This window comes from Streptomyces sp. NPDC014991 (assembly GCF_043080665.1).
In the GTDB taxonomy this organism is placed as follows: domain Bacteria; phylum Actinomycetota; class Actinomycetes; order Streptomycetales; family Streptomycetaceae; genus Streptomyces.
The window spans coordinates 1-115030 of record NZ_JBIBVY010000017.1; the positions used below are offsets into that span (position 1 = coordinate 1).

At 71.6% G+C, this 115030-nt stretch carries 102 protein-coding genes, 2 pseudogenes and 1 riboswitch; of the genes and pseudogenes, 69 read left to right on the forward strand and 35 right to left on the reverse strand.

Annotation, left to right across the window (positions count from 1 at the left end):
• Positions 1-295: 295 nt before the first annotated feature.
• The 7 genes from rsmD to mutM all read left to right on the forward strand — a co-directional run bounded on the left by rsmD (position 296) and on the right by mutM (position 5307).
• Positions 296-883: a 16S rRNA (guanine(966)-N(2))-methyltransferase RsmD gene (gene rsmD / locus ACF1BE_RS24455; protein ID WP_392201158.1), complete on the forward strand. Its 588-nt coding sequence runs from the start codon at positions 296-298 to the stop codon at positions 881-883.
• 26 nt (positions 884-909) lie between these two features.
• Positions 910-1389 carry a pantetheine-phosphate adenylyltransferase gene (coaD, locus tag ACF1BE_RS24460; protein WP_392201290.1) on the forward strand — a complete coding sequence of 160 codons (480 nt, stop codon included), beginning with the start codon at positions 910-912 and terminating at the stop codon, positions 1387-1389.
• A 57-nt stretch (positions 1390-1446) separates the two neighbouring features.
• Positions 1447-2541 carry a cell division initiation protein gene (locus ACF1BE_RS24465; protein ID WP_392201159.1) on the forward strand — a complete coding sequence of 365 codons (1095 nt, stop codon included), beginning with the start codon at positions 1447-1449 and terminating at the stop codon, positions 2539-2541.
• Positions 2542-2670: 129 nt separating this feature from the next.
• Positions 2671-3315 (forward strand): YceD family protein, encoded by a 645-nt coding sequence (locus ACF1BE_RS24470; protein ID WP_392201160.1) that lies wholly within the window; start codon positions 2671-2673, stop codon positions 3313-3315.
• A 2-nt stretch (positions 3316-3317) separates the two neighbouring features.
• A complete protein-coding gene (gene rpmF / locus ACF1BE_RS24475; protein ID WP_003951102.1) occupies positions 3318-3491 on the forward strand; it encodes a 50S ribosomal protein L32 in 174 nt (57 codons plus the stop codon).
• Positions 3492-3499: 8 nt separating this feature from the next.
• Complete coding sequence (rnc, locus tag ACF1BE_RS24480) at positions 3500-4333, forward strand: ribonuclease III (protein WP_392201161.1); 834 nt, start codon at positions 3500-3502, stop codon at positions 4331-4333.
• 101 nt (positions 4334-4434) lie between these two features.
• The gene (mutM, locus tag ACF1BE_RS24485) at positions 4435-5307 is read left to right on the forward strand and encodes a bifunctional DNA-formamidopyrimidine glycosylase/DNA-(apurinic or apyrimidinic site) lyase (RefSeq protein ID WP_392201162.1); all 873 of its coding nucleotides are present in this window, start codon (positions 4435-4437) and stop codon (positions 5305-5307) included.
• Between the two features lie 47 nt (positions 5308-5354).
• Here the strand turns inward: mutM and ACF1BE_RS24490 are convergent, their stop codons facing one another.
• Complete coding sequence (locus ACF1BE_RS24490) at positions 5355-5792, reverse strand: winged helix-turn-helix transcriptional regulator (RefSeq protein ID WP_392201163.1); 438 nt, start codon at positions 5790-5792, stop codon at positions 5355-5357.
• Positions 5793-5868: 76 nt separating this feature from the next.
• Positions 5869-7068 (reverse strand): CAP domain-containing protein, encoded by a 1200-nt coding sequence (locus ACF1BE_RS24495; protein ID WP_392201291.1) that lies wholly within the window; start codon positions 7066-7068, stop codon positions 5869-5871.
• A gap of 211 nt (positions 7069-7279) precedes the next feature.
• On the opposite strand from ACF1BE_RS24495, the gene ACF1BE_RS24500 reads away from it, so the two are divergent.
• From ACF1BE_RS24500 to ACF1BE_RS24515, 4 genes are all read left to right on the forward strand, one after another.
• Positions 7280-7561: an acylphosphatase gene (locus ACF1BE_RS24500; protein WP_392201164.1), complete on the forward strand. Its 282-nt coding sequence runs from the start codon at positions 7280-7282 to the stop codon at positions 7559-7561.
• Between the two features lie 380 nt (positions 7562-7941).
• Positions 7942-8145, forward strand: coding sequence for a hypothetical protein (locus ACF1BE_RS24505; protein WP_031167290.1), 204 nt, complete (start codon positions 7942-7944; stop codon positions 8143-8145).
• A gap of 245 nt (positions 8146-8390) precedes the next feature.
• Positions 8391-12314, forward strand: a complete 3924-nt coding sequence (locus ACF1BE_RS24510) for an AAA family ATPase (protein ID WP_392201165.1) — start codon at positions 8391-8393, stop codon at positions 12312-12314.
• A gap of 228 nt (positions 12315-12542) precedes the next feature.
• Positions 12543-13961: a sugar porter family MFS transporter gene (locus ACF1BE_RS24515; protein ID WP_392201166.1), complete on the forward strand. Its 1419-nt coding sequence runs from the start codon at positions 12543-12545 to the stop codon at positions 13959-13961.
• A gap of 622 nt (positions 13962-14583) precedes the next feature.
• On the opposite strand, the gene ACF1BE_RS24520 is transcribed toward ACF1BE_RS24515, so the two are convergent.
• Positions 14584-16032 (reverse strand): cytosine permease, encoded by a 1449-nt coding sequence (locus ACF1BE_RS24520; protein WP_392201167.1) that lies wholly within the window; start codon positions 16030-16032, stop codon positions 14584-14586.
• A gap of 170 nt (positions 16033-16202) precedes the next feature.
• Here ACF1BE_RS24520 and ftsY point away from each other — a divergent pair, with 170 nt between their 5' ends.
• Positions 16203-17408 (forward strand): signal recognition particle-docking protein FtsY, encoded by a 1206-nt coding sequence (gene ftsY / locus ACF1BE_RS24525; protein WP_392201168.1) that lies wholly within the window; start codon positions 16203-16205, stop codon positions 17406-17408.
• A gap of 106 nt (positions 17409-17514) precedes the next feature.
• On the opposite strand, the gene ACF1BE_RS24530 is transcribed toward ftsY, so the two are convergent.
• On the reverse strand, positions 17515-18174 hold the full coding sequence (locus tag ACF1BE_RS24530; RefSeq protein ID WP_392201169.1) for a bifunctional DNA primase/polymerase: 660 nt from the start codon (positions 18172-18174) through the stop codon (positions 17515-17517).
• A gap of 455 nt (positions 18175-18629) precedes the next feature.
• On the opposite strand from ACF1BE_RS24530, the gene ACF1BE_RS24535 reads away from it, so the two are divergent.
• The 5 genes from ACF1BE_RS24535 to ffh all read left to right on the forward strand — a co-directional run bounded on the left by ACF1BE_RS24535 (position 18630) and on the right by ffh (position 26279).
• Positions 18630-20108 (forward strand): hypothetical protein, encoded by a 1479-nt coding sequence (locus tag ACF1BE_RS24535; RefSeq protein ID WP_392201170.1) that lies wholly within the window; start codon positions 18630-18632, stop codon positions 20106-20108.
• Between the two features lie 329 nt (positions 20109-20437).
• On the forward strand, positions 20438-21772 hold the full coding sequence (locus tag ACF1BE_RS24540; protein ID WP_392201171.1) for an ammonium transporter: 1335 nt from the start codon (positions 20438-20440) through the stop codon (positions 21770-21772).
• Complete coding sequence (locus ACF1BE_RS24545) at positions 21769-22107, forward strand: P-II family nitrogen regulator (protein ID WP_392201172.1); 339 nt, start codon at positions 21769-21771, stop codon at positions 22105-22107. The genes ACF1BE_RS24540 and ACF1BE_RS24545 overlap by 4 nt, the downstream gene beginning before the upstream one ends.
• Positions 22108-22148: 41 nt before the next feature.
• Positions 22149-24641 (forward strand): [protein-PII] uridylyltransferase, encoded by a 2493-nt coding sequence (locus ACF1BE_RS24550; protein WP_392201173.1) that lies wholly within the window; start codon positions 22149-22151, stop codon positions 24639-24641.
• An 84-nt stretch (positions 24642-24725) separates the two neighbouring features.
• Positions 24726-26279 (forward strand): signal recognition particle protein, encoded by a 1554-nt coding sequence (gene ffh / locus ACF1BE_RS24555; RefSeq protein WP_392201174.1) that lies wholly within the window; start codon positions 24726-24728, stop codon positions 26277-26279.
• A gap of 151 nt (positions 26280-26430) precedes the next feature.
• Here ffh and ACF1BE_RS24560 read toward each other — a convergent pair whose 3' ends face one another.
• The gene (locus ACF1BE_RS24560) at positions 26431-27312 is read right to left on the reverse strand and encodes an SAM-dependent methyltransferase (RefSeq protein ID WP_392201175.1); all 882 of its coding nucleotides are present in this window, start codon (positions 27310-27312) and stop codon (positions 26431-26433) included.
• A 526-nt stretch (positions 27313-27838) separates the two neighbouring features.
• Between ACF1BE_RS24560 and ACF1BE_RS24565 the strand changes: the two genes are divergently transcribed.
• The 17 genes from ACF1BE_RS24565 (at position 27839) to ACF1BE_RS24645 (ending at position 40966) form a co-directional block, all read left to right on the forward strand.
• The gene (locus ACF1BE_RS24565) at positions 27839-28435 is read left to right on the forward strand and encodes a hypothetical protein (RefSeq protein WP_392201176.1); all 597 of its coding nucleotides are present in this window, start codon (positions 27839-27841) and stop codon (positions 28433-28435) included.
• 384 nt (positions 28436-28819) lie between these two features.
• Positions 28820-29242, forward strand: a complete 423-nt coding sequence (gene rpsP, locus ACF1BE_RS24570) for a 30S ribosomal protein S16 (RefSeq protein WP_121786685.1) — start codon at positions 28820-28822, stop codon at positions 29240-29242.
• A 5-nt stretch (positions 29243-29247) separates the two neighbouring features.
• Positions 29248-29487 carry an RNA-binding protein gene (locus tag ACF1BE_RS24575; protein ID WP_005479813.1) on the forward strand — a complete coding sequence of 80 codons (240 nt, stop codon included), beginning with the start codon at positions 29248-29250 and terminating at the stop codon, positions 29485-29487.
• A gap of 94 nt (positions 29488-29581) precedes the next feature.
• Entirely contained in the window at positions 29582-30127 is a 546-nt protein-coding gene (rimM, locus tag ACF1BE_RS24580) for a ribosome maturation factor RimM (protein ID WP_392201177.1), read from the forward strand.
• Positions 30124-30957 carry a tRNA (guanosine(37)-N1)-methyltransferase TrmD gene (gene trmD, locus ACF1BE_RS24585; protein ID WP_392201178.1) on the forward strand — a complete coding sequence of 278 codons (834 nt, stop codon included), beginning with the start codon at positions 30124-30126 and terminating at the stop codon, positions 30955-30957. Before rimM ends, trmD begins: the two co-directional genes overlap by 4 nt.
• Before the next feature lie 133 nt (positions 30958-31090).
• Positions 31091-31441 carry a 50S ribosomal protein L19 gene (rplS, locus tag ACF1BE_RS24590; protein ID WP_356822462.1) on the forward strand — a complete coding sequence of 117 codons (351 nt, stop codon included), beginning with the start codon at positions 31091-31093 and terminating at the stop codon, positions 31439-31441.
• A gap of 45 nt (positions 31442-31486) precedes the next feature.
• Positions 31487-32182 carry a signal peptidase I gene (lepB, locus tag ACF1BE_RS24595; RefSeq protein ID WP_392201179.1) on the forward strand — a complete coding sequence of 232 codons (696 nt, stop codon included), beginning with the start codon at positions 31487-31489 and terminating at the stop codon, positions 32180-32182.
• On the forward strand, positions 32175-33266 hold the full coding sequence (gene lepB, locus ACF1BE_RS24600) for a signal peptidase I (RefSeq protein WP_392201180.1): 1092 nt from the start codon (positions 32175-32177) through the stop codon (positions 33264-33266). Before lepB (ACF1BE_RS24595) ends, lepB (ACF1BE_RS24600) begins: the two co-directional genes overlap by 8 nt.
• Positions 33154-34167 carry a signal peptidase I gene (gene lepB, locus ACF1BE_RS24605; protein WP_392201181.1) on the forward strand — a complete coding sequence of 338 codons (1014 nt, stop codon included), beginning with the start codon at positions 33154-33156 and terminating at the stop codon, positions 34165-34167. The genes lepB (ACF1BE_RS24600) and lepB (ACF1BE_RS24605) overlap by 113 nt, the downstream gene beginning before the upstream one ends.
• Positions 34168-34225: 58 nt before the next feature.
• Positions 34226-35011 (forward strand): signal peptidase I, encoded by a 786-nt coding sequence (lepB, locus tag ACF1BE_RS24610; RefSeq protein WP_392201182.1) that lies wholly within the window; start codon positions 34226-34228, stop codon positions 35009-35011.
• Positions 35001-35549: an NUDIX hydrolase gene (locus ACF1BE_RS24615; protein WP_392201183.1), complete on the forward strand. Its 549-nt coding sequence runs from the start codon at positions 35001-35003 to the stop codon at positions 35547-35549. Before lepB (ACF1BE_RS24610) ends, ACF1BE_RS24615 begins: the two co-directional genes overlap by 11 nt.
• A gap of 57 nt (positions 35550-35606) precedes the next feature.
• On the forward strand, positions 35607-35915 hold the full coding sequence (locus ACF1BE_RS24620; RefSeq protein ID WP_003993268.1) for a DUF2469 domain-containing protein: 309 nt from the start codon (positions 35607-35609) through the stop codon (positions 35913-35915).
• 126 nt (positions 35916-36041) lie between these two features.
• The gene (locus tag ACF1BE_RS24625) at positions 36042-36404 is read left to right on the forward strand and encodes a YraN family protein (protein ID WP_392201184.1); all 363 of its coding nucleotides are present in this window, start codon (positions 36042-36044) and stop codon (positions 36402-36404) included.
• Positions 36405-38030 (forward strand): YifB family Mg chelatase-like AAA ATPase, encoded by a 1626-nt coding sequence (locus tag ACF1BE_RS24630; protein ID WP_392201185.1) that lies wholly within the window; start codon positions 36405-36407, stop codon positions 38028-38030.
• A complete protein-coding gene (gene dprA, locus ACF1BE_RS24635; protein WP_392201186.1) occupies positions 38027-39187 on the forward strand; it encodes a DNA-processing protein DprA in 1161 nt (386 codons plus the stop codon). The genes ACF1BE_RS24630 and dprA overlap by 4 nt, the downstream gene beginning before the upstream one ends.
• 313 nt (positions 39188-39500) lie before the next feature.
• Positions 39501-40343 carry an RNA polymerase sigma factor WhiG gene (whiG, locus tag ACF1BE_RS24640; protein ID WP_392201187.1) on the forward strand — a complete coding sequence of 281 codons (843 nt, stop codon included), beginning with the start codon at positions 39501-39503 and terminating at the stop codon, positions 40341-40343.
• Positions 40344-40408: 65 nt separating this feature from the next.
• Positions 40409-40966 carry a TetR/AcrR family transcriptional regulator gene (locus tag ACF1BE_RS24645; RefSeq protein ID WP_392201292.1) on the forward strand — a complete coding sequence of 186 codons (558 nt, stop codon included), beginning with the start codon at positions 40409-40411 and terminating at the stop codon, positions 40964-40966.
• Positions 40967-41413: 447 nt separating this feature from the next.
• Here ACF1BE_RS24645 and ACF1BE_RS24650 read toward each other — a convergent pair whose 3' ends face one another.
• Positions 41414-42007 (reverse strand): murein hydrolase activator EnvC family protein, encoded by a 594-nt coding sequence (locus ACF1BE_RS24650; protein ID WP_392201188.1) that lies wholly within the window; start codon positions 42005-42007, stop codon positions 41414-41416.
• Positions 42008-42280: 273 nt separating this feature from the next.
• Between ACF1BE_RS24650 and rpsB the strand changes: the two genes are divergently transcribed.
• From rpsB to ACF1BE_RS24680, 6 genes are all read left to right on the forward strand, one after another.
• A complete protein-coding gene (rpsB, locus tag ACF1BE_RS24655; RefSeq protein ID WP_392201189.1) occupies positions 42281-43195 on the forward strand; it encodes a 30S ribosomal protein S2 in 915 nt (304 codons plus the stop codon).
• A 190-nt stretch (positions 43196-43385) separates the two neighbouring features.
• The gene (tsf, locus tag ACF1BE_RS24660) at positions 43386-44222 is read left to right on the forward strand and encodes a translation elongation factor Ts (protein ID WP_392201190.1); all 837 of its coding nucleotides are present in this window, start codon (positions 43386-43388) and stop codon (positions 44220-44222) included.
• Positions 44223-44450: 228 nt separating this feature from the next.
• Positions 44451-45209, forward strand: coding sequence for a UMP kinase (gene pyrH / locus ACF1BE_RS24665; RefSeq protein ID WP_392201191.1), 759 nt, complete (start codon positions 44451-44453; stop codon positions 45207-45209).
• Between the two features lie 183 nt (positions 45210-45392).
• A complete protein-coding gene (gene frr, locus ACF1BE_RS24670) occupies positions 45393-45950 on the forward strand; it encodes a ribosome recycling factor (protein WP_392201192.1) in 558 nt (185 codons plus the stop codon).
• Positions 45950-47170 (forward strand): phosphatidate cytidylyltransferase, encoded by a 1221-nt coding sequence (locus tag ACF1BE_RS24675; protein WP_392201193.1) that lies wholly within the window; start codon positions 45950-45952, stop codon positions 47168-47170. Before frr ends, ACF1BE_RS24675 begins: the two co-directional genes overlap by 1 nt.
• Before the next feature lie 208 nt (positions 47171-47378).
• A complete protein-coding gene (locus ACF1BE_RS24680; RefSeq protein WP_392201194.1) occupies positions 47379-48617 on the forward strand; it encodes a cytochrome P450 in 1239 nt (412 codons plus the stop codon).
• Between the two features lie 733 nt (positions 48618-49350).
• Here ACF1BE_RS24680 and ACF1BE_RS24685 read toward each other — a convergent pair.
• From ACF1BE_RS24685 to ACF1BE_RS24745, 13 genes are all read right to left on the reverse strand, one after another.
• Positions 49351-49572: a hypothetical protein gene (locus ACF1BE_RS24685; protein ID WP_392201195.1), complete on the reverse strand. Its 222-nt coding sequence runs from the start codon at positions 49570-49572 to the stop codon at positions 49351-49353.
• Positions 49573-49840: 268 nt separating this feature from the next.
• A complete protein-coding gene (locus tag ACF1BE_RS24690; protein WP_392201196.1) occupies positions 49841-51076 on the reverse strand; it encodes a tyrosine-type recombinase/integrase in 1236 nt (411 codons plus the stop codon).
• Positions 51076-51273 (reverse strand): helix-turn-helix domain-containing protein, encoded by a 198-nt coding sequence (locus tag ACF1BE_RS24695; protein ID WP_093474319.1) that lies wholly within the window; start codon positions 51271-51273, stop codon positions 51076-51078. The genes ACF1BE_RS24690 and ACF1BE_RS24695 overlap by 1 nt, the downstream gene beginning before the upstream one ends.
• Positions 51270-52646, reverse strand: coding sequence for a replication initiator protein RepSA (gene repSA, locus ACF1BE_RS24700; protein ID WP_392201197.1), 1377 nt, complete (start codon positions 52644-52646; stop codon positions 51270-51272). The genes ACF1BE_RS24695 and repSA overlap by 4 nt, the downstream gene beginning before the upstream one ends.
• Positions 52639-52824, reverse strand: coding sequence for a hypothetical protein (locus ACF1BE_RS24705; protein WP_392201198.1), 186 nt, complete (start codon positions 52822-52824; stop codon positions 52639-52641). Before ACF1BE_RS24705 ends, repSA begins: the two co-directional genes overlap by 8 nt.
• A gap of 85 nt (positions 52825-52909) precedes the next feature.
• Positions 52910-53461 (reverse strand): GGDEF domain-containing protein, encoded by a 552-nt coding sequence (locus ACF1BE_RS24710; protein ID WP_392201199.1) that lies wholly within the window; start codon positions 53459-53461, stop codon positions 52910-52912.
• 94 nt (positions 53462-53555) lie between these two features.
• Entirely contained in the window at positions 53556-53864 is a 309-nt protein-coding gene (locus ACF1BE_RS24715; protein ID WP_392201200.1) for a SpdD-like protein, read from the reverse strand.
• Between the two features lie 19 nt (positions 53865-53883).
• Positions 53884-54042, reverse strand: coding sequence for a hypothetical protein (locus ACF1BE_RS24720; RefSeq protein ID WP_392201201.1), 159 nt, complete (start codon positions 54040-54042; stop codon positions 53884-53886).
• A gap of 11 nt (positions 54043-54053) precedes the next feature.
• Positions 54054-54245, reverse strand: coding sequence for a mobile element transfer protein (locus ACF1BE_RS24725; protein ID WP_086769465.1), 192 nt, complete (start codon positions 54243-54245; stop codon positions 54054-54056).
• A gap of 22 nt (positions 54246-54267) precedes the next feature.
• Complete coding sequence (locus ACF1BE_RS24730) at positions 54268-54936, reverse strand: DUF2637 domain-containing protein (protein ID WP_392201202.1); 669 nt, start codon at positions 54934-54936, stop codon at positions 54268-54270.
• On the reverse strand, positions 54936-55094 hold the full coding sequence (locus tag ACF1BE_RS24735; protein ID WP_167396220.1) for a hypothetical protein: 159 nt from the start codon (positions 55092-55094) through the stop codon (positions 54936-54938). Before ACF1BE_RS24735 ends, ACF1BE_RS24730 begins: the two co-directional genes overlap by 1 nt.
• An 84-nt stretch (positions 55095-55178) precedes the next feature.
• Entirely contained in the window at positions 55179-56534 is a 1356-nt protein-coding gene (locus tag ACF1BE_RS24740) for an FtsK/SpoIIIE domain-containing protein (RefSeq protein WP_392201203.1), read from the reverse strand.
• Positions 56535-56536: 2 nt separating this feature from the next.
• Positions 56537-56893, reverse strand: a complete 357-nt coding sequence (locus ACF1BE_RS24745) for a hypothetical protein (protein WP_392201204.1) — start codon at positions 56891-56893, stop codon at positions 56537-56539.
• A 147-nt stretch (positions 56894-57040) separates the two neighbouring features.
• On the opposite strand from ACF1BE_RS24745, the gene ACF1BE_RS24750 reads away from it, so the two are divergent.
• From ACF1BE_RS24750 to ACF1BE_RS24760, 3 genes are all read left to right on the forward strand, one after another.
• Positions 57041-57400, forward strand: coding sequence for a GntR family transcriptional regulator (locus tag ACF1BE_RS24750; protein WP_392201205.1), 360 nt, complete (start codon positions 57041-57043; stop codon positions 57398-57400).
• Between the two features lie 243 nt (positions 57401-57643).
• Complete coding sequence (locus tag ACF1BE_RS24755; RefSeq protein WP_392201206.1) at positions 57644-58858, forward strand: helix-turn-helix domain-containing protein; 1215 nt, start codon at positions 57644-57646, stop codon at positions 58856-58858.
• Between the two features lie 19 nt (positions 58859-58877).
• On the forward strand, positions 58878-59363 hold the full coding sequence (locus ACF1BE_RS24760) for an NUDIX domain-containing protein (RefSeq protein ID WP_392201207.1): 486 nt from the start codon (positions 58878-58880) through the stop codon (positions 59361-59363).
• A 372-nt stretch (positions 59364-59735) separates the two neighbouring features.
• Here the strand turns inward: ACF1BE_RS24760 and ACF1BE_RS24765 are convergent, their stop codons facing one another.
• Both ACF1BE_RS24765 and ACF1BE_RS24770 read right to left on the reverse strand, forming a co-directional pair.
• On the reverse strand, positions 59736-61151 hold the full coding sequence (locus ACF1BE_RS24765) for a hypothetical protein (protein ID WP_392201208.1): 1416 nt from the start codon (positions 61149-61151) through the stop codon (positions 59736-59738).
• A 383-nt stretch (positions 61152-61534) separates the two neighbouring features.
• Entirely contained in the window at positions 61535-61849 is a 315-nt protein-coding gene (locus tag ACF1BE_RS24770; RefSeq protein ID WP_392201209.1) for a hypothetical protein, read from the reverse strand.
• Positions 61850-62074: 225 nt separating this feature from the next.
• Between ACF1BE_RS24770 and rlmN the strand changes: the two genes are divergently transcribed.
• The 4 genes from rlmN (at position 62075) to ACF1BE_RS24790 (ending at position 67135) form a co-directional block, all read left to right on the forward strand.
• Positions 62075-63181: a 23S rRNA (adenine(2503)-C(2))-methyltransferase RlmN gene (rlmN, locus tag ACF1BE_RS24775; protein ID WP_392201210.1), complete on the forward strand. Its 1107-nt coding sequence runs from the start codon at positions 62075-62077 to the stop codon at positions 63179-63181.
• A gap of 23 nt (positions 63182-63204) precedes the next feature.
• Positions 63205-63312, forward strand: a riboswitch (TPP riboswitch).
• Between the two features lie 81 nt (positions 63313-63393).
• Positions 63394-64476 carry a thiamine ABC transporter substrate binding subunit gene (locus tag ACF1BE_RS24780; protein WP_392201211.1) on the forward strand — a complete coding sequence of 361 codons (1083 nt, stop codon included), beginning with the start codon at positions 63394-63396 and terminating at the stop codon, positions 64474-64476.
• 38 nt (positions 64477-64514) lie between these two features.
• Positions 64515-66116, forward strand: coding sequence for an ABC transporter permease (locus ACF1BE_RS24785; protein WP_392201212.1), 1602 nt, complete (start codon positions 64515-64517; stop codon positions 66114-66116).
• The gene (locus ACF1BE_RS24790) at positions 66116-67135 is read left to right on the forward strand and encodes an ABC transporter ATP-binding protein (protein ID WP_392201213.1); all 1020 of its coding nucleotides are present in this window, start codon (positions 66116-66118) and stop codon (positions 67133-67135) included. Before ACF1BE_RS24785 ends, ACF1BE_RS24790 begins: the two co-directional genes overlap by 1 nt.
• Before the next feature lie 216 nt (positions 67136-67351).
• Here the strand turns inward: ACF1BE_RS24790 and ACF1BE_RS24795 are convergent, their stop codons facing one another.
• The 7 genes from ACF1BE_RS24795 to ACF1BE_RS24825 all read right to left on the reverse strand — a co-directional run bounded on the left by ACF1BE_RS24795 (position 67352) and on the right by ACF1BE_RS24825 (position 74111).
• Positions 67352-68071 (reverse strand): LAETG motif-containing sortase-dependent surface protein, encoded by a 720-nt coding sequence (locus ACF1BE_RS24795; protein ID WP_392201214.1) that lies wholly within the window; start codon positions 68069-68071, stop codon positions 67352-67354.
• 166 nt (positions 68072-68237) lie between these two features.
• Positions 68238-69362, reverse strand: a complete 1125-nt coding sequence (locus tag ACF1BE_RS24800) for an LOG family protein (RefSeq protein ID WP_392201215.1) — start codon at positions 69360-69362, stop codon at positions 68238-68240.
• 37 nt (positions 69363-69399) lie between these two features.
• Positions 69400-69807 (reverse strand): VOC family protein, encoded by a 408-nt coding sequence (locus ACF1BE_RS24805; protein ID WP_392201216.1) that lies wholly within the window; start codon positions 69805-69807, stop codon positions 69400-69402.
• 110 nt (positions 69808-69917) lie between these two features.
• Entirely contained in the window at positions 69918-71291 is a 1374-nt protein-coding gene (locus ACF1BE_RS24810) for a hypothetical protein (protein ID WP_392201217.1), read from the reverse strand.
• Complete coding sequence (locus tag ACF1BE_RS24815) at positions 71273-72013, reverse strand: ABC transporter ATP-binding protein (RefSeq protein ID WP_392201218.1); 741 nt, start codon at positions 72011-72013, stop codon at positions 71273-71275. The genes ACF1BE_RS24810 and ACF1BE_RS24815 overlap by 19 nt, the downstream gene beginning before the upstream one ends.
• A gap of 195 nt (positions 72014-72208) precedes the next feature.
• A complete protein-coding gene (locus tag ACF1BE_RS24820) occupies positions 72209-73573 on the reverse strand; it encodes an aspartate aminotransferase family protein (protein ID WP_392201219.1) in 1365 nt (454 codons plus the stop codon).
• Positions 73574-73592: 19 nt separating this feature from the next.
• On the reverse strand, positions 73593-74111 hold the full coding sequence (locus tag ACF1BE_RS24825) for an Lrp/AsnC family transcriptional regulator (RefSeq protein WP_392201220.1): 519 nt from the start codon (positions 74109-74111) through the stop codon (positions 73593-73595).
• Between the two features lie 170 nt (positions 74112-74281).
• Here ACF1BE_RS24825 and ACF1BE_RS24830 point away from each other — a divergent pair, with 170 nt between their 5' ends.
• From ACF1BE_RS24830 to ACF1BE_RS24840, 3 genes are all read left to right on the forward strand, one after another.
• On the forward strand, positions 74282-75718 hold the full coding sequence (locus ACF1BE_RS24830; RefSeq protein ID WP_392201221.1) for a gamma-aminobutyraldehyde dehydrogenase: 1437 nt from the start codon (positions 74282-74284) through the stop codon (positions 75716-75718).
• Positions 75719-75967: 249 nt separating this feature from the next.
• On the forward strand, positions 75968-77161 hold the full coding sequence (locus ACF1BE_RS24835; protein ID WP_392201222.1) for a PotD/PotF family extracellular solute-binding protein: 1194 nt from the start codon (positions 75968-75970) through the stop codon (positions 77159-77161).
• A gap of 86 nt (positions 77162-77247) precedes the next feature.
• A complete protein-coding gene (locus ACF1BE_RS24840; RefSeq protein WP_392201223.1) occupies positions 77248-77778 on the forward strand; it encodes a hypothetical protein in 531 nt (176 codons plus the stop codon).
• A 15-nt stretch (positions 77779-77793) separates the two neighbouring features.
• Here the strand turns inward: ACF1BE_RS24840 and ACF1BE_RS24845 are convergent, their stop codons facing one another.
• The 3 genes and pseudogenes from ACF1BE_RS24845 to ACF1BE_RS24855 all read right to left on the reverse strand — a co-directional run bounded on the left by ACF1BE_RS24845 (position 77794) and on the right by ACF1BE_RS24855 (position 81023).
• Positions 77794-78930 carry a serine hydrolase domain-containing protein gene (locus tag ACF1BE_RS24845; RefSeq protein WP_392201224.1) on the reverse strand — a complete coding sequence of 379 codons (1137 nt, stop codon included), beginning with the start codon at positions 78928-78930 and terminating at the stop codon, positions 77794-77796.
• A gap of 182 nt (positions 78931-79112) precedes the next feature.
• The gene (locus ACF1BE_RS24850; protein ID WP_392201225.1) at positions 79113-79799 is read right to left on the reverse strand and encodes a glycerophosphodiester phosphodiesterase; all 687 of its coding nucleotides are present in this window, start codon (positions 79797-79799) and stop codon (positions 79113-79115) included.
• A gap of 19 nt (positions 79800-79818) precedes the next feature.
• Positions 79819-81023 (reverse strand): annotated as a pseudogene (locus ACF1BE_RS24855) (adenosine deaminase).
• A gap of 18 nt (positions 81024-81041) precedes the next feature.
• Between ACF1BE_RS24855 and ACF1BE_RS24860 the strand changes: the two are divergent.
• Complete coding sequence (locus ACF1BE_RS24860) at positions 81042-81926, forward strand: DUF4190 domain-containing protein (protein ID WP_392201226.1); 885 nt, start codon at positions 81042-81044, stop codon at positions 81924-81926.
• Between the two features lie 34 nt (positions 81927-81960).
• Here the strand turns inward: ACF1BE_RS24860 and ACF1BE_RS24865 are convergent, their stop codons facing one another.
• Positions 81961-82524, reverse strand: a complete 564-nt coding sequence (locus ACF1BE_RS24865) for an NADAR family protein (protein ID WP_392201227.1) — start codon at positions 82522-82524, stop codon at positions 81961-81963.
• A gap of 209 nt (positions 82525-82733) precedes the next feature.
• On the opposite strand from ACF1BE_RS24865, the gene ACF1BE_RS24870 reads away from it, so the two are divergent.
• From ACF1BE_RS24870 to ACF1BE_RS24905, 8 genes are all read left to right on the forward strand, one after another.
• The gene (locus tag ACF1BE_RS24870) at positions 82734-84269 is read left to right on the forward strand and encodes a gamma-aminobutyraldehyde dehydrogenase (RefSeq protein ID WP_392201228.1); all 1536 of its coding nucleotides are present in this window, start codon (positions 82734-82736) and stop codon (positions 84267-84269) included.
• 52 nt (positions 84270-84321) lie between these two features.
• Positions 84322-85569, forward strand: a complete 1248-nt coding sequence (locus ACF1BE_RS24875) for a spermidine/putrescine ABC transporter substrate-binding protein (protein ID WP_392201229.1) — start codon at positions 84322-84324, stop codon at positions 85567-85569.
• An 8-nt stretch (positions 85570-85577) separates the two neighbouring features.
• Entirely contained in the window at positions 85578-86729 is a 1152-nt protein-coding gene (locus ACF1BE_RS24880) for an ABC transporter ATP-binding protein (protein WP_392201230.1), read from the forward strand.
• On the forward strand, positions 86729-87658 hold the full coding sequence (locus ACF1BE_RS24885) for an ABC transporter permease (protein ID WP_392201231.1): 930 nt from the start codon (positions 86729-86731) through the stop codon (positions 87656-87658). The genes ACF1BE_RS24880 and ACF1BE_RS24885 overlap by 1 nt, the downstream gene beginning before the upstream one ends.
• On the forward strand, positions 87659-88459 hold the full coding sequence (locus tag ACF1BE_RS24890) for an ABC transporter permease (protein ID WP_392201232.1): 801 nt from the start codon (positions 87659-87661) through the stop codon (positions 88457-88459).
• A 22-nt stretch (positions 88460-88481) separates the two neighbouring features.
• Positions 88482-89912, forward strand: a complete 1431-nt coding sequence (locus ACF1BE_RS24895) for an NAD(P)/FAD-dependent oxidoreductase (RefSeq protein ID WP_392201233.1) — start codon at positions 88482-88484, stop codon at positions 89910-89912.
• Between the two features lie 172 nt (positions 89913-90084).
• Positions 90085-90543, forward strand: coding sequence for a hypothetical protein (locus ACF1BE_RS24900; RefSeq protein ID WP_392201234.1), 459 nt, complete (start codon positions 90085-90087; stop codon positions 90541-90543).
• Positions 90544-90628: 85 nt separating this feature from the next.
• Positions 90629-92437, forward strand: a complete 1809-nt coding sequence (locus ACF1BE_RS24905; protein WP_392201235.1) for a chitinase — start codon at positions 90629-90631, stop codon at positions 92435-92437.
• Here ACF1BE_RS24905 and ACF1BE_RS24910 read toward each other — a convergent pair.
• Positions 92379-93044, reverse strand: a pseudogene (locus ACF1BE_RS24910) (phosphatase PAP2 family protein); the annotation flags it as partial. The gene ACF1BE_RS24905 and the pseudogene ACF1BE_RS24910 sit on opposite strands and share 59 nt — an antisense overlap.
• A 388-nt stretch (positions 93045-93432) precedes the next feature.
• On the reverse strand, positions 93433-94767 hold the full coding sequence (gene gabT / locus ACF1BE_RS24915) for a 4-aminobutyrate--2-oxoglutarate transaminase (RefSeq protein ID WP_392201236.1): 1335 nt from the start codon (positions 94765-94767) through the stop codon (positions 93433-93435).
• A 279-nt stretch (positions 94768-95046) separates the two neighbouring features.
• Here gabT and ACF1BE_RS24920 point away from each other — a divergent pair, with 279 nt between their 5' ends.
• The 3 genes from ACF1BE_RS24920 (at position 95047) to ACF1BE_RS24930 (ending at position 100479) form a co-directional block, all read left to right on the forward strand.
• A complete protein-coding gene (locus ACF1BE_RS24920) occupies positions 95047-97173 on the forward strand; it encodes an ATP-binding protein (protein WP_392201237.1) in 2127 nt (708 codons plus the stop codon).
• A 95-nt stretch (positions 97174-97268) separates the two neighbouring features.
• Positions 97269-98846 (forward strand): PucR family transcriptional regulator, encoded by a 1578-nt coding sequence (locus ACF1BE_RS24925; RefSeq protein WP_392201238.1) that lies wholly within the window; start codon positions 97269-97271, stop codon positions 98844-98846.
• Positions 98847-99033: 187 nt separating this feature from the next.
• Positions 99034-100479 (forward strand): aldehyde dehydrogenase family protein, encoded by a 1446-nt coding sequence (locus ACF1BE_RS24930; protein WP_392201239.1) that lies wholly within the window; start codon positions 99034-99036, stop codon positions 100477-100479.
• Positions 100480-100624: 145 nt separating this feature from the next.
• On the opposite strand, the gene ACF1BE_RS24935 is transcribed toward ACF1BE_RS24930, so the two are convergent.
• Positions 100625-103459, reverse strand: a complete 2835-nt coding sequence (locus ACF1BE_RS24935; protein WP_392201240.1) for a glycoside hydrolase family 3 C-terminal domain-containing protein — start codon at positions 103457-103459, stop codon at positions 100625-100627.
• A 339-nt stretch (positions 103460-103798) separates the two neighbouring features.
• On the opposite strand from ACF1BE_RS24935, the gene ACF1BE_RS24940 reads away from it, so the two are divergent.
• From ACF1BE_RS24940 to ACF1BE_RS24970, 7 genes are all read left to right on the forward strand, one after another.
• The gene (locus tag ACF1BE_RS24940; RefSeq protein WP_392201241.1) at positions 103799-105487 is read left to right on the forward strand and encodes an extracellular solute-binding protein; all 1689 of its coding nucleotides are present in this window, start codon (positions 103799-103801) and stop codon (positions 105485-105487) included.
• Between the two features lie 27 nt (positions 105488-105514).
• Positions 105515-106549, forward strand: a complete 1035-nt coding sequence (locus ACF1BE_RS24945; RefSeq protein WP_392201242.1) for an ABC transporter permease — start codon at positions 105515-105517, stop codon at positions 106547-106549.
• Positions 106546-107493: a carbohydrate ABC transporter permease gene (locus ACF1BE_RS24950; RefSeq protein ID WP_392201243.1), complete on the forward strand. Its 948-nt coding sequence runs from the start codon at positions 106546-106548 to the stop codon at positions 107491-107493. Before ACF1BE_RS24945 ends, ACF1BE_RS24950 begins: the two co-directional genes overlap by 4 nt.
• A 380-nt stretch (positions 107494-107873) precedes the next feature.
• Complete coding sequence (locus ACF1BE_RS24955) at positions 107874-110042, forward strand: WD40/YVTN/BNR-like repeat-containing protein (protein ID WP_392201244.1); 2169 nt, start codon at positions 107874-107876, stop codon at positions 110040-110042.
• Positions 110039-112009, forward strand: coding sequence for a beta-galactosidase (locus tag ACF1BE_RS24960; RefSeq protein ID WP_392201245.1), 1971 nt, complete (start codon positions 110039-110041; stop codon positions 112007-112009). Before ACF1BE_RS24955 ends, ACF1BE_RS24960 begins: the two co-directional genes overlap by 4 nt.
• Positions 112006-114255: a glycoside hydrolase N-terminal domain-containing protein gene (locus tag ACF1BE_RS24965; RefSeq protein ID WP_392201246.1), complete on the forward strand. Its 2250-nt coding sequence runs from the start codon at positions 112006-112008 to the stop codon at positions 114253-114255. Before ACF1BE_RS24960 ends, ACF1BE_RS24965 begins: the two co-directional genes overlap by 4 nt.
• Entirely contained in the window at positions 114237-114950 is a 714-nt protein-coding gene (locus ACF1BE_RS24970; protein WP_392201247.1) for a hypothetical protein, read from the forward strand. Before ACF1BE_RS24965 ends, ACF1BE_RS24970 begins: the two co-directional genes overlap by 19 nt.
• Positions 114951-115030: the final 80 nt, after the last annotated feature.

The following is a 115030-nucleotide window of genomic DNA, read 5'->3' on the forward strand; positions in this document are numbered from 1 at the left end:
TCGCCGCGTTGTCGTCGGTTGCCATGGCTCCGCCATGGCGCCCTCCTCCGCCTTGCGATGCACGGCACCAGGACCCGCTCCCTGATCCGGCCTGAGCCGAACGAAAGACCCTAGGCCCTCTCGTCCGGATCATGCCTTGATCCGGCCTGAGCCGAACGAAAGACCCTGGGTTCGCCGGTCCGCGGCGCCGCCGCGGGCACGTACCGGCCCGCGGCGGCGCCGACGGCGATCGGCACCCGCCCGCGGGGCCTGCCAGACTGACCCCGAAAGCCGCCGACGAAGAAGGACTCCCGACATGACCCGCGTGATCGCCGGCGCGGCCGGCGGCCGTCGCCTCTCGGTACCGCCCGGCACCGGAACCCGGCCGACATCGGACCGCGCGCGCGAGGGCCTCTTCTCCACCTGGCAGTCCCTCCTCCGCGGCCCCCTGGACGGCGAACGCGTCCTCGACCTCTACGCCGGCTCGGGCGCCGTGGGCCTGGAGGCACTCTCCCGGGGTGCGAGCCACACCCTGCTGGTCGAGGCGGACGCCCGCGCCGCGAGAACGGTCCGGGAGAACGTGCGCAACCTGGGCCTCCCCGGCGCCGAGGTGCGTGCGGGCAAAGCCGAACAGGTCATCCGGACCGCGCCCCCCGCCGAGCCGTACGACCTGGTCTTCCTCGACCCCCCGTACGCCGTCACGGACGACGATCTTCGCGAGATCCTGCTCACACTCCGCTCGGAGGGCTGGCTCGCGGCCGAAGCCCTCGTCACCGTGGAGCGCAGCACCAGAGGCGGCGAATTCCACTGGCCGGACGGCTTCGAGGCGCTCCGGTCCCGTCGCTACGGCGAGGGAACGTTTTGGTACGGTCGCGCCGCCTCTACGTGCGAAGACGCACGATGACCGGACCGGAGAGCGAGGGATCACAAGTGCGCCGCGCCGTCTGTCCCGGGTCGTTCGACCCGATCACCAACGGACACCTCGACATCATCGCCAGAGCCTCCCGTCTCTACGACGAGGTCTACGTCGCGGTGATGATCAACAAGTCCAAGAAGGGCCTGTTCGACATCGAGGAGCGGATCGAGCTGATCCGCGAGGTCACCTCCGAGTACGCCAACGTCCGCGTGGAGGCCTTCCACGGGCTCCTCGTCGACTTCTGCAAGCAGCGCGACATCCCCGCCATCGTCAAGGGCCTGCGCGCCGTCAGCGACTTCGACTACGAACTCCAGATGGCCCAGATGAACATCGGCCTCACCGGCGTCGAAACGCTGTTCGTGCCCACCAACCCCACCTACAGCTTCCTCTCCTCCTCCCTCGTCAAGGAGGTCGCGGCCTGGGGCGGCGACGTCTCCCACCTGGTGCCGGGCCCCGTCCTGGCGGCCCTGAACGAGCGCCTCGCCAAGGGCTGATGGGGCTACAGTCGTCCCGTCCGTCTCCAACCCGGCTGTAGAGAGTGGCGAGCACAGGTGGACGTGCAGAAGAAGCTCGACGAGATCGTCACCACGGTCTCCGGCGCCCGGGGCATGCCCATGTCGGCGTCCTGCGTGGTCAACCGCGCCGAACTGCTCGCGCTGCTCGAAGAGGTGCGCCAGGCGCTGCCCGGTTCCCTCGCGCAGGCGCAGGAACTGATCGGCGACCGTGAGCAGATGGTCGAGCAGGCCCGGCTGGAGGCCGAGCGGATCATCGGGAACGCGCACGCCGAGCGGGGCTCGCTGATCTCCGACACCGAGATCGCCCGCCGCTCCCAGGCCGAGGCCGACCGCATCCTCGCCGAGGCCCGCCGGGAGGCCGAGGAGATCCGCGCCGAGGCCGACGACTACGTCGACTCCAAGCTCGCCAACTTCGAGGTCGTCCTCACCAAGACCCTCGGCTCGGTCGGCCGGGGCCGCGAGAAGCTGCTCGGCACCGGGCCCGGCCTGGACGAGAACGGCTACGAGGACGAGGACGCCCCCGAGCGCAGCCAGGACCCGCAGACCCTGCGCCACAACGCGGACGCGTACGTCGACGCCAAGCTGGGCGCCTTCGAGGCGGTCCTCGCCAAGACCCTGGAGGCCGTCGGCCGCGGCCGGCAGAAACTGCACGGCCGGATCGCCACCGACGACCTCGGTGCCCTCGCCGACGACACCACGACCTTCCAGCACTCCAGCGACGCGGACTACCTCGCCGACCTCGCGGCCCTCGCCGACAGCGACCGCGCGGCGGCCCAGCGGCAGCCCGAGCCGACGTACGAGCAGCAGCCCGCCTACCCGACGTCCCCCGGCTACGCGCCCGCGGCGGCGGCCCCCGCCGAGCAGCAGCAGAACCCGTACGGCGGCTTTCCGCAGCAGCCGGACTACGCGCAGCCCGACCCCTACGGCTACCAGCAGGCCGACCCGTACGCCTACCAGGGCTCCTACGACCCCCAGCAGGCCGGCTACGACCCGCAACAGCCCCAGCAGACCCAGCAACCCCAGCAGCAACAGCCCCAGCAGGGCTACGCGCTCGACGAGACCAGCCTCTTCGACACCGGTATGATCAGCGCCGAGCAGCTGAGGGCGTACGAGCAGGGCCGGGGCCTGTAGCCGGACCGGATTGGGTCCTGAGCCAAAGGTCCAGTATCCTGGCTCTTCGGTCGCGTGTATGTCCGCGATCAGCGCTGCCCGCCACACCTGCGGGTGGCGTCCCTCCGAGTTCACAGATCGAAAGCAGGAATGGCTCCCAACGCCCGCCTCGACCACCGCAACCCCCTCGTGATCGACACGCACGAGCTGGGCCGGCGTCCTGGCGCGCTCAAGCGCCTCACCCGCCAGATCGACGCCCCCAGTGATCTCGGCATCCAGGGGGTCATCGGAGTGCCGCAGGGCGCCCCGCTGGAACTCGGACTCCGGCTCGAGTCGGTCATGGAAGGTGTGCTTGTCACCGGCACCGCCCGTGCGACCGCCGAGGGGGAGTGCGTAAGGTGTCTGGAGCCGGTCGAGCTGGAGCTCGAAGCGGACTTCCAGGAGATGTTCTCGTACCCTGACGCCGACGACCGGGGCCGCGTGATCGCGGAACCGGGCGACGACGCCGAGGACGACGAGGACAGGCTCTATGTCGAGGACGGCTTGATCGACCTCGAACCCGTGCTGCGCGATGCGGTGGTGCTCGCACTGCCGATGCAGCCGGTGTGCCAGGACGACTGCCCGGGCCTGTGCTCCCAGTGCGGAGTGCGGCTCGCGGACGACCCGGACCACCACCATGACGCCGTCGACATCCGTTGGGCGGCTTTGCAGGGACTCGCCGGTTCGACGACGGACGGCGAGAAGGACGAGATGAGCGGCGCCGAAGCGGGCGTCGACGAGAAGCAGGAGAAGTAGCCGTGGCTGTTCCGAAGCGGAAGATGTCGCGCAGCAACACGCGCCACCGCCGGTCGCAGTGGAAGGCTGCGGTCCCCACCCTGGTTGCGTGCGAGCGCTGCCACGAGCCCAAGCAGCAGCACATCGCGTGCCCGTCTTGCGGCACCTACAACAAGCGCCAGGTCCTCGAAGTCTGAGCGGGCTGGTGAGAGGCACTGTGTCCAGTCCGAAGAAGGACGCCAAGGCGGACGCTTCCGCCAGGAAAAAAGTGGACAACCAGGCCTCGTCCCACGCGCTTCTGGAAGGGCGGCTCGGCTACCGGCTCGAGTCCGCCCTTCTGGTGCGTGCGCTGACCCACCGTTCCTATGCGTACGAGAACGGCGGTCTGCCGACGAACGAGCGGCTGGAGTTCCTCGGGGACTCCGTGCTCGGCCTCGTCGTCACGGACACGCTGTACCGCATCCACCCCGACCTGCCCGAAGGCCAGCTGGCCAAGCTGCGGGCCGCGGTGGTCAACTCTCGTGCGCTGGCGGAGGTGGGGCGCGGCCTCGACCTGGGCGCCTTCATCCGGCTCGGCCGTGGTGAAGAGGGCACAGGCGGGCGGGACAAGGCGTCCATCCTCGCCGACACCCTGGAAGCGGTGATCGGCGCGGTCTATCTCGATCAGGGACTCGACGCGGCGTCCGAGCTGGTGCACCGGCTCTTCGACCCGCTGATCGAGAAGTCGTCCAATCTCGGCGCAGGCCTGGACTGGAAGACGTCCCTGCAGGAGCTGACCGCGATCGAGGGGCTCGGCGTGCCCGAGTACCTGGTCACGGAGACCGGCCCCGACCACGAGAAGATCTTCACTGCTGCTGCCCGCGTCGGAGGCGTCTCGTACGGCACCGGCACCGGCCGCAGCAAGAAGGAGGCGGAGCAGCAGGCCGCAGAGTCCGCCTGGCGGTCCATCCGGGCCGCGGCGGACGAGCGAGCCAAGGCGGCCGAGAAGGCCGTCGGGAACGCTGTCAAGGACGGCGACACGTCGTCCGCCACCGCCTGACAGAGCACCACCCGAGCGCCCGTCCCGTCTGTACGGGGCGGGCGCTCGGTCCGTCCACGGCGTTACGCTGCCGCTGCCCGCAGATCTGTCCGAGGAGTCCCGTGCCCGAGCTGCCCGAGGTAGAGGTCGTCCGGCGTGGCCTGGAACGCTGGGTCGCCCACCGCACCGTCGCCGAGACCGAGGTGCTGCACCCGCGTGCGGTCCGTCGGCACGTGGCCGGCCCCGACGACTTCGCACACCGGCTCAAGGGCCACCACATCGGTGTCCCGCGCCGACGCGGCAAGTACCTGTGGCTGCCGCTGGAGGAGACGCACCAGTCGGTCCTCGCCCACCTGGGCATGAGCGGCCAGTTGCTGGTCCAGCCGCACACGGCGCCCGACGAGAAGCACCTGCGGGTGCGGGTCCGGTTCGCCGACTCCCTCGGCACCGAACTCCGCTTCGTCGACCAGCGGACCTTCGGCGGCCTGTCGTTGCACGACAACACCTCCGAGGGCCTGCCCGACGTCATCGCGCACATCGCCCGCGACCCCCTGGACCCGCTCTTCGACGACGAGGCCTTCCATCAGGCGCTGCGCCGCAAGCGGACCACGATCAAACGGGCCCTGCTGGACCAGTCGCTGATCAGCGGGGTCGGCAACATCTACGCGGACGAGGCGCTGTGGCGCGCCCGCATCCACTACGAACGCCCGACGGCCCGCCTCACCCGCCCGGTCACGGCCGAACTGCTCGGCCACGTCCGGGACGTGATGAACGCCGCGCTGGCGGTCGGCGGCACCAGCTTCGACAGTCTGTACGTCAACGTCAACGGCGAGTCGGGCTACTTCGACCGCTCCCTGGACGCGTACGGCCGCGAGGGCGAGCCCTGCCGCCGCTGCGGCACCCCCGTCCGCCGCCGGCCCTGGATGAACCGCTCGAGCTACTTCTGTCCGGCCTGCCAGCGGCCACCCCGCACCGACGGGCCCGGCCGGAGCTGAGAGGCCCGGACAGGACACGCGGCCACGGGGGAACGAGGTTTCCGCGGCTACGCCGGCTGCCGGCCGTCGTACGCCGTGCGCGCCGCCAGTACGTCGTCCATCGCGTCCTCCACGCAGTGGATGAGCGCGAGCAGCCGCTCGGCGACCCGGCGGCCCAGGGCAGTCAGTTCGTAGTCCACGCGGGGCGGATTGGTCGGCTGGGCCTCGCGGTGCACCAGGCCGTCGCGCTCCAGCGCGTGCAGCGTCTGGGACAGCATCTTCTCGCTCACCCCGTCGACGCGGCGGCGCAGCTCGTTGAAGCGCAGCGAGCCCTCGTACAGCGCGCCGAGCGTCAGTCCGCCCCAGCGCCCCGTGACGTGCTCCAGCGTTCCGCGCGACGGGCAGGCCCTGGCGAAGACGTCGTAGGCGAGGTCCTCGTGGTCCGGGGTGGCGTCCCCGGCGGCGTGCCCCGTCGTGTCCCCGGTGGTGGCGCTCGTACCGCTCATCCCGCCAGCGTACGCGAGCGCAGCGCGCACCGAAAGGTTGCGCTAACCAGAGGTTAGCGGCCGTCGGTGCCGCGGCTCAGTAGCCGAAGTCCTGTGTCCACCACGGGCCGCCCGGGCCGAAGTGGACGCCGACACCGAGGGTCTTGAAGTCCGGGTTCAGTATGTTGGCGCGGTGACCGGGGCTGTCCATCCACGCCTGCACCACGGCCGCCGCGTCGCTCTGACCGCGGGCTATGTTCTCGCCGCCGAGGTCGGTGATGCCGGCCCGCGCGGCCCGGTCCCACGGGGTACGGCCGTCGGGGTCGGTGTGGTCGAAGAAGCCGCGCGCGGCCATGTCGTCGCTGAACACCCCGGCCAGCGAGGTCAGGGAGGAGTTCGCCGACAGCGGGCTGTAACCGGCCTTCGCCCGCTCGTCGTTGACCAGTCTCAGCACCTCGGCCCCGGCGGCGGCCTCCGCCGACACGGTCACCGGCGCGGAGGTCGGGGTCGGCGCCTCGGTGGCCGTACGCGACGGGGTGCCGCCGTGCTCGGCCGGCGTGGACGGTGTCGCCCTGGGGGTGGTCCGCGGCGCGGGCTTCCGGGTGGCCGTCCTCGACGGGGCCGGCGTGCGGGAGGCCGCCGGCTTCGACGCGGAGGCGGACGCGGACGCGCTGGTGGGTGCGGAGGCCGACGGGCTCGGCGTGCGGGTGTGCCCGGTGCCCGGGGCGGCGGTGCCGCCGTCCCGGTTCTCGGCGGTGCCCGAGGTGCCGCCCTGCTCACTGGCCGTGTTGCCGGGTGTGTCAACGGCCTGCACCCGGTCTCCGCCGGTGGTGTGGGTGCCGCCGCCGAGCTGGTAGTGCTCCAGGCCCGGCATCACACCCGTGGCCACCGCGACCGTGCCGAGGGCGACGGCCGCGGACACCCCGAGCAGGCCCGTACGCACCGGCCGCGCCGCCTTCTGGCCGCGCCGCCGGCCGTGCGACGGACCGCCGGGCGGGGTGGACCCGCCGCCCGGGTAACCGGACGGGGACGCCGGCGCGGCCGGTGACGGGTCATACACCGGCGCGGCCGGTGCCGCGCCGTCGTCCGTCGAGAACAGATAGGCCTGTGCCCTGGCGGTGGCCTCGGCGTAGGCCTCCGGGTTCAGATAGGGGGCGATGCCCATGGGTGCCGGTCGTCCCCCGGCGGACGAGTTCCGGGCGTCGCCGCTCCCGGTGCCGGACGGCTGCGTGCGGGGGGCTCCGGTGGCGCGGCCCGTGGCGGCGCGGCCGGCGGCTGAGCGTCGGTGGCGTCCCATGTCCTTGCCCTCTTCCTCGTGCTCGCGGTCGGCCGGTGCCCGTACGCCGCGGGCCTGTCCGGCCGCGGGTTCCGTGGCGAGTGACTCCCCCTGGCCCACCCAACTCACTCGATCGAGTGAGTTTCAAATGCGATTGATTGGGTTTGGACGGTACCCCATGGCGCTGGGGGACGACGTGTCCCGGACGACATCGGCCGGTTAGGTTGCAGCCATGAGTGAGGAAGTACGACTGGTCGCCTGGGTCCGCGGACACGTGCAGGGCGTGGGTTTCCGCTGGTTCACGCGTGCCAGGGCGCTGGAGATCGGCGGCCTGAGTGGTTTTGCTCTCAATCTGGCCGACGGCCGGGTCCAGGTGGTCGCGGAGGGGCCCCGGGAGGGCTGCGAGGAACTGCTGGACTGGCTCCAGGGTGACGACACGCCCGGGCGCGTGGACGGCGTCACCGAGATCTGGGACACACCGCGGGGCGGTTACGAGAGCTTCGCGATCCGCTGAGCCCGCTGCGTACGGACCGCGGACGGGAGTGCGGCACACCCCCGCGGGTGCCCCCCGGAAAGCAGAAACGACCTGGTGGTTGCCAAGAACGACTCGGCGTGGCAGGCTCCGCAGGTACTGCTGGTCGCCACGCCCTGAGGGTCCGGAGGAGTCGCAGCGCCACCGGTTTCCCGGTCGCGCGCCCCGGTCGCCCGCCGATACAGGGTGTGATCGTGTTGACCGTCAAACTTTTTGGTGAGACGCTGAAAGCCCCGCGCACCCTAGCTGTTTGGCATGGAGCAATACCAGGGCAACACTCGGATGTGCCAAGCACCATGGGTGCGAATCCCTCACGACCCACACCGCATCGGTCGGTCACTCAGTGTGGAGGACCATCCATCATGGCAAAGGCGCTTCTCGGTTACGTCGGCGGCTCCGACCCTCGACTCCTCGCCGAGATGCGACGGTTGCAGCAGCGCGTCCAGGACCTGGAGTCCGAGTTGGTACGGATCCAGGCCGAGAACGAAGCGCTGTCGGCTGCCGCCTCTCAGGACAGGATCATGGAGAGCATCGACGCACACCAGGCGGAGCCTGCGCTCACCTGACAGCTGCATCGCTCCACCACAGCGGTAGCAGCGAACGGGCTGCCCCGTATCAACCGCTCAGTTGATCGGACGGCTGCGACCCGGCCGTCAGAACTGCAAGGGACGCCTCGGCGTCCCTTCTTTCTTTCCCCCGAGCATCCTTTCACCCTCTTAACGTCTGGTGTGCCCTGTCCGTTCAATGGCGAAACCGTGGGGTTGCGAGTGTCCGTGGAGTGAGATAGCGGCGCCGGGTAAAGTCCAGCGGCGTGCACCTCAAGGCCCTGACCCTCCGTGGGTTCAAGTCGTTCGCCTCCGCCACCACGCTCCGGTTCGAACCCGGGATCACGTGCGTCGTCGGCCCGAACGGCTCGGGCAAGTCCAACGTCGTGGACGCGCTCAGCTGGGTCATGGGCGAGCAGGGCGCCAAGTCGCTGCGCGGCGGCAAGATGGAGGACGTCATCTTCGCCGGCACCACCGGGCGCCCGCCGCTCGGCCGCGCCGAGGTGTCCCTGACCATCGACAACTCCGACGGCGCCCTGCCCATCGAGTACGCCGAGGTCACCATCACGCGGATCATGTTCCGCAACGGCGGCAGCGAGTACCAGATCAACGGCGACACCTGCCGCCTCCTGGACATCCAGGAACTCCTCTCCGACTCCGGCATCGGCCGCGAGATGCACGTCATCGTCGGCCAGGGCCAGCTCGACTCCGTCCTGCACGCCGATCCGACGGGCCGCCGCGCCTTCATCGAGGAGGCGGCCGGTGTCCTCAAACACCGCAAGCGCAAGGAGAAGGCGCTCCGCAAACTGGACGCCATGCAGGCCAACCTCGCGCGCGTGCAGGACCTGACGGACGAGCTGCGCCGCCGGCTCAAGCCCCTGGGCCGGCAGGCGGCGGTCGCCCGCAGGGCCGCCGTCATCCAGGCCGACCTCCGCGACGCGCGTCTGCGCCTGCTCGCCGACGACCTCGTCCGCCTGCGCGAAGCCCTGCGGGCCGAGATCGCCGACGAGGCCGCCCTGACGGAACGCAAGGAGACCGCCGAGCAGGAACTGAGGAAGGCCCTGCACCGCGAGGGGCTGCTGGAGGACGAGGTACGGCGGCTCACCCCCCGCCTCCAGCGGGCCCAGCAGACCTGGTACGAGCTGTCCCAGCTGGCCGAACGTGTACGCGGCACCATCTCGCTGGCCGACGCCCGCGTGCACAGCGCCACCTCCGCGCCCCCCGAGGAGCGGCACGGCCGGGACCCCGAGGACCTGGAACGCGAGGCCGCACGCATCCGCGAGCAGGAGGCCGAGCTGAAGGCGGCCCTGGAGGCGGCGCGGCGGGCGCTGGACGACACGGTCGCCCACCGTGCCGAACTGGAGCGCGAGCTGGCCGTGGAGGAGCGCCGGCTCAAGGACGTCGCCCGCGCCATCGCCGACCGCCGCGAGGGCCTGGCCCGGCTGTCCGGACAGGTCAACGCCGCCCGCTCACGCGCCGCCTCCGCGCAGGCCGAGATCGACCGGCTGGCCACGGCCCGTGACGAGGCGCAGGCGCGCGCGCTCCGGGCGCAGGAGGAGTACGAGGCCCTGAAGGCCGAGGTCGACGGCCTCGATCTCGGCGACGCGGACCTCGCCGAGCAGCACGAGGCGGCCAGGCGGCGGCTCGCGGAGGCGGAGGCCGCCCTCGGCGCGGCCCGCGAGGCGGTCACCGCGGCCGAACGCCGGCGCGCCGCGACCCAGGCCCGCCACGATGCGCTGGCGCTCGGCCTCAGGCGCAAGGACGGCACCGGCATACTGCTCGGGGCAAGGGACCGGCTGACCGGGGTGCTGGGTCCGGCGGCGGAGCTGCTGACGGTGACTCCCGGCTACGAGGCCGCCCTCGCCGCCGCCTTCGGCGTGGCGGCGGACGCGATCGCCGTGACCACCCCGGCGTCGGCGGCCGAGGCGCTGCGCCTGCTGCGCAAGCAGGACGGCGGCCGTGCGGCACTCCTGCTGGCGGGCCCACCGGAGCAGTCACCGACACCATCCGTCCCGGCAGAACACACCCCCCGGGCCATGTTCCGCACGCCCGCCGCCCCCCGGGAAAGCGGTCCGGTGCGCGAGCCCGGCACCCGTGAGGCGGACACGCCCGCCGCCACGGCCGACATGCCGGTCCGTACCGGCGGGGAGGCCGTCGGCGTGCCGTCGTCCGCCGACGGGGGCGCGCCCGTTGCCGGGGCCGGCGCCCTCGGCCGTGCCGCCGCCGACGCGCCGACTCCCGCGCCCGGCGGGCTCCCGCCTGCCGACGCCCCCGCTGCCGGCCTCGCCGACCCCGAAGCCGGCTCCGCTGTCCCCGGCGTCGGGCCCGCCGGCCGTGATGCGGAGTCCGTCAACCCTGATCCGGTCCGGGCCGGTGTGCGGTCCGGTGCGCTGCTTCATGCCGCCGATCTCGTCCGTGGACCCGGTGAACTCATGCCCGCCGTGCGCCGGTTGCTGCGGGGGATCGTCGTCGTGGACGGCCTTGCGGACGCCGAGGCCCTGGTCTACGCGTGTCCGGAGCTGACCGCCGTCACCGCCGAGGGCGACCTGCTGGGGGCTCACTTCGCGCACGGCGGTTCGGCCGGGGCGCCCAGTCTGCTGGAGGTGCAGGCCTCCGTGGACGAGGCCGCCGCCGAGCTGGCGGAACTGGCGGTGCGCTGCGCGGAGCTGGCCGAGGACCAGCGGGTGGCGGCCGAGCGGCGCACGGAGGCGGCGGCCCTCGTCGAGGAGCTGGGGGAGCGGCGCCGGGCCGCCGACCGGGAGAAGTCGGGGGTCGCCCAGCAGCTGGGCCGGCTCGCCGGGCAGGCGCGCGGCGCCGCCGGGGAGGCGGAGCGGTCCGCAGCGGCGGCCGCACGCGCGCAGGAGGCGTCGGAGAAGGCCGTACAGGAGGCCGAGGAGCTGGCCGAACGGCTGGCGGTGGCCGAGGAGATGCCGGTCGAGGAGGAGCCGGAGACCTCCGTGCGGGACCGGCTCGCCGCCGACGGTGCCAACGCGCGGCAGACCGAGATGGAGGCCCGGCTCCAGGTCCGTACGCACGAGGAGCGGGTCAAGGGGCTCGCCGGGCGGGCCGACTCGCTTCTGCGGGCGGCTCGGGCGGAACGCGAGGCACGCGCGCGTGCCGAGCAGCGCCGGGCCCGGCTGCGGCACGAGGCGGCCGTCGCGGGAGCGGTCGCCTCCGGGGCCCGCCGGCTGCTCGCGCACGTAGAGGTGTCCCTGGCCCGCGCCGAGCAGGAGCGCGCCGCGGCCGAGACCGCCAGGGCCCGGCGTGAGGAGGAACTGACCGCCGCCCGGACCGCGGGACGCGAGCTGAAGGCCGAACTCGACAAGCTGACGGACTCGGTCCACCGGGGCGAGGTACTCGGAGCCGAGAAGCGGCTGCGTATCGAGCAGCTGGAGAGCAGGGCGCTGGAGGAGCTGGGGGTGGAGCCGGCGGGGCTGGTGGCGGAGTACGGGCCGCACCAGCTCGTTCCGCCCTCGCCCCCCGCCGACGGCGAGGTGCTGCCGGACGACCTCGAGCACCCCCGTAACCAGCCGTGCCCCTTCGTGCGCGCCGAGCAGGAGAAGCGGCTGAAGGCGGCCGAGCGGGCGTACCAGCAGCTGGGCAAGGTCAACCCGCTGGCGCTGGAGGAGTTCGCGGCGCTGGAGGAGCGGCACAAGTTCCTCAGCGAGCAGCTGGAGGACCTGAAGAAGACCCGCGCCGATCTGCTCCAGGTGGTGAAGGAGGTCGACGAGCGCGTCGAGCAGGTCTTCACCGAGGCGTACCGCGACACCGCCCGCGAGTTCGAGGGCGTCTTCGGCCGGCTGTTCCCCGGCGGCGAGGGCCGCCTGGTGCTGACCGACCCCGGCAACATGCTCAGCACGGGCGTGGACGTCGAGGCGCGACCGCCGGGCAAGAAGGTCAAGCGGCTGTCCCTGCTGTCGGGCGGCGAACGGTCGCTCACAGCCGTCGCGCTGCTCGTGTCGATCTTCAAGGCCCGGCCGAGCCCCTTCTACGTCATGGACGAGGTCGAGGCCGCGCTGGACGACACCAACCTCCAGCGGCTGATCGGGATCATGCGGGAGCTGCAGGAGGCCTCGCAGCTCATCGTGATCACGCACCAGAAGCGCACGATGGAGATCGCCGACGCGCTCTACGGCGTGTCCATGCAGGGCGACGGTGTGTCCAAGGTCATTTCCCAGCGCCTTCGCTAGCCAGTCGCTCAAGATCAACTGACTAGATGTTCACTTCTTGAACGTGAAGTGTGGATCTGTATCTCAAAGCTCACACGCATCGGACTATTGACTTCGAAACTTGAAGGCATAGTCTCTGCAACGTTGCTTTTACCTTCAGGTATGAGTGGTGTGAACGTGTGCCCCACTGGATACCTGGAAGGGATCTACCCCACCCCGGCAGCGTTGCCGCGGCCCGAGGAGTTTTCCGTGACCAGCACAGCGCAGGCACCTCAGTCAGGAGCCAGGTCAGCTCATCCCGATCATCTCGGGCATGTCATCTTCATCGCGGCGGCTGCCGCCATGGGCGGTTTCCTGTTCGGTTACGACAGCTCCGTCATCAACGGCGCCGTCGAGGCCATCCGCACCCGCTACGACGTCGGCTCGGCGGCCCTGGCCCAGGTCATCGCGATCGCCCTGATCGGCTGCGCCATCGGCGCCGCCACCGCCGGCCGCATAGCCGACCGGATCGGCCGCATCCGGTGCATGCAGATCGCCGCCGTCCTCTTCACCATCAGCGCCGTCGGCTCCGCCCTGCCCTTCGCGCTGTGGGACCTCGCCTTCTGGCGCGTCATCGGCGGATTCGCCATCGGCATGGCCTCCGTCATCGGCCCCGCCTACATCGCCGAGGTCGCCCCGCCCGCCTACCGCGGCCGGCTCGGCTCCTTCCAGCAGGCCGCGATCGTCATCGGCATCGCCGTCTCCCAGCTGGTCAACTGGGGCCTGCTGAACGCCGCCGGCGGCGACCAGCGCGGCAAGCTGATGGGCCTGGAGGCCTGGCAGGTCATGCTCGGCGTGATGGTCGTCCCGGCCGTCCTGTACGGCCTGCTGTCCTTCGCGATTCCCGAGTCCCCCCGCTTCCTGCTCTCCGTCGGCAAGCGTGAGCGCGCCCGCGAGATCCTCGCCGAGGTCGAGGGCGAGGGCGTCGACCTGAACGCCCGCGTCGCCGAGATCGAGCACGCGATGAAGAGCGAGCACAAGTCCACGTTCAAGGACCTGCTCGGCGGCGGTTTCTTCTTCAAGCCGATCGTCTGGATCGGTATCGGCCTGTCGGTCTTCCAGCAGTTCGTCGGCATCAACGTCGCGTTCTACTACTCCTCGACGCTGTGGCAGTCGGTCGGCGTCGACCCGACGGACTCGTTCCTCTACTCCTTCACGACGTCGATCATCAACATCGTCGGCACCGTGATCGCGATGATCTTCGTCGACCGCGTCGGCCGCAAGCCGCTCGCCCTCATCGGTTCGGTCGGCATGGTCGTGGGTCTCGCGCTGGAGGCCTGGGCGTTCTCCTACGACCTCGTCGGCGGCAAGCTGCCCGCCACCCAGGGCTGGGTCGCCCTGATCGCCGCCCACGTGTTCGTCCTCTTCTTCGCCCTCTCCTGGGGCGTGGTGGTCTGGGTCTTCCTCGGTGAGATGTTCCCGAACCGGATCCGTGCCGCCGCCCTCGGCGTGGCCGCCGCCGCGCAGTGGATCGCCAACTGGGCCATCACCGCGAGCTTCCCGTCGCTGGCCGACTGGAACCTCTCCGGCACGTACGTGATCTACACGGTCTTCGCCGCGCTCTCCATCCCGTTCGTCCTCAAGTTCGTCAAGGAGACGAAGGGCAAGACCCTGGAGGAGATGGGCTGAGCCTCCTCGCGAGGTCCCCGTACTCGGGGAGAAGGGCCAAGTCCCCGCTGCCCCTCTCCTCGTACCGTCCGCCGCCCCCGGCCCGGCCACTGCCCGGACCGGGGGCGGCGGTGCGCTGTCCGGGCACGCCGCGGCGGGAACGGGAGCCGCGGGAACCGAAAGGCGCCGGAGCAGCGGGAGGCGCCGGAGCCGTGGGAACCGGAGTCGGGCCGAAGCCGAAGGAGCCGGAGAGTCCCGGGCGTCGGCCCCCCCGGGCGTGGCGCGCCGCTACCGCGTCCTCCCCGGCGGCCGCGTACGTCACCGGGCCCGGAGGCGCGGTCCGCAGGCCGCCGACGTCGGCCACCGGGCGAGGACGGCGCCCGGTCCGCGAACAGCGGCGGACCCCACACCCCTCGTCCGCCCCTCCTCCGCCGGCATCGGTCCGGGCGCCCGGCGCCGCCGTACCCGGCAGGTGTGCGCTCGGCGGGAACGGCAGTCCGGGATCGGGACGTACGACCGCGGGACGCGCCCGAGGGAGCTGCGACCGGGGGACGCCACCGAGGGAGCTGCGACCGCGGGCATGCGAAGTCCCCCTCCGGTGCGGCTCGGTGGAGGGGGACGGTGGCCGGTGGCCGGTACGGGGTCAGACGGTCAGGATCTCGGGCTCCGGCGCGGGCGTGCCCGCCGCCGGACGCCCGACCGCCGGCTTCGGCAGCGCCAGGTACAGCACACCGGAGATCACGATCGTCGCCACCCAGCCGAGGCCGTACTCGCCGATCACGTTGTTCTTCGCGAGCGGGCCGGTGAACCAGTCGGACGTGGTGAACATCAGCCCCGACAGCAGGCCGACCGCCCACGCCGCGACGGCCGCGGGGGAGAAGCCGCCCCGGTACCAGTAGGCGCTGGTGCGCGTGGTGTCGGCCATGGCCCGGCCGTCGTACTCGGTGCGGCGCAGCATGTCCGCGCCGAAGACGCCGACCCAGGCGGAGAAGGCGACGGCGAGCAGGGACAGGAAGGCGATGAAGGAGCCCATGAAGCTCGTCGCCACCAGCATCAGCACGCCGCCGAAGATCAGCGAGATCACGGCGTTGACCGAGACGGCCCAGTGCCGCGGCACCCTGAAGCCGAGGGTCTGTGCGGTGAAGCCCGCCGAGTACATCGACATCGAGTTGATCAGCAGCATGCCGATCAGCGCGATGACCAGGTACGGCACCGCGATCCACGTCGGCAGGATCTCGCCGAGGAAGGACACCGGGTCGGTCGCCGAGGCCAGGTCGGGCGTGGACACCGCCATCACCGCCCCCATCAGGACCATCGGCAGGACGACGACACCGGCGCCGCCCACCGCCGTCCCCACGATCGCCTTCGACGACGCGGTGCGCGGCAGATAGCGGGTGAAGTCCGGCGCGGACGGGATCCAGCTGACGCCGCCTGCCGCGATCATGCCGACGCCGGTGATCACCGAGGCCGTGGAGCCGGCACCGTGGTCCATGACCTTCGACCAGTCGGTGTTCGCCACCAGGTAGCCCAGGACGAGCACGGAGAAGACACCGAAGAGGTACGTCGCGTACTTGTTGCACTTCTGCACGGCGTTGATGCCGAGCCCGGAGATCACGAAGGTCGCGACGACGAACGCCAGCAGCATCACCATGTCGAGCACGCTGTTGGCCCTGATGCCGAACAGGATGTCCAGGATGGTGAGCATCGCGTAGGCGCCGGTCACCGCGTTGATGGTCTCCCAGCCCCAGCGCGCGACCCAGATCAGCGAACCGGGCAGCAGGTTGCCGCGCTGCCCGAAGACCGCGCGCGACAGCGCCATGCCGGGCGCGCCGCCGCGCTTGCCCGCGATGCCGATCAGCCCGACGAGGCCGTACGACACGACCGGCGCGGCCACGGCGACGACCAGCGCCTGCCAGATGTTCAGGTGGTAGGCCACGACCAGGCTGGCGCCCATCGTCAGCAGCAGCACACTGATGTTCGCGCCGACCCAGGTGGGGAACAGCTCGCGGGTCTTCGCCGTGCGCTCGTGGTCGGGGACCTGCTCGATACCGCGGGTCTCGAGAGCGCCTTCGGTCTCGACGGTTTTGCTCATGAAAGAGGTGCCAGACATGGGGGGACAGGGGGACGAGGGGACTCTACGCGCGTGGACAGCGGTGTCACCATCGTACTTTGCTCCGAGTCCTTGTGTTAAGTGGCGTTTGTCTCTCGGAGGAAGCCACAAACGAGGCTCTCAGGATGCCCATGGCCGATACTGGTCGGGTTATGGAAACCGTCATCCTTGCTGTAGTCATCGCCGTGGTCGTGCTCGGCGCGCTCGGCGGGCTGATCGTGGGCAGCCGGCGCCACAAGCCGCTGCCTCCGCCGCCCCCGAGGACGCCCGACATCACCGCGCCACCGGCCGAGCCGCACGTCGGCGACGAGGCCGAGACGCCGCGCGACGAACCGCGCCGGACGATCGAGGAGGTGGATCTCCCGGGCGGCCCCCCGCCGGTCGCCGTAGAGGAACCCCCCGTAGTCGAGGCTCCTGTCGGGATCGAGATCCCGGAGCCCACCGCAGGCCGGCTGATCCGGCTGCGCACCCGCCTGTCCCGCTCGCAGAACGCCCTCGGCAAGGGCCTGCTCACGCTGCTCTCCCGTGAGCACCTCGACGAGGACACCTGGGAGGAGATCGAGGACACGCTGCTCACCGCCGACGTCGGCGTGCAGTCCACCCAGGAACTGGTCGAGCGGCTGCGCGAACGCGTGCGGGTGCTCGGCACCCGCACCCCCGTGGAGCTGCGCGCCCTGCTGCGCGAGGAGCTGCTCAACCTGGTCGGCACCGACGTCGACCGCGCGGTCAGGACCGAACCCGAGGGCCGCAGGCCGGGCATCGTGATGGTCGTCGGTGTCAACGGCACCGGCAAGACCACCACCACCGGCAAGCTCGCCCGGGTGCTGGTCGCCGACGGCCGCACCGTCGTACTGGGTGCCGCCGACACCTTCCGGGCCGCCGCCGCCGACCAGCTCCAGACCTGGGGCGAGCGCGTCGGCGCCTACACCGTGCGCGGTCCCGAGGGCGGCGACCCCGCCTCCGTGGCCTTCGACGCGGTCAAGGAAGGCAAGGAGATGGGGACCGACGTCGTCCTCATCGACACCGCCGGCCGCCTGCACACCAAGACCGGCCTCATGGACGAGCTGGGCAAGGTCAAGCGTGTGGTGGAGAAGCACGCGCCGCTGGACGAGGTGCTGCTCGTCCTGGACGCCACCACCGGCCAGAACGGCCTGGTGCAGGCCCGCGTCTTCGCCGAGGTCGTGAACATCACCGGCATCGTGCTGACCAAGCTGGACGGCACGGCCAAGGGCGGCATCGTCGTCGCGGTCCAGCGCGAGCTGGGCGTGCCCGTGAAGCTGATCGGGCTCGGCGAGGGGGCGGACGATCTCGCGCCCTTCGAGCCGGAGGCGTTCGTGGACGCGCTCATCGGCGAGTAGGAAGCGGCCGCGGCAGGGGAGGCGTCCTCGGCCGCGACAGGAGAGGGAGAAGCGCCCGCCCCCGAGGTGCAGTCGGGGACGGGCGCTTCGTCCTGTGCGCCCGCGGTCAGGCCCGGGAGCGGTGCGCCACGTACGCCAGCGCGCCCAGCAGCAGCCGGGCCGCCGGCGGGCGCGTCACCGCGTCCAGCGCGGGCGGGCGGAGCCATCGCACCGGGCCGAGGCCGCCCCGGTCGGACGGCGGCGCGGTGATGTGCGTCCCCGGGCCGAGCCCGCGCAGGTCCAGCGCGGCGGGGTCGTCCCAGCCCATGCGGTACAGCAGCCGGGGGAGGTCCGCGGCGGAGCCGGGTGCCACGAAGAAGTGGGCGCGGCCGTCCGGGGTGGCGGTGACCGGGCCGAGCGGAAGACCCATGCGCTCCAGGCGGAGCAGGGCGCGGCGGCCGGCCGACTCGGAGACCTCGAGGACGTCGAACGCCCGGCCCACCGGCAGCATCACCGAGGCGCCGGGGAACTCGGCCCAGGCCTTGCCGACCTCGTCCAGCGTGGCCCCGGCCGGCACCGGCGGCGCGAAGCCCAGTGGGTGCGCGCCCGGCGCCGGGCAGTCGGGCCGTCCGCACGAGCAGGTGCCCGCCGCGGCCCGCGCCCCCGGCACCACGTCCCAGCCCCACAGTCCGGTGAACTCGGCGGCGACGGCTGTGCACTCGGCGGACCGGCCGCGCCGGCGCGTGCCGGAACGGATCTCACGGATGCCGCCGATCGTGAAGCCCATGCCCCCTCCAACGGGTCCTGCGCGCCGGTGGTCACGCCACGGAGCGAGACGGAAGCGGAACGTAACGTTACGGCTCGCCCGCCCCTGACGCTCCGGGGGCGAGGTGGCGCTCGGAAGCGCATCGGGTGGCACATCGCGGGACGCGCGCCCCCACGTGCATCACTTCGCCCGCTTCCCTTCGTCCTGTGTCAAGTCAATCGTGCGGAGCCGACGGTGAGTTCATACGAAGGGGTGGCGAATGGTGGCGTTTCCGGGATTCCCGTGGTGGGTGCGTGATCGGGGGATTACTGTCAGTGTGCGAGTCCTGGGGGCGCATGTACCCGTGGGTATGCCGGAGGCAAGTCGTCAGCTCGTTCGAAGGGTGAGAAGCGGCGGACGGGAGGCCGTCCTCACCGGCATTCTGATAGGGCTTGGCGCACTCGGCGGCAAGTGGTCTCAGGTATGGGGGCGTTCCAGTGGGCGGCAACGGCGGTAGCGGGACGAACGCTGACAAGCGCCCCAACGAGCTGCTCGGTTCGTGGTTCGTGCGCAGCGGCTGGTCCAAAGGCGAGCTGGCCCGCCAAGTGAACCGCCGGGCGCGCCAGTTGGGCGCCAACCACATCTCCACCGACACCTCACGCGTACGGCGCTGGCTGGACGGGGAGAACCCGCGCGAACCGATCCCGCGCATCCTGTCTGAGCTGTTCTCCGAGCGCTTCGGCTGCGTGGTCTCCGTCGAGGACCTCGGCCTGCGTACCGCCCGCCGGTCACCCGCCGCCTCCGGAGTCGACCTGCCCTGGACGGGCCCGCAGGCGGTCGCCCTGCTCAGCGAGTTCTCCCGCAGCGACCTGATGCTCGCCCGGCGCGGCTTCCTCGGCACCTCCCTCGCGCTGTCCGCGGGCCCCTCCCTCATCGAGCCCATGCAACGCTGGCTCGTGCCGGTCCCGGGCGCCGCGGGCCCGCCCGAACCGCGGTCCGCCCTCGACCCCCGCAGGCCGGGCCGGCTCTCCCAGCCCGAGCTGGACCTGCTGGAGTCCACCACGCGCATGTTCCGCCAGTGGGACGCCCAGTGCGGCGGCGGCCTGCGCCGCAAGGCGGTCGTCGGCCAGCTGCACGAGGTCACCGACCTGCTCCAGGAGCCCCAGCCCGAGGCCACCACCCGCAAGCTGTTCCAGGTCGCCGCCGAACTGGCCGAACTGGCCGGCTGGATGTCGTACGACGTCGGCCTCCAGCCCACCGCGCAGAAGTACTTCGTCCTCGCCCTGCACGCCGCCAAGGAGGCCGGGGACAAGCCGCTCGGCTCGTACATCCTCGCCAGCATGAGCCGTCAGATGATCCATCTCGGCCGGCCCGAGGACGCCCTGGAGCTGATCCACCTCGCCCAGTACGGCAGCCGCGACTGCGCGAGCCCGCGCACCCAGTCCATGCTGTATGCGATGGAGGCCCGCGCCTACGCGAACATGGGCCAGCCCGGCAGGACCAAGCGCGCGGTCCGCATGGCCGAGGACACCTTCGCCGAGGCCGACGAGTGGGACGAGCCGGACCCCGACTGGATCCGCTTCTTCTCCGAGGCCGAGCTGTACGGCGAGAACTCCCACTCCTACCGCGACCTCGCCTATGTCGCCGGCCGCAGCCCCACCTACGCCTCCCTCGCCGAGCCGCTCATGCGGCGTGCGGTGGAGCTGTTCGCCAAGGACTCCGAGCACCAGCGGTCCTACGCGCTCAATCTCATCGGCGTGGCCACCGTGCACCTGCTCCAGCGCGAGCCCGAGGAGAGCACGGCCTACGCCGCACAGGCCATGGACATCGCGAAGAAGGTCCGCTCCGAGCGTGTGAACACTCGTATCCGAAAGACGGTCGACACGGCCGTACGCGACTACGGCGGCCTCGGCGCCGTGGCCGACCTCGCCGACAAGCTCGCCGTCGATCTCCCCGAGAACGCCGAGGCGGTCTGACCCGGAGAGAACACATGCCCCGGCCGCGGCCGGTCCTCCCGAACTGCCCGACTCGGCTCCCCCATGCCAGGTCATCGAGAGGCCGACCGCGGCCGGCTCTTCTCCTCCCGGAGACGGTCGCGCCACGGTAACGATCGCGCGGCCGCACATCCGGCACTTCACCGGCGCGTAACACGCACGGCGTCTTCGTCACCCCGGCGAAACAACGAGGGGCTTCCACCGAAACCGCGCTGCGCCAGTCTCAGGGCGCATAACCGGCCACCCCTCAACCGACCGGACCGCTCAGGCACCGCCCGCACGGGGCCGTACCAACCGACGAGGAGACGCCGATGGCACCAGCCATCATGCTTGCGGCGGACGCACCCAGACTGTCGTCCGCCAACACCGGCTTCATGCTCATCTGTTCCGCCCTGGTGATGCTCATGACGCCGGGCCTGGCCTTCTTCTACGGAGGCATGGTCCGCGTCAAGAGCACCCTGAACATGCTGATGATGAGCTTCATCAGCCTCGGGATCGTCACCATCCTCTGGGTGCTCTACGGCTTCTCCCTCGCCTTCGGCACTGGCAACAAGCTGATCGGCTGGAACACCGACTGGTTCGGGCTCAGCAACATCGGGCTGACGGAACTCTGGGACGGCTACACCATCCCGGTCTACGTCTTCATGGTCTTCCAGCTGATGTTCGCGATCATCACGCCGGCCCTGATCAGCGGCGCCCTCGCCGACCGCGTCAAGTTCTCCGCCTGGGCGCTCTTCATCACCCTGTGGGTCACGGTCGTCTACGTGCCGGTCGCCCACTGGGTCTGGGGCGCCGACGGCTGGGCCTACAAGCTGGGCGTGATCGACTTCGCGGGCGGTACGGCGGTCCACATCAACGCCGGCGCGGCGGCCCTCGGAGTCATCCTCGTCATCGGCAGGCGCGTCGGCTTCAAGAGGGACCCGATGCGTCCGCACAGCCTCCCGCTGGTCATGCTCGGCGCCGGTCTCCTCTGGTTCGGCTGGTTCGGCTTCAACGCGGGCTCCTGGCTCGGCAACGACGACGGCGTCGGCGCGCTGATGTTCGTCAACACGCAGGTCGCCACCGCCGCCGCCATGCTGGCCTGGCTCGCCTACGAGAAGATCCGCCACGGCGCCTTCACCACGCTCGGCGCCGCCTCCGGCGCGGTCGCCGGCCTGGTCGCCATCACCCCCTCCGGCGGCGCGGTGTCCCCGCTCGGCGCGATCGCCGTCGGCGCCATCGCCGGTGTCGCCTGCGCCGCGGCCGTCGGCCTGAAGTTCCGGTTCGGCTTCGACGACTCCCTCGACGTCGTCGGCGTCCACATGGTCGGCGGCATCATCGGCTCGCTGCTCATCGGCTTCTTCGCCACCGGCAAGGGCCAGTCCGCCGCCACGGGCGTCCTCTACGGCGACCACACGTTCACCCAGCTGTGGAAGCAGTGCGCCGGTGTCTTCGCGGTCCTCGCCTACTCCCTGGTCGTCTCCGCCGTCCTCGCCTTCCTCCTCGACCGGACCCTCGGCATGCGGGTCACCGAGGACGAGGAGGTCTCCGGCATCGACCAGGCGGAGCACGCCGAGACCGCATACGACTTCAGCGGCGCCGGCGGCGGAGTCACCGCGACCGGCGCCCCCCAGGCCGCCGCGCAGACCAGGAAGGTGGACGCATGAAGCTCATCACGGCCGTCGTCAAGCCCCACCGGCTCGACGAGATCAAGGAAGCCCTTCAGGCATTCGGGGTCCACGGACTGACGGTCACCGAGGCCAGCGGCTACGGTCGGCAGCGGGGCCACACCGAGGTCTACCGCGGCGCCGAGTACACCGTCGACCTCGTCCCCAAGATCCGCATCGAGGTGCTCGTCGAGGACGACGACGCCGAGCAGCTGATCGAGGTCGTCGTCAAGGCCGCCCGTACGGGCAAGATCGGCGACGGCAAGGTGTGGTCGCTGCCGGTCGAGACGGCCGTACGGGTCCGCACGGGCGAGCGCGGGCCGGACGCGCTCTGACACGGACGCGCTCTGACATGACGGAAGAACGGAGTCGCCGGGTGACGGGTACGGATGTGCGCGACGAAGCGGAAGACTCGGGACCCAGCGGCTACGCGGCGGCCCGGCTGCACCTCCTCGGTGAGGGGGCGCGGCCCGGGCCGCCGCGCCGTAGCGCCCTCGCGGAACTGACCGACGACTGGCTCGCCGGACTGTTCGCCGCGGCGGCCGGCGGCCTCGGCGGCGTCTCGCTCGTCGCCGTCGGCGGCTACGGCCGCGGGGAACTCTCCCCGCGCAGCGACCTCGACCTCGTGCTGCTGCACGACGGCTCCGACCCCGGTGCGGTCGCCGCCCTCGCCGACCGGCTCTGGTACCCGGTGTGGGACCTCGGCATCGCCCTGGACCACTCGGTGCGCACCCCGGCCGAGGCCCGCAGGACGGCCGGCGAGGACCTGAAGGTCCACCTCGGCCTCCTGGACGCCCGCCACCTCGCCGGCGACCTCGGCCTCACCGCGGGGCTGCGCACCGCCGTCCTGACCGAGTGGCGCAACCAGGCCCCCAGGCGCCTGCCCGAACTCCGGGAACTGTGCGCCGAGCGCGCCGAACGGCAGGGCGAGCTGCGCTACCTCCTGGAACCCGACCTCAAGGAGGCCCGCGGCGGTCTCCGCGACGCCACCGCGCTGCGCGCCGTCGCCGCGTCCTGGCTGGCCGACGCCCCGCGCGAGGGTCTGGCCGAGGCCCGCCGCCGCCTCCTCGACGTCCGCGACGCCCTGCACCTGTCCACCGGCCGCGCCACCGACCGGCTCGCCCTCCAGGAGCAGGACCAGGTGGCCGCCGCACTGGGACTGCTCGACGCCGACGCCCTGCTGCGGCAGGTCTACGAAGCGGCCCGCGTGATCGCGTACGCCAGCGACGTCACATGGCGCGAAGTGGGACGCGTGCTGCGCGCACGCTCCGTCCGGCCGCGCCTGCGGAAACTGGCGAAGGACCGCGGCGACCTCCTCCGCAGGGCGGTGGCGGGCGACGGTGGCAAACCCGTCACCGAACGCTCCCCGCTCGCCGAGGGCGTCGTCGAACAGGACGGCGAGGTGGTGCTCGCCCGCACCGCACGCCCCGAACGCGACCCCGTGCTCCCGCTGCGGGCCGCGGCCGCCGCGGCGCAGGCCGGCCTCCCGCTCTCCCCGCACGCCGTACGGCGCATGGCCGCCACCGTCCGCCCCCTGCCCGCGCCCTGGCCCGCCGAGGCCCGCGAACAACTGGTCACCCTCCTCGGCTCCGGCCGCCCGACGGTCGACGTCTGGGAGGCCCTGGAGGCCGACGGCCTGATCACCCGCCTGCTCCCCGACTGGGAACGGGTCCGCTGCCGCCCCCAGCGCAACGCCGTGCACGTCTGGACCGTCGACCGGCACCTGATCGAGACCGCCGTCCGCGCCTCCGAGCTCACCCGTCGCGTCAGCCGCCCCGACCTGCTCCTCGTCGCCGCCCTGCTGCACGACATCGGCAAGGGCTGGCCCGGTGACCACTCGGTGGCCGGCGAGATCATCGCCAGGGACGTCGCCGCGCGGATCGGCTTCGACCGCGCGGACGTGGCGGCGCTGGCCACGCTCGTGCGGCACCACCTCCTGCTGGTCGAGACGGCCACCCGCCGCGACCTGGACGATCCGGCCACGGTCCGCTCGGTCGCCGAGGCGGTCGGCACCCAGAGCACCCTGGAGCTGCTGCACGCCCTCACAGAGGCCGATGCCCTCGCGACCGGCCCGGCCGCGTGGTCCTCCTGGCGCGGCTCCCTCGTCGCCGACCTGGTCCGCCGGGTCCGCGCCGTCCTCGCCGGGGACGCCCCCGACGAGCCGGAGCCCGCCGCGCCCACCGCCGAGCAGGAACGCCTCGGCATCGAGGCCTTCCGCACCGGTGGCCCGGTCCTCGCCCTGCGCGCCCAGACGGACCCCGAACCGGACGAGGAACCGTCCGGCGATCCGGAGCCCCTGGGCGTCGAACTCGTCATCGCCGTTCCCGACCAGCCCGGCGTGCTGCCCGCGGTCGCCGGTGTCCTCGCCGTCCACCGCCTGACCGTCCGCACCGCGGAACTGCGGGCCCTGCGCCTGCCCGGCGACGTGGACGACGACGGCTCGGTCCTCCTGCTCAACTGGCGGGTCGCCGCCGAGTACGGCTCCCTGCCGCAGGCGACCCGCCTGCGCGCCGACCTCGTCCGCGCCCTGGACGGCACCCTGGACATCGCCGGCCGCCTCGCCGAACGCGACGCGGCCTACCCCCGCCGTCGCGGCTGGACCGCCCCGCCGCCCCGCGTGACCGTGGCCCCGGCGGCCTCCCACCACGCCACGGTGATCGAGGTCCGCGCCCAGGACGCGCCGGGCCTGCTGCACCGCATCGGCATGGCCCTGGAGAAGGCGGGCGTACGGGTGCGGAGCATGCACGTCAGCACGCTGGGTTCCAACGCGGTGGACGCGTTCTACGTCACCACGGGCACGGGCGCGCCCCTGCCCGCCGAGGACGCCACGTCGACGGCCGGGGCACTGGAGGAGACGCTGCGAGGATGACCCTGCCCCGGTGCCCCCGGCGCCGGGATACCCTGGAGGGCGATTCCCAGAAGACCGTCACCGACCCCGAGGACCGCGAGCGCCGTGTTCGACACTCTCTCCGATCGCCTGTCAGCGACTTTCAAGAACCTGCGCGGCAAGGGACGGCTCTCCGAGGCGGACATCGACGCCACGGCACGTGAGATCCGTATCGCGCTTCTCGAAGCGGACGTGGCGCTGCCCGTCGTGCGGTCGTTCATCAAGAACGTCAAGGAGCGCGCGCTCGGTGCCGAGGTCTCCCGGGCGCTGAACCCCGCGCAGCAGGTCCTCAAGATCGTCAACGAGGAACTGGTCACCATCCTCGGTGGCGAGACCCGCCGCCTGCGCTTCGCCAAGCAGCCGCCCACCGTGATCATGCTGGCCGGTCTCCAGGGCGCCGGCAAGACCACCCTCGCGGGCAAGCTCGGCCGGTGGCTGAAGGAGCAGGGCCACTCCCCGCTGCTGGTCGCCTGTGACCTCCAGCGCCCCAACGCCGTCAACCAGCTGAGCGTCGTCGCCGAGCGCGCCGGTGTCGCGGTGTACGCCCCCGAGCCGGGCAACGGCGTCGGTGACCCGGTCAAGGTCGCCAAGGACTCCATCGAGTTCGCGAAGTCCAAGGTCCACGACATCGTGATCGTCGACACCGCCGGCCGCCTCGGCATCGACGCCGACATGATGCAGCAGGCCGCGGACATCCGGGACGCGGTCTCCCCGGACGAGATCCTGTTCGTGGTCGACGCCATGATCGGTCAGGACGCCGTCAACACCGCCGAGGCCTTCCGCGACGGCGTCGGCTTCGACGGCGTGGTCCTCTCCAAGCTCGACGGCGACGCCCGCGGTGGCGCGGCCCTGTCGATCCGGCAGATCACCGGCAAGCCGATCATGTTCGCGTCGAACGGCGAGAAGCTGGACGAGTTCGACGCGTTCCACCCGGACCGGATGGCCTCCCGCATCCTCGACATGGGTGACCTGCTCACCCTGATCGAGCAGGCGGAGAAGACGTTCAGCCAGGAAGAGGCCCAGAAGATGGCCTCGAAGCTGGCGTCCAGGAAGGGCCAGGACTTCACCCTGGACGACTTCCTGTCCCAGATGGAACAGGTCAGGAAGATGGGCAGCATCAGCAAGCTGCTCGGCATGCTCCCCGGCATGGGCCAGATCAAGGACCAGATCAACAACCTGGACGAGCGGGACGTCGACCGCACCGCCGCGATCATCAAGTCGATGACCCCGGCCGAGCGCCAGGAGCCGACGATCATCAACGGCTCCCGCCGCGCCCGTATCGCCAAGGGGTCGGGTGTCGAGGTCAGCGCGGTGAAGAACCTGGTCGAGCGGTTCTTCGAGGCCCGCAAGATGATGTCCCGCATGGCCCAGGGCGGCGGCATGCCGGGCATGCCGGGGATCCCGGGCATGGGCGGCGGCCCCGGCCGGCAGAAGAAGCAGCAGAAGAAGACCAAGGGCAAGCAGCGCTCCGGCAACCCGATGAAGCGCAAGCAGCAGGAGCTGGAGGCGGCCCAGCGCCGCGAGGCCGCCGCGCAGAACGGGGGCGCGTTCGGGCTGCCGGGCCAGCAGGCCGGCCAGGACTTCGAGCTGCCGGACGACTTCAAGAAGTTCATGGGCTGACCACGCCCGTGGACCGGCAGGGTCCGTATGTCGCCGGGGGCGCCCTTCCGGGGGCGCCCCCGGCGCATGCCGGTGCGGGGCCCGTGCCGCAGGCCGCCGAGCGGCGTGCGGTTCTTCTCCGTCTCCGCCGCCGAGTTCATCGGGACGGCCCTCAGGGCACGCGGGCGACGAGGTAGCGGAAGACGTTCGGCATCCACACCGTGCCGTCCGGGCGGCGGTGCGGATGCAGGGCCTCCGTCAGCTCCTTGTCCACCTGCCTGGCGTCGGTCGCCGCGATCGCCGCGTCGAACAGGCCCGTCGACAGCAGACCTCGGACGGCGCTGTCGAGGTCGGCGTACCCGAACGGGCAGGCGACCCGTCCCGAGCCGTCCGGCCGTAACCCGGCCCGCTGGGCGGTCTCCTCAAGGTCGTCCCGCCGGGCCGGCCGCCAGCGGCCCGCGCCGCGCGGCGGATCGGCCGGTTCCGCGGCCGCCCGCAGCACCGAGGAGGTGGCGCAGCGCTCCGGCGGACCCCAGCCGGCCAGCACCACGGCGGCCCCGCGCCCGGCCAGCGGCACCGCCGCGGCGAGGAGGTCGCCGAGCCCCTCGGCGTCGCCCGCGAGGCCGCCGATCGGCTCCAGGACAGTGATCACGGTGTACCCGGCGGCCTCGGTGCCGGCCGTGTCCCAGGGCGGGCCGTCGAGGAGGCGCGCGGCCGTGCGCGCGTGCGTGCCGGGCGGGCCGCTCCGTCTGCCGGGCGGGAGGGCCGGCAGCAGACGATCGCGTGCCAGGGCGAGCCGTTCGGGGGACGCGGGGTCGGCGCCCGTGACCGCGGCGCCCCTGGCGGCCGCCATCAGCAGGGCCAGTCCGGCCCCGCAGCGCAGGCCCAGCAGCCGGGTGGCGGGGCCCACGTCGAGTCGGTCGTACACGGTTTCGTACAGGGGTACGAGCATCCGCTCCTGGATCTCGGACCAGTCACGCGCGCGTGCGCTCCGGTCCGCGCGCGGTGCGGAGACCGCGTGAGACACGTGCTGCCGCACGAGCGTAGGTGTCATAGGTAAGCGCCCCAATCCGCCGACAGTCCGCCGTCGCGCCCGGTCGCATGGCCCCCGTGTGCCGTGCGCGCGCCCTTCCCACGTATGCCAGGTAACTCCCGGCTCGCGGTGGCGTCCAGGGGTCGAGGACCCCGGTTTGGTGCCGGGACGCCGGTGTGGCGAGAATTCGCATCCCGGCGGTCCGGTCGGCCGTACGGTGTGCGTTCCTTGGCGGACGGGCCGGTGCCGGAGGGCCGGACGGCTCGGGGTAACGTCACGAGCGCCGTGGACGCTGACCGAGGTGAGGGCGAGCGCCGGAAGCGGCCTGAACACCTCTTGCGGATCCGCCATCCCGGAGCGTGCCAGGGCGTACGGGCTCGGGCGTAGCGCGGACTACGCACCGGCTTGGTAGGAGCTGCGTGGCTTATCCGCAGATCAGCGCACCCGCCCCCGTCTCCGCGCATCAGTGCCAACTGACGGGTACGTGCAAATTATTTGGGATGCCCCGGAATCGGAACACAGTGGCACCCCCGCTCGTTGTCATTACGTGAGCACGACACAGACACCCCCTGTTCTCGCCGCGGAGCTGGCGCAGGCGTGGGCCGACATTCAGCGGTACCACCCCGAACTGCCGGACCTCGCCGCGCCAGAATCCCTGATCGGAGAGTCGTCGTCCGCGTGCGGACACGCACTCTCCTTCGAACGACTGCTCCATGAGGCAGTCCACGGCATCGCCGCCGCCCGGGGGATCCGCGACACCTCCCGGGCCGGCCGCTACCACAACCGTCGTTTCCTGGCGATCGCCGAGGAGCTGGGCCTGGACCACCCCGAGGAGCCGCACCCGAGCAGCGGTTTCTCGCTGGTCACGCTCAATCCCGAGGCGAAGCGGCGCTACCGCCCGACCATCGAGCGGCTCCAGCGTGCGCTGAAGGCCCACACGGTGGCCACCTCGGCCGACACCTCCCGCACCTTCCGCGGGCCGGCCGCCCGGCACGGCTCCTCCGGCGGTGGCGTCCGGGTCAAGGCGGTGTGCGACTGCGGCCGCAACGTCCGGGTCGTCCCCTCGGTGCTGGCCCAGGCGCCCATCGTCTGCGGCGGCTGCGGCAAGCCGTTCCGGATCCCGGAGGTCGTGGGAGCGGCGTAGCCACGAACCGCGGTCACCGGCATCTCGTGGGTGCCGGACGAGGGCTCGCACCCCGCGGACAGTCGTGCCTCCCCCCGGCTCCTCCGGCCGGGGGGAGCCCCGGGCGGCACGGGCGGGCGCGGACACCACCCGCACGGCGCCGGACGGCGCACCCGCCGTACGCTCAGGTCCGCGCCGGGTGCCGCGCCGGCTGCGCGGCACCGCCTCCCGCACCCGCCGCCGAGGGCGGCCCGCCGGGTGTGGCACAATGGCTAGCTGTACTCGACAGCCGAACAGGACCCCTCTCTCCTCCGGCTGACGCGTCCGTCGGGCACTCGGGTACCGCAACCCCACGCGGCGTCCTGCCGTGCCCAACTCACGTCAAATCCAGGAGAACCCACTCCCGTGGCAGTCAAGATCAAGCTGAAGCGTCTGGGCAAGATCCGTTCGCCTCACTACCGCATCGTCGTCGCCGACTCCCGTACCCGCCGTGACGGCCGGGCCATCGAGGAGATCGGCAAGTACCACCCGACCTACCACCCGTCGATCATCGAGGTGGACGCCGACCGCGTGGCGTACTGGCTCGGTGTCGGCGCTCAGCCGACCGAGCCCGTTCTCGCCATCCTGAAGAAGACCGGCGACTGGCAGAAGTTCAAGGGCGAGCCGGCTCCCGCGCCGCTCCTCGTCGCTGAGCCGAAGGCCGCGCGTCCGACGTTCGAGGCTCTCGGCGGCGACGACGAGGGCAAGGGTGAGGCCATCACCCAGAAGAAGAAGGCTGAGAAGAAGGACGAGGCCGCTGCCGAGTCCTCCGAGTCGACCGAGGCCTGAGCAGCATGCTCGAAGAGGCGCTTGAGCACCTCGTGAAGGGCATCGTCGACAACCCTGACGATGTGCAGGTCGCCTCGCGTGACCTGCGCCGCGGTCGTGTGCTCGAGGTCCGGGTCCACCCGGACGACCTCGGCAAGGTCATCGGCCGTAACGGCCGTACCGCGCGCGCCCTGCGCACCGTCGTGGGCGCGATCGGCGGTCGCGGTGTCCGCGTCGACCTCGTCGACGTGGATCACGTCCGCTGACGCTTTATCGCATCCGGCTCGGGCCGGGGAGGGCCACTGGGCCGTCCCCGGCCCGCAGTCGTGTGAGGCAGAAGATGACAGGAGAATTGGACACGTGCAGCTGGTAGTCGCACGGATCGGCCGCGCCCACGGCATCAGGGGCGAGGTCACCGTCGAGGTACGTACCGACGAGCCCGAACTGCGGCTCGGCCCGGGCGCCGTCCTGGCCACCGACCCGGCCTCCGCCGGCCCGCTCACCATCGCCACCGGGCGCGTCCACAGCGGCCGTCTGCTCCTGCGCTTCGAGGGCGTCACCGACCGCGGCGCCGCCGAGGCCCTGCGCAACACCCTGCTGATCGCCGAGATCGACCCCGAGGAACTCCCCGAGGGCGAGGACGAGTACTACGACCATCAGCTGATCGACCTCGACGTGGTCACCGAGGACGGCACCGAGGTCGGCCGGATCACCGAGGTCTCCCACCTGCCCTCCCAGGACCTGTTCATCGTGGAGCGCCCGGACGGCAGCGAGGTGATGATCCCCTTCGTGGAGGAGATCGTCACCGAGATCGACCTGGAGGAGCAGAAGGCGGTCATCGCGCCTCCGCCGGGCCTGATCGACGACCGCGCCGAGATCGCCTCCGCCAGGGAAGAAGAGGCATGAGGCTCGACGTCGTCACGATCTTCCCCGAGTACCTGGAACCGCTGAACGTCTCCCTCGTCGGCAAGGCACGCGCACGCGGACAGCTCGACGTCCACGTGCGCGACCTGCGCGCCTGGACGTACGACCGGCACAACACGGTCGACGACACCCCGTACGGCGGCGGCCCCGGCATGGTCATGAAGACCGACCCCTGGGGCGACGCCCTGGACACGGTCCTCGCCGACGGCTACGAGAAGGGCGCCCGGTCGCCGGCGCTCATCGTGCCCACCCCCAGCGGCCGGCCCTTCACCCAGGAACTCGCCGTCGAACTGTCCGAGCGGCCCTGGCTCGTCTTCACCCCGGCCCGCTACGAGGGCATCGACCGGCGGGTCATCGACGAGTACGCGACCCGCATGCCGGTCCACGAGATCTCCATCGGCGACTACGTCCTCGCCGGCGGCGAGGCGGCCGTCCTCGTCATCACGGAGGCCGTGGCCCGGCTGCTGCCCGGCGTCCTCGGCAACGCCGAGTCCCACCGCGACGACTCCTTCGCGCCCGGTGCGATGGCCGGCCTCCTCGAAGGCCCCGTCTACACCAAACCGCCCGTCTGGCGCCGCCGGGAGATCCCCGACGTGCTGCTCAGCGGCCACCACGGCAAGATCGCCCGCTGGCGCCGTGACGAGGCCCTGCGGCGTACGACGGAGAACCGGCCGGACCTGATCGAGCGCTGCGCCCCGGAGGCCTTCGACAAGAAGGACCGGGAAATGCTCTCCGTCCTCGGCTGGGAGCCGGACCCGGAGGGTGATCCGTACGGCCGATTTTGGCGCCGGGCGAAGGGCATGGAAGAATAGGCAGCTGTTGTGCGTCCGTCCGGCGCGCGCCCCTGCCACAGGGGGACACGACGCCCGCCCGACCGCACGACAGACCTCCTGTACACCTATCTCCCGTTGATGACCTGTGGCATCAGCGAAGAAAGCAGACTCAATGTCTCACCTGCTCGACACCGTCGACGGCGCGTCGCTGCGCACCGACATCCCGGCCTTCCGCCCGGGTGACACCGTCAACGTCCACGTCCGCGTCATCGAGGGCAACCGCTCCCGTGTGCAGCAGTTCAAGGGCGTCGTGATCCGTCGCCAGGGTTCCGGTGTCCGCGAGACCTTCACGGTCCGCAAGGTCTCGTTCTCCGTCGGCGTCGAGCGCACCTTCCCGGTGCACACCCCGATCGTCGAGAAGATCGAGCTGGTCACCCGTGGTGACGTGCGCCGCGCCAAGCTGTACTACCTCCGTGAGCTGCGCGGCAAGGCCGCGAAGATCAAGGAGAAGCGCGACAAGTGAGCGCCTCCCCGGTGTCATAGCGGGGCCGGATAGCATCTGGCCCCGATGGACACCGAAGCTCAGCCGACGGAACGCGACCGCCCCTCCCACCCGGAGTCCCCGGGTACGGAGGGCCGGTCGCGTTTCGCGTTGGTGGCACGTACAGCGGACTGGGTCCCGGGCGGCCGGATGACCCTCGGCCTCTTCGTCTGCCTGGCGTTCCTGCTGCTCCTCAACGCCTTCGTGATGCAGCCGTTCCAGATCCCGAGCGGATCCATGGAGCAGGGTTTGAGGATCGGGGACCGCGTTCTCGTAAACAAGTTGGCGTACCGTTTCGGTGCCCAGCCGCGTCGCGGCGACGTGATCGTGTTCGACGGCACCGGGTATTTCGGGGACGCCGACTACGTCAAACGCGTCGTCGGAGTGGGCGGGGACCACGTGGTCTGCTGCGACCAGAAGGGAAGGCTCGAGGTGAACGGCCGGCCGGTCGACGAGACGGCGATCCTCTATCCGGGGGACGCCCCCTCCGCCGTGCCCTTCGACGTCGCCGTGCCCGTCGGGCGTCTGTTCGTCCTCGGCGACCACCGCGGCGACTCCAGTGACTCCCGCGACCATCTCGGCTCGCCCGGCGGCGGCATGATCCCCGTGGGCGACGTCATCGGCCGGGCCGACTGGATCGTGTGGCCCTACCACCACTGGACGCACCTGACCCGGCCGTCCGCCTACGCGCGCGTGTCCGCCGCGGCAGGCCCCCATGGGTAACCGCGGCAAACCGCGCGGCGTGCCCGGCACGCCCGCCGACGACCTGCTGCCCACCGGCGCCCGCCGCACCTCCGCGCCCGGCGGTGGCCGCACGCGCGCGGAACGGCGGAAACTCCAGCGCAAGGTCAAGCGCAAGCGCAGGCGTTCGACCGTCCGGGAGATCCCCCTGCTGGTCGGTGTCGCCGTCCTCATAGCGCTCGTCCTGAAGACCTTCCTCGTCCAGGCGTTCGTGATCCCCTCCGGGTCCATGGAGCAGACCATCCGGATCGGCGACCGCGTCCTGGTCGACAAGTTCACCCCGTGGTTCGGCTCCAGACCCGAGCGCGGCGACGTCGTCGTCTTCCACGACCCGGGCGGCTGGCTCCAGGACGAGCAGACCGCCAAGAAGAACGACCCCGTCGTCGTCAAGCAGCTCAAGGAAGGCCTCGCGTTCATCGGCCTGCTGCCCTCCGACAACGAGAAAGACCTGATCAAACGGGTCATCGGAGTCGGTGGGGACCACGTCAAGTGCTGTGACGCCGGGGGCCGCGTCACCGTCAACGGCGCACCCCTCACCGAGAGCGACTACCTGTACCCGGGGGACGCGCCCTCCGCCACGCCCTTCGACATCACCGTCCCCAAGGGCCGCCTGTGGGTGATGGGCGACCACCGGGGCAACTCCGCGGACTCCCGCTTCCACCAGAACACGCCCTACGGCGGCACGGTCTCCGAGAACTCGGTGGTCGGCCGGGCCATGGTCATCGGCTGGCCGCTCGGCCACTGGACGCGCCTGGAGGAACCTAAAACCTTTGCAAGTGTCACCGACTCCGTGTCGGGGACGACCGCGGCTCACCGGCCGTCGCATAGGGTTGCCCAGGACAATCCGAACGGAACGACCCGACTCCCGACCCCTGCGGAACTCCCGCTCGTTATGGGAGTGGTGGGCCTGCGGCGTATGCGGGGCAGGCGGCGGCAGAGAGTGAGGAGTTGGCGTGGGGGATGTGGCGGTTGGCGCACGGTCGGGACACGACGGCGAGGAGAACCGCGGGCGTCCCGTGGAACCGGACGCCCCCGGCCGGGACGGCGCCATGACCTCCGGGAATGAGGCGGCGACCGGCGAGCAGGGCACACCGGAGGGCGAGCGGCGCAGCGGCGCCGGCGACGCGGGCACGGCCGGTTCGGCCCGCCGGCCGGGAAAGCCGCGCTCGTTCTGGAAGGAACTCCCGCTCCTGATCGGCATCGCGCTGGTCCTGGCGCTGCTGATCAAGACCTTCCTGGTGCAGGCGTTCTCGATCCCGTCGGACTCGATGCAGAACACCCTCCAGCAGGGTGACCGCGTCCTCGTCGACAAGCTCACCCCGTGGTTCGGCTCCGAGCCCGAGCGCGGCGAGGTCGTCGTCTTCCACGATCCGGACAACTGGCTGGCGGGCGAGCCGACACCGAACCCGAACCCGGTGCAGAAGGTCCTCAGCTGGATCGGCCTGATGCCGTCGGCGGAGGAGAAGGACCTCATCAAGCGCGTGATCGGGGTCGGCGGCGACACGGTCGAGTGCAAGGGCAGCGGGCCGCTGAAGGTCAACGGCAAGGCGCTGAACGAGCCCTACGTCTACCCGGGCAACACCCCGTGCACCGTGGACGACCTGGGCGGCCAGTTCAAGGTGAAGGTCCCCAAGGGCTACATCTGGGTGATGGGCGACCACCGCCAGAACTCGCGTGACTCGCGCTACAACCAGTCCGACAAGAACCACGGCATGGTCCCCGTCGACAAGGCCGTCGGCCGCGCCATCGTCAAGGCCTGGCCGATCAACCGCTGGGGCACCCTGCCGGTCCCGGACACCTTCGACCAGCCCGGCCTGGACCGGCAGTCCTCCGCCGCCTCGTCCCTGACGGTGGCCCCGCAGGGCGCGGCCGTCGCCGCGGTGCTGCCGGTGGCCGTGTGGCGGCGCCGGCGCGCGAACCGGCCGGAGACCGGGACCACGCGGAAGTCCTCCTCCGGGCAGCGCTGACCCCGGCCGGGAAACAGGGGCTGCTCCTGTTCGGTACCGCCGGGTAGGGTGCGGGTCCATGGGTGGCGAGAGCATGACGCGTACGGCCCCGCAGCGCGGTGGCACCGGCACGGCCCGGGCCGGCGGCGGCCGGGTCGGGCAGCGGCTGTCCGGGCTGGCCGTGGCGCTGGGTGTGGTGCTGTTCCTCGGCGGCTTCGCGTGGGGGGCGGTGGCCTACCGGCCCTACACCGTGCCCACCAGCTCCATGACCCCCACCATCGACGCCGGTGACCGGGTCATGGCCCAGCGCGTCGACGGGGACGAGGTGCGACGCGGTGACGTCGTCGTCTTCGAGGACAAGAGCTGGGTCGACAACGCGAAGGTGGTCAAGCGCGTGGTCGCCGTCGGCGGCGACACCGTCTCCTGCTGCACCCACGGCAAGCTGACGGTCAACGGCAAGCAGATCGACGAGCCCTACCTGCCCGAGGGCAGCCTGGCCGAGAGCAAGGACGTTCCCGAGGTGACCGTGCCCGAGGGCCGGCTGTTCCTCCTCGGCGACGAACGCCAGGGCTCCCTGGACTCCACCGCCCACCTCACGGACACGGCCCGGGGCACCGTCTCCCGCGACGCCGTCTCGGCCCGCGTGGACGCCGTCGTCTGGCCCTGGAGGGGCACGCTCGCGCGACCCACCGGTTTCGAAGCGCTCGGCGCCCTCTCCCCGCCCGGCCCCCTGCGCACGATCGAGCTGCTGATCGCCGCCGGCGCCGTCCTGATCCTCGGCGGTGGCGCCTACGGCCCGATAGCGGGTCGTCTGGGCCGCTCCCGCGCCCGCACCGCCCACCCGGGGACGACCGGTGCCGGCTGAGAGCACACGGCCGGCCGGGGGCCCGTACGGCGGCGAGGAGCCGTCCGAGGGCGGGCGTGGTCTGCGCAAGGTGGCCCGGGTGGTGCTGCTCGATCCACGGGACCGCGTCCTGCTGCTGCACGGCCACGAGCCGGACGACCCGGCGGACGACTGGTGGTTCACGCCCGGCGGCGGCCTGGAGGGCGCCGAGACACGCGAGGAGGCCGCACTGCGGGAACTCGCCGAGGAGACCGGCATCACCGAGGTCGACCTCGGGCCCGTCCTCTGGCGGCGCCGCTGCTCGTTCCCGTTCGCGGGCCGCCGCTGGGACCAGGACGAGTGGTACTACCTGGCCCGTACCGCCCGGACGGCCGTCGCGGCGACCGGGTTGACGGAGCTGGAACGGCGCACTGTCGCCGGAGCGCGCTGGTGGACGTGCCAGGAACTGACCCGGGCACATGAGACGGTGTATCCGACCAGACTCGCCGAGCTGCTGCGCACGCTGCTCGTCGAAGGTCCCCCGGCCAGCCCCGTGACCCTCGACACGGAAATCGTCTGAGGGAATGCCGGACTGGCGCACAATGGGTGGGATCGCACGGCTGAAGGGGAACATGCCATGAGCGCCGAGGACCTCGAGAAGTACGAGACCGAGATGGAGCTGAAGCTCTACCGGGAGTACCGAGATGTCGTCGGTCTGTTCAAATACGTGATCGAGACCGAGCGGCGCTTCTATCTCACGAACGACTACGAGATGCAGGTGCACTCGGTCCAGGGCGAAGTGTTTTTCGAAGTGAGCATGGCCGACGCCTGGGTCTGGGACATGTACCGACCGGCGCGCTTCGTCAAGCAGGTTCGCGTCCTGACGTTCAAGGACGTGAACATCGAAGAGCTGAACAAGAGCGATCTGGAACTCCCGAGCGGCTGATGACCTGGGGTTTCCCTGGTCGCCGCCCGTTCGGGTGACGAAGTTCTCCACAACCGCCCATCCATCCACCAAGATCAACACTTGGGGGCGGGACGCGTGACGGTTGGCGCCGGAGGTGGTGCCGACATGAACGCACGAGAAGCGATCGGCAAGTACGGCGAGGACCTGGCCGCCCGGCTGCTCGCCGAGACCGGCATGACGATCCTGGAGCGCAACTGGCGCTGCGGACGGTCCGGCGAGATCGACATCGTGGCGCGGGACGGCGACGCGCTGGTCGTCTGCGAGGTGAAGACCCGCAGGGGCGGTGGCTACGAGCATCCGATGGCCGCCGTCACCCCCGAGAAGGCCGCCAGACTGCGCCGGCTCGCCGAACACTGGATCCAGGCCCACGGCGGGGCCCCGCCGGGCGGCGTCCGCATCGACCTGGTCGGCGTGGTGCTGCCCCGCCGGGGCGCCCCGTCCGTCGAGCACGCGCGGGGGGTGGCCTGAATGGCGTTCGCCCGCACGTGCTCGGTGGCCCTGGTCGGCGTCGAGGGCGTGGTCGTCGAGGTCCAGGCCGACCTCGAACCCGGCGTCGCCGCGTTCACCCTGGTAGGCCTCCCGGACAAGAGCCTGACGGAAAGCCGGGACCGGGTCCGGGCGGCGGTGGTGAACTCGGGGGGCGAGTGGCCGCAGAAGAAGCTCACCGTCGGACTCAGTCCGGCCTCGGTGCCCAAGGCCGGCTCCGGCTTCGACCTCGCCGTCGCGTGCGCGGTGCTCGGTGCCGCCGAGCGCATCGATCCCCGGGTACTCGCCGACATCGTCATGATCGGAGAGCTGGGCCTGGACGGCCGGGTCCGGCCGGTACGGGGCATCCTGCCCGCCGTGCTGGCCGCGGCCGACGCCGGGTACGAGCAGGTGGTCGTACCCGAGTGCGCCGCTGCCGAGGCCTCGCTCGTCCCCGGTGTGTCCGTGCTCGGCGTGCGCAGCCTGCGGCAGCTCATCGCGGTCCTGGCCGACGAACCGGTCCCCGACGAGGCACCGGAGGATCACGGCCGCCCCGACCCGCTCCTGGCGGGACTGCGGGTACCGGGCACGGGGGCCGCCACCGGCATGCACGGCAACGGCGCCGCGCAGCACGACCAGGACCACGACCTGGCGGACGTCGTGGGGCAGATCTCCGCACGCACCGCCGTGGAGGTGGCCGCCGCCGGAGGTCACCACCTGTTCCTGGAGGGACCGCCCGGCGCGGGCAAGACCATGCTCGCCGAACGCCTGCCCGCCGTCCTTCCCCGGCTCAGCCGGCAGGAGTCGCTGGAGGTGACGGCGGTGCACTCGGTCGCGGGACTGCTGCCACCGGGCAAGCCGCTCATCGCTGTCGCGCCCTACTGCGCGCCCCACCACTCGGCCACGATGCAGTCACTCGTCGGCGGCGGACCGGGCTTCGCGCGCCCGGGAGCGGTTTCCCTCGCCCATCGGGGCGTCTTGTTCCTGGACGAGGCGCCCGAGTTCCGCAGCCAGACCCTGGACGCGCTGCGCCAGCCACTGGAGTCGGGGCACGTGGTCATCGCGCGCAGCGCCGGCGTGGTCCGGTTCCCGGCCAGATTCCTCATGGTGCTGGCGGCCAACCCCTGTCCCTGCGGGCGGTTCTCGCTGCGCGACTCGCTGTGCGAGTGCCTCCCGTCGGTGATCCGCCGCTACCAGTCCCGGCTGTCCGGACCGCTCCTGGACAGGGTGGATCTGCGCGTCGAGGTCGATCCGGTCACCCGGGCCCAGCTCACCGAGCCCGGCGCCCGGGGCGAGTCCACGGCGACCGTGGCACACCGGGTACGGCAGGCCCGGGAGCGGGCCGCGGCCCGCTTCGCCGGCACCCCGTGGCAGACCAACGGCGAGGTGCCCGGCCGGGAACTGCGCAGCCGGTACCAGGCCGTCTCCGGAGCGATGGACGAGGCCGAACGCAGCCTGGAACGGGGCGTGCTCACCGCCCGTGGCATCGACCGGGTCCTGCGCGTCGCCTGGACGGTGGCCGACCTGGTCGGCCACGACCGGCCGGACGCGACCGACGTCGCCCTGGCCCTGCAGCTGCGCACCGGCGTCCCCCGAGGGGTCCCGATGGCGATCGGAACCCTGACATGACCGCGGCCGGCAACCCCGGCGGCGAGCGGCTCGGTCGGGTTCTTCTCGGGCGGGTGGTCGAGCCGGGGGACGAGGTCGGTGGGCGGTGGGTGCGGGAGTTCGGGGTGGGGGAGGTGGTGCGGCGGCTGCGCTGCGGTGGAAAGCCGTTGCCGGGAGTGAGCGGAACCCGGTGGGCGGGACTCCTCGCCCGGGCGGAGCGGGCCCGGCCGGAGCGGGACCTCGGCCTGGCACGGGCCGCGGGAGCAAGGTTCCTGTGCCCGGGGGACGCCGAGTGGCCGCGGCAGCTCGACGACCTCGGGGACGCCCGGCCGGTCGGGCTGTGGGTGCGGGGCCGGCCGAACCTGCGGATGTGGGCGCTGCGGTCCGTCGCCGTGGTGGGGGCCCGCGCGTGCACCGAATACGGCACCCATGTGGCGGCCACCCTCGCCTCGGACCTCGCCGAGCGCGGCTGGGTCGTGGTGTCGGGCGGCGCGTACGGCATCGACGGCGCCGCCCATCGCGGTGCCCTCGCCGCCCGCGGCGCCACCGTCGCCGTCCTGGCCTGCGGCGTCGACCGGCCCTACCCGCGCGGCCACACCGCGTTGCTCGACCGGATCGCGGAACAGGGGTTACTGGTGGGCGAGTTGCCGCCCGGGGACCATCCGACCCCCAGCCGGTTCATCCTGCGCAACCGGGTGATCGCCGCTCTGACCAGGGGCACCGTCGTCGTGGAGGCCGCCCCCCGCAGCGGCTCGCTGGCCACCGCGCGGGCCGCGCAGCGCCTCGGCCGGTTCACCATGGGCGTGCCCGGCCCGGTCACCAGCGCCCTCTCCGCCGGCGTGCACGAGCTGCTGCGCGACGAGGCCACCCTGGTCACCGACGCCGCGGACGTCGTGGAACTCGTGGGCGACATGGGTGACCTGGCGCCGGCCCGGCGGGGCCCGGTCCTGCCGCGCGACCTGCTGGAGCCGGCTGCCCGGAGCGTCCTCGCCGCCCTGCCCGGAAACCGCGCCGCCCCCGCCGGGGAGATCGCGCTCGGCGCCGGTACGACACCGGATGAGGCGATCGCGAGACTGTACGAACTCCGAGCACTTGGATACGTCGAACGACACGGCGATGGCTGGAAGTTGACACGCCAGGCGATGAGCTCCGTCCGGGATGGTCACCGTCCCTGCTGACCGAGCGTGTTCGGCCGTCCGGGGGAACCCCCGACGCCTTTGGAGTTTCCCGGAGTTGGCCCCTGCGGCCGGCCACGCACAGCGAGCCGCGGACCATGGTCACCCGCCTCGCGGGAGCGCCCCGCGCACGGGTGGTGCCTCACTGTTCGCACACCGCGACTCCTCAGTCACGCTACGCTCACGAAGGACGTGGCGCAGGCCGCGCCAACCCGGCACCAGACCGACACCTCACCCAGTCAGCCCACTTCGTCCCACCTACTCGCACCTCGCAGTAAGTCACGGCACTTCACGGCAGAACGGCACAAGGCGACGAATGCCCCAGCACACCTCCGGGTCCGACCGGGCGGCGATCCCCTCAGCCGCCCGCGACGGTGGCAACGTGCGGCCGCCCGCTCCCTCGACGCTCGACGAGCTGTGGCGGTCGTACAAGGCGACGGGGGACGACCGGCTGCGGGAGCAGCTGATCCTGCACTACTCGCCGCTCGTGAAGTACGTCGCGGGCCGGGTCAGTGTCGGCCTGCCGCCCAACGTGGAGCAGGCCGACTTCGTCTCCTCCGGCGTCTTCGGGCTGATCGACGCGATCGAGAAGTTCGACATCGACCGGGAGATCAAGTTCGAGACGTACGCGATCACCCGGATCCGTGGCGCGATGATCGACGAACTGCGGGCGCTGGACTGGATCCCCCGCTCGGTACGGCAGAAGGCCCGCAACGTCGAGCGCGCCTACGCCGCCCTGGAGGCGCGGCTGCGGCGGACGCCGACGGAGATCGAGGTCGCCGCCGAGCTGGGAATGGAGGTCGAGGAACTCCACGCCGTGTTCAGCCAGTTGTCGCTGGCCAACGTGGTCGCCCTGGAGGAGCTGCTGCACGTCGGCGGCGAGGGCGGGGACCGGCTCAGCCTCATGGACACGCTGGAGGACACTGCCGCCGACAATCCGGTGGAGGTGGCCGAGGACCGGGAGCTGCGGCGGTTCCTCGCGCGGGCCATCAACACGCTGCCGGAGCGGGAGAAGACCGTGGTCACGCTGTACTACTACGAGGGGCTGACCCTCGCCGAGATCGGCAACGTGCTCGGCGTCACCGAGAGCCGGGTCAGCCAGATCCACACCAAGTCGGTGCTCCAGCTGCGGGCGAAGCTGGCGAGCTTCGGGCGCTGAGCCGCTCCCGTTCGCCCGGGCGCGTCCGTAAAGTGGTCGGCGTGCCAAGGATTCGAGCGGCCTCCGTGGCCGAGCACCGGTCGATGCAGCGAGCCGCCCTGCTGGACGCGGCCCGGACCCTGCTGTCCGAGGGCGGGACGGAGGCGTTGACCTTTCCCGCGCTGGCCGAACGGACCGGGCTCGCGCGGTCGTCGGTGTACGAGTACTTCCGGTCCCGGGCGGCCGTGGTGGAGGAGCTGTGCGAGGCCGACTTCCCGGTATGGGCGGCGGAGGTCGCGGCGGCGATGGAGTGCGCCGAGTCGCCCGAGGGCAAGGTCGAGGCCTATGTCCGCCGGCAGCTCGCCCTGGTCGGCGACCGGCGGCACCGGGCGGTCGTGGCCATCTCCGCCAGTGAGCTGGACGCCGGGGCCCGGGAGAAGATCCGCGCGGCCCACGGTGGGCTGGTCGCGATGATCGTCGAGGTGCTGGGGGAGCTGGGGCACGGACAGCCCCGGCTGGCGGCGATGCTGCTGCAGGGAGTCGTGGACGCGGCGGTCCGGCGGATCGAGCTGGGTGCGGCGGAGGACCCCTCCGTGGTGACGGACGCCGCGGTGACCATGGCCCTGCGCGGCGTCCTAGGCTGACCCGCCCCCGCCGCCGGTGGGCCTGGACGGTCGCCGGTCCCGTGGGCAACGGCTGTACCCGACGCCGGAGGCGGCGGCGCCCGGGGGCTCCGCGGGCATCGGCGGCCCACTTCCCCGGGCGGCGATCTCCGCCGGCTCCGTGGGCGTCGGCTGCCCCAGGCCCCACAGGCCGTGACGACCCTGGTCCCGCAGGCCGTGAAACCCCGACCCCGCTGTCAGTGACGGCCCCGGTGCCACAGCCCGTGACCACCCGACCCCCCAGACAGCGACGGCCCGGTCGCGCAGGCAGTGACGGCCCCAGTGCCACAGGCAGTGACGGCCGCGGTCCCGTAGGCAGTGGCGGCCCTGATCCCGCAGACAGTGGAACCCGACCCTGCAGGCCTTGACGACCCCGCTCCCGCAGGCAGCGGCAATCACCCCGGTTCCCCGGCCCCCGTCCGTCGCCCGTCACACGGGCAGTGGTACGCCCAGGACCGGCAGCAGTCTCGACGGGCCTCTGCGCAGCAGCCACGGGGGCAGCAGGGACAGAGGGTCCACATAGGTCCCGCCTCTCAGCGCGCCCCAGTGCACGCATGCCGTCCGCGCGCAGTGCGAGCCCGTCGGCTCCACCGTCCCGACCACCCCGCCCGCCTCCACCTCGTCCCCCTTCCGCACCGAAGGACGCACCGGCTCGTACGTGATCCTCAAATCCGTTCCCGTCAGCTCCACCGACACCACGCCCCGCCCGGCCACCCGGCCCGCGAAGGACACCCGCCCCGGGGCCACCGCGCGTACCGGGGCGCCGGCCGGCGCGGCCAGATCCACTCCACGGTGCCCGGGGCCGTACACCGTGGCCGGCGGTTTCCAGCCGCGTACCACCGTCGGCCGTACACCCACCGGCCAGGTGCGGCCCACGGCCGGGACCGGGGTCCGGGGCGCCGGAGCCGGCGCGGGCGGCGGAGCCGGTGGGTCGCCCGCCCACGCCGGCACGGACAGCGCGGCCGTCACCGACCCGCACAGCAGAACCGCCCACAGCGCCACGCATCGCATCACTCGTCGCATGCGAGAACCGTGCCGCGTCCGCCGCGGTCCCCGCCGGGCCCTGTGGACCACTCCCCGGTTGTGGACAGCGGCGTCACCCGGTGGCCCGCCGGTCCCGTACACTTCTCATGGCGATCCGGGTCACCGGGTCGACTTCGCACGCCCCGGCACGGCACCCGTCAAGGGTTCGTACCAAGCGCCTCTCGGTCCTTCGCGGCAAGGCGCATCGCGGGCGTCAGGCGCGACCGCCGTCCGGCGGACGCGGCACAACCGAGAACACCAAGGAGAACGGCCATGGCCGTCGTCACGATGCGGGAGCTGCTGGAAAGCGGCGTCCACTTCGGTCACCAGACCCGTCGCTGGAACCCGAAGATGAAGCGCTTCATCTTCACCGAGCGCAACGGCATCTACATCATCGACCTGCTCCAGTCGCTGTCGTACATCGACCGCGCCTACGAGTTCGTCAAGGAGACCGTCGCCCACGGCGGCACGGTCATGTTCGTCGGCACGAAGAAGCAGGCGCAGGAGGCCATCGCCGAGCAGGCGACCCGCGTCGGCATGCCCTACGTCAACCAGCGCTGGCTGGGCGGCATGCTCACCAACTTCTCGACCGTCTACAAGCGTCTTCAGCGCCTGAAGGAACTTGAGCAGATCGACTTCGAGGACGTCGCGGCCTCCGGTCTGACCAAGAAGGAGCTGCTGGTCCTCTCGCGCGAGAAGGCCAAGCTGGAGAAGACCCTCGGTGGTATCCGCGAGATGTCCAAGGTGCCCAGCGCCGTCTGGATCGTGGACACCAAGAAGGAGCACATCGCCGTCGGTGAGGCCCGGAAGCTGAACATTCCGGTCGTCGCGATCCTCGACACCAACTGCGACCCCGACGAGGTCGACTACAAGATCCCGGGCAACGACGACGCGATCCGTTCCGTCACCCTGCTCACCCGTGTGATCGCCGACGCCGTCGCCGAGGGCCTCATCTCCCGTTCCGGCGTCGCCACCGGTGACAAGGGCGAGAAGGCCGCGGGCGAGCCGCTCGCCGAGTGGGAGCGCGACCTGCTCGAGGGTGAGAAGAAGGACGAGGCTCCGGCCGCGGAGGCCGCCCCGGCCGCCGAGGCCGAGGCTCCGGCCGCCGAGTCCGCCGAAGCAGCTCCGGCTGCCGAGGCCGAGGCTCCGGCCGAGGACGAGAAGGCCGCCGAGGGCGAGCAGGCCTGACGCCGGTCCGTCAGCGTTCGACAGCGGGGGCGGTACTGCATCCCATAGCGCCTCCGGCGCGATGAAGTCCGCCTCCGCTGTTCACCCGTAGGTCGGCACCATGTACGCGGCCCGCGTTCACCTGTGGATGTGGATCGCAGACCGTGCGGATCTGAAGATCTTCCAGACTTCGAGAAAGACTCACAGACTCATGGCGAACTACACCGCCGCCGACGTCAAGAAGCTCCGTGAGCTGACCGGCGCCGGCATGATGGACTGCAAGAAGGCACTGGACGAGGCCGAGGGCAGCGTCGACAAGGCCGTCGAGGCGCTCCGCATCAAGGGCCAGAAGGGCGTCGCCAAGCGCGAGGGCCGCTCCGCCGAGAACGGCGCCGTGGTCTCCATCATCGCCGGCGACAACTCCTCCGGCGTCCTGGTCGAGCTGAAGTGCGAGACGGACTTCGTCGCCAAGGGCGAGAAGTTCCAGGCCGTGGCCAACGCCATCGCCGAGCACGTCGCCAAGACGAACCCGGCCGACCTCGAGGCGCTGCTCGCCTCCGAGATCGAGGCCGGCAAGACCGTCCAGGCGTTCGTGGACGAGGCCAACGCCAACCTCGGCGAGAAGATCGTCCTGGACCGCTTCGCGCAGTTCGCCGACGGCTACGTCACCGCTTACATGCACCGCACCATGCCCGACCTGCCCCCGCAGATCGGTGTCCTGGTCGAGTTCGACAAGCCGAACGCCGAGGTCGCCAAGGGCGTCGCCCAGCACATCGCCGCCTTCGCGCCGAAGTACCTCTCCAAGGACGAGATCCCGGCCGAGGTCGTCGAGTCCGAGCGCCGCATCGCCGAGGAGACCACCCGCGCCGAGGGCAAGCCCGAGGCCGCGATCGCCAAGATCGTCGAGGGTCGTCTGAACGGCTTCTTCAAGGACGCCACGCTGCTCGGCCAGCCGTACGCGCTCGACAACAAGAAGTCGGTCCAGAAGGTACTGGACGAGGCCGGTGTCACCCTGAAGCGCTTCTCGCGCATCAAGGTCGGCATCTGAGTCCGGACCGCGAGCGACACCCGGCCCGCGGGGGAATCCCCGGGGAGAATCCCGGAGAGATCCCGATAGGGTCGACCGCAGTCGTCCGCGCACACCGCCACACCCCGGCGTGAGGCGGACGGCAGCAGATCTGACGAGGAGGCCATTGCCGCGCATGGGAGCGAAAAGCACCCCCATCGGCAATGGCCTTCTTCGTATGTGCACCACGTGAAAGAGGCGGGATCCCCCATGACCACCAAGGCCCAGAAGAGCGACGACGGCAAAGTACACGGCCGGTTTCTGCTGAAGCTGTCCGGAGAGGCCTTCTCCGGTGGCGGGGGCCTGGGCGTCGACCCCGACGTGGTGCACAAGATCGCCCGCGAGATCGCCGCCGTCGTGCGCGACGGCGCGCAGGTCGCGGTCGTCATCGGCGGCGGCAACTTCTTCCGCGGCGCCGAACTCCAGCAGCGCGGCATGGACCGTGCCCGCTCCGACTACATGGGCATGCTCGGCACCGTGATGAACTGCCTCGCCCTCCAGGACTTCCTGGAGAAGGAGGGCATCCAGTCCCGCGTGCAGACCGCCATCACCATGGGGCAGGTCGCCGAGCCGTACATCCCGCTGCGTGCCGTGCGCCACCTGGAGAAGGGCCGCGTGGTCATCTTCGGCGCCGGCATGGGCATGCCGTACTTCTCGACCGACACCACCGCCGCCCAGCGCGCCCTGGAGATCGACGCCGAGGCGCTGCTCATGGGCAAGAACGGCGTGGACGGGGTCTACGACTCCGACCCCAAGACCAACCCCGACGCCGTCAAGTTCGACGCCCTCGGCTACGGCGAGGTCATCACCCGGGACCTCAAGGTCGCGGACGCCACCGCCATCACCCTGTGCCGCGACAACAAGCTGCCGATCCTCGTCTTCGAGCTTCTCGCCGAGGGCAATATCGCCCGCGCCGTCAAGGGTGAGAAGATCGGCACGCTGGTGGGCGAGCAGGATAACCGGGACTGACCGGCACACCCCGTCGCCCGGGGCGTGCCACCTGTCCGGGGGACGGACGGGACGCACCCCGGCCGGGGGATGGACAATGTCCTGCCGGTCGGGAACCGTGCAGGAAGAAGACGCGACGCAGCCGGCCGCCGCCTCGACGAGGAACCGCAGCCGGGCCTTACTCAAGACACGCAGGAGCAAGTGGTGATCGAAGAGACCCTCCTCGAGGCCGAGGAGAAGATGGAGAAGGCCGTCGTGGTCGCCAAGGAGGACTTCGCCGCGATCCGCACCGGCCGAGCGCACCCGGCGATGTTCAACAAGATCGTGGCCGACTACTACGGGGCCCCGACGCCGATCAACCAGCTGGCCTCGTTCTCGGTGCCGGAGCCGCGCATGGCGGTCGTGACGCCGTTCGACAAGAGCGCGCTGCGCAACATCGAGCAGGCCATCCGCGACTCGGACCTGGGCGTCAACCCCAGCAACGACGGCAACATCATCCGTGTGGTGTTCCCCGAGCTGACCGAGGAACGGCGCCGCGAGTACATCAAGGTCGCCAAGAGCAAGGGTGAGGACGCGAAGGTCTCCATCCGCTCCGTGCGCCGCAAGGCCAAGGACGCCATCGACAAGTTCGTCAAGGACGGCGAGATCGGTGAGGACGAGGGCCGCCGTGCGGAGAAGGAACTCGACGACCTGACGGCCAAGTACGTCGCCCAGGTGGACGAGCTCCTCAAGCACAAGGAAGCGGAGCTGCTCGAAGTCTGATGAACGACTCTTCCTGGGGGGCGCCGCCGTCGGCGGGACAGGCCGGGTACTGGGGGCCCGCCGTCGGCGGGTCCGCCCAGCCTGCCCCGGGGGCCGTCCCGGCGGGTCCCGCGTACGATGCGCCTGAGGCGCAGCAGACTCGCCCCATGCCCATCGTGCCCGACGTACCCGCGTACGGCGGGGACCAGGACGACGACCGGGGGGCCGCTCGGCTGAGCGGCCCCCTGTTCCAGAGCGAGCCGTTCCAGAGCGAGTCGTTCCCCGGCGAGGCCCTCCCGGACGACAGATTCCGGAACGAAACCTTCCAGAACGAGACGTTCCAGACCGGGGGACTCCCGGCCGAGACCCAGGACCCGGAGCCCATGCCCGACGCCCCGCAGCCCCCGCCGCCGGCGCCGCAGAAGAAGAGCGCGGGCCGTGACCTGAGCGCGGCCATAGGGGTCGGTGTCGGGCTCGGTGTGGTGATCATCGCCTCGCTGTTCATCGTCAAGGCCGTGTTCATCGGCGTCATAGCGGTCGCCGTCGTCGTCGGTCTGTGGGAACTGACGAGCAGACTCCAGGAACGCAAGGACATCAAGGCGCCGCTCGTGCCGCTGGCGGTCGGCGGCGCGGCGATGGTCGTCGCCGGATACGTGCGCGGTGCCGAGGGCGCGTGGGTCGCCATGGCCCTGACCGCCCTGGCCGTGCTGGTCTGGCGCATGACGGAACCACCAGAGGGCTACCTCAGGGACGTCACGGCCGGCGTGTTCGCGGCGTTCTACGTGCCCTTCCTGGCCACGTTCGTCGCGATGATGCTCACCGCCGACGACGGACCCTGGCGCGTCCTGACCTTCCTGCTGCTGACGGTCGTCAGCGACACCGGCGCCTACGCGGTCGGCTGGCGCTTCGGCAAGAACCGGCTCGCCCCGCGCATCAGTCCCGGCAAGACCCGTGAGGGCCTGCTGGGCGCCGTGCTGTTCGCGATGGTCGCGGGCGCGCTGTGCATGCATTTCCTGATCGACGACGGAGCCTGGTGGCAGGGCCTGCTGCTGGGCCTCGCGGTCGCGGCCAGCGCCACGCTGGGCGATCTCGGCGAGTCGATGATCAAGCGGGATCTGGGCATCAAGGACATGGGCACCCTGCTCCCCGGGCACGGCGGCATCATGGACCGTCTGGACTCCCTGCTGCCCACGGCTCCGGTGGTGTGGCTGCTGATGGTGGTCTTCGTCGGCGGCGGCTGAGACGGCCGAGCCGGGCATCGTACGACTTCCGGGTCCCCGTCCGGACACAGGACGGGGGCCCGTCGGCACGTCTTGGACGTGACCGGTCCGGAGGAGGGCCGCACCCGGATGCCGCAGCACGAGTCGGCGGGTGGGCCCCGCGCGCGGCAGACTCCCTCGCAGGACGGCGTTTTCCCGCCGCCCGGCCACGCAGCAGGGAGTGTGTCCGATGCCCCTCGACCCAGCCCCCGTCCCGTCCCCCGCCCCCTCTCCGCCGCGGGTGAGGTTCTGGCCCGTCGACGACCTGCCCGCACTCGACCCCGACCCGTTCCTGGACGAGATGCTGCGCGACGAGCCGGTCACCCGGATCAGGCTGCCGTACGGGGAGGGCCACGCCTGGCTGGTCACCCGGTACGAGGACATCCGTTTCGTCACCTCCGACCCGCGTTTCTCCCGGGAACAGGTCGTCGGCCGCGATGTCACCAGCATGCGCCCGGCGCCGGTGGCCTCGCAGACGGCGGGCCTGCAGTACATCGACCCGCCCCGGCACACCCGGCTGCGCCGGGTGGTCGCCCGCGCGTTCACCGGCAGGAGCATGCAGCGGCTGCGCCCACTGGCCGAGCGCCGGGCCGCCGAACTGCTCGACGGGATGGAAGGCGCCGGCGCGCCGGCCGACCTCATGGAACACCTGCACGGCCCCTTCCCGATCGCCGTGATCCGCGACTTCCTCGGCGTGGACGAGAAGGACTGGCACCGCTGGGCGGAGACGGGCGAGGCCCTGCTGTCCGCGGGCGCCGAGTCCGAGAAGCGCGCCGGACAGGTGGCCCGGGCCAACCGCGCCCGCATCGCCGAACTGCTCCGGCACCGCCGTGCCGAGCCCCGGGAGGACCTCGCCGGGGTACTGGCCCAGGCCGTCGCGGCGGGCGAGATCACCGACGACGAGGCGATCTCCCTCGCCACCGCCGTGCAGGTCAGCGGCGGCCACGCCGTCCGCAACAACAGCGGCTCGATGATGTACGCGCTGCTCACCCACCCCGGCCACATGGACCGGCTGCGCCGCGAGCCCGAGCTGCTGCCCCGGGCCGTGGACGAGCTGTTCCGCTACGTCCCGCACCGCAACGGCGTCGGCATCCCCCGGGTCGCCGTCGAGGACGTCACCGTCGGCGGCCGGCTGATCCGGGCCGGTGAGGTCGTCTACAACGCGTACGTCGCCGCCAACCGCGACCCGGAGGTCTTCCCCGACCCCGACGTCCTGGACTTCGACCGCGAGAACCGGGCCCACCTGGCCTTCGGTCACGGCCCGCACCACTGCCTGGCGGCCGTCATGGCCCGTATGGAGGCGGAGGTGGCGATCGGCACGGTCCTCACCCGCTTCCCCGGCATCCGGCTGGCAGTGCCCCCGGAGGAGGTCGAGTTCCAGCGCCAGGGCCTGATCCGGGGCCCGAGAACCCTGCCCGTGACCTGGTAAGGGGAGGGAGGAACAGGGCTTCGTGACCGTCGCCGCACCTCACAGGTACGGCCGGCGCTCACCCGGACGGTGACGACGCCCGCCCTCGTCGACGATGAGCGCCGCCCGGGGGAACCTCCAGCCGTTCCGGCGCAGCTTGTGGAGGAGGATCACACGCATGCATCCCATGCTGCCGGGCTGAGGCGTTCGGCTTCCCGGGTCCCGGCGTCGGGCAGCCTCGTTCCCTCTGTGAGCGCCGTGGCGCGCGATGAGGCCGGGGAGGTCCTGCTGATGCACGAGACCGGCAACGACCTGCTCGGTATGGTCCCGCCATGAACTGGACCGACCCGTCGACGGAAGCGGCCAAGGGCCGAGTCCTCTATGGCTGGACCCCGACGATCTGCGAAAGCTGTCCAGCCACTGCTGCTGCCCTGGGGACGCGTCGGATGAGGAGAAGAAACGCTGCGGACGTGTGCGGTTCCGCGCCGGCGCGGCACTGCACAAGCACGGGCACTCCCGCTGACCGGATGATCAGGAGCTGACACCAAGACGGCTGCGCGTCCGCCCGACATCCGCACCTACGTACGTTCGTGCCTTGCTGACCGCGTTGTGGACCTCGCTGCCCGGCTCGTAGCGGACAGTTCCTTGGAGGACGGGGAGTCCTTCCGCTCATGGACGGCCTGCTCCGGCGAGAGAGTGCGCTGTACTCGCCGGAGCCACGAGCGGCAGCAGCGGCCCTGGCGATACATCCTGATCATGTGAACGGCGACAGGCCCTTGCTCTCCAGATGGGCGAGCAACGAGTCGAGGCATGCGTCTGCCGTGGCCAGGTCGGCACGGAAGAACGAGTCCTCGCCGAGCGGCCCACCGCTGGCGATGACCATCCATGCTGTCCGCCGCTCAACCATGCGGTCACCGTCGACCTTGAAGACGGTCGTGACTCCGCGATCGGCCAGCCACTCCATCAGCTCCAGCATGTCCACTCGCACCCTTCCGGAGAGATCATCCCACCCGCAGAGCACGCACCCCTGGGCCGTCCGAGGTCGACCGACGCTGACAGTCAGCACCCACGGGTGACCACCCCCACCCCGCTCCGGCCTGGGGTCCCGGTGATGATCTGCGACACTGGACGTGTTATGCCTGCACCCGGAGAACTGATGTGATCCGGGTACGAAGAAGCCCCCTACCAGCGATGCTGTCGCCAGTAGGGGGCCGTCTTATGTCCGCCGGGCCGTCTCTGGGCCGTCAGCGCTCCTGGGCCGTGCCGAAGACGTCGTCCAGGGCCCGGCGGGCCCGCTCGCTGCTGCTGGGCATCAGGTGGGCGTACACCCGCAGCGTCATCGCCGGATCGGCATGGCCGAGGTACTCGCTCACGGCCTTGATGCTCTCGCCGGCGTCCAGGAGGACCGAGGCGTAGAAGTGACGAAGGGCGTGCATCCCGTGCTGCCGGGCGGAGGCGTACGGCTTACCGGGTTCCGGCGTCGGGATGAGGCCGGCCGCCGCGAGGGCGGGCTTCCACTCCTGGATGTTGAAGTTGCTTCGCCAGACGATTCCGTCGGCCGTGTTGGTGAAGATGAGGCGCCGCTCAGTGAGCGGGCCGTCCGGCCTGCCCCACGGCAGTTTGATGCCCACGGGCGGGTGATTCTTCATGTGCCGGCGCAGGGCGGAGGCCACCGAGGATGGCAGCGGTACGTCCCGCTCCTTGTTGCCCTTGGGCGGGGCGAAGACCGCGACACCCCGAATCAGTTTGACCTGAGTGGTGACCCGCAGCGTGTCGCCGTCGAGCTGCACGGCGTCCTCCGACAGACCGATGATCTCGCCCTGCCGGAGACCGCAGCCGCTGCCCACGGAGACCATGGCCTGGTACCGCTCGGGCAGAGCATCGCGGACCGCACGTACTTGGGACGGGAGCCACGGCACGACCCGGGCGGCCGAGACGGCCGGCGGGCGGACGGATGCCGCCGAGCACGGATTCCGGGCGAGGTGGCCGTCGTCCACGGCGGCCGACAGCACCGCGCGGACGTTGGCGTAGATGTTGCGGGCGTAGGTGCCGCCTATCGAGTCGTTCTCCAGGTCGCGCACGAACTCGCGGATATGGACTGGGCGGAAGGAGCCGAGCGGACGCGCCCCGATGCGGGGGAAGGCGTGCAACCGGAGCCGGGTCTCCACTCCGATGCGCGTGTTCAGGTCGGTCGTCTGCCCGGTGATCCAGCGCTCCGCGTACTGCTGGAAAGTCATGCGGGCGGCCTTCGGGTCGACGTACTGACCGCGGGACATGTCGGCGGCCGTCTCGGCCAGCCACTCCTCCGCCTTGCGCTTCTGACGGTCGGGGAAAGAGCGGTTCTTCTCGGTGCCGTCCGGCCCGACGTACCGGGCCCGGTAGCGGAGGCCGCTGCCGTAGCGGTCGGTCTTCACCTTCACCGGCTTGCCGTCCAGACCGGCCTCTGCCTTGTACCAGCGATCCTGCACGTGGCCGGGCATCAGGCGGCCACCTCGGTCAGACCGTCGACCCACTGGCGAAGCCGGACGGGGTCGTAGCGAAGGTGCCGGCCGACGCGGAAGGCCGGAGGGCCTGTGCGCTTCCGCCGCCATTGGTACAGGGTCTCGACCGGAACGCCGAGCAGCTCGGCGACGTCGGCCGGGGTCAGGTACCGCTCGGGAAGCGTGCGGACGGTCATGCGGTAGCTCCTTCCAGGGCCAGGTCTCGCAGGGCTTCGCGGGCGGTTTCACGGTTGAGTTGGAGGCCGCGGGCGATGGTGGCGGCGAGGACGGATTCGCCGGGGGTGTGGCCGTGGCCGGCGTATTGCCAGTCGGCCAGGACCAGGACGGTGTCCGGCTCTTGGTCGTCGAGGCCGAGGGCCGCTTGCTCCTGCGCGGCGCGGTAGTCGGCGCGGGCCTGGCGGAGAGCGCCGAGCGTGGTGGAGTAGCGGCGGGACTTCGAGGAGAAGTGGCCGCGGAAGCCGAGCATGTGCGCCCAGGCCCACAGGCGCCGGTCCGGATACAGCGGGTCGAGCAACTTGCAGGCTTCGATCAGGCGACGGGTGTGGTCGGGCACGCCGTGGCGGTCGAGTTCGGACAGCTCACCGATGCGGCGGTCGAGGGTGCCGGTGTTCTCGGCGGCTTTGGTGGCGTACTTGGCGACGTAGGAGGCGACGGCCTGTTCGGTGATGTCGCTGCCGTCCCCGAAGGCCTTGACCGGCCGGACGTCCAGCTGTCGGCCCCAGCGGAAGGTCCGGGCCGGTTGGTCGGCGGCGGCCGGGACGGAGACCGAGGTGTAGGAGTGCGCGGCGGCAGCACTGATGGCGTCGGAGAGGAGACCGACCGTGGCCCAGGTCGGCGGCGGGGTGCCGGGGCCGTCCGGTCCGTCGACGCGGATCACAGCATGGAAATGCAGGGCCCCGCGCTTCTGGAACTCCGCGACCTTGCCGTACGACAGCCGGGCGGACTCTTTCAACTCCCGCTGAGAGAGGCCGGCGCGGGCGGCGACCTCCCGGCGCAGCCGGTTGGTGAAGCGCTGCCAGAGCTGTCCGGCGTGGTTGTTGAACAGCACCGCGCCCGCGTAGTCGTACGTCTCCGGATCGAGGGCCGTGCCGAGGGCGGGATCGTCGGCGGCGTGGCGGGTGCCGCAGTGGCAGACGCCCCGGTCGGGTCGGTTGTGGACGCGACCGAACGAGGGGGCGGTGAGGGTGGCGAAGACGCGGGGATGGTCGCGGACGGTGGCGGGGATGTCGCGGCGGTCGTCCCCGGCGAGCCCGGCTCGGATGAGGTGGTAGGTGTCGCCCGCGTACGTCCAGGCGCAGGACGGGCAGCGGGAGGCCCGGCGGTTGCCGCAGGCGAGGCGGAGCCGTCCGCCCGGCTCGCCCTCGGTTGAGTAGTGGTGCAGGGTCTCGCCGGTCGTCTTGTCCTTGTGCAGGACCCAGCCGGTCAGGTGGATGGGGTCGGCGCAGCCGCCGGTACGGCGGATCTGCTCGTGCCAGCGGTGGTAATCAGAGGCCGAAGCCACCCTCAGCAGGTCGCCGAGGGTGGCACGGTCGAGCAGCTGCTCAGGCACGCGCACCCTCCCGAATGCGGCGGGCGGTGGCGGTACCGGTGCCCTGGCAGGCCGGGCAGTGAGCGGTGACGGTACGCAGGTGACCACGGTGGTCGCGGCCGCCGAGGGTGACGGCGACGAAGGCGAAGCCGTCACAGGCCGGGCAGATCCTCGGCGGGGGCGGGGTGTACTGGGCCATGATGGTGGTTCCTTTCGATTGCGGTTGGAAGGAACGGCCCCGGGTGGCGGCGTGCTTGGCGGCTTGTGCGCCACCCGGTGGCCTCTCAGCGAGCGGTGCGGGAGCCCCGACGGGTACGGCCCTTGGTCGCGTACATGGCCGCGTCCGCGGCGGCGAGGGCATCCGTCAGAAGGGGCACCGCCAGCTCCGCGACGTGGCAGACGCCGACCGAGGCAGCCAGCGGGAGGAACGTCCCCCCGTAGGGCAGCGGCCGGTGCAGCGCGGCCGTGAGCGCGTCGAGGTCGGCGGCGGCCAGGTCCCGGATCACGGCGACGAATTCGTCCCCGCCCAGGCGACCGGCGCTGCCGTTGTGTCCGCACCAGGCGCGCAGCCGGTCGGCGGTAGCGACGAGGGCGGCGTCCCCGGCGGCGTGGCCGTGGGTGTCGTTCAGGTTCTTGAAGTGGTCGAGGTCGACCAGGAGCACGGCGGCGTTCGGGTGCCGGCGGATGAGGTGTTCGGCGCGGGCGGTCCAACCGGCACGGGTGTGCAGACCGGTGAGCGGGTCGCGCCGGGCGCAGGCGAGACGGCGGGTGAGGATGCCGCCGTGCACGGCCCAACCGAGTAACGGCACGATGCTTGCGGCTACGTGCAGGTCCATGACGTTGTCCCTTCTCGATGGCGGTTGGTGTGGCGGAACCCGGTCCCAGGAGCGGCGGCGTGCTTGGCGGCTTGTGCGTCGCCCCGCGGACCGTTCAGCGGCGGTGCTGCGAGGAGATGAGCGAGCGGATCACCACGGCGCAGACGGCGACGGACGCGCCGGTGACGGCGACGGCCAGGAGCATCGAGACCAGGACGGCACCGACGACCAAGACCACGGCCGTACCAGCGCCGACCAGGGCGAGCATTGCGCCGGGGGTGAACTGGACCGTCGGGCGGGTCGACGCGGCCGGGGCGGGGGCGGGCGTCGGGTGGTGCTGGACCACGGCGGTCGGCTCGACGACCGTGCGCGGGGAGACGAACCCGGTCGGGGTGGGCATGGTGGGGATCTTCGGGCGGAGCATGGCGGTTCTCCCTTGGTGGCTACTTGGTGAGGGCGGTGCCGATGGCGGGTGCCAGGACGCTGTCGGCGAGGAGGTAGCCCCCGAGGAGGAGGACGGCGACGAGCCACCAGGGCGGGTGGAGGAACTTGACACCGAGATAGCCGACGACGGCGAGGGCGAACCAGAGCGGGACCTGCATGGCGGTGTCTCCTAGCGGACGCGGCAGCGGTGCGTGCGGGCGGCGAGCTGGGCGGCGGACTGGCTGGAGTAGTCGGCGGACCAGCCACAGCGGTCGGCGGTGCACACGGCGGCGTGCTTCGTGTGGCCGTGGCGGTCCCGGTGGGTGCCGATCTGCACGGGGCCGATCCGCATCACGGAGTGGAAGTTGTCGCGGGCGGGCATGGCGGATGGTTCTCCTTCCGGGTCAGACGAGCTGGGCGGCGATGGCGTCGGCGAGGTGGGGCGGGACGCCGAGGCGGGCGCGCAGGGTCTCGGTGTCGATCGGGGCTCCGGTGCGGCCGCGGTAGTCGGCGGCGACCTTGCGGGCGTGGTCGATGAGGACGGCGGGAACCGCGGGCGCCGGATCGGCGGCCGGAAGCGCCGGCGGTTCCTCCACCGGGGCCGGGACGGGCGCCGGGTCCGGCACGGGTTCGGGGGCTGGTTCGCGGTCGTCCGCAGTCTCGGTTTCCGAGGCCGGGGCGGGTGCCGGCGTATCCGGGAGCTGGGGTTCGGGGGAGTGGGCGAGGAGGGTCCCGCCGAGGAAGGCGAGTGCGGGCCATCCGGCGATGCCCAGGCGGAGCAGGGCGGGCGGGTCGGCCAGGTCGAGGAACCCGGCGGTGGCGACGTTGGCGCCGAGGGAGGCGAACAGGGCGATGAGGAACCAGCACCAGGCCAGCCGGGACGGACCCTCGGAGCGGAGCCGTCGCCAGGCGGCGACCAGGAGCAGGTCGACACTGACCGGGTAGGCCCAAGCCTTCCAGCCGTCCTGTCCGGCAGCGGCGGCCAGGTCGTGCAGGTGGGCGAAGGACAGGGCTCCGGCGATGACGGCCTGGACCAGGACGGCGTCGACGCGCAGGCCGTGACGGGCGGCCATCAGGACTCCTCACCGGTCGGCGGCTCGGGGAGCGAGGCGGCCAGGGAGGGGCTGACGGCATCGACGAAGTCGAGGTCGGCGCCGGTGGTGTCGGCGTAGAGGGCGAGCTGGCCCAGGAGCAGGACGGTGCGGGCGAAGTCCTCGCAGTCGGGGCACATGACGCGGGTTCTCCCTTCATCGGGCATGGCAGGGGCAGGGACCTGGCGCGAAGGGTGGTCGCGCCGACCGTGGAGCGGGGGAAGTCAGGCCGTGACGGGAGCCGTCTTGGACAGCGGCACCGGGGCCTCTGAGGGGCTGGTCAGCTCGGGCCGGAAAGGCGCCAGTTCTGGCAGGTCCGGGGTGCGGTCGGCATGCCGGTTGCAGGTGTTCACGGCTTGGCGCAGAGAGGTGTGCGGGGCGCGGATGCGGTGCCAGCCGCCGGTGGAATCCCCGGCGACGGCGAGGCCGCGCAGTTCGGCGGGGATCTGGATGGCAGCCAGGACGGCGTCCGGGGAGATGTCGCCGAAGGCCATGTTGGCGCTGGTCTCGTCGTTGACGCGGTGGGCGGTACGGCCGGTGAGCTGGGCGCGGAGCATGGTGATGCCCTTGCCGAGTTCGGAGCCGAAGCGCTGGCCGCAGATTTCGAGGTAGATGCCGGCCGCGCGGCCGAGCTGGGCGAGGCGGACAAGGGCGGTGATGATGCGGTCGCGCCGCTTCTCCTCGTCCTTGCTGGCGAACAGGGCGAGTTCCGCGACTTCGTCGACCAGGACCACGACCGGAACGGGGCGCAGATGGTCGGGCAGGTCCCAGATGTCGGCGGCTATCTCGGCATCCGGCAGGGCGGCGGTGATGCGCTGTTCGGCGCGGATGAGCCGGTAGACGCCTTCCATACGGGACACGAGCGCGTCCAGGAGGTCGGCGGCGGTGTCGGGGTTGTCGGCGAGCGCGGTGAATCGGCGGGCCAGCGGGAACAGCTCGACCCCCTGTTTGCAGTCGATGCCGACCAGGGCGACGTCCATCGGGGCGAGCCCGGCGACCAGGTTGCGCTGGTAGACGGATTTGCCCGACTCCGTGGCGCCGAGGGTGAGGGCGTGCGGGACGGCCCGGTAGTCGCGGTAGTGCACCGAGCCGTCCTCACGCAGGGCGACGGGAACCCGCATGGGGCGGGTGTCGACCTTGGTGGGCATCTGCACCCGCTTGAGGACGTCGTAGCCGGTCATCCGCACTTCCACGACACCCGAGCGCACCTCACGCGAGGTGACGCCGTACATCGAGAAGGAGTGCCGGAGCCGGTGCGAGGCGGCTGCGACGTCGAATGCGTCCTGTCCGGGACGCAGGCCCAGCCGTAGGACCAGGCCGGTCCGGGTCGGCCGGAAACGCAGGATGCGCGGCGGGCGGGACTCCGGCATGGGCCGGTTGGTGACGCGGGCCAGGGCCAGGCGCCAGCGCGAGGGCGGGACCGTCAGACCGCAGGCGTCCATGACGGAGGCGTAGCGGAACAGGACCCGCAGCGCGGCGAAGGTGACGCCGAAGGTCAGCCAGTACCAGGCGGGGCGCCGCCACCGCAGGAGACCCGCGGCGGCGACGACCAGCCCGAGCGCGACCGTGAAGCCGGTCATGATCAGGCCGCCTTGGAGTTCGCGGCAGCGGCGACGAGGGACGTGACCGCGACGGCGCGGAAGGCGATGCCGTGCCGCTTCTGGCCGTTGAAGTCGTTCTCCCACGGGCGGGCGATCAGGCCCGTGAGCGCGACCGGCGTGCCCATGGTCAGTTCACCGGAGATGCCGGGCTCCGGGACGGTGACGGACAGGATCTCCACCTCGTCATTGGCCGCGAACATCACGTCGACGGTCATCAGCTTCGCCCCGGTCTCGGTGTCCATGGCGATCTCGCCGGTACGGCGGTCCTTGACCTTGGGCTGCGGGGTCTTGGCGACCATCACGGTCGCGGCGGAGGTGTCGACGGGGATCTGACGCATGAGCGCGCTCCTCAAGGTTCGAACTTGACGTACTTAGTACGTCGGCCTGTCACGAGAGTGCACCTAACACACTTAGTACGTCAAGTGCTTCTCGACGGGTGTCGGTTGGATGTGCTGCACTTAGTGCGACAAGCACTGAGAGGGGCTATGGCCGAGTTCACCGGGCGGGCGAAGTACCTGGAGATCGCCGACAACTTCAAGAGGCGCATCCGGCAGGGAGAGCTGAAACCGGGCACCAAGCTGCCGTCCGAGACCGAGCTGATGAACGAGAATGACGTCTCGCGGACCGTGGCCCGCCAGGCGATCTCCCGGCTACGTGAAGACGGCTACGCGATCTCCCACCAGGGCAAGGGCAGCTTCGTCACCCTTCCCGAGGAGCCCCGCCAGACGAAGCACAGCCCGGAGTTCGAGGAGATCGCCGGCTATCTGTCCGACGTACGGCGCGAGGTGCGTCGGCTCGCGGAGCGGATGGATCAGCTTGAGCAACTGGTGCGGAAGCAGCCGTAAGACGGCTGACCAGCTCGTCAGCACGGCGTGCGATGACGTTCACCTCCTCGGCCAGCTCCTTCACTTCTCGGGTCAGCTCCACCACTTCGGCCGGCGTCAGCGGCATCGTGGCTCCTTCGTCGCTTGTTCGGCCTGGCGACCTCTCGGGGTAGCTACGACGCTAAGAGCGAGGCGGCGCACTACCCCGGAAAATTCCTCCGGGGTCCCATAGGGAGATGGGAAGACGCTCTAGCCATGCGAGGAATGACGACGAACCTGACGATCGGTGAACGAGTCGCTTGGTACCGCCGAAGGCGGGGGATCTCTCAAGAGGTCCTGGCCGGACTCGTGGGCCGCACGGTGGACTGGCTGAGCAAGGCGGAGAACAACCGGATCGAGCTGGACCGGCTCTCGGTCATCAAGTCGCTCGCCGATGCCCTGGACGTGACGCTCGGCGACCTGCTGGCCGAGCCCACTCTCCTGGAGTGGACGCCCGACAGCGGCACCCGCACGGTGCCGGCACTTCGCTCAGCCCTCATGAACTACCGTCAGCTGACACCCCTACTGGGCGTCGCCACCGAAGGTGAGCCGACATCGCTCGACGAGCTGAGCCGCAACGTCGCAGAGGTCTGGGATGCCTACCAGGAATCGCGCTACGGCCTCGCGACCCGGCGCCTGCCCTTGCTGCTGGCCGACGCACTTATCGCCGCGCAGTCGTACCGGGGCAGGGAGCGAGAGCGGGCGCACGAGCTGATGGCCATGACGTACCAGGGCGCGGCCATGGTGCTCACCAAGCTCGGTGAGACCGACCTGGCATGGATCGCAGCCGACCGCGGCTTGGCAGCAGCACAGCAGTCCGGCAACCCGGTCGTAACCGGTTCTCTCTTCCGGTCCGTCGCGCACTGCCTGCTGTCCAATGGCCGGTTCGACGCAGCCGTGCAGCTGGTCGGGGACGCGGGCGAGTACCTCCGGCCGGGTCTCCAGGAGTCGACGCCCGAGGTCCTGTCCATCTACGGGACTCTGTTCCTGGCGGGGTCCATGGCCTCAGCCCGTGCGGACGACCGGGCCACGACGCGGACCTTCCTGGACGAGGCGAAACGGGCAGCCGACCGACTCGGCACTGACGCCAATCACGTCTGGACTGCCTTCGGGCCGACGAACGTTGCCATTCACCGAGTAGCCACGGCAGCCGAGCTGGGCGACATGCAGGTAGCGGTCGACCTTGGCCCGCAGATCGACACGACAGGACTGCCCACGGAACGCCGTACGCGACACAACCTCGAAGTAGCTCGGGCCCTCAGTGCCTACAACCGAATGGACGATGCGCTCGCGAAGGTCCTTGAAGCAGAGAGCTGGGCGCCGGAACAGGTGCGGAGTCACTACCTGGCGCGGGAGCTGGTGCTGACCTGGGTGCGAGGGCAGCGCGGCCGGCCAAGCCGGAACCTGGCGGACCTGGCCGACAGGCTGCGCGTGGTCTGAGCTGGGTACCCTCGGCTGCATGGCGCCGAATGCACACGAAGCGAAGATGGCGCACCCGCGTATGGCAGCGGGTGTGCTCTTCTTTGATGCCGCCGGGCGGGTCCTCATGGTGGAGCCCTCCTACAAGGACTATTGGGAGATCCCCGGCGGGTACGTCGAGACTGGCGAGTCCCCGTTGCACGCCGCCATTCGCGAAGTCCGGGAGGAACTGGGGATCACACCCCCCATCGGGCGCCTGCTCGCGGTCGACTGGGCCCCCAACGAGGCCGAGGGCGACAAGGTGCTGTACCTGTTCGACGGCGGCCAACTCACCCAGGACCGGTTGGCAAGCATCGAGCTCCAGCCGGACGAGCTGAAGAGCTTTGCCTTCGTCCCTGCGGACCAGCTGGTCGAGCGGACGATCCCACGACTGGCCCGACGTATCAGGGCGGCTGTCGGGGCCAGGGCCAGCTCTGCTCCGGTGTACTTGGAGCACGGCGAGGAGCCGAAGAGCCGGGCTGCATGATCGATTCCTCGATGCCAGGTCACTAGCGCGGTAAGACTTTCTCTACATCATCAAGGCCCGCGCACGGCGCGGGCGCGCGCCGCCTCTGCGGCGCGGCCTGCCTCCTGTCTCCGCCCCGGCTGGCCGCGCCCGGCGGCGCGCTCGGCGGCTGCGGGCAAGGAGTGGGAGACACCCTCTATGGCTGGGGCGGCCGGCTCCACGGCTTTAGGCAGCCACTTTGGGGCGAGCCTCTAAGATCATGGCCCCAACGTCGTGCTTTACGGGCAGGTCCACAGACTGCCCGACTCGCCATGAGCTTACGGGGCCATGATCACTCGCCCCAAAGCAGCTCCCGCCCAAAGCCGCTCCACCGACCTTGCATTCCGACTGCAGCTATTTGATAACACCGATCGCCCTTCCGTAATTATTGATTTTTCCGAGTACATAATTCGCGATGGCCGCTCGACCCGTCTTGGCGCGCCACATCAACTCCAGGCGAATGGGCGCCCCGGCCTTGAGGCAATAAATATCGCTATTGAAGACGAGATCCGTCCCCAGGTTCCTTTCAGTCTCGTAGCTGTCTATTAGCCCCGTTTCAACCAAACCGCGCCCTAGGGCATCATTCAAGAGACCGTCATTAGTCCTCGAAATCTCAGAGAGCTTTGCGAACGCATCCTTGGTATTGGAGCCGGGCTTGGGTCCGCGCTTCCTGGTGCCCAGCGGCTTATCTTGCAGCAAGATACCCAAATCACTCTCAACGAGCCGCCTAGCTGCGGTACTATCCTTTGCCGTGATCATATCTTTAGACTGCATCACCTTATGCAGTTCAGGGCTACCGTAGGTCCTCGTTACGGCAAGCATGCAGACCATGTCCATGTTCACAATGCGGGCATCTAGAACCGTGCCCAAAATGCCCGTTTGCTCCGGATGCTTCTTAAGGTCGCTGACGACGTTTGCGCCGGTGGAACTCAAGAGCCGATCGACGTCGGCAGCGGAAAACCCTCCCCTTGTCAAGGCCGCAACGTCGCCTTCCACATCATTGCCGGAGACGGTGAGTGTCCACAGGCGGTAGCGCTCTTTCGTGAGGAGCTTCTCCACGCGGGCTCCAGCACGAACTGCGGCCGATCGGATCCGAGCGAGATAGTTACCAATCGTGTCAGACTGCCGGGCGAGATCGCTGGCCAGATCCGCAGAGATACCCAGTGCGTCAAGTGAGGCACCTTCGTTCAAGACAGATACGGTCTGCTGGGCGATCCTCGAGTACTCCGTCTTGGATGGCCCCTGAAAGGAGGTGACAGGACTTGAGACGCCAAAAAGGGCCTCCCGTCCGAGGCTCTCGCCGATCCCAACGAGCATGTCCGTTAGATCGTCCCGGTTAGTGGGCCAAACAACAAGAGACCGCTTCCCATCCTCCGACCTGACGAATTGATTGATTTCATGCATGGCGGACTCGATCTCCGATCCAGAGACGTCGCCCAGGGCCTCTCGCCCCTCAAATACGATCACAGTGTTCTCTGAGGTTGCGGCTTCGCGGAGAGCTTGGCCCACATTCGCATCTCGGGCGATGCGACGAGTCGAGATTCTCTGACGAAAGAAGCCGACGGTGTCAAGAAAGGTCGACTTCCCCGCTCCGGACGTCCCTCGCAGGATCATGAGCGAACCGCGATCGGCCGCGCGCATGTCCATGAAGCGCTCGTCGATCTCGTCGAGCATCGGTTCGACTGGAATGATGATGGAGGTTAGCGCCTCGTCTCCAAGGTCGCGAAGCCGCTCGAACCGGTCCGGGATGCGCAAGTTGTTGACGTCCATGGGAGCATTGTGAGGGATGCATGACAGTAAGTCAGCTGATCGCCGTAAGATCCCAGGTCGGAGCCTCCCGACCTGATAGCGCCTATCTGACGGGCGGACGCTGCGGCGGATCAGCTGAGTGCCGGCGTACTCGATTTCAGGCAGAAGGCTTTGCGCTTGCGTCGTGGGCCTCGTCAGTCGCTGGTCAGCGCGACCGGTGATCAGTAGACCGGCATGGCAGGCCCCACTACGTCACATCTGACGGCAGTGACGGCAACGACGACGGACGGCAGCAGCACTCGGCGACCCGGCACGGTAACGCCACGAGGCGATCTGGCCGGTCTGCCACAGCATGCCCGCATCTTCTAGTGCCGTGTCGCCATAGGCGCGCTGGGTGCCGGCTACTACCGGCCCGGCTTCCAATCCGTATCGAGGATGGCGGCATGCACGGCCGCAATGATCATCGTGATGGAGAGGACGCCACCCACCCAGTTCTTCGGGTTGCCGAGCAGTGACCCCACGAAGGCCGAGCCGTAAACGGTCACTGCGTAGATGGCAGGCACGGCCATGCTCACGACACGCTTCTTGGCTGCTACGAAGAACAGGGGCGGTGCCAAGAGGCCAGCCGACGCCACGACCACAACGACCCAGATCACCTTGTGCGGCGTGCTCGTGTACATGCGGGCACGGATTGGCGCATTGATGTACGGGTTGCTCATAGTCCCCCCTGCTGCTTGGACAGGGTGATCAGTGTGGCTTACGACGTCCACAGCGGGGGACGTTTCGGGGGAATCGTGGACTGGACCTCGGTGAAGGTCCCATCGGCTGGGCCGTCCCTGGGCCGTCCGAGGACGACCGACGCTGACAGGCGACGCCCACGGGTGACCACCCCCACCCCCTTCTGGCCTGGGGTCCCGCGGATGATCTGCGACACTGGATGTGTTATGCCTGCACCCGGAGAACTCACCTTTGTCGCGCCGCGCGGAGCCAAGAAGCCGCCGCGGCATCTCGCCGACCTCACGCCCGCCGAGCGCAAGGACGCGGTGGCCGAGATCGGTGAGAAGCCGTTCCGTGCCAAGCAGCTCGCTCAGCACTACTTCGCGCGGTACGCGCACGACCCCGAGCAGTGGACCGACATCCCCGCCGGGTCGCGCGACAAGCTGCGGGACGCGCTGTTGCCGGAGCTGATGACGGTCGTCCGGCATCTGTCGACCGACCAGGGGACCACGCGCAAGACGCTGTGGCGGCTGTTCGACGGCACGCTGGTCGAGTCGGTGCTGATGCGGTACCCGGACCGGGTCACCATGTGCATCAGCTCGCAGGCCGGCTGCGGGATGAACTGCCCGTTCTGTGCCACCGGGCAGGCCGGGCTGGACCGGAACCTGTCCACCGCCGAGATCGTGCACCAGATCGTGGACGGGATGCGGGCGCTGCGGGACGGGGAGGTGCCGGGTGGACCGGCGCGGCTGTCCAACATCGTCTTCATGGGCATGGGCGAGCCGCTCGCCAACTACAAGCGGGTCGTCGGCGCCGTCCGGGCGCTCACCGACCCGGCCCCGGACGGGCTGGGCCTGTCCCAGCGCGGGATCACCGTCTCGACCGTCGGGCTGGTGCCGGCCATCCACCGGTTCGCCGACGAGGGCTTCAAGTGCCGGCTCGCGATCTCCCTGCACGCTCCCGACGACGAGCTGCGCGACACCCTCGTCCCCGTGAACACGCGGTGGAAGGTGCGCGAGGTGCTGGACGCCGGCTTCGAGTACACCGAGAAGTCGGGCCGCCGGCTGTCGATCGAGTACGCGCTGATCCGGGACATCAACGACCAGGCCTGGCGCGGGGACCGGCTGGGCCGGCTGCTCAGGGGCAGGCCCGTGCACGTCAACCTCATCCCGCTCAACCCGACCCCGGGCTCGAAGTGGACCGCCTCCAGGCCGGAGGACGAGAAGGCGTTCGTGGAGGCCATCGCCGCGCACGGCGTGCCGGTGACGGTCCGGGACACCCGCGGGCAGGAGATCGACGGGGCCTGCGGTCAGCTCGCGGCCACCGAGCGGTAACCTGACCACGTCCACATATCTTCATATTCCGACAGGGGAGCGCCACAGCGCTGAGAGTGCGGCAACCGGGCCGCAGACCCTCTGAACCTCGCCCAGGTCATTCTGGGTAGGAAGTTCGGTCACCACTCAAGCTGTTGCGCCCTGCCCGGCCTCCCTCGCGGAAGTCCGGGCAGGGCCGCGTCTCTTCCTGGCCCACCCCAGGAGGACATCCAGTGCACAACAAGACCCTCGTGGCCGTGGCGGCGGGGCTCGGTCTCCTCGCCCTGCCCGCGCTGACCGGGTGCGGGTCGTCGGACGGCGGGAAGTCCACGGACTCCAGGACCGTCACCCTCGTCAGCCACAACTCCTGGGGCGTCTCCAAGAGCGTCCTGAAGGACTTCGAGAAGCGGTCCGGGTACCAGGTCAAGGTCCTGGAGGACGGCGACGCCGGCCAGGCCGTCAACAAGGCGATCCTCACCAAGGACAACCCGCAGGGTGACGTGCTCTTCGGCGTCGACAACACCCTGCTGTCCCGGGCCCTGGACAACGGGCTGTTCCAGCCGTACCGGGCCAAGGGATCCGACACGGTCCTGCCGCAGTACCGGGTCGACGGGGCCCAAAGCCGCGTCACGCCCGTCGACACCGGCGACATCTGCGTCAACTACGACAAGGCCTACTTCTCCGCGCACCGGCTGACCCCGCCGCGGACCTTCGCCGACCTGGCCGAGCCCCGGTACAAGAACCTGCTCGTCACCGAGAACGCGGCCACCTCCTCGCCGGGCCTCGGCTTCCTCCTCGGCAGCGCCGCACAGTTCGGCGACGGGGGCTGGCAGGCCTACTGGAAGAAGCTCAAGGCCAACGGCGTCAAGGTGGTCGACGGCTGGGACCAGGCCTACGACCAGGAGTTCTCCGGCTCCACCCGGGGCAGGAAGGCCGGCGGTGACCGCCCGCTCGTGGTGTCGTACGCCTCCTCCCCGCCCGCCGAGGTCATCTATGCCAAGAAGCGGCCCGCCACCGCCCCGACCGGGGTGGCGAGCGGCACCTGCTTCCGGCAGACCGAGTACGCGGGGCTGCTGAGCAACGCCCGCAACCCCAAGGGCGGCAAGGCGTTCCTGGACTTCCTGCTCAGCAAGGAGTTCCAGGAGGACATGCCGCTGAACATGTTCGTCTACCCGGTGCGCAGGGCCGCCCAGGTGCCGCCGGACTTCCTGAAGTACGGCCCCCAGGCCAAGGACCCGCAGACCATGGCCCCGGACCGGATCGCCGCCAACCGCGACCAGTGGGTCAAGACGTGGACGTCACTCGTACTGAGGTAGCGCGGGCCCGGCGGGGGAGCGCGGCGCGGTTCGGGCTGATGGCCCTGCCCGCCGTGTTCTTCGCGCTGTTCTTCGCCTGGCCCGTGGCCGCGATCGTCGCGCGCGGCCTGAAGGCGGACGGCCGCTGGCGGCTCGGACGGATCGCGGACGTCGTCACGCAGCCCGACATCCGGCACGTGCTGTGGTTCACCACCTGGCAGGCGCTGGCCTCCACCGCGCTCACCCTGCTGCTCGCGCTGCCCGCCGCCTACGTCTTCGCGCGCCTGCGTTTCCCGGGCGAGCAGCTGCTGCGGGCCGTCGTCACCGTCCCGTTCGTGCTCCCGACCGTCGTCGCCGGCAGTGCCTTCCTGGCTCTGCTCGGGCACAACGGGCTGCTCGACCAGCTGTGGGGCGTACGGCTGGACACCACGGTGTGGGCGATCCTGCTGGCCCACGTCTTCTTCAACTACGCGGTCGTCGTCCGCACCGTCGGCGGGCTGTGGTCCCAGCTCGACCCACGCCAGGAGGAGGCCGCCCGGATGCTGGGCGCCTCCCCGGCGAAGGCCTGGCGGCAGGTCACCCTGCCCGCGCTCGCGCCCGCCGTGGCCGCCGCCGCGCTGATGGTGTTCCTGTTCACCTTCACCTCCTTCGGCGTGGTGCAGATCCTCGGCGGCCCCACCTTCTCCACTCTGGAGGTGGAGATCTACCGGCAGACCTCCGAGGTCTTCGACCTGTCCACGGCCGCCGTCCTCACCCTCGTCCAGTTCGTCGCCGTCGGCGCGATCCTCGCCGTGCACGCCCGGACGGTAAGGCGTCGGGAGACCGCCCTGCGCCTGGTCGACCCGAAGGTGACCGCCCGCCGGCCGCGCGGCGGCGGGCAGTGGGCGCTGCTCGCCGGGGTCCTCCTGACGATCGCCCTGCTCCTGGTGCTGCCGCTCGCCGTGCTCGTCCGGCGTTCCCTGGACGCGCCCGGTCTCGGCTACTACCGGGCACTGACCGACTCCGACGGCGGTACGTTCCTGGTGGCGCCCGTGCACGCCGTGTGGACCTCGCTGGAGTACGCCGCCGCCGCCACCGTCATCGCCGTCCTGGTCGGCGGTCTCGCCGCCGCCGCGCTGGCCCGGCGGGACGCGGGACGGCTGGTGCGGGGCTTCGACGCGCTGCTGATGCTGCCGCTCGGCGTCTCCGCCGTGACCGTCGGCTTCGGATTCCTGATCGCGCTGGACAGGCCGCCGCTGGACCTGCGCCAGTCGTGGATCCTGGTGCCGCTCGCCCAGGCCCTGGTGGGCGCCCCCTTCGTCGTACGGACCATGCTGCCCGTGCTGCGCGCGGTGGACGGACGTCTGCGGGAGGCGGCGGCCGTGCTCGGGGCCTCGCCGTGGCGGGTGTGGCGGGAGGTGGACCTGCCGTTGGTGCGGCGGGCGCTGTTGGTCTCGGCCGGTTTCGCGTTCGCCGTGTCGCTCGGGGAGTTCGGGGCGACCGTGTTCATCGCCCGGCCCGACAACCCCACGCTCCCGGTCGCCGTGGCACGTCTGCTGAGCCGTCCCGGAGACATGAACTACGGCCAGGCGATGGCCCTTTCGACCATTCTCATGGTGGTGTGCGCCGCCGCGCTGCTGATCCTGGAGCGGCTGCGCACCGACCGGACGGGAGAGTTCTGATGCTGCTGAGCCTCGACGCCGCGACCGTGCGCCTCGGCGGACGGGCCGTGCTCGACGCCGTCGGCCTCGACGTCGCCGAGCACGAGGTGGTGTGCGTGCTCGGGCCCAGCGGCAGCGGCAAGTCGACCCTGCTCAGGGCGGTGGCGGGACTGCAACCCCTGGACTGCGGACGGGTGCTGCTCGACGGCCGCGAGCAGACCCACGTTCCCGCCCACAAGCGGGGGGTGGGGCTCATGTTCCAGGACCACCAGCTCTTCCCGCAGCGGGACGTCGGCGCGAACGTGGCGTTCGGGCTGCGTATGCACGGCGTCGCCAAAGGCGAACGGGACGCCGGGGTCGAGCAGTTGCTGGAGCTGGTCGGACTGCCCGGTGCCGCCCGGCGGGCGGTGGCCTCCCTGTCCGGCGGCGAGCAGCAGCGGGTCGCGCTGGCCCGCGCGCTCGCGCCCCGGCCCCGGCTGCTCATGCTGGACGAGCCGCTCGGCCAGCTCGACCGCTCGCTGCGGGAGCGGCTGGTGGTGGAACTGCGGGAGCTGTTCAGGCGGTTGGGCACCACCGTGCTCGCGGTGACCCACGACCAGGGGGAGGCGTTCGCGCTGGCCGACCGGGTGGTGGTGATGCGTGACGGGCGGATCGCGCAGTCGGGCACGCCGCTGGAGGTGTGGCAGCGGCCCGCCGACGCGTTCGTGGCCGGCTTCCTCGGTTTCGACAACGTGGTCGGGGCGACCGTCGCCGGTACGGTCGCCGACAGCCCCTGGGGCAAGCTGCCGGTGCCCGACGGTTCGGCGCAGGGCGCCCGCACGGTCCTCGTCCGGCCCGCCGGGATCCGGCTGGTGCCCGCCGACCAGGGTCTGCCCTGCACGGTGACCGCCCGCACCTTCCGGGGCACCCATGTGGCCGTCCGTCTCCAGCCGGAGCGGGCCCCCTGGCTGGAGGCGGCCTGCGCGCTGCGGGACGCGCCGGAGCTGGGTGCCACGGTCGGGGTGGAGTTCGACGTGGCCGAAACCGTCGTACTCGACTGAGCGTCTCGCGCGCCTGGCCACCACCGCGACGAGCCCGCCGGTCAGGCGGACCGGCCAGGTTTCGGGCCAGGTGGGGCCGGCCGGGTGGCCCGGCCGAGGCCGGTGGTGGCCCGTCGCCCGGCCTGACCTCACCGGCCTGACCTCACCGGCCCGTCCTCACCGGCCCGTCCTCGCCGGGTGGGAGGACGGGCCGGGGCGGGGTGCGGCGGCGCGGTGTCAGCCGTTGTGCTTCGCCCCGCGGCGGCGCGTGCCGGCGTAGACCGCGCCGCCGCCGACGACCACCAGGGCCGCCGCGAGGCCGGCGATCAGGCCGGTGTGGGAGTCGGCGCCGGTCTCGGCGAGGTTGGAGTCACCGACCGCCGGGGACGGCGCGTTGCCCGGCGCGCCCGCCGGGGCGGAGCTGGAATCGGAGGCCGCCGGCGACGGGGTCGCCGGTCCGGCCGGGAGCGACGCCGACGCAGACGCGGACACCGACGCCGACACGGACGCCGAAGGGGACGGCGCCGGTGTCGTGGAGGCCGTCGGCTTCGGGGGCCGGCTCTCGGCCTTGCAGGCGGTGGAAGGGGTGACGAGGTCGGGCTTGATGTCACGGTCGACGTCGGGGGCCTTGACGTGGACCCGGTAGGTGGCGCTCGGCTTCCACTGTTCGGGGAACGTGATCCGGGCGCCTCCCTTCGACCCCTTGACCGGCTGCTCGCCGACCTTCGTCTCGACGCCGCCGTCGCCCTCGAGGAAGACACCGACGGTGGCGTCGGCGGCGGAGGCGTCCGTGTCGGTGACGACGATGACGCCCTTGGCGCCGTCGCACCGGGCTTCGGCGGAGAAGTCTTTGATGTCGCAGGCGAGCGCGGACCCGGCCAGGCCCAGCACCAGCGCCGCCGACCCGGAGGCGACACCCAGAACGTGCACGGAACGGCGTACGCTACGGCGAGTCATGGACAACGTTTGTCCTTTACAGAGTGCAATCGCGGGGGGTTGAGGGGGGAGTTGGGGCGGAAGACGAGGTGAGGCCCCAGCACCCCCGGGAGCTCACAGGTTTATAAGCGCTCCGTAAGCAGTGTCAACGTGTGGGCCGTCAACAGCCGTTGACTTTGCCCGCTTATTAACCGCCCAGACGTTTGATGGCGTCCGGCGCCTGCTCGATCCGGTCAACGAGGGTGCTACGGGACTCCATCGCCCGCCCCCGCGCCAGCGACTCCAGCAACGGCCAGGCCGGCAGCTCCCGCGTCCAGTGCGCGCTGTCCACGAGCACCATCGGGGCCGGCTCCCCGCGCGACTCGTAGTAGTTGGGCGTCGCGTTGTCGAAGATCTCCTGTACGGTCCCGGCCGCGCCCGGCAGGAACACCACCCCGGCGGTGGAGCGGGCCAGCAGACCGTCCTCGCGGGTGGCGTTGGCGAAGTACTTGGCGAGGTGCGCGGCGAAGGCGTTCGGCGGTTCGTGGCCGTAGAACCAGGTGGGGATGCCCACCGACGTCCCGCCTCCCGGCCAGCGGTCGCGCACCTCGAAGGCGGCCCGCGCCCAGTCCGTGACCGACGGCCGGAACGAGGGCGTCTTGGCCAGCAGCCGGAGCGCGTCCGCCAGCATGTCGTCGTCGAAGGGCGCGGCGTACGCGCCGAGGTTGGCGGCCTCCATCGCGCCCGGCCCGCCGCCGGTGGCGACCGTGTACCCGGCGCGGGTCAGGGCCCGGCCCAGCCGGGCGGCACCCGCGTAGGCGGCCGTGCCACGGGCCATCGCGTGGCCGCCCATGACCCCCACCACCCGGGCGCCGACGAGGAGTTCGTCCAGGGCGTCGGAGACGGCGTCGTCGTGGATCGACCGCAGCATCGAGGAGAAGACGTCACCGTCGGCCCTGGTCCGCTGGAACCAGGCGTACGCCCGCGCGTCCGGTGTCGCCTCGTACCCCTGGGCCAGCGAGTCGAACAGCTCGTCCGGTGTGTAGACGAAGCCCCGGTACGGGTCGAAGGGGAGCCCGGGGACCGGCGGGAACACCAGGGCACCGGCCGACCGGACCCGGGCGGCGGCCCCGGGATCCATCGGGCAGCCGAGGAAGACGGCACCGGTGCTGTCGAGACGGAGCAGGGCGTCCGTACGGCCGGTCAGATCCACGGCCTGGACGCGGAACCCGGCGAGTGTGCCGTGCTCGGCGACCACCTCGTCGAACTCGGCGAGGGACTCGATCTCGCGGTCATGGGCGGCACGGGGCGGTTGGGCGGGTATCGGATGCACCCGCCCATGCTGGCACGGGCGTTCGGCCGGGAGGTGGTCAGCCCTGGATGGCGGCCGGATCCATCCACATCACCTCCCAGATGTGGCCGTCGAGGTCCTCGAAGGCGCGGCCGTACATGGAACCGTGGTCCTGGGTCTCACCGCTCGCCGCGCCGCCCGCCGCGATCGCCCGGTCGACCAGCTCGTCCACCTGCTCACGGCTCTCGGCGCTCAGGCAGAGCAGCACCTCGCTGGTGGTCGTCGCGTCGGCGATCTCCTTCTTGGTGAAGGTCGCGTAGAACGGCCGCGTCAGCAGCATCGCCACGATCGTGTCGCTGATCACCACGGAGGCGGCCTTCTCGTCGCTGAACCGGGGGTCGATCGTGTAGCCGAGTTCCGTGAAGAACCTCTTGGACGCGTCGAGGTCGGTCACGGGCAGGTTCACGAAGATCATCTGCTGGTACATGGGGGTCTCTCCCGTCGGTGCTGCGCGGTGTGTCGTGTTCCGGTGGGGTGGACCGGCGGCCGGTGCCGGACTCATCGCCGAGCGGGCACCTTTTTTCCGTGCCGGACGGCTCAGCGGGCCGCCGGCAGCGTTGACAGCGCGGCGACCGCCAGGGTGAGCGGGCCGAACAGCACCAGCAGGGCGGCGGTCCGCAGGGCGGCGGCACCACGCAGCAGCATGGCGGGCGCGCCGAGGTGGAGCAGCGCGGCGACGCTGTCGGCGCGGCACTGGCGGGCCTCCACGGCCGCGGTGAGCAGCGTGGCGACCGTGCAGCCGACGACGACCAGCGCGCCGAGCGTGGTCAGCGGGCCGGGAAGGGAGACGGAGCCGCCATGGCCGTACAGGGCGGTCGCGGCGTAACCGGCCGACCCCACCGCACAGACCACCCCCAGCGGACGGCCGATCCGGGCGGCCTCCGCCATCAGGACCCGGCCGGCGAGCAGCCGGAGTGCCCCCGGCCGGACGGACTGGAGGAGCCGGCCGCACAGGTGGGTGAGGCCGGGGGAGGCCAGGACGAGGCCGGTCGCGGTGAGCACCCAGCCGGGGAGCACCGTGGGGGAGAGGCCGGGCGTGGCGCGGCCGGAATAGGCGTGGACGGCGAGACCTGCGGCGAGGAGGGCGACGCCCCAGGGGAGGCCGGCGGGGGCGGCGGGTGCTCCGCCGAGGGACGCGGGACCCGGGCCGACGCGCTCGGTGTCCGGCGCGGACAGCGCCGGGCCGGCCGGCGTGTCCGGTGCCGCCTCGCCGCCCTCCGCGCCCGCGAAAGCTGCCCCGGCGGCACGGCCGGGGGGCCCGCCGCCCTCGGTGCCGCCCGCGGGCCGCCGGCCGGACCGTGCCCCGAACCTCCCGTACGCCCCGAAGGTCTCCCGTGCCGCCGCGGCGCCGTACACCCCGAAGCGGCCGTACCTGCGGGCGGCCGGCACCGCCGGGCGGGGGTCCCGTGGGCGGAGGGCCAGGGCCACCGTCAGCGAGGCGGCGGCGGGGACCAGGGTGAGCAAGGTCAGTGCCGCCGGCACCGGGAGGGGCTGGTCGGCGGCCAGGAAGTCGGCCGCCGCTTCGTGGAACGGCGTGCCCGTCAGGTCGCCCCGCAGGCGGAGGAAGAACAGCAGGGCCAGCACGGAGCCCAGGGCACAGGCCAGGGCCGTCGACAGGGCCGAGACGGCCATGAGGCGGGCCGGCCCGAGGCCCACGGCGGACAGGCCGGGGCGCGGCCGGGTCGCCGGGTCGGTGCGGGCGACCGCGACCGCGAAGTACACGGTGGCGGCGAGCGGCACCGCGCACCAGGCCAGGCGCCTCGCGGCGGGGCCCGCGGCCTCGGGGTGGCCGAGGGCGTGACCGAGGCAGGCGAGAAGCAGGAAAGCGGTGCCCGCCGCGGCCGCGGCCACCAGCAGGCGGCGCAGCTGGACGGAGGGCCGGGCGGCGCGGATCAGGCGGAGAGCGAGCACGCCGCCCGGCCTTCCGCGTCGGGTGTGTCCGGCAGGTGCACGGTGTGCACGCGCCGCCCGTCCAGCAGGGTCACCGTGCGGTCGGCGAGGGCGGCGGTGTCGGTGTCGTGCGTGGCGAGGACGACCGTGATGCCGTGCGAGCGGGCCGCCGTGGTCAAAGTGCGCAGGACGTGGGTGCGGTCGGCGCGGTGCAGGGTGGCCGTCGGCTCGTCGGCGAAGAGGACCGTCGGGGCGGGGGCGAGCGCGCGGGCGAGGGCGACGCGCTGGCGTTCGGCCTGCCGCAGTTCCCGCGGGCGGCAGCGGGCCTTGTCGCCGACGTCCAGCCGCTCCAGCCATTCCAGCGCGGCGGCCTTGGCACGGCGGCGGCCGGCGCCGCGCAGCATCAGCGGGAGCGCGGCGTTCTCCCAGACGTTCAGCTCGGGGACCAGGACCGGCTCGGGGTCGATCCAGCCGAAGCGGTCCCGGCGCAGCCGCTCGCGGGCCGACGGGCCGAGGGTGTGGACGGGGGCGCTGTTGAACCAGACCTCGCCGGTGCGCACCGGTACCTGGCCGGACAGACAGCGCAGGAGGGTCGTCTTGCCGCTGCCGCGCGGGCCGCTGACGGCGAGGATCTCGCCTTCCCGCACACCGAGCGACACCCCGGTGAGGCCGGGCGAGCCGTCGGGGTGCACGAAGTGCAGGGAGCGTGCCCAGAGCACGTCGTTGTCCGGCGGGGACTCCATGGGCGTCACCTCGGTTCTGATCCGTGTTCCCTTGCCTGATGCCCCATGTGGGCGAACGAAGCCTGGGCCGATCGGTCACTGCACGCTAGGCAGCTCACCGGGGCGGGGGCGGACGGCACACGGCCCCGGGCCGCCGTTCTCACTCGAACGGGCGGCACCGGGGCCGGTGTGATCAGCTGATCGGAGGCGTGCGGCTCAGAGCTTGGTCCACGCCTCGGTCAGCGTCGCGCGCAGGATCTCCTCGATCTCGTCGAAGGTCCCCTGGTCGGAGATCAGCGGCGGGGCGAGCTGGACGACCGGGTCGCCGCGGTCGTCGGCACGGCAGTACAGGCCGTTGTCGAACAGCGCCTTGGAGAGGTAGCCGTACAGGACGCGCTCGGTCTCCTCGTCGTTGAAGGACTCCTTGGTGTTCTTGTCCTTCACCAGCTCGATGCCGTAGAAGAAGCCGTTGCCGCGGACGTCGCCGACGATCGGCAGGTCGTGCAGCTTCTGGAGCGTCCGGAGGAAGGCGCCCTCGTTGTCCAGCACGTGCTGGGTGAGGTTCTCCCGCTCGAACAGGTCGAGGTTGGCCAGACCCACCGCGGCCGACACCGGGTGGCCGCCGAAGGTGTAGCCGTGCAGGAAGGTGTTGTCACCCTTGTAGAACGGCTCGGCGATCCGGTCCGAGACGATGCAGGCGCCGATCGGGGAGTAGCCCGAGGTCATGCCCTTGGCGCAGGTGATCATGTCCGGGACGTAGTCGAACTTGTCGCAGGCGAACATCGTGCCCAGGCGGCCGAAGGCGCAGATGACCTCGTCCGACACGAGCAGGACGTCGTACTGGTCGCAGATCTCGCGGACCCGCTGGAAGTACCCGGGCGGCGGCGGGAAGCAGCCGCCGGCGTTCTGCACCGGCTCCAGGAACACCGCGGCGACGGTCTCCGGGCCCTCGAAGAGGATCTCCTGCTCGATCTGGTCGGCGGCCCAGCGGCCGAAGGCCTCGGGGTCGTCACCGTGGATCGGGGCGCGGTAGATGTTGGTGTTCGGCACCTTGTGGGCGCCGGGCACCAGCGGCTCGAAGGGGGCCTTCAGGGCCGGCAGGCCGGTGATGGACAGGGCGCCCTGCGGGGTTCCGTGGTAGGCGACGGCACGCGAGATGACCTTGTACTTGGTCGGCTTGCCCTGGAGCTTGAAGTACTGCTTGGCGAGCTTCCAGGCGGTCTCGACGGCTTCGCCGCCACCGGTGGTGAAGAAGACCTTGTTCAGGTCGCCCGGGGCGTAGTCGGCCAGGCGCTCGGCCAGCTCGACGGCCTTCGGGTGGGCGTAGGACCACACCGGGAAGAAGGCCAGCTCCTGGGCCTGCTTGAACGCGGTCTCGGCGAGTTCCGTACGGCCGTGACCGGCCTGGACCACGAACAGACCCGCGAGACCGTCGAGGTAGCGCTTGCCCTTGTCGTCGTAGATGTAGGTGCCCTCACCCCGGACGATGGTCGGGACCGGGGAGTTCTCGTACGAGGACATGCGGGTGAAGTGCATCCACAGGTGGTCGTACGCGGTGCGGCTGAGGTCCTTGGTGCTCACGGTTATCGGGTCCTCACGGTTATCGGGTTCCCCACATGTAGGTCTGCTTCTTCAGCTTCAGGTAGACGAAGCTCTCGGTGGAGCGCACGCCGGGCAGGGCACGGATGCGTTTGTTGATGACGCCCAGCAGGTGGTCGTCGTCCTCGCAGACGATCTCGGCGAGGATGTCGAACGAGCCCGCGGTCATCACCACGTACTCGACCTCCGACATGTCGGTCAGCGCGTCCGCGATCGACTCGACATCGCCCTCGACGTTGATGCCGACCATCGCCTGCCGGCGGAAGCCCACGGTGAGCGGGTCCGTGACGGCGACGATCTGCATCACGCCCTGGTCCAGCAGCTTCTGCACGCGCTGGCGCACGGCCGCCTCCGACAGGCCCACGGCCTTGCCGATCGCGGCGTAGGGCCGGCGGCCGTCCTCCTGGAGCTGCTGAATGATGGCGAGGGAGACGGCATCCAGCTGGGGAGTGCCGTTCCTGGACTCGCGGGACGAGTCCCTCTGGTCTGCGCTTCGACTGGCCACGGCCTCACTGTGCACGAGGTCTCGATAGTTTCGCAAGGTGCGAGCGATGAAATCCGTTGTTTACGAGACTCCGCCTTGCGGATTTCGCAGAAGCGGCGGTGGCGGGGGTGTTGAAAACGCGGGTACGGCGACTAGGGTGGGTGTCTCAGCGTTTGGACAGTCAGAACCAGATCAGGAGGCCGGCAGTGAGCACCGAGCTGCGTCGTCTGCGCAACTACATCGACGGTGAGTTCCGGGACGCCGCCGACGGACGGACCACGGAGGTGGTCAACCCGGCGACGGGCGAGGCCTACGCGACCGCGCCGCTGTCGGGGCAGGCGGACGTCGACGCCGCCATGGAGGCCGCCGCCCGCGCCTTCCCCGCCTGGCGCGACACCACGCCCGCCGAGCGGCAGAAGGCCCTCCTGAAGATCGCGGACGCGTTCGAGGAGCGTGCCGAGGATCTGATCGCGGCCGAGGTCGAGAACACCGGCAAGCCGGTCGGGCTCACCCGCTCCGAGGAGATCCCGCCGATGGTCGACCAGATCCGCTTCTTCGCGGGTGCGGCACGGATGCTCGAGGGCCGCTCGGCGGGCGAGTACATGGACGGAATGACCTCGATCGTCCGCCGCGAGCCGGTCGGCGTCTGCGCGCAGGTCGCGCCGTGGAACTACCCGATGATGATGGCCGTGTGGAAGTTCGCCCCGGCCATCGCGGCCGGCAACACGGTCGTCCTGAAGCCGTCGGACACCACCCCGGCCTCCACCGTCCTGATCGCCGACATCATCGGCTCGATCCTGCCCAAGGGCGTCTTCAACGTCATCTGCGGCGACCGCGACACCGGCCGCCTCATGGTCGAGCACGAGACCCCGGCGATGGCCTCCATCACCGGCTCCGTACGCGCCGGCATGTCCGTCGCCGAGTCCGCCTCCAAGGACCTCAAGCGGGTCCACCTGGAGCTGGGCGGCAAGGCCCCGGTCGTCGTCTTCGAGGACACCGACATCGCCAAGGCCGTCGAGGACATCTCCGTCGCGGGCTTCTTCAACGCCGGCCAGGACTGTACGGCCGCGACCCGCGTCCTCGTCCAGGAGTCCATCCACGACGAGTTCGTGGCCGCGCTCGCTAAGGCCGCGTCCGAGACGAAGACCGGGCAGCCCGACGACGAGGACGTCCTCTTCGGCCCGCTGAACAACCCCAACCAGCTCAAGCAGGTCGCCGGCTTCATCGACCGCCTCCCGGCGCACGCCAAGGTCGAGGCGGGCGGCGAGCGGGTCGGTGACAAGGGCTTCTTCTTCGCCCCGACCGTCGTCTCCGGCCTGAAGCAGGATGACGAGATCGTGCAGAACGAGGTCTTCGGCCCGGTCATCACCGTCCAGTCCTTCACGGACGAGGAGCAGGCCCTCGCGTACGCCAACGGCGTCGAGTACGCCCTCGCGTCCTCGGTGTGGACCAAGGACCACGGCCGCGCGATGCGCATGTCGAAGAAGCTGGACTTCGGCTGCGTGTGGATCAACACGCACATCCCGCTGGTCGCGGAGATGCCGCACGGCGGCTTCAAGAAGTCCGGCTACGGCAAGGACCTGTCGGGATACGGGTTCGAGGACTACACGCGGATCAAGCACGTGATGACGTCGCTGGACTGACCACGTCGCCGGACCGAGCGGGTCCGGCCGGCCCGGCTCCGCGGGCCGGCGTTGCGCAGCGCGGCTTGTGGACGGGTCACCTCCCCGTCCGCGGGCCGCGCCGTGTCGTTCCTCCCCCCGGCCCGAAGGGGCCCGGCCGGTGGCGGGGGCGCTCGGCGCACGCCTGATCGACAAGGTGTCGGCCCGGCGCCGCCCCGCTCGACGCAGCGTCGATTGTCCGGCCGCGGACCGGAACGGCATGCTTTCGGGGTGCCCCAGACTTCTTCCCGTACGTCCGCGCCGTCCCGCCGTTCCCTCCTCGCCGCGCTCGGCGGCACCGCCGCGCTCGGTGCCCTGGCCGGCTGCGGGGTGCCCGCCGCCTACGTCCGGCCCGGCGACCGGTCCGTGACCGACGAGTCGGCGGCCGACCGGAAGCTGACCTGGGCGAACTGGCCGCTCTACATCGACACCGACGACGACGACCCGAACCGCCGGCCCACGCTGGAGGCGTTCGGGAGGCGGACCGGGATCTCCGTCGACTACGTCGAGGAGATCAACGACAACGACGAGTTCTTCGGCAAGATCAGCCCGGCGCTGATGAACCACCGGTCGACCGGCCGCGACCTGATCGTCATCAGCGACTGGATGTGCGCCCGGTACGTCCGGCTGGGCTGGGTGCAGGAGATGGACCGCGCCCGCCAGCCGAACGTGGCGAAGAACCTGGACCCGCTGCTCCGCTCGCCCGCCTTCGACCCGGGCCGCCGGTTCACCGTGCCCTGGCAGTCGGGCATCACCGGCATCGCCTACGACCACCGCAGGCTCGGCCGCGAGATCCGCCGTGTCTCCGACCTGTGGGCGAAGGACCTCAAGGGGCGCATCACGCTCCTGTCCGGCCTCGACGAGGCGTTCGCGCTGCTCATGCAGGGCGACGGCGTGGACATCACGCGGTGGACGGCCGACGACTTCCACCGGATGTGCGACCGGGTGGAACGGGAGGTGCAGCGGGGCCAGATCCGCCGCTTCACCGGCAACGACTACACCAAGGACCTGGTCAGCGGCGACGTCCTCGCCTGCCAGGCGTACTCCGGTGACGTCATCCAGCTCCAGGCCGACAACCCCGACATCCGCTTCGTCGTCCCCGAGGAGGGCGGCGAGCTGTGGTCGGACTCCCTCATGATTCCCGACCGGGCCCGCCACAGGGCCAACGCCGAGCGCCTGATCGACTACTACTACGCCCCCGAGCCCGCCGCGCGGCTCGCCGCCTGGGTCAACTACGTGTGCCCGGTCCCGGCCGCCCGCGACGTCCTGGCCGCGTCCGGGGACAAGGACACCGCGGCCCTCGCCGACAACCCCCTGATCTTCCCGGACCACGGCATGCGCGAGCGCCTCGCCGTCGCCCGCGACATCACGTCCGCGGAACGAGGGGAGTTCGCCCGGCGGTGGAACCGGATCGCGGGTCTGTGACGACGCGGCCGGCAGCCCGCAGGGCGTGGGCGGGTGCCCGCCGAGCTGATTTTGAACGCGTTCAATTGTTGGCGTAGGCTTCGGGCATGAGCGACAGGGCCGCCCTGCTCAAGGGCATCCGCGTCTGGTTGGTTCTCTTCGTCGTGTGTCTCGTGCTGAGCGGGGCCACCGCGTTTCCCCTGGTGCACGAACTGCGCTGGACCGAGAGCGCGTTGCGTGCGCTGTCCGTGCCGGAGCACCTGCCGGGGCTCATGGGGTGGATCTCCCGGGTGCGGGACGGACTGGACGCCGTCGACGCCGACCACCCATTCATCCTCTACGGCACCGACTGGCTCGCCTTCGCGCACCTCGTCATCGCCGTCGCCTTCTACGGCCCGTACCGCGACCCCGTGCGCAACATCTGGGTCGTCGAGTTCGGCATGATCGCCTGCGCCGGGATCGTCCCGCTCGCCCTCGTCTGCGGACCCGTCCGCGGAATCCCCTTCTGGTGGACCCTGATCGACATGTCGTTCGGCGTGTTCGGAGTGATCCCGCTGTACGTCGTACGGAAGAAGATCAGACGGCTGGAGGCGCTCGGCGTACCGCTCGCGCCCCCGGCCGTCGCCGCGGCGGGCTGAACCCGGCGCGGTACGTCAGCGGTTGAACGCGGGGAACGCGAAACGCTGGGCGACGGTGAGGCCGTCGCCCTTCGCGTCCGTGGAGTCGACCGAGTAGACCAGGGTGCGGGACAGGTCCCGGGTCGCCGCGATCACCGTCGCGTATCCCGGGCGCGAACCGGTCTTGCCCCAGATCACCCGGCCGTTCAGCTCGAACCGTTCCAGCCCCGCCCCGTACCGCGCCCCGGGCACGTCGGGCAGCGTGAACATCTCCGTCAGCTGCGGCTCGGGCACCACCCGGCCACGGAACAGCCCCACCAGCAGCCGCTCCAGGTCGGCGTTCGTCGAGATCAGGTCGCCGGCGGCGAAGCGGTCGGTCATGTTCCAGTCGGTCACGTCGACCAGCTTGCCGTCGATCCAGTCGTAACCGCGGTTGTGCGGCCCGTGGATGCGGGGATCCCCGCCGGCCGGGAAGGAACTGTGCCGCATGCCGAGCGGCCGGAAGATCCGCACCTCGGCCTGGTGCGCGTACGCGTCACCGGTCACCTTCTCGATGAGCATGCCGAGCACGGTGTAGTGGATGTTGCCGTAGTCCTGCCGCGCGCCCGGCGCGTGCGCCGGGCCCTGTGCGACGGAGACCGCCACGACCTGCCGGGGCGTCAGCGTCTCGAAGCGGTGCGGGTAACCGTCCTCGACCGTGTCGCCGAGCGACGCCCCCGGGCGCAGGCCGCTGGTGTAGTCGAGCAGCTGCCGTACAGTGACGGGGGCGAACTCGTCGGTGAGCAGGCCCGGCAGGTACTGCTGCACGGTGCCGTCCAGGTCGATCCGGCCCTCCGCGGCCAGCTGGAGCACGATCGACGCGGTGACCACCTTCGTCACCGAGCCGGCGCGGAACCGCCCGTTCTCCAGCGCCGGGGCCCCGGTCCTGACGTCCCGTACGCCGGCCGTTCCACGCCAGGTCCCGTCGCCGCCGACGCGCAACAGCGCGGCGGTGGCGTCCTGGTCGGGGAGCCCTGCGATCGCGGCGGATAGGGCCTCGCTGTCCGGGCCGGCCGTGGCGCCGCCGACGGCCCGCGCCACCGGAGCGGCGGACGCGGGCGCGGCCGGCGGACCGGCGGCCAGAGCGGCGACCAGACCGGCGGCCAGGAGGAGGGAGCGGCTGCTTGGGCGCATGGGACTCCTTGAGGAGATCGGAGGGAAGATGCGAGATCATCCTCCGGCGCCGGGGCGGAGGGCGGATCCTCACCGAGGAGGGCGTCCGACCCCCGCTCGGCCCCGAACAACCGGCCGTCCGCCTGCGGGAAATGCCAGGGATCACCCCTACGGGGGCGTCCGGTCCCCCGGGAGCGGCGGAGTCACCCGGGGGCGCGCAGGGTGTGCAGGACGTCGATACGGTTCGTCGTGATCGAGTCGACGCCGAGGTCCAGCAGCCGGCGCATGGCGCGGCGGGTGTCCGGCGTCCACACCGACAGCAGGCAGCCCTCGCGGTGGACCCGGGCGACCAGCCCCCGGTCGACCAGCGAGAAGCGGTAGTTGAGCCAGCGGGGGCGGACCGCCGCCAGCAGCGCGGGCCGGGGCGGCGCCAGGGACGTCCAGGTCAGGGCGATCTCGGCGGCAGGGTCGGCGGCCCGGACGGCGAGCATCGCCTCGGCGCCCGCGCAGTAGTACGCCCGGTCCCGGGCGTCGCTCTGCCGTACGACGTCCAGGACCCGCTCGACCGTCCGGCGGTCGACCCGTCCGCACAGGTCCACCATCACCCGGCTGTCACCGGTCGCGGCCAGCGCCTCCGCCAGCGTCGGCACACCGCCCGCCGTGAGGCCGCGCACCTCCTCGGCGGAGAGCGCGCGCAGCGGTCGCTCCACTCCCCACAGCCGCTGGAGCGTGTCGTCGTGCAGCAGCACGGGGACGCCGTCGCGGGTGAGCCGTACGTCGATCTCGACGGCGTCCGCGCCCCGGTCGAGCGCGGAACGCAGCGAGCCGGTCGTGTTCTCGCGGAAACGGTAGGGGTCGCCGCGGTGGGCCACGGCGGTCACGGTCTGCATGGCCCCATTGTGGTGGGCGTCAGGAGGCGAGCCGCCCGGCGGTGTACGTGTCGATCTCCGAGGTGATCCGTGCCTTGCCCTCCGCGTCCAGGAACGAGGCCTCGACGGCGTTCTTCGCGAGGTCGGCGAGACCGCGCTCGTCCAGGTCGAGGAGGCGGGCGGCCACCGCGTACTCGTTGCTGAGATCGGTGCCGAACATCGGCGGGTCGTCCGAGTTGATCGTGACCAGCACCCCGGCGCGCGTGAACTCCGCCAGCGGGTGCTCCTCCAGGGTGCGGACCGCGCGGGTGGCGATGTTGGAGGTCGGGCACACCTCCAGCGGGATGCGGTGCTCGGCGAGGTGGGCGAGCAGCCGGGGATCACGCGCGGAGCTGGTGCCGTGCCCGATCCGCTCGGCGCGCAGTTCGGTCAGCGCGTCCCACACCGTCTGCGGGCCGGTCGTCTCACCGGCATGGGGAACGGAGTGCAGACCGGCGGCGAGGGCCCGGTCGAAGTGCGGCTTGAACTGCGGCCGGGGCACGCCGATCTCGGGTCCGCCGAGTCCGAACGACACCAGACCCTCCGGGCGGATCCGGTCGTCGGTGGCCAGCCGCGTGGTCTCCTCGGCCGCCTCGAGACCGGCCTCGCCGGGTATGTCGAAGCACCAGCGCAGTACGGTCCCGAACTCGGCCTCGGCCGCCTTGCGGGCGTCCTCGATCGCGGCCATGAAGGACTGCTCCTCGATCCCGCGGCGGGTGGAGGAGAAGGGGGTGATGGTCAGCTCGGCGTATCGCACCTGCTGCCGGGCCAGGTCCCGGGCCACCTCGTAGGTGAGCAGCCGGACGTCCTCCGGGGTGCGGATGAGGTCCACGACCGACAGGTACACCTCGATGAAGTGCGCGAAGTCCGTGAAGGTGAAGTAGTCGGCCAGGGCCTCGGGGTCGGTGGGGACCCTGGAGTCGGGGTGCCGGGCGGCCAGTTCGGAGACGATCCGCGGGGAGGCGGAGCCGACGTGGTGCACGTGCAGCTCGGCCTTGGGCAGCCCGGCGATGAAGGCGCGCAGATCGCGTCCGGTGGTGCCGGCGGCGGGTACGGAGCTGTCGGTCAAGGGGTCCTCCCCGGGACGGGCGCCGCGGGACGGCGTCGGTCGTCCGGGCGCGGTGATCGGCTGATCGGTGACGCCGGATCATCGTAGGCCGTGGGCCGCGGTGCCCCGGCCTGCCCGTAGCATGACGGGACGTCCAGCAGAGGGGTCCGTCCACCATGTCCGACGAGGTGCCGCAGTCCATGCCGGGGGAGCCGGCCGCCGGGCACGGATCCGGAACGCCCCGGGTCTCCCTGGACAAGGACGGGGCGCGGGCGGCACCGGCAGCGGAGGAGTCACCGGTGCGGGACGCGCTCCCGGTGCCCGGTTCCGGTCCTGCCTGTGGCCCCGGTCCGGTCCACGACCAGCGGACGCTGACCGCGTTCCCCGCGGCACCGGACGCGCCCGCCGGCGCCGCCCCCGCGCCATGGGCGAGCCCGGCCGCCGGCTCCGCCCCCACGACCCCGGCCCCGCAGCCGAACCCGTACGCACCGCCGGCCCCGGCCCAGCCTCCGGCCTCGCAGGGCAACCCGTTCGCGCCGCCGCCGTCGGCCTCGGCCCCGCAGCCGAACCCGTTCGCGCCGCCCGCCGCCGTCCCGCAGCCGAACCCCTACGCTCCGCCCGTGCCTCCCGCCGGCCAGCGGGGAGCGGAACCGGTGCCGCCGCCACCCATCGCCCCCGACGGTCCCGGCCAGGTGCCGTACGGCTACCCGGGCACAGCACCGGCGTACGGCTACCCGGGCCCCCCGCACGCCCCGTACGGCAGCGGCCCCTACCCCGGCGGCACCGGATACGCCTGGCCCGGAACGCAGCCGCTTCCGAGCAACGGCATGGGGACGGCCTCGCTGGTGCTGGGCATCATCGCGGCGGCCGGCTTCCTGTTGTGGCCGGTGGCCCTGGTGCTCGGAGTCCTGGCGGTGATCTTCGGCGCGGTGGGCAGGTCCAAGGTCCGCCACGGCGAGGCGACCAACCCGGGTGTGGCCCTGGCCGGCATCATCTGCGGGGCCGCGGGGATCGTCCTGGTGGCAGGCCTGTTCGCCTTCGCCGTCGCGGTGTACACCTGAGGACCCCCACCTCCCGACGGGCCCCGGCCCCCGCTCAGGCCCCGGCCCCAGCCAGTCTCTCCCGGGCCTCCATCAGGGCGAAGCCCAGCAGGTTCCGGCCCTGCCAGCGCTCCGGGTCGCAGGCCGCGTCGTCGTCCGCCGCCAGGCCGATGCCCCACACCCGGTCGACAGGGCTGGCCTCCACCAGGACCCGGTCGCCGGTGCCGAGCAGGTACTGAAGCAGGTTCTGGTGGGCCGCGAACTTGTGCACGCTGCCCTCGGCCACGATCCGGAAGCGCTCCCGCTCCCAGGCCGCGTCGTCGAAGTCCCGGACCAGGCGGCCCGCCTTCTTCGCCTCGGCGGGATGCTGTGCGGCCAGCACCCGCCGCTCCGCCTGCGCGTCCCCGAACAGCCGGGCCTTGCCGGCCATCATCCAGTGCTCGGCCGTCGCGTACTCCACCCCGTCCACCACGAACGGTGACGGCCACCACTGGCTGAGACAGCTCGCTCCGATCCGGCCGTCGGGCCGCGGCCGGTGCCCCCAGAAGTGGAGGTACTTGAGCCTGGACCCGGCCCGGACCTCTCTGATCAGGGCTTCCAGCCCGTCGATCTTCCCCATGCACGCGAGTGTGGCACGCACCACTGACAGTCCGTCCGTCCTTTTCCCCTCCGACTCGACACCTGGTCGACAGATTCCGTCGCGTAACCAAAAGGCAACAACGGAATCACTTGTTGAGGGCCATTGCCTCTGCCAGGATCGGCACTCAAATCGAGCTGGAGCTACGCCACCCGCCCACCGGGACGGGGCGAACGGCGGAGGAGAGCGACATGCACAACCCGGGCACCGCCACCCCGGAACGATTCCCCGCGCAGGACCGCTTCGCGGCCGGCGCGCAGTTCATCGCCGGCCGGCTGACCAGGGGCACCTCGGGCCGCACGCACACCGTGGTCGACCCCGCGAGCGGCGAGGGGGTGTTCACGTACGAACTGGCCGGCGCCGACGACGTCGACGCGGCCGTCGCCGCCGCGCGCGCGGCCTTCCCGGGCTGGGCCGCCACGACCCCGGGCGAGCGATCGGACGCCCTGCACCGGTTCGCCGCGGTGCTCGCCGACCGCGCCGAGGACTTCGCCCGTGCCGAGTCCCTCCAGTGCGGCAAGCCGCTCAAGCTCACCCGCGAGTTCGACGTGCCGGGCACCATCGACAACACCGCGTTCTTCGCGGGCGCCGCCCGGCACCTCCAGGGACAGTCCGCCGGTGAGTACTCCGGCGACCACACGTCGTACGTCCGGCGCGAGCCCATCGGGGTCGTCGGCTCGATCGCGCCCTGGAACTACCCGCTCCAGATGGCCGCCTGGAAGATCCTCCCGGCGATCGCCGCGGGCAACACCATCGTGCTGAAGCCCGCCGAGCTGACCCCGCTGACCTCGCTGTTGTTCGCCCAGGCCGCCACCGACGCGGGGATCCCGGACGGGGTGGTCAACATCGTCACCGGGACCGGGCGGGAGGCCGGGGAGCACCTGGTCGGCCACCCGGACGTGGCCATGACCTCCTTCACCGGATCCACCGGCGTCGGCAAGCGGGTCGCCGAGGTCGCCACCGCCACCGTCAAACGGCTGCACCTGGAGCTGGGCGGCAAGGCACCCTTCGTCGTCTTCGACGACGCCGACCTGGAGGCCGCCGTCCACGGCGCGGTCGCCGGCGCGCTCATCAACACCGGCCAGGACTGCACGGCCGCCACGCGCGCGTACGTGCAGCGACCGCTGTACGAGGCGTTCGTCGAGCGGACGGCCGCGCTGATGGAGACCGTGCGGCTCGGGGACCCGTTCGCGCCCGGCACCGACCTCGGGCCGCTGATCTCGCACGTCCAGCGCGACCGTGTCGCCGGCTTCGTGGACCGGGCGCGTGCCTACGCACGCGTGGTGACCGGCGGCGAGGCTCCCGGGGGAGACCTCGGGAAGGGCGCCTACTACCGGCCCACGCTGATCGCCGGCGCCCCTCAGGACAGCGAGGTCGTCCGGTCCGAGATTTTCGGCCCGGTACTGGTCGTCCTTCCGTTCGACGGTGATGATGAGGGCATCCGGCTGGCCAACGACACGCCGTACGGCCTCGCCGCCTCCGCGTGGAGCCGCGACGTCTACCGCGCGAACCGCGCCACCCGCGAGATCAAGGCGGGCTGCGTGTGGATCAACGACCACATTCCGATCATCAGTGAGATGCCGCACGGCGGCTACAAGGCCTCCGGCTTCGGCAAGGACATGTCGGCGTACTCGTTCGAGGAGTACACGCAGGTCAAACACGTAATGTTCGACAACACGGCGGTGGCGCGGAAGGACTGGCACCGCACGATCTTCGGGGACCGCTAGCGACGAGTAGGCCAGTGACCGGGCCGATCCCTGACGAAAGGGCACCACGCGCATGGAGCAGTACGAGCCCGACCGCCTGACCCCGCCGCAAGTCGCGGCCATGCGGCGCAGTCTCCGCAACGGCAGGGCCGGCCTGACCCGCCGGTCGCTGCTGCGGGCGTCCGCCGGCGGTGCGCTCGCGGCCGGCGGCCTCGGGGCGCTGAGCGGCTGCGGGATCCCCGCGGCGGGCAAGAGCCGGGGCGGCACCTCCGCCGAGGACCACTCGGCCAAGGAGAAGGTGGTGAACTTCTCCAACTGGACCGAGTACATCGACGTCGACGACAAGGGCAAGCGCCACCCGACCCTCGACACCTTCCGCAGGCGGACCGGGATCACGGTCAGGTACACCGAGGACATCAACGACAACAACGAGTTCTTCGGCAAGATCAAGCCGCAGCTCGCCGCGGGCCAGGACACCGGCCGCGACATCATCGTCCTGACCGACTGGCTGGCCGCCCGGCTCATCCGCCTCGGCTGGGTCCAGAAACTGGACCCGTCGAACCTGCCGCACGCCTACAGCAACCTCTCGGCCCAGTTCCGCGACCCGGACTGGGACCCGGGGCGGGCGTACTCGTACCCCTGGCAGGGCATCTCCACCGTCATCGCCTACAACCGGAAGGCGCTCGACGGCATCGAGGTCACCTCGGTCTCCGACCTGCTGGACAACCCCCGGCTCAAGGGACGCGTCGGCTTCCTGTCGGAGATGCGTGACTCCGTCGGCATGACCCTGCTCGACATGGGCAAGGACCCGGGGAAGTTCACCGACGACGACTTCGACGCGGCCGTCGCCCGTCTACAGAAGGCCGTAGACAAGGGCCAGATCCGCCGCTTCACCGGCAACGACTACACGTCCGACCTCACCAAGGGCGACTTCGCGGCCTGCGTGGCGTGGGCGGGCGACGTCGTCCAGCTCAAGGCGGACAGCCCGGACGTCGACTTCGTCGTCCCGGACAGCGGCTACATGACATCGACCGACAACATGTGCGTGCCGAACAGGGCGCGCCACAAGACGAACGCCGAGCGGCTCATCGACTTCTACTACGAGCCCCGGCAGGCCGCGGAACTGGCCGCGTACATCAACTACGTGACGCCGGTCGACGGGGTGAAGCCGTACCTTGCGAAGATCGACAAGGGCGCGGCGGACAACCCGCTGATCGTCCCCGACCAGGCCATGCAGGCGAGGTCCCATGCCTTCCGCTCCCTGAGCCAGAAGGAAGAGACGGCCTACGAAGAGAAGTTCGCGAAGCTCACAGGGGCGTGACGACGACGATGAAGACGACACCAGACAACAGCGGCGACGTCCGCCTCTCCGGCATCTCCAAGACCTACGGCTCCTTCACCGCCGTACACCCGCTGGACCTGACCGTGCCCCAGGGCTCCTTCTTCGCCCTGCTCGGCGCCTCCGGCTGCGGCAAGACCACCACCCTGCGCATGATCGCCGGCCTGGAGGAACCCACGTCGGGCACCGTCCGCCTCGGTGAGCAGGACGTCACCCACCTGCCGCCGTACAAGCGGCCCGTGAACACGGTCTTCCAGTCCTACGCCCTCTTCCCGCACCTGGACATCTTCGAGAACGTCGCCTTCGGACTGCGCCGGCGCGGCGTGAAGAGCGTGAAGAAGCAGGTCGAGGAGATGCTGGACCTGGTCCAGCTGGGCGAGCAGGCGCGCAAGAAACCGCACCAGCTCTCCGGTGGCCAGCAGCAGCGCGTGGCCGTCGCCCGCGCCCTCATCAACCACCCGAAGGTGCTCCTCCTCGACGAGCCCCTCGGCGCCCTCGACCTCAAGCTGCGCCGCCAGATGCAGCTGGAGCTCAAGCGGATCCAGACCGAGGTCGGCATCACCTTCGTCCACGTCACGCACGACCAGGAGGAGGCCATGACCATGGCCGACACGGTCGCCGTGATGAACGGCGGCCGGGTCGAGCAGCTCGGCTCGCCGGCCGACCTCTACGAGAACCCGCGGACCACCTTCGTCGCGAACTTCCTCGGCACCTCCAACCTCATCCGCGCCGAGGTCGACACCAGGAGCGGCGACGACCTCGTGCTCACCGCGGGCGGCGGCAAGCTGGTGCTGCCCGAGGCGCGGTGTTCGGCCCCGACGACGGCCGGCGGCACGGTGCTGGTCGGCATCCGCCCGGAGAAGATCTCCCTCACGCACGCCGACGACGCCGGCTCGGTCCCCGCGGGCCGCAACCGCGTCACCGGCCGAATCGCCGACGCCAGTTTCATCGGTGTCTCCACGCAGTACGTCATCGACAGCCCCGTCTGCGAGGAGCTGTCGGTGTACGTGCAGAACGTCGAGCGCGACGGCCGGCTCGTCCCCGGCGCCGAGGTGGTCCTGCACTGGAGCCCGGCGCACACCTTCGGCCTCGACGCGGCGCAGGACATCGACGCGGGCACCGGGGAAGAGGTCGCCGCCTGATGTCGACGCTCACCGAGGCGCCCCCGCCGCTCAGTCCGACCGCCCCGGAGAAGCGGCCCCCGCGCAGGCGCGGCCGGTTCACGCCGTACTGGCTGCTGCTGCCTGGCCTGCTGTGGCTGGTCGTGTTCTTCGCGCTGCCGATGCTCTACCAGGCCTCCACGTCCGTGCAGACCGGCTCCCTGGAACAGGGTTACAAGGTCACCTGGCACCTGGCGACGTACTGGGACGCCCTGTCCGAGTACTGGCCGCAGTTCCTGCGGTCCGTCCTCTACGCCGCCGCCGCGACCGTCCTCTGCCTGCTCCTCGGCTACCCGCTCGCCTATCTGATCGCCTTCCGGGCGGGCCGCTGGCGGAACCTGATCATGGTCCTGGTGATCGCCCCGTTCTTCACCAGCTTCCTGATCCGCACCCTCGCCTGGAAGACGATCCTCGCCGACAGCGGCCCGATCGTGCACACGCTGAACGCGCTGCACATCCTGGACCTGACCGACTGGCTCGGCTGGACGGCCGGCGACCGGGTGCTGGCCACCCCGCTGGCGGTCGTCTGCGGTCTGACGTACAACTTCCTGCCGTTCATGATCCTGCCGCTGTACAGCTCGCTGGAGCGGATCGACGGGCGGCTGCACGAGGCGGCCGGCGACCTGTACGCCAAGCCCTGGACCACCTTCCGCAAGGTGACCTTCCCGCTGTCGATGCCGGGCGTGGTCTCCGGGACCCTGCTGACGTTCATCCCGGCGGCCGGTGACTACGTCAACGCCGAACTCCTCGGCTCCACCGACACCCGCATGATCGGCAACGTCATCCAGACGCAGTTCCTGCGCATCCTGGACTACCCGACGGCGGCGGCGCTCTCCTTCATCCTCATGGCCGCGATCCTGGCCATGGTCACGCTCTACATCCGCCGGTCGGGGACGGAGGACCTGGTCTAAATGATCCTCGTCAACTGGCTCAAGCGCCGTCTCGTCGTCATCGCGGGACTGCTGACGCTCGCCTATCTGCTGCTGCCGAACATCGTCGTCACGGTGTTCTCCTTCAACCGGCCGAAGGGACGCTTCAACTACGAGTGGCAGCAGTTCTCCACGGACGCCTGGCAGGACCCGTGCGGCGTCGCCGGCATGTGCGGCTCGCTGTCCCTCAGCCTCCAGATCGCCGTGTGGGCGACGGTCGGCGCCACCGTCCTCGGCACGATGATCTCCTTCGCGCTGGTCCGTTACCGCTTCCGCGCCCGCGGCGCCGTCAACTCGCTGATCTTCCTGCCGATGGCGATGCCCGAGGTCGTCATGGCCGCCTCGCTGCTCACCCTGTTCCTCAACATGGGCGCTCAGCTGGGCTTCTGGACGATCCTCATCGCGCACATCATGTTCTGCCTGAGCTTCGTCGTCACCGCCGTCAAGGCGCGCGTGATGTCGATGGACCCGCGTCTGGAGGAGGCCGCCCGGGATCTGTACGCCGGTCCCGTGCAGACCTTTGTGCGGGTCACCCTTCCCATCGCGGCACCCGGGATCGCCGCGGGCGCGCTGCTCTCCTTCGCGCTCTCCTTCGACGATTTCATCATCACCAACTTCAACGCCGGTTCGACCGTCACCTTCCCCATGTTCGTGTGGGGATCGGCGCAACGCGGAACACCCGTGCAGATCAACGTGATCGGCACGGCCATGTTCCTGGTCGCCGTGATGTTCGTGCTGACGTCGATGGCCGTCAACAACCGCCGCAACAAGCACAAGGCTTGAGCCCCTGTAGGGAGTTGAAATCATGGCCCCGAGCGCCATGAGCCGTGGCAGAGACAACTGGACCGCCTCTCTCTCCGAGGCACAGCCGGTGCCGTACTGGCTGGAGGACCCCGGCAAGCCGCCCGCCGGGCCCGCCCTCACCGGCACCGAGACCTGCGACCTGCTGGTCGTCGGCGGCGGCTACAGCGGGCTGTGGACCGCGCTCAACGCCAAGGAGCGCGACCCGCAGCGCGATGTGGTGCTGCTGGAAGGCCGCGAGGTGGGCTGGGCCGCCTCCGGCCGCAACGGCGGCTTCTGCGCCGCCTCCCTCACCCACGGCCTGCCCAACGGCCTCGCCCGGTGGCCCGGCGAGATACACCGGCTCCAGGAACTGGGCCGGCGCAACCTCGACGAGATCGAGGCCGCCGTCGCCCGGCACGGCATCGACTGCGACTTCGAACGCACCGGTGAGATCGACGTCGCCACCGAGACCTACCAGGCCTGGGAACTGCGCGACTGGCACCGGGAACTGGAGGAGAAGGGACTTGCCGACGGCATCGAGTTCCTGGACGCCGAGGCGGTGCGCGAGCAGGTGAACTCGCCGACCTTCCAGGCCGGCCTGTGGGACCGCAGGGGCGTGGCCATGCTGCACCCGGCGAAACTGGCGTGGGGCCTGAAGCAGGCGTGCGTCAGGCTCGGGGTCCGGGTCTACGAGCACACGCCCGCGCTGACCCTGAAGCGGTACGGCTCCGGCATGGCCGTGAGCACCCCGTACGGCGCGGTCCGCGCCCGCGGGGTGGCGCTCGGCACGAACATCTTCCCGAGCCTGCTGCGGCGCGTGCGGTCGTACACCGTCCCCGTCTACGACTACGCGCTGATGACCGAACCGCTCACGCCCGGTCAGCTGGCGGAGATCGGCTGGAAGAACCGGCAGGGGCTGGGGGACAGCGCGAACCAGTTCCACTACTTCCGGCTCTCCGCCGACAACCGCGTCCTGTGGGGCGGCTACGACGCCATCTACCCGTACGGCGGCCGGGTCCGCGCCGAGTACGACGACCGGCCCGAGACGTACGCCAAGCTCGCCGGCCACTTCTTCACCTGCTTCCCGCAGCTGGAGGGCGTCCGTTTCACCCACGCCTGGGGCGGCGCGATCGACACCTGCTCCCGCTTCTCGGCGTTCTTCGGCACCGCGCACCAGGGCCGCGTGGCCTACGCGGCCGGCTACACGGGTCTCGGTGTCGGCGCGACCCGCTTCGGCGCGGACGTCATGCTGGACCTGCTGGACGGGGAGCGTACCGAGCGGACCGAGCTGGAGATGGTCCGCAAGAAACCGCTGCCGTTCCCGCCGGAACCCTTCGCCTGGACCGGGATCGCCCTCACCAAGTGGTCCCTGGCCCGCGCGGACGCCCACGGCGGCCGCCGCAACCTGTGGCTGCGGACGATGGACCGGCTCGGGCTGGGCTTCGACAGTTAGGCCCTCTCGTTCGGATGATGCCGGGCTCGCGGGTCCGGCCTGATCCGAACGAAAGACCCTAGCCCCGGCCCGGACCGCGTGGCGAAGGACCGGAAACCCGCGTAATGCTCCGGCCGGACCTCCCTCTCTCCCTGTGACGCGACCGCGTCGGATGAGAGAGGGAGGTTCTTCGATGACTGGGCCGAAGACGGCGGTCGACTGGCTGGCATCCGTCGCACCGGACCCCGGAGCCTGCCGCCGGGAGTGGGAACGCAACGCCCTCGGGGTCGCCCTGCTGCCCGCGGGCAAGGCGTGGGACGTCCTCATCCTGCCGGGTGACCTCGGTTATCCCACCCTGGACGTGCTCACCCGCATGCTCGACCAGCCCGGCCCGGTGCTCGCCGACTTCGGCGACAGCCGGGTCGGGTTCTTCGTGCCGCCGGGCACCGCGGCCCGCTGGCTCGGCACCGGCATCCGCACAGCCGGGGCCGGCACCTGGATCGTCGTGCCGTATCCGGGCCGGACGACCCGGGGAGTGCGCTGGCTGGTGCCGCCGGACGGCTCGGGCACGCTGACCGACCCGGCGCTGCTGGAACTGGCGATGCACGAGGCGGTGGCGGGGCCGGCCCGGGGGAGGTACGCGGACGGGTGACGCCCGGACACCTTGACAACGGTATTGGTCTGGACCAAATTGTGTGCGCTCCGCCCCGACAACTCCCCTGAGCCCGGAGGCCCTTGTGGATCGCCCCAGACGTCCCGGCACCGTCCTCACCGTGCTCACGGCCGCACTGCTGGCCGTGCCCGGTATCACCGCGCTCTCGTCGGCCGCCCGCGCGGCCGACGCGGACACAGCCGTCAACGGCGGCTTCGAGTCCGGCCTGACCGGCTGGACCTGCACGGCCGGCACGACCGTCGACTCGCCCGTGCACAGCGGGAAGGCCGCCCTCCAGGCGACCCCCACGGGCGGCGACAACGCCCAGTGCGGCCAGACGGTGACCGTCCAGCCCGACGCGCAGTACACCCTGTCCGGTTACGTCCGCGGTTCCTACGTCTACCTCGGCGCGACCGGCACCGGCACCACCGACGTCTCCACCTGGACCCAGTCCGCACCCGACTGGCAGAAACTGAGCACCACCTTCCGCACCGGGCCGACGACCACGAAGGTCACGATCAACATTCACGGCTGGTACGGCACCGGCGCCTACAACGCCGACGACATCACCCTCGTCGGCCCCGGCGGCAGCGGTACCGGGCAGCCGCCCGCCGCGCCCGCCGGCCTCAGGACCACCTCCGTGACCTCGTCCTCCGTCGGCCTGTCCTGGTCGGCGGTGACCGGCGCCACCGGTTACGCCGTCTACCGCGACGGCGCCAGGGTCCAGACGGTGACCGGCACGTCGGCGACCGTGTCCCCACTCGCGGCCTCGACCGCGTACAGCTTCCAGGTCGCGGCCGTCAACGGCGCCGGCGAGTCCGCGAAGTCCGCGGCCGTCACCGCCACGACCGGCGCCGGCACCGGCGGCGGCCCGGCCGACCTGCCCGCCCACGCCCTCGTCGGCTACCTCCACGCGAGCTTCGCCAACGGCGCCGGCTACACCCGCCTCGCGGACGTCCCCGACAGCTGGGACGTCATCGACCTGGCCTTCGGCGAGCCCACCTCGGCCACCTCCGGCGACATCCGCTTCGACCGCTGCCCGGTCACCCAGTGCCCCGATGTGGAGAGCGACGCCGACTTCAAGGCCGCGGTCAAGGCCAAGCAGGCGGCCGGCAAGAAGGTGCTGATCTCGATCGGCGGCCAGAACGGCCAGGTCCAGCTGACCACGACGGCCGCCCGCGACACCTTCGTCTCCTCCGTCTCGAAGATCATCGACACCTACGGCCTCGACGGACTCGACGTCGACTTCGAGGGCCACTCGCTGTCCCTGAACGCCGGCGACACCGACTTCCGGAACCCGACCACCCCCGCGATCGTCAACCTGATCTCGGCACTGAAGACGCTGAAGGCCAAGTACGGCGCCAGGTTCGTCCTGACCATGGCCCCGGAGACCTTCTTCGTGCAGAACGGCTACCAGTACTACGGCACCGGCAAGTGGGGCGGCCAGGACCCGCGCTGCGGCGCCTACCTCCCGGTGATACACGCCCTGCGCGACGACCTGACCCTGCTCCACGTCCAGGACTACAACTCGGGCCCGATCATGGGCCTGGACAACCAGTACCACTCCATGGGCGGCGCCGACTTCCACATCGCCATGACCGACATGCTCCTCACCGGCTTCCCCGTCGCCGGCGACGCGAACAACGTCTTCCCGCCGCTGCGCCCCGACCAGGTCGCCATCGGCATGCCGGCGTCGACGAACGCGGGCAACGGCTACGTCCCCCCGTCCGAGGTCACCAAGGCCCTGGACTGCCTCACGAAGAAGACGAACTGCGGCTCGTACGCGCCCCACGGCACCTGGCCCGCCCTGCGCGGTCTGATGACGTGGTCGGTGAACTGGGACCGCTACGCGAACTGGGCGTTCCAGAAGAACTTCGACGCCTACTTCGGCTGACCACCAGGATCAGGGCGGTCAGCAGCACCGTGCCCAGGCACCAGCCGGCCACCACGTCCAGCGGCCAGTGCCAGCCCCGGCGGACCAGGCCGTACGACACCCCGAGGACGAGCGCCGCACAGCCGGCCACCAGCAGGCGGCGGGCGGCGGGCGAGCGCAGCCCGGGCAGCAGGAGCAGGGTCGCGGAGCCGTACGCGACCACCGCCGTCACCGTGTGACCCGACGGGAAGTAGCCGGTCGCCGGGGGCACCACAGGGGTCCCCGGCCGGCCGGTGAAGTCCTTCAGCGGCACGACGACCGCCGGGACCAGAGCCATCAGCACGGCCGCGGCCAGCGGCGGGAGCCACCACCGGTCCGCGCCGGTGGCACGGCCCCACCGGACCGCGTACGCCAGGGTCACGGCGAGCGCGGGGACGGCGACCTGGACGTTGCCGAGGTCGGAGAGGAGTTCGGAGAACCGGTCCGGCCGGACCAGGGCCCGGCTCAGCCGGGCGTCCAGCCCCAGCAGCGGGCCGTGCCCCACGACCTGCCAGGTGATCAGCAGGAACAGGACGGCCGCGACGGCCGGGACGCCGGAGAACAGGGCACGGCGGGCTGAGGTCGACACGGCGACCAGCTTGGCAGACAAACGGGGAAGGAGGCCGGCCGCCCCGGAACAAGGGGGGGTCGTTCCGGGGCGGCCGGGTGGACCGGAACGTCGCACGCCCCGGGGGGTTTGGGGCGGCGACCGTCCGATCGGTGAGGAGATCCCGGAGCCGTCAGGCGCCGGATCTGTGCGCGAGGGCACGACCAGGTCGAAGCTGGGGAGGCCTCGGCCCGGCGCCGCCCACAGTCCCCTGTGGGCGGGGTGTATCTCTCATCTGGAGGAAACCTACGGCAGGCCGGGCCGCTTGGGCAGACGGAACCGGGTCCCGTCATCCACCCCGCACACCTTCTTCACACGGCCTGCCGCAGGCGCCCCACAGAGGTGCGAACGGGTCGCTCGGACGTGCGACTCAGACGCCCGCGAAGGCCTGCTCGATGATGTCGAGGCCCTCGTTCAGCAGGTCCTCGCCGATGACGAGCGGGGGCAGGAAACGCAGCACGTTGCCGTAGGTGCCGCAGGTCAGGACCAGCAGGCCCTCGGCGTGGCAGGCCTTGGCCAGCGCGGCGGTGGCCTCCGGGTTCGGCTCCTTGGTGGTGCGGTCCTTGACCAGCTCGACGGCGATCATCGCGCCACGGCCACGGACGTCGCCGATGACGTCGAACTTCTCGGCCATGGCGGTGAGGCGACCCTTCATGATCTCCTCGATGCGCTTGGCCCTGCCGTTGAGGTCCAGCTCCCGCATGGTCTCGATGGCGCCGAGCGCACCCGCGCAGGCGACGGGGTTACCGCCGTACGTGCCACCGAGGCCGCCCGCGTGCGCGGCGTCCATGATCTCCGCGCGGCCGGTGACGGCGGCCAGCGGCAGACCGCCGGCGATGCCCTTGGCGGTGGTGATCAGGTCCGGGACGATGCCCTCGTCCTCGCACGCGAACCACTGGCCCGTACGGCAGAAACCGGACTGGATCTCGTCGGCGACGAACACGATGCCGTTGTCGTTGGCGAACTTCACGATCTCCGGCAGGAAGCCCTTGGCCGGCTCGATGAAACCGCCCTCGCCGAGCACCGGCTCGATGATGATCGCCGCCACGTTGTCCGGGCCGACCTGCTTGGTGATCTGGTCGATGGCCTGCGCGGCGGCCTCCGGGCCGGCGTTCTCCGCACCGGTCGGCCAGCGGTAGCCGTACGCCACCGGCACGCGGTAGACCTCGGGCGCGAACGGTCCGAAGCCGTGCTTGTACGGCATGTTCTTCGCCGTCAGCGCCATCGTGAGGTTGGTCCGGCCGTGGTAACCGTGGTCGAACACGACCACGGCCTGCCGCTTGGTGTACGCGCGAGCGATCTTGACGGCGTTCTCGACGGCCTCGGCGCCGGAGTTGAACAGCGCCGACTTCTTGGCGTGGTCGCCCGGGGTCAGCTCGGCCAGCGCCTCGGCGACCTCCACGTAGCCCTCGTACGGGGTGACCATGAAACAGGTGTGGGTGAAGTCGGCGAGCTGGGCGGAGGCCCGGCGCACGACGGCCTCGGCGGACGCGCCGACGCTCGTCACCGCGATACCGGAACCGAAGTCGATGAGCCGGTTGCCGTCGACGTCCTCGATGATGCCGCCGCCCGCGCGGGTGGTGAACACGGGCAGCACGGAGCCCACGCCCTGCGCGACCGCGGCGGTACGGCGGGCCTGAAGCTCCTGCGACTTCGGGCCGGGAATGGCGGTGACGACGCGGCGCTCCTGCGGAAGTGCGGTCATGGGGGGCTCCCTGATGATCTTGCGTACCGGGCGGTTCCGGGCGGTTCCGGGGGGTGCGTTTTCGGACGCATACCTTCTTTTCTCGCAGGCTAAGACCGCTCCCGCGGGGTGGGCATGCTCCATGTGGGCGTTTTCGGCGGGGCCCGTTGTCCGCGGTGGACATAGCCCGCCCGGGCAGGTACGGCTCCTTACGGCCACGTAAGCGGTGAACTCCCCAGGCCGGGGCGTTAGATTGACTCGCTGATGGCGGACGGAACGGCTGGTCAGGGGGCAGGGCGGATGGACAGCGACGGCACACACGACACACGCGGCACCCACACCACACCGGTACCGCATCCGGGGGGCCCGCGGGAGGCCTACGGGGTGCCGGCCATGCCGTCGATGCCGCCCGGTGCGCCGCCCCGGCCGGACGGCTCGGCCTTCCTGACCTGGCTGCGGACCCCCCGCCCGGAGGCGGCGCCCGGCGTCTGGCGCTTCGGACACCGGCCCCGGCCCGAACAGGAGCCCGAGCAGATCCCGACCCGGCAGCTGCTCAGCGGCGCGGTGATCGCCTTCCTGGTGGGCTGGCTGGTGTGGTCCCTGCTGTGGAACAACTACCTCGGTGGCTGGTGGGTGCTGCCTCTGGAGCTGTTCACCCCCGACTCCTGGCGCCAGGGCAACGACCGCGTCGGCAACGCCATCCTCTGGTACTCGTACTACACCGTCATCGCCCTCGCCATCCTGCTGGTCGTCGGCCGCCTCGGCCGCTGGGGCGAGGTCTGGCGCCGATACGGCCCGCCCGCCTGGAGCCCGGCCGCGCCCGCCGCGGACCCGCCCGTCACCCCCGACCACGACCCGGCCGCATGGCCCGAGCTGCGGCAGGCGGGGGCGTACGAGGCTGCTGAGCGGCTGGCCGGTGACGCCAGGGCCGGGCTGATGCGGGACGTGGACCATGCGCGGATCAGCAGGGCCTGGCAGGGCGTGCGGTCCGGCCGGCACGCCCTGGCGGCCTTCACCGGGGCCGTGCTCACGGACGGCGCCGCCGCCTGCCCGCACCCGTCCGGCGAACGGGACCTGCCCGCCCGGCAGGCCCGCCACGACCTGCTCACCGGCCAGGTCAGGCTCGGCACCACCGCCGACGACCCCCGCAACCCCTACCACTACCGCGGCGCCGGCCTGGCCCTCGGCCCCGACCTGCTCGGCACCTCGCTGCTCGCCGTGGGCCCGGCCGGATCCGGCAAGACCGGCGCCGTCGTGCGGCCGCTCGCCGAGTCCCTGTGCCTGCACGCCCTCGCCGGCCGGGCGGCGGTCGTGGTGGCCGGCGCGGCGGGCGCCGGACTCGGCCCGGCCGAGGCCTACGACGTCGTCGTACGCGTCGGCCACCCCGATTCCGTCCACGACCTCGACCTCTACGGCGGCACCACCGATCCCGACGAGGCCGCCGCCATACTCGCCGAAGCCCTCGTCGGCGACCTCGCCGACCCGCACCCGGGCAGCGACACCCGCCGCTCCACCACCGTCCTCGCCCAGCTGCTCGGTCCCTTCCGGGCCGTCCACGACCGTTTCCCCTCCGTGCCGGAACTGCGGCAGCTCCTCGACGGCGCGCCCGGCCCGCTGGCCGCGCTGCGCAAGGCGCTGACCGAGGCAGGGCACTCCTCGCTGCTGCGCGAACTGGACGCCCGCGAACGCCAGATGGCCCACCCGGGCGATGTCGGCACGGTCCTCGCCGACCGGATCGCGCTGCTCGACCGGCCCGCCTTCGCCGCGTTCTTCGACACCTCCGGGCAGAGCCGCCCCTTCTCGCTGCGGGCCCTCGACCACCCGGTCCGGGTCCGTATCGACCTGCCCCAGCGCGGCCACGCCGACGCCTCCCGGATCCTGGCCCGGCTGGTGCTCGCCCAGTTCACGGCCGCCGTGACGGTGCGCGAGGACCGCTCGCTCTTCGCCTGCCTGCTGCTCGACGACGCCACCGGCGTCGTCACCCCGGAGGCCGTCCGGGGCATCCAGCGGCTGCGCAGCGTCAACGCCGGGACCGTGCTCACGCTGCGCACCCTGGACGACGCACCCCGGCCGCTGCGCGGCCCGCTCCTCGGTGCCACCGGGTGCCGGATGGCGCTGTCCGGGCTCACGCCCTGGGACGGGCAGGATTTCGCCGAGGTGTGGGGCAAGGAGTGGACCGAGACCCGGGACGTCACCGACCGGCAGATCATCGCCGAGACCCCGGCCGGCAAGGCCGTGCACATGCTGCGCCGGGTCATCACGGGGCAGGCGCCGACGGCTCGGGCCGTCACCGTTCGGCAGGTCGAGCGGGAGCGGTGGTCGGCTTCCGAGCTGGCTCATGGGGTGCCGGCGGGGCACGCGGTGCTGTCGTTGACCACCGTGCGGGGGGAGCACGCGCCGCCGTTGCTGGTGGATCTGCGGGGGTGAGGCCCGGCGGGCGATCGTACGGTGAGGCAGAATCGGCGTAGGACGTTCGTACGCCGTGGCCAAAACGATCACCCCTCCCTCACCGTGAAGGCGCCATGCCCCCCACTCTCGCCTCGCTCGTCCACCACTCCGCGCTCAAGCTGACCGTGCGCGCGGGCGAGGACCGTCTCGACGTGCCCGTCCGCTGGGCGCACGTCAGCGAGCTGGCCGACCCCGTGCCCTACATGGAGGGCGGCGAGCTGCTGCTGATCACCGCGCTGAAACTGGACGCCGAGAACCCGGAGGCCATGCGGCGGTACGTGCGGCGGCTGTCGGGCGCGGGCGTGGTCGGGCTGGGGTTCGCCGTGGGCGTCAACTACGAGCAGGTACCCGAGCCGCTCGTCGACGCCTGCGCGCAGGAGGGGCTGCCGCTGCTGGAGGTGCCCCGCCGCACCCCTTTCCTCGCCATCAGCAAGGCGGTGTCCGCGGCGATCGCCGCCGACCAGTACCGCGCGGTCACGGCGGGCTTCGCCGCCCAGCGCGAGCTGACCCGGCAGGCGCTGAACGCCGGCCCCGAGGGTGTGCTCGGCGTGCTCGCCGCGCAGGTCGACGGCTGGGCGGCGCTGTACGACGCCTCGGGCGCCGTGGTCGCCGCAGCTCCGGACTGGGCCGGCCGGCGGGCCGCCCGGATCACCGCCGAGGTCGAACGGCTGCGGGAACGGCCCGCCCCCGCGTCCTCCGTCGTCGGCGGACCGGAGCACGAGGACCGGGTGGAACTGCACAGTCTCGGCACCGGCCGCCGCCCGCGGGCCGCGCTCGCCGTCGGCACGGCCGCGCCCCTCGGCACCGCCGAGCGGTACGCCGTCCACTCCGCCATCGCCCTGCTCACCCTCACCACCGAACGCTCCCGCTCCCTGCACGCGGCCGAGCAGCGGATCGGTACGGCGGTGCTGCGCATGCTGCTCGCCGGCGAGCCCGACCACGCCCGGGCCGTCGCCGGGGACCTGTACGGCGGGCTGCTCGACGCGCCGTTCCGGATGATCGTGGCCGAGTCCCCGGCCGGCACGGCGGGCGAACCGCTGGGTGAACTCGCGGAGGCCGTGGAGTCAGCCGCGGCGCGTTCCGGGGAGGCCGTGCTGGTCGTGCCCGAGGGGGAGCGGCTGGTGGTGCTGGCCGCCGACGAGGGTACGGCGGTGGCCGCGTGCGCCGCGTACGCGGCGGCACGCGAGACCGCGCGGGCCGTGCCCGAGCAGGGGCGCTCGGACGAGAACGAACTGTTCGTCGGTCTGTCGGCGCCCGCCGGGCCGACCGCGGCGGCAGCGGCGTACAAGCAGGCCGAGCAGGCGCTGTCGGTGGCGCGGCGGCGGGGGCGGGTGTTCGTGGAGCACGAGCAGCTGGCCGCCGGGTCCGTGCTGCCGCTGCTGGCCGACGACGCGGTGAGGGCGTTCGCCGACGGGCTGCTGCGGGCGTTGCACGACCACGACGCGACGGGGCGGGGTGATCTCGTGGCCTCACTGCGGGCGTGGCTGTCCCGGCACGGGCAGTGGGACGCGGCCGCGGCCGACCTGGGCGTCCACCGGCACACGCTGCGGTACCGGATGCGCCGGGTCGAGGAGATCCTGGGGCGCAGTCTGGACGACCCGGACGTACGCATGGAGCTGTGGCTGTCCCTGAAGGCGACGTCGACCGAGTGACCGCGCCGGGGGACCGGGTCTCCGCGGGCATCCCGGCCCGTCCCGCCGGACCAGCCCACCCCGACAAACCGGCGTACCCCCCGCCCCGAGTGGTACGACACGGACAAGCGACCCTCCGGCGGCGCCGTCCTACCGTGGAGCACACAAGCCAAGTACACCCCCAACGCGGAAGGGCCGGGACTCGTACATGACTTCCACCCATGCCTTCTGGCTCGCCGGCCGCCAGGTCACCGGCGAGGACACCTTCGACGTCACCTCCCCGTGGGACGGCCGGCTCGTGGGGAAGGTCGGCGTGCCGACCGACGCCCAGGTCGAGGAGGCCGTGGCCGCCGCGTACGCCGTGCGGGACGAGTTCGCGGCCACCCCGGCGCACGTGCGCGCCGCCGCCCTCGACCACGTCAGCAGGCGGCTGGCCGAGCGCACCGAGGAGATCGCCCAGCTGATCTCCGCCGAGAACGGCAAGCCGGTCAAGTGGGCGCGGGGTGAGGTCGGCCGCGCGGTCTCCGTGTTCCGGTTCGCCGCCGAGGAGGCCCGCCGGTTCAACGGCGGCGAGGCCCAGCGCCTGGACACCGACGCCGGCGGCCAGGGCCGGCTGGCGCTCACCCGCCGCTTCCCGAAGGGTGTCGTGCTCGGCATCGCGCCGTTCAACTTCCCGCTGAACCTGTGCGCGCACAAGGTCGCCCCGGCGATCGCCGCCGGCGCGCCGATCATCCTGAAGCCGGCCCCGGCCACGCCCCTCTCCGGTCTGATCCTGGGTGACCTGCTGGCCGAGACCGACCTGCCCGCCGGTTCCTGGTCGATCCTCCCGGTCGCCAACGACCGCATGCCCGCCCTCGTCCAGGACGAGCGCCTGCCGGTGATCTCCTTCACCGGTTCCGAGAAGGTCGGCTACGCGATCATGGACTCGGTGCCGCGCAAGCACTGCACGCTGGAGCTGGGCGGCAACGGAGCGGCGGTCGTCCTCGGTGACTACGCCTCCGACGCCGACCTGGACTGGGCCGCGACCCGCATCGCGACCTTCTCCAACTACCAGGGCGGCCAGTCCTGCATCTCGGTGCAGCGGGTGATCGCCGACGCGTCCGTGTACGACCGGCTGCTGCCGCGCATCGTCGCCGCCGTGGAGGCCCAGGTCACGGGTGACCCCACCGACGACAAGACGGACGTCGGCCCGCTGGTCAGCGAGGACGCCGCCAAGCGCGTGGAGTCGTGGGTGGACGAGGCCGTCTCGGCGGGGGCGCAGCTGCTCACCGGCGGCAAGCGCGACGGCGCCTCCTACGCGCCGACCGTCCTCACCGACGTACCGGCCGACACCACGATCGCCTGCGAGGAGGTCTTCGGGCCGGTCCTCACCGTCCGGAAGGTGGACGGCGAGGCCGAGGCGTTCGCCGCGGTCAACGACTCCAAGTACGGCCTCCAGGCGGGCGTGTTCACCCACGACCTCCAGGTCGCCTTCCGTGCCCACCGCGCCCTCGAGGTCGGCGGTGTGGTGATCGGCGACGTCCCGTCCTACCGCGCCGACCAGATGCCGTACGGCGGCGCCAAGCAGTCCGGTGTGGGCCGCGAGGGCGTCCGGTTCGCGATGGAGGACTACACCTACGAGCGCGTGCTGGTTCTCACCGGTCTCGCGCTCTGACCTGCCACGGACAGGTCGGGACGGGAACGGCCGCAGCCCACTGTGCGGGGGCTGCGGCCGTTCTGGTGTCCGCCGGCCCGGAAGGGACCCGGCACCGCTGCGCCGCGGTGCCGGGTCCCTTTCTCGTGCCGGTCCCCGCGGACGCTCAGCCGGGGAAACCGATGTGCGCGAGCCGCAGGGGGCCGCGCAGTGTGAGGCGGACGTCGTGGACGCCCGTGGCGACGAGCCCGGCGGTGCGGGTGGTGTAGGCGTACGGGCCGGCCGTGGGGGTGTCCAGGGTGAGGGCGGCCAGCACGGGGCCGCTGTCCAGGGACAGTTCCAGGGTGCCCTCGCCCGCCAGCTGTGCGGTCACCTCGGTCACCCCCGCACCGAAGTCGCAGGCCCGGTAGACGAGTTCGGCGGTCCGGCCGTGGGCCGGGGTCACCGCGTCGCCCGCCGTCCTCGTCCGGTCCACGATCGCGATGCCGGACTGCTCGTCGAAGTCGGCGGCCGGAAGCCCCCGCTCCCGCACCGGCCGCGGGGTGGGGGGCCGGCCCCCGGGGCGGATGGTCGTGCGCAGTCGTACGTCCTCGCTGGACGCCCCCACCAGCAGCTCGTACGGGCCGTCCTCCAGCCGCCGGACGCCGTGCGCCACGTCCCAGAACTCCAGGGCGGTCAGGGGGACTTCGAACTCGACCTCGGCCGTCTCGCCGGGAGCGAGCGTGAGCCGGCGGTGGGCCAGCAGTTCGCGGCGCGGGCGGGGCACCGACGGGGCCACGGCCCGGCCGTAGAGCTGGACCACCTCGTCCGCCGTCCGGTCCCCGGTGTTGGCGACCGCGCAGCTCACGAGGACCGAGCCGGTCCCCACGCGGGCCGCCAGGCCGGCGTACGCGAAGGACGCGTACGACAGACCGTGGCCGAACGGGAAGAGCGGGCTGCCGTCGAAGTAGAGGTAGGTCTGCCGGCCGCCGATCACGTCGTAGTCGAGGAGGCCGGGCAGATCGGCGTCGTCGGCGTACCAGGTCTGGGGGAGGCGGCCGGCCGGGGAGACGTCGCCGGCCAGCACCCGGGCCAGCGCCGTGCCCGCCGCCTGGCCGCCGTGTGCCGTCCACAGAGCGGCCGGGAGCGAGGCCGCGTCCACCGCGTACGGGTAGGCCGACACGAGCGCCAGCACGGTGCGCGGGTTGGCCGCCCGGGCCGCGCGCAGCAGCCGCTGCTGGTGCTCCGGCAGCAGCAGCGTCGTACGGTCCTCGGTCTCGCGGCCGTTGATGTGCGGATCGTTGCCCGCCACCACCACGACGACGTCGGCCTCGTCCGCCACCCGGGCCACCGCGTCCTCGCCCCGTTCGACCGTGACCACCGCGAAGACGTCGCCCGTGTCGGCAACCCGCACGCCGTCGGCGGCGACACGGAGATGACGACCCGTGCCCAGGTGCTCGAGGAGGTGACCGTCGTCGTGCGGTTCCAGACGGAACGTCTCCTGGACGACCCAGCCGCCGGGCTGGTCGGCAGAGGCCCGGACGAAGCCGTCCTCGGCGACCGAGAGGTAGCGGCCGTCGGGGGCGCGCAGGGTCAGCACCCCCTCGCCCCAGTCGGCCAGCGCGAACTCGGTGCCGGTGGCGTCGGTGGTGAGCGGCGGCAGGTCGGTTCGCCCGGACAGCAGCGCGGGGTCCAGGGCGCCCTCGGCGCCACGCGCCTCGTCGGGGGCGTCCGCCAGGGGCACGGCGAGGAACGTGCCGGCCGCCGTCCGCAGCCGGACCCGGTCCACGCCCTCCGCGAACCGCACCCGTTCCGCGCCGAACCGCTCGCACATGCCCTCCAGCGGGGTGGAGCGGTGCAGGAGGCTCCCGCTGTACCAGTCCAGCTTGCACTCGTCGGCGAGCAGGCCGACGACCGCGAGCCGGGTGTCCGCGGCGAGCGGCAGCAGGTCGTCGTCGTTCTTCAGCAGCACGATCGCCTGCTCGGCGGCCTCCTGGGCGAGCGCCCGGTGCGCCGGGGTGTCGAACGCGCCGGTGCCGGCGTGCGGATCGAGGCGCGGGTCGAACTCGCCGAGCCGGAAACGGACGGAGAGCTGGCGGCGCACGGCGGTGTCGATGTCCGCCTCCGTCAACAGGCCTCGTTCGAGGGCCCCCTCGACCCGCGCGGCGATCAGCGTGCCGTCCGTGCCGTGGTCGGTGAAGCTGTCCACGCCGGCCAGCAGGGCCGCCGCGGTGGCTTCCTCGTGGGTGTCGAAGTAGTGCTCGGCGTCGACCAGGTTGGAGGGCGCGCCCGCGTCCGAGCAGACGAGCAGTTCCTCGTCGGTCCAGGTGCGCAGGTGCTCGCGCAGGTACGGGGAGACGTGGTTGGGGCGGCCGTTGACCAGGTTGTAGGCCGGCATCACCCCGGCCACCGCGCCCGCCTCGACCGTGTCCCGGAAGGCGCGCAGGTCGTACTCGTGCAGCACGCGCGGACGCACGGAGGACGACGAAGTGGCACGGTCCTGCTCGTTGTTGTGCGCCAGCCAGTGCTTCAGCACGGGAGCGGTGCGCCAGTACCGGGGGTGGTCGCCGCGCAGACCGCGGGTGTACGCCGTGGCGATGGCCGAGGTCAGCTCCGGGTCCTCCGAGTAGCCCTCCTCGTTACGCCCCCACAGCGGGTGGCGCAGCAGGTTGACCGTCGGGGCCCAGACGTTCAGGCCGATCCGCTCGTCGCGGGCGCGCATCGCCCGGATCTCCCTGGACACCGCCTCGCCGATCCGCCGTACGAGGTCCGGGTTCCAGGTCGCGCCGAGGCCGACGGCCTGCGGGAACACCGTCGCCGGACCCGTCCAGGCCACTCCGTGCAGCGCCTCCTGGCCGGTCCGCCAGGCGGCGATGCCCAGACGCTCCACGGCGGGCGCGAACTGGTGCAGGAAGGAGATCTTCTCCTCACGGGTGAGCCGGGCCAGCAGGTCCTCCACGCGCTCGGCGAAGGGCAGAAGCGAATCGCGGAAGGGCGGGGTGGACGGCGAGTCATCGGTCACGAGTGGTTCCCCTTGCGAATGGAGCGGCACAGCGCCTTCGAAGCGCTTCGATGCTCAGTCGAACGAAGCCGGGTGTCAAGGTGCCAGGGCGAAACACCGCCGCCCTTCGCGGGGCACCACCGGCGTCACCGACTCCCCTGGCGGGCAAGGGAGATCACAGGAATCTTGACGACGACCCTTGTGCGCCCCCAGGCGTTCACTTAACCTCGCAGCAACATCGAAGCGCTTCGACTGCCGAGCCCCCACCGGAGCACGCTTCCGCTCAGCCAGATCCACTCGAGACACCGCAGCCGACGGCCCACCGCCGGGTGTCCTGGTGCGCCACGAAGGGTTGACGCAATGACGCCGAACGCCGCCTCCTCCGCTCCCAGCAGGAGAGGCTTCCTCGCCTCCACCGCGGTCGCCGCCGCCGCGGTGGCCGGGGGGACGCCGCTGCTCACCGCCTGCGGAAGCGCGGACAGCGGTGCCCGAGGAGGCACCTCGGCCGGCAAGAACGTCAGGAAACTGCTCCCGGCGTACGTGGCCGGGAACGTGGTCACGCCGGACATCCCCGCCAGACACGGCTCGGCCGCCGGGTTCACCAGCAGGCTCGACCTGGCGGACCTGAAGACGTCCGTGCCCAGGAAGCTCGGCAAGGGCCACAAGGTCACCGTCATGTCGCCGTTCTGGGGCTCACCGCCCAAGCAGGACAACGCCTACTACAGGGCGATGAACGACCTCGTCGGCGTCGACGTGCGGTGGCAGAACCAGGACGGCAACACCTACGAGCAGAAGCTCGGCGCGGTCCTCGCCTCCAGCGAGGTGCCCGACGTGGTGGTCGTCCCCGGCTGGAACATGAACGGCAAGATCCCCAGCGCCGTCATCTCCAAGTTCGCCGACCTCGGCCCCTACCTCTCCGGCGACGCCGTCAAGGACTACCCGAACCTGGCCGCGATCCCGACGGACGCCTGGCAGCGTTCCGTCTTCGGCGGCAAGCTGCGCGGCCTGCCCCAGCCCGCCCCGTACGTCACCGGCATCGTGCCCCTGTACCGCAAGGACGTCTTCGACAAGGAGGGCTACCGGGTACCGCGCTCGGCGGACGAGTTCATGGCCCTCGCCAAGGACATCACCAACGCCAGGGCCAAGCGGTGGGCCTGCCTCGACATGAAGTGGACCGCCTTCCAGATGTTCGGCGTGCTCTCCGGCAGCGAGAAGCCGCTCGGCTGGAACCTGGCCGACGGCAAGCTCGTCAACCGCATCGAGACCGACGAGTACCTGGAGGCGCTGGAGTGGACCCGCAAGCTCTTCGCCGCCGGCGTCGTGCACCCCGACGCCAGGCTCGGCAAGAGCCAGGCCACCGACCCCGGCCCCAAGTTCGCGGCCGGCGAGTTCCTCGTCTACGCCAACAACATCTCGCAGTGGTGGAGCCGCACCGCGGAACAGGCCACGCACAACCCCGAGTTCAAGATCTGGGGCATGGACGTCTTCGGCCACGACGGCGGTGACCCGCGGCTCTGGGCCGAACAGCCCGCCGGGATCTTCGCCTTCGTCAACAAGAAGGCCTCCGAAGCGGTGATCCGGGACGTGCTCGCCGTCGCCGACGCCACCGCAGCGCCGTACGGCACCAAGGAGTACATGCTCACCAACTACGGCGTCGAGGGCACCCACTACACCGTCAAGAAGGGCGTCCCCACCAAGACCGACCAGGGCAACATCGACGTGCTCAACGCCTACGTCATGATCGCCGGCCCCGCCCCGACCATCGCCCACCCCGACTTCCCCGAGGTCGCCAAGGGCCAGGTCGAGTGGCAGCAGCGGATGGGCGCCTTCACCACCAAGTCGTCCTTCTACGGCATGCAGATCACCGAGCCCAGCCGCTACACCAACCTCGGCAACGACTTCGAGCAGCTGGAGGACGACGTCGTGCGCGGCCGCAGGAAGATCGGCGACATGCAGCAGGCCGTCTCCGACTGGAGGAGCAGGGGCGGCGACAGGCTGCGCGACTGGTACAAGAAGGTCCTCGACGACAACGGCCCGGCGGCCGGCTGACCCGAGACACGAGGCAAGGAGAAGGCCGTGTCCCACAGCACGGTGCCTCGGAGCAGGGCCGAGGCCGACATGACGGCGACCAGCCCGGCGGCGCCCGGCGACGCCACCGGTTCCCGTGACGGACGACGCGCGGCGAGGCCGAGCCTGCGCCTGAGGTTCGCACGCGACCGCGTCCTGCTCCTGATGACGCTCCCCGCCGTCGTCCTGCTCCTGCTCTTCAACTACCTGCCGATCCTCGGCAACGTCGTCGCCTTCGAGGACTACGACCCCTACGTCAGCGACAACGGCGTCGTCTCCATCCTGCACAGTCCCTGGGTCGGCCTGGCCAACTTCCAGCAGATCTTCCAGGACTCCGCGTTCTGGGACGCGATGTCGAACACGCTGGTGCTGTTCGTCCTCCAGCTGGTTCTCTACTTCCCGATCCCGATCCTCCTCGCGCTGCTCATCAACAGCGTCGTCAGGCCCCGGATACGGGCCGTCGCGCAGGCCGTCCTCTACCTGCCGCACTTCTTCTCCTGGGTACTGGTCATCGCCGTGTTCCAGCAACTCCTGGGCGGCGCCGGACTGTTCTCCCAGCTGATGCGGCAGCACGGCTTCGACGGCCTCGACGTCATGACCGACCCCGACACGTTCAAGTTCCTCGTCACCGCGCAGAGCGTGTGGAAGGACGCCGGCTGGGGGATCATCGTCTTCCTCGCCGCGCTGGCCTCCGTCAGCCCCGACCTGTACGAGGCCGCCGCGATGGACGGCGCCGGCCGCGGGCGCCGCATGTGGCACGTCACGCTGCCCGCGCTGCGCCCGGTGATCGCGCTGCTGCTGGTGCTGCGCGTCGGTGACGCGCTGACCGTCGGCTTCGAGCAGATCCTGCTCCAGCGAGACGCCGTGGGACCGGGAGCCTCGGAGGTCCTGGACACCTTCGTGTGGTGGAACGGCGTCCGCAACCAGGACTTCGGATACGCGGCCGCCGCCGGTCTCGTCAAGGGCGTGGTCAGCATCGGCCTGGTCCTCGCCGCCAACAAGGTGGCCCATCTGATGGGCGAGCAGGGGGTGTACCAGAAGTGACAACCGTCCTGGGCCGACCGGCGGACCCGGCGGTGGACAAGCCGCGCCGGTGGGCCGCCCCGCCCCGCCCGGTGTGGGAGGAGGAGCCGGGCAGGGCGGGCCTCGCGGCCAAGAGCCTCGTGCTCACGCTCGCCTGCCTGGGCGTCCTCTTCCCGCTGTGGATCGTCCTCGTCACCAGCCTGTCCTCGCGGAGCACCATCGACGAGGCCGGCGGTCTGGTCATGATCCCCAAGGGCGTCACCTTCGTCGCCTACCGGGAACTGCTCAGCGGCGGCCAGGTCACCCGGGCCGCGCTCGTCAGCGTCCTCGTCACGCTGGTCGGCACGGTCTTCTCGATGACCGTGTCCGTCCTGTGCGCCTACGGCCTCTCGCGCAGCGGTTCGCTGGGGCACCGGTCGATCCTGATGGTGCTGATGGCCACCATGTTCTTCAGCGCCGGGCTCATCCCGACGTACCTGCTGGTGCAGTCCCTCGGACTGACCGACACCTACCTCGCGCTGATCCTCCCCAGCGCGATCAGCGTCTTCAACATCCTCGTCCTGCGTGGCTTCTTCATGGGCATCTCGCCGGAACTGACCGACAGCGCGCGCATCGACGGGGCGGGGGACGTCCGCATCCTGTTCCAGATCGTGATGCCGCTCTCCCGGGCGGTCCTCGCGGTGGTCACGCTGTTCTACGCGGTCGGGTACTGGAGTGCCTGGTTCAACGCCTCGCTGTATCTCAACGACCAGGACATGATGCCGCTCCAGAACGTCATGATCCAGCTGGTGCAGAAGCAGGAGGCCCCCGTGGGCCTGGGGCAGGCCATCAGGACGGGCGAACTGTCCGGGCTGGCCGTGCAGATGGCGGTCATGGTGATGGCCCTGCTGCCGGTGGCCGTGCTGTCGCCCTTCGTCCAGAAGCACTTCAGGAAGGGGATGCTGACGGGGGCGGTGAAGGGCTGACCGACACCTGACCGGCACCGCCGAAGGAGGGGCCGGCGCCTGCCGGGGGAGAGCGGACGGTGCGGTGGGCCGGTGACCGCGGATCCGGCGGGCGGTCGGCGCTGTTGGACCGCGGACCGCCCGCCGGACCCGGCCGCGGCGGACCCGGCCGCGTGGGCCCCCGCCGCCTCGCCGCCCCGCGCTCCCGCGCCTGCGAAGTACCGCGCCCCAAGCGCTGCACCCTTCGGAGCCCTGCGGCCCCACGCCTCCGCGACCCGCGCCCCCCGGGCACCGATGCCCCGTCGCCCGACGAACCGCTCCCGCCGCGTACCGACAAGCGGCCCAGCTCCGCCCCGGACCAGCCACCAGACCCATCCGACCCCCGTCCAGTGAGGTACGCCATGCCGAACCCGAGCCGAAGAACCGTACTCGCCACGACCGCCGCGGCCGCCGCGCTCGCCGGCCTGCCCACGCGGGGACACGCGGCCGAGGCCCGGCACCCGGCGTACCGCTGGCGCACGGCGGTGATCGGCGGCACCGGATTCGTCACCGGCATCCTCTTCCACCCCACCGTCCCCGGCCTCGCCTACGCCCGCACGGACATCGGCGGCGCCTACCGCTGGGACCGGGAGACCGCCCGCTGGACCCCGCTCACCGACCACCTCGGCTGGGACGACTGGAACCTCCTCGGGGTGGAGGCCCTGGCCGTCGACCCCTCCCACCCGGACCGGCTGTACCTCGCCCTCGGCACGTACGCCCAGCCCTGGGCCGGCAACGGCGCGTTCCTGCGCTCCGAGGACCGCGGCGCCACCTGGCACCGCACCGGCCTGCCCGCGCGGCTCGGCGCCAACGAGGACGGCCGGGGCACCGGCGAACGGCTCCTCGTCGACCCCCGCGACAGCGACACCCTCTGGCTCGGCACCCGCCACGACGGGCTGCTCAGGTCGACGGACCGGGGCGCCACCTGGTCGAGGGCGACGGGCTTCCCGGCCACGCCCACCGGCACCGGCCAGGGCGTCACCCTCCTCGCCGCCGCCGGCCGCACCGTCTTCGCCGGCTGGGGGGACGCCGACGGCACCACCGCGCGGCCGAACCTGTACCGCACCGTGGACGGCACCGTCTGGGAGCCCGTCCCCGGGCAGCCGGCCGGCACCTCCGCCAGGGTCCCGGTCCGTGCCGCCCACGACCACCACACCCGCGAGCTGTACGTCACGTACGCCGACGCGCCCGGCCCCAACGGCCAGACCACCGGCAGCGTGCACAAGCTGGACACCGCCACCGGCGCCTGGACCGACGTCACCCCGGCCGTCCCGGGCGGCACCGACACCTTCGGGTACGGCGGGGTCGCCGTCGCCGCCCGCCGTCCCGGCACGGTGGTCGTCTCCACCAACAACCGCTGGTCCGCCGTCGACACCCTGTACCGGACCACGGACGGGGGCCGCAGCTGGGTCTCCCTGAAGGACACCGCCGTCCTCGACGTCTCCGAGACCCCCTACCTCCGCTGGGGCCAGGACGAGCCCAAGTTCGGCTGGTGGATCCAGGCCGTCGCCGTCGACCCGTACGACCCGGAGCACGTCCTCTACGGCACCGGCGCCACGATCTACGGCACCGGGGACCTCGTCCACTGGGCGCCCCGCGTCCGCGGCCTGGAGGAGACCTCCGTACGGCAGCTGATCTCACCGCCCACCGGAGCGGCCCACCTGATCAGCGGGAACGGCGACATCGGCGTGCTGTACCACGAGCGGCTCACCGCCTCCCCGGCGCGCGGCATGGCCACCGACCCCGTCTTCGGCACGGCGACCGGACTCGCGCTGGCCGCGGCGAAACCGTCGTACGTCGTGCGCACCGGGTGGGGTGACCACGGCAACGGCGCCTTCTCCCAGGACGGCGGACGCACCTGGGCACCCTTCCCGGCCCAGCCCGCCCACGCCGGCGACGGTCCGGGCCCGATCGCCGTCGGTGCCGACGGCGGCGTGCTGCTGTGGGCCTTCACCAGCGGGCCCGCCCACCGGTCGGCCGACGGCGGTGCCGGCTGGGAGGAGGTGCCCTCCTTCCCGCGGGGAGCCACCCCGGTGGCCGACCCGGCCGACCCGGCCGCCTTCTACGCCTACGACACCGGCACGGGAACGCTGTACGCCGCCACCGACCACGGCCGTACGTTCACCGCCCGCGCCACCGGACTGCCCGCCGGCGACAACCAGTTCCAGCTCGCCGTGGCGCCCGGGCGCACCGGAGACCTGTGGGTGAGCGCCAAGGAGGACGGGCTGTACCGGTCCACCGACGGCGGGGTGAGCTTCACCGCGGTCAGCGGTGTCCGGGCCGCGTACACCCTCGGCTTCGGCAAGGCCGCGCCCGGCGCCCGCTACCCGGCGCTCTACCTGGTCGGCGCCACGGACGCCGGCACCGCCGTCCTGCGCTCCGACGACCGGGGCAGGACCTGGACGCGTATCAACGACGACGCCCACCAGTGGGGCTGGACCGGGCAGGCGATCACCGGTGACCCGCGCGTCCACGGGCGTGTCTACCTCGCCACCAACGGGCGGGGCGTCCAGTACGGAGAACGCACATGAAACCGGCCCTCGCCGACGCCACCCGGGGCCGCGTCCTCTTCGGCGGCGACTACAACCCCGAGCAGTGGCCCAAGGAGACCTGGCAGGACGACGTCCGGCTGATGACGCAGGCCCGGGTCAACTCCGTCACCCTCGGCGTCTTCTCCTGGTCCACACTCGAACCCGAGCCGGGAGCCCGCGAGTTCGGCTGGCTGGACCGGCTCATGGACCTCCTGCACGACAACGGCATCGGCGTCGTCCTCGCCACGCCCACGTCCTCCCCGCCGCCCTGGATGGGCCGACTGCACCCCGACACCCTGCCCCGGGACGCCGACGGCCACATCGAGTGGTGGGGCGGCCGGCAGCACTTCTCGCACTCCAGCGCCACCTACCGCCGGTACGCCGCCGCCATCACCGAGGACCTCGCCGCCCGCTACGGCACCCACCCGGCGCTCACCATGTGGCACATCAACAACGAGTACTGCACCGCCGATCACGGCGACGAGGCCGCCGCCGCCTTCCGCCGCTGGCTCCGGCAGCGCTACACGACCCTGGACGCCCTCAACGCCGCCTGGGGAACCCCCTTCTGGAGTCAGGGCTACGACACCTGGGACGGCATCCTGCCCCCGCGCCGCGCCCACTACCTGAAGAACCCCGCCCAGGTGCTGGACTTCCGCCGGTTCACCTCCGACATGCTCCTGGAGTGCTACACCGCCGAACGGGACATCGTCCGCCGGCACACCCCGCACCTCCCCGTGACCACCAACTTCATGCCGCTGTGGATCGGGCAGGACGCCTGGCGCTGGGCCCGGGAGGAGGACGTCGTCTCCGTCGACCTCTACCCCGACCCGCGCGATCCGCTGGGCGCACAGCACGGGGCGCTCGTGCAGGACCTCACCCGTTCGCAGGCGCGCGGACCGTGGATGCTCATGGAACAGGCGGCCGGCCCGGTCAACTGGCGGGGCGTGAACCACCCCAAACCGCGCGGCCTCAACCGCCTGTGGTCCCTCCAGGCCGTCGCCCGCGGCGCCGACGCCGTCTGCTACTTCCAGTGGCGCCAGTCGCGGCAGGGCGCCGAGAAGTTCCACTCCGGCATGGTCGGTCACGCGGGGGAGCAGGGACGCACGTACCAGGAGGTCCGGCAGCTCGGGGCCGAACTGGAGCGGATCTCGGGAGACGTGAGCGGCGGCCGGATCGACGCGGACGTCGCCGTCCTGCACGACTGGCACTCCTGGTGGGCCGGCGCACACGAGGGACGGCTGTCGACGCTGGTGGCCCTCCCGGAGGTGCTCACCGCCTGGCACCGGGCCCTGTGGGAGGAGAACCTGACCACCGACTTCGCCCACCCGGAGCACGACCTGTCCGGCTACGGGCTCGTCGTCGTCCCGCAGCTGTACCTCCTCACCGACGCCGCCGTCGCCAACCTCCTCGCGTACGTCCGCGGTGGCGGCACCCTGGTCTGCGGCTTCCTCACCGGCGTCGTCGACGAGGACGACCGGGTCCGGGCCGGCGGCATGGACGTCCGGCTGCGGGAGCTGTTCGGCATCCGCACCTTGCACGAGTGGTGGCCGCTGGAGGCGGGGGAGACCGTGGCGTGCGAGGGCTTCCGCGGGACGCTGTGGTCGGAGGAGATCGAACCGGAGCCGGGGGCCGCCGAGACCGTGCCGTACCGGGGCGGCGAACTCGACGGGCTGCCCGCCGTGCTGCACCGGGGTCGCGCCTGGTACGTCTCCACCCTCCCCGAGCCGGACGCGCTGCGCACCCTGCTGGCCGGCATCGCCGCCGGGGCGGGGGTGCGGCCGGTGCTCGACGGGCTCCCGCCGGGGGTGGAGGCGGTGCGCCGCGGGGAGCTGCTCTTCCTGCTCAACCACGGGCGGGAGCAGGTCACCGTCCAGGTGCCCGGCACGCATCACGAGCTGCTCGGCCGTACGGACGTCACGGACGCGCTCACCCTCGGCCGTCACGGCGTGGCGGTGCTGCGGTCATGAGCCGCACCCCGGTCCACGGCACCTGGGAACCGGCTCCGGCCGCCCGCTGGGAGGACGCCTTCCTGAGCGGGAACGGCCACCACGGCGCCCTCGTGTCCGGTGACCCGAACGACGAGCGGGTCGTCGTCACCCATCACACCCTGGTACGGCCCAACGGAGCCGAACACGCCCGGCCGCCGCGGCTCGCCGCCGCACTCCCCGCCGTCCAGGACCGGTTGCTCGCCGGGGACCACACCGCCGCCGACGGTTTCACCGACGGCCGGCCGCTGCAGTGGGTGCAGCCCTTCCACCCGGCCTTCCGGATACGACTGCGCAGACCGGCGGGCAGTGGGCACGACGGCCACCACCGTGCCGTCGACTTCACCACCGGCGAGGTCACCGCGGTCCGTGCCGGCACCGGCAGCCGCGTCTTCGTCTCCCGCGCCGACGACGTCATCGTGCACGAGGTCACCGCGGGAGACCTCCACGTGGACCTGGACCACCGGCTGCCGGGCGCCCCCACCGGACTGCGGGTCGGCCAGGGCACCCTGCTCACTCCCGAGGGCGCCCTGCTCAGCCTGCGCGCCCGCTACCCGGACAGCGACCGCGCCTACACCGGCGTGACCCTCGTCGCCGCCTTCGGCGGCCGTACCGAACTCGTCCCGCCGGGCGTCCGCGTCACCGGCGCCCGCTCGGTGCTGCTGCTCACCCGGGTGCGCCGGCACACCGGAGAGGCGGACGTCGTCGCCGAGGCCCGGCGGCTCCAGGGCCTGCTCGACGGCACCGAGCGGCCGTACGACAGCCTGCTCGCCCGACATCTGCTCCGGCACCGCACCGCCTACCTGCGGGTCACCCTCGACCTCGGCGCCGACCCGGCCGAGCGCGCCCTGCCCGGCTCCGAGCTGCTGCGGCGCCCGCACAGCCCGGCCCTGCTGGAACGGCTGTTCGCGGCCGGCCGCTACCACCTGCTCTCCAGCAGCGGCCTGCTCCCGCCCCGGCTCACCGGACTGTGGACCGGCGACTGGGACACCGCCTGGTCGGGGGCGTTCACCACGAACGCCAACCTCAACCTCCAGACCGCCGCCGCACCCGCCGCCGCCCTGCCCGAGGTCACCGAGGCCCTGGCCGCGCTCGTCGAGCGGCAGCTGCCGGACTGGCGGGCCAACGCGCGCGCCGTCTTCGGCGCCCGGGGCGCGGTCGCGCCCTCGCACACCGACGGCGAGTCAGGACTGACGTACCACTTCAGCCGCGACTACCCGCTGCACCTGTGGACCGCCGGCGCGGACTGGCTGCTCAAACCGCTGGTCGACCACGACGAGATCCGCGGCGCCCAGGATCCGCGCACCGCCGCGGCCCTCGCCGAGGCGGCCCTCTTCTACGAGGACTTCCTCACCCGCACCGACGCCGGCGGCCACCTCGTCGTCGTGCCCTCCTACTCGCCCGAGAACCGCCCCGCGAACGGCAGCTGGGGCGCGGTCAACGCGGCCATGGACCTCTCCGCCGCCCGGCACACCCTGCGTACCGCCGCCCGCTACCACCCCGGACGTGCCGCGGTCTGGCGGGCGTTGGCGGACCGGCTGCCCCCGCACCGGATCAACGCCGACGGCGCCCTCGCCGAATGGGCCTGGCCGGGGCTCGACGACACCTACGACCACCGCCACCTCAGTCACCTGTACGGCGTCTGGCCGCTGGAGGAGATCACCCCCTACGACACCCCGCGCCTGGCCGCCGCCGCCCACCGGGCGCTCGCCCTGCGCGGCACCGGGAACGACTCCGCCCACGGCCATCTGCACCACGCCCTGATCGCCGCCCGGCTCGGGGACACCGTCATGGCCGCCGGCGCCCTGCGCCGGGTCCTGGACGGCGACTTCTTCCACGCCTCCCTGATGAGCGCCCACTACCCGCGCCGCGACGTCTACAACGCGGACGCCGCGCACACCCTGCCGGGCGTGCTGATCGAGATGCTCGTCCGGTCCACCCCCCACCGGCTGGTCCTGCTGCCCGCCGTACCGGACACCTGCCCCAGCGGCGAACTGCGCGGCGTGCTCACCCGGTTCGGCGCGGAACTCGACCTCGTCTGGAGCCCGGACGGTGCCCGCGCCGTCCTGCGGCCCCACCGCACCCTCCGCGTCGAACTGCGGACCTCCTCCGGCACCGAGCCGCTCGCCCTGGTCGCCGGAGAAGAACGCGTCCTCACCCTGGGGGCGCGGCAACCAGCACCACCTCCCCCACCCATGGAAGGGACACCATGGCAACAAGCACGCTGACCAGGGTCGCCAAGGCCCTGATCGCCCCCGTCCTGGCCCTCGGCGCCACCGTCGGCCTCGCCTCGGCACCCGCCTCCGCCGCCGTCTGGAACTCCTGCGACCAGTGGGGCAACACCACCCTGAACGGCTACACCCTCTACAACGACATCTGGGGCTCCGGCGCCGGCAGCCAGTGCATCTGGGCCAACTCCGGCACCAACTGGGGCGTCAACGCCAACCACCCCGACACCGGCGGCATCAAGTCCTACCCGAACGCCAAGAAGGTCGTCAACAAGCCGATCGGCTCCCTGACCTCGCTCACCAGCAACTACAACGTCTCCGTCCCGTCGGCCGGCGCGTACAACACGTCGTACGACATCTGGGACACCGGCTACAAGTACGAGATCATGCTCTGGGTCAACAGGACCGGTCCCGTCGGTCCGCTCGGCAGCTCCCAGGGCACCGTCACCCTCGGCGGTTCCACCTGGACCGTCTACAAGGGCAACAACGGCTCCAACGAGGTCTTCTCCTTCGTCCGCACCTCCAACTCCAGCTCCGGCACGGTGAACGTCCTGCCGATCCTGAAGTGGATCAGGGACACCAAGGGCTGGTTCGGCAACGTGACCATCGGTGACGTCCAGTTCGGCTTCGAGATCACCTCCTCCTCCGGCGGCCTGAACTTCACCGTCAACAGCGAGAGCGTCAGCAGCGGCTGAGCCGCGGCGGGCAGGGGCCGGTCCCGCCCGGGACCGGCCCTCCTGTCGTTCCGCGACCGGCAGCCGCGCCCCGTCGCGCA

Coding starts and splice junctions, on each gene's coding strand:
- rsmD (WP_392201158.1), top strand. CDS start 296: ATGACCCGCGTGATCGCCGGCGCGGCCGGCGGCCGTCGCCTCTCGGTA.
- ACF1BE_RS24470 (WP_392201160.1), top strand. CDS start 2,671: ATGGCTCCCAACGCCCGCCTCGACCACCGCAACCCCCTCGTGATCGAC.
- ACF1BE_RS24490 (WP_392201163.1), bottom strand. CDS start 5,792: ATGAGCGGTACGAGCGCCACCACCGGGGACACGACGGGGCACGCCGCC.
- ACF1BE_RS24495 (WP_392201291.1), bottom strand. CDS start 7,068: ATGGGACGCCACCGACGCTCAGCCGCCGGCCGCGCCGCCACGGGCCGC.
- ACF1BE_RS24500 (WP_392201164.1), top strand. CDS start 7,280: ATGAGTGAGGAAGTACGACTGGTCGCCTGGGTCCGCGGACACGTGCAG.
- ACF1BE_RS24505 (WP_031167290.1), top strand. CDS start 7,942: ATGGCAAAGGCGCTTCTCGGTTACGTCGGCGGCTCCGACCCTCGACTC.
- ACF1BE_RS24520 (WP_392201167.1), bottom strand. CDS start 16,032: ATGAGCAAAACCGTCGAGACCGAAGGCGCTCTCGAGACCCGCGGTATC.
- ftsY (WP_392201168.1), top strand. CDS start 16,203: ATGGAAACCGTCATCCTTGCTGTAGTCATCGCCGTGGTCGTGCTCGGC.
- ACF1BE_RS24530 (WP_392201169.1), bottom strand. CDS start 18,174: ATGGGCTTCACGATCGGCGGCATCCGTGAGATCCGTTCCGGCACGCGC.
- ACF1BE_RS24540 (WP_392201171.1), top strand. CDS start 20,438: ATGGCACCAGCCATCATGCTTGCGGCGGACGCACCCAGACTGTCGTCC.
- ACF1BE_RS24545 (WP_392201172.1), top strand. CDS start 21,769: ATGAAGCTCATCACGGCCGTCGTCAAGCCCCACCGGCTCGACGAGATC.
- ACF1BE_RS24560 (WP_392201175.1), bottom strand. CDS start 27,312: ATGACACCTACGCTCGTGCGGCAGCACGTGTCTCACGCGGTCTCCGCA.
- ACF1BE_RS24575 (WP_005479813.1), top strand. CDS start 29,248: ATGCTCGAAGAGGCGCTTGAGCACCTCGTGAAGGGCATCGTCGACAAC.
- trmD (WP_392201178.1), top strand. CDS start 30,124: ATGAGGCTCGACGTCGTCACGATCTTCCCCGAGTACCTGGAACCGCTG.
- rplS (WP_356822462.1), top strand. CDS start 31,091: ATGTCTCACCTGCTCGACACCGTCGACGGCGCGTCGCTGCGCACCGAC.
- lepB (WP_392201179.1), top strand. CDS start 31,487: ATGGACACCGAAGCTCAGCCGACGGAACGCGACCGCCCCTCCCACCCG.
- lepB (WP_392201180.1), top strand. CDS start 32,175: ATGGGTAACCGCGGCAAACCGCGCGGCGTGCCCGGCACGCCCGCCGAC.
- lepB (WP_392201182.1), top strand. CDS start 34,226: ATGGGTGGCGAGAGCATGACGCGTACGGCCCCGCAGCGCGGTGGCACC.
- ACF1BE_RS24620 (WP_003993268.1), top strand. CDS start 35,607: ATGAGCGCCGAGGACCTCGAGAAGTACGAGACCGAGATGGAGCTGAAG.
- ACF1BE_RS24625 (WP_392201184.1), top strand. CDS start 36,042: ATGAACGCACGAGAAGCGATCGGCAAGTACGGCGAGGACCTGGCCGCC.
- ACF1BE_RS24630 (WP_392201185.1), top strand. CDS start 36,405: ATGGCGTTCGCCCGCACGTGCTCGGTGGCCCTGGTCGGCGTCGAGGGC.
- dprA (WP_392201186.1), top strand. CDS start 38,027: ATGACCGCGGCCGGCAACCCCGGCGGCGAGCGGCTCGGTCGGGTTCTT.
- whiG (WP_392201187.1), top strand. CDS start 39,501: ATGCCCCAGCACACCTCCGGGTCCGACCGGGCGGCGATCCCCTCAGCC.
- ACF1BE_RS24650 (WP_392201188.1), bottom strand. CDS start 42,007: ATGCGACGAGTGATGCGATGCGTGGCGCTGTGGGCGGTTCTGCTGTGC.
- rpsB (WP_392201189.1), top strand. CDS start 42,281: ATGGCCGTCGTCACGATGCGGGAGCTGCTGGAAAGCGGCGTCCACTTC.
- tsf (WP_392201190.1), top strand. CDS start 43,386: ATGGCGAACTACACCGCCGCCGACGTCAAGAAGCTCCGTGAGCTGACC.
- pyrH (WP_392201191.1), top strand. CDS start 44,451: ATGACCACCAAGGCCCAGAAGAGCGACGACGGCAAAGTACACGGCCGG.
- ACF1BE_RS24675 (WP_392201193.1), top strand. CDS start 45,950: ATGAACGACTCTTCCTGGGGGGCGCCGCCGTCGGCGGGACAGGCCGGG.
- ACF1BE_RS24680 (WP_392201194.1), top strand. CDS start 47,379: ATGCCCCTCGACCCAGCCCCCGTCCCGTCCCCCGCCCCCTCTCCGCCG.
- ACF1BE_RS24685 (WP_392201195.1), bottom strand. CDS start 49,572: ATGCTGGAGCTGATGGAGTGGCTGGCCGATCGCGGAGTCACGACCGTC.
- ACF1BE_RS24690 (WP_392201196.1), bottom strand. CDS start 51,076: ATGCCCGGCCACGTGCAGGATCGCTGGTACAAGGCAGAGGCCGGTCTG.
- ACF1BE_RS24695 (WP_093474319.1), bottom strand. CDS start 51,273: ATGACCGTCCGCACGCTTCCCGAGCGGTACCTGACCCCGGCCGACGTC.
- ACF1BE_RS24705 (WP_392201198.1), bottom strand. CDS start 52,824: ATGGCCCAGTACACCCCGCCCCCGCCGAGGATCTGCCCGGCCTGTGAC.
- ACF1BE_RS24710 (WP_392201199.1), bottom strand. CDS start 53,461: ATGGACCTGCACGTAGCCGCAAGCATCGTGCCGTTACTCGGTTGGGCC.
- ACF1BE_RS24715 (WP_392201200.1), bottom strand. CDS start 53,864: ATGCTCCGCCCGAAGATCCCCACCATGCCCACCCCGACCGGGTTCGTC.
- ACF1BE_RS24720 (WP_392201201.1), bottom strand. CDS start 54,042: ATGCAGGTCCCGCTCTGGTTCGCCCTCGCCGTCGTCGGCTATCTCGGT.
- ACF1BE_RS24725 (WP_086769465.1), bottom strand. CDS start 54,245: ATGCCCGCCCGCGACAACTTCCACTCCGTGATGCGGATCGGCCCCGTG.
- ACF1BE_RS24730 (WP_392201202.1), bottom strand. CDS start 54,936: ATGGCCGCCCGTCACGGCCTGCGCGTCGACGCCGTCCTGGTCCAGGCC.
- ACF1BE_RS24735 (WP_167396220.1), bottom strand. CDS start 55,094: ATGTGCCCCGACTGCGAGGACTTCGCCCGCACCGTCCTGCTCCTGGGC.
- ACF1BE_RS24740 (WP_392201203.1), bottom strand. CDS start 56,534: ATGACCGGCTTCACGGTCGCGCTCGGGCTGGTCGTCGCCGCCGCGGGT.
- ACF1BE_RS24745 (WP_392201204.1), bottom strand. CDS start 56,893: ATGCGTCAGATCCCCGTCGACACCTCCGCCGCGACCGTGATGGTCGCC.
- ACF1BE_RS24750 (WP_392201205.1), top strand. CDS start 57,041: ATGGCCGAGTTCACCGGGCGGGCGAAGTACCTGGAGATCGCCGACAAC.
- ACF1BE_RS24755 (WP_392201206.1), top strand. CDS start 57,644: ATGACGACGAACCTGACGATCGGTGAACGAGTCGCTTGGTACCGCCGA.
- ACF1BE_RS24760 (WP_392201207.1), top strand. CDS start 58,878: ATGGCGCCGAATGCACACGAAGCGAAGATGGCGCACCCGCGTATGGCA.
- ACF1BE_RS24765 (WP_392201208.1), bottom strand. CDS start 61,151: ATGGACGTCAACAACTTGCGCATCCCGGACCGGTTCGAGCGGCTTCGC.
- ACF1BE_RS24770 (WP_392201209.1), bottom strand. CDS start 61,849: ATGAGCAACCCGTACATCAATGCGCCAATCCGTGCCCGCATGTACACG.
- rlmN (WP_392201210.1), top strand. CDS start 62,075: ATGCCTGCACCCGGAGAACTCACCTTTGTCGCGCCGCGCGGAGCCAAG.
- ACF1BE_RS24785 (WP_392201212.1), top strand. CDS start 64,515: ATGGCCCTGCCCGCCGTGTTCTTCGCGCTGTTCTTCGCCTGGCCCGTG.
- ACF1BE_RS24790 (WP_392201213.1), top strand. CDS start 66,116: ATGCTGCTGAGCCTCGACGCCGCGACCGTGCGCCTCGGCGGACGGGCC.
- ACF1BE_RS24795 (WP_392201214.1), bottom strand. CDS start 68,071: ATGACTCGCCGTAGCGTACGCCGTTCCGTGCACGTTCTGGGTGTCGCC.
- ACF1BE_RS24805 (WP_392201216.1), bottom strand. CDS start 69,807: ATGTACCAGCAGATGATCTTCGTGAACCTGCCCGTGACCGACCTCGAC.
- ACF1BE_RS24815 (WP_392201218.1), bottom strand. CDS start 72,013: ATGGAGTCCCCGCCGGACAACGACGTGCTCTGGGCACGCTCCCTGCAC.
- ACF1BE_RS24840 (WP_392201223.1), top strand. CDS start 77,248: ATGAGCGACAGGGCCGCCCTGCTCAAGGGCATCCGCGTCTGGTTGGTT.
- ACF1BE_RS24845 (WP_392201224.1), bottom strand. CDS start 78,930: ATGCGCCCAAGCAGCCGCTCCCTCCTCCTGGCCGCCGGTCTGGTCGCC.
- ACF1BE_RS24850 (WP_392201225.1), bottom strand. CDS start 79,799: ATGCAGACCGTGACCGCCGTGGCCCACCGCGGCGACCCCTACCGTTTC.
- ACF1BE_RS24860 (WP_392201226.1), top strand. CDS start 81,042: ATGTCCGACGAGGTGCCGCAGTCCATGCCGGGGGAGCCGGCCGCCGGG.
- ACF1BE_RS24865 (WP_392201227.1), bottom strand. CDS start 82,524: ATGGGGAAGATCGACGGGCTGGAAGCCCTGATCAGAGAGGTCCGGGCC.
- ACF1BE_RS24870 (WP_392201228.1), top strand. CDS start 82,734: ATGCACAACCCGGGCACCGCCACCCCGGAACGATTCCCCGCGCAGGAC.
- ACF1BE_RS24875 (WP_392201229.1), top strand. CDS start 84,322: ATGGAGCAGTACGAGCCCGACCGCCTGACCCCGCCGCAAGTCGCGGCC.
- ACF1BE_RS24880 (WP_392201230.1), top strand. CDS start 85,578: ATGAAGACGACACCAGACAACAGCGGCGACGTCCGCCTCTCCGGCATC.
- ACF1BE_RS24885 (WP_392201231.1), top strand. CDS start 86,729: ATGTCGACGCTCACCGAGGCGCCCCCGCCGCTCAGTCCGACCGCCCCG.
- ACF1BE_RS24890 (WP_392201232.1), top strand. CDS start 87,659: ATGATCCTCGTCAACTGGCTCAAGCGCCGTCTCGTCGTCATCGCGGGA.
- ACF1BE_RS24895 (WP_392201233.1), top strand. CDS start 88,482: ATGGCCCCGAGCGCCATGAGCCGTGGCAGAGACAACTGGACCGCCTCT.
- ACF1BE_RS24900 (WP_392201234.1), top strand. CDS start 90,085: ATGACTGGGCCGAAGACGGCGGTCGACTGGCTGGCATCCGTCGCACCG.
- gabT (WP_392201236.1), bottom strand. CDS start 94,767: ATGACCGCACTTCCGCAGGAGCGCCGCGTCGTCACCGCCATTCCCGGC.
- ACF1BE_RS24920 (WP_392201237.1), top strand. CDS start 95,047: ATGGACAGCGACGGCACACACGACACACGCGGCACCCACACCACACCG.
- ACF1BE_RS24925 (WP_392201238.1), top strand. CDS start 97,269: ATGCCCCCCACTCTCGCCTCGCTCGTCCACCACTCCGCGCTCAAGCTG.
- ACF1BE_RS24930 (WP_392201239.1), top strand. CDS start 99,034: ATGACTTCCACCCATGCCTTCTGGCTCGCCGGCCGCCAGGTCACCGGC.
- ACF1BE_RS24940 (WP_392201241.1), top strand. CDS start 103,799: ATGACGCCGAACGCCGCCTCCTCCGCTCCCAGCAGGAGAGGCTTCCTC.
- ACF1BE_RS24955 (WP_392201244.1), top strand. CDS start 107,874: ATGCCGAACCCGAGCCGAAGAACCGTACTCGCCACGACCGCCGCGGCC.
- ACF1BE_RS24960 (WP_392201245.1), top strand. CDS start 110,039: ATGAAACCGGCCCTCGCCGACGCCACCCGGGGCCGCGTCCTCTTCGGC.
- ACF1BE_RS24965 (WP_392201246.1), top strand. CDS start 112,006: ATGAGCCGCACCCCGGTCCACGGCACCTGGGAACCGGCTCCGGCCGCC.
- ACF1BE_RS24970 (WP_392201247.1), top strand. CDS start 114,237: ATGGCAACAAGCACGCTGACCAGGGTCGCCAAGGCCCTGATCGCCCCC.